Annotated in this window: 101 protein-coding genes, 1 tRNA gene and 2 pseudogenes (1 of these 104 cut by a window edge); 75 read left to right on the plus strand and 29 right to left on the minus strand. The window is 56.7% G+C overall.

The annotated features are described in order from the left end of the window. The 9 genes from ACMXYJ_RS10380 to ACMXYJ_RS10420 form a co-directional block, all read left to right on the plus strand. Positions 1–19, plus strand: partial view of a cobyric acid synthase gene (locus tag ACMXYJ_RS10380; protein WP_415759727.1) — the end only. It extends 1,433 nt beyond the left edge of the window; only the last 19 of its 1,452 coding nucleotides appear in the window; its start codon lies off the left edge, out of view; its stop codon occupies positions 17–19. 122 nt (positions 20–141) lie between these two features. After that, positions 142–663, plus strand: a complete 522-nt coding sequence (cobU, locus tag ACMXYJ_RS10385) for a bifunctional adenosylcobinamide kinase/adenosylcobinamide-phosphate guanylyltransferase (RefSeq protein WP_150655167.1) — start codon at positions 142–144, stop codon at positions 661–663. Then, the gene (cobT, locus tag ACMXYJ_RS10390; protein ID WP_415759728.1) at positions 660–1,715 is read left to right on the plus strand and encodes a nicotinate-nucleotide--dimethylbenzimidazole phosphoribosyltransferase; all 1,056 of its coding nucleotides are present in this window, start codon (positions 660–662) and stop codon (positions 1,713–1,715) included. Before cobU ends, cobT begins: the two co-directional genes overlap by 4 nt. Then, positions 1,712–2,287, plus strand: a complete 576-nt coding sequence (gene cobC, locus ACMXYJ_RS10395) for an alpha-ribazole phosphatase family protein (RefSeq protein ID WP_415759729.1) — start codon at positions 1,712–1,714, stop codon at positions 2,285–2,287. The genes cobT and cobC overlap by 4 nt, the downstream gene beginning before the upstream one ends. 2 nt (positions 2,288–2,289) lie before the next feature. Beyond that, the gene (locus ACMXYJ_RS10400; protein WP_415759730.1) at positions 2,290–3,021 is read left to right on the plus strand and encodes an adenosylcobinamide-GDP ribazoletransferase; all 732 of its coding nucleotides are present in this window, start codon (positions 2,290–2,292) and stop codon (positions 3,019–3,021) included. 157 nt (positions 3,022–3,178) lie between these two features. Beyond that, positions 3,179–3,583 (plus strand): MarR family winged helix-turn-helix transcriptional regulator, encoded by a 405-nt coding sequence (locus ACMXYJ_RS10405; RefSeq protein ID WP_056744044.1) that lies wholly within the window; start codon positions 3,179–3,181, stop codon positions 3,581–3,583. 52 nt (positions 3,584–3,635) lie between these two features. Next, positions 3,636–4,844 carry an MFS transporter gene (locus ACMXYJ_RS10410; RefSeq protein ID WP_415759731.1) on the plus strand — a complete coding sequence of 403 codons (1,209 nt, stop codon included), beginning with the start codon at positions 3,636–3,638 and terminating at the stop codon, positions 4,842–4,844. Then, on the plus strand, positions 4,841–4,963 hold the full coding sequence (locus tag ACMXYJ_RS10415; protein WP_008148682.1) for a hypothetical protein: 123 nt from the start codon (positions 4,841–4,843) through the stop codon (positions 4,961–4,963). Before ACMXYJ_RS10410 ends, ACMXYJ_RS10415 begins: the two co-directional genes overlap by 4 nt. A 55-nt stretch (positions 4,964–5,018) precedes the next feature. Next, positions 5,019–5,570: a glutathione peroxidase gene (locus ACMXYJ_RS10420; RefSeq protein WP_056744048.1), complete on the plus strand. Its 552-nt coding sequence runs from the start codon at positions 5,019–5,021 to the stop codon at positions 5,568–5,570. Between the two features lie 89 nt (positions 5,571–5,659). Here the strand turns inward: ACMXYJ_RS10420 and ACMXYJ_RS10425 are convergent, their stop codons facing one another. The 3 genes from ACMXYJ_RS10425 to ACMXYJ_RS10435 form a co-directional block, all read right to left on the minus strand. Beyond that, complete coding sequence (locus tag ACMXYJ_RS10425; RefSeq protein ID WP_415759732.1) at positions 5,660–6,937, minus strand: OmpP1/FadL family transporter; 1,278 nt, start codon at positions 6,935–6,937, stop codon at positions 5,660–5,662. A 145-nt stretch (positions 6,938–7,082) separates the two neighbouring features. Then, the gene (locus tag ACMXYJ_RS10430; protein WP_046053293.1) at positions 7,083–7,565 is read right to left on the minus strand and encodes a hypothetical protein; all 483 of its coding nucleotides are present in this window, start codon (positions 7,563–7,565) and stop codon (positions 7,083–7,085) included. Between the two features lie 274 nt (positions 7,566–7,839). Further along, positions 7,840–8,064 carry a hypothetical protein gene (locus tag ACMXYJ_RS10435; protein ID WP_007898912.1) on the minus strand — a complete coding sequence of 75 codons (225 nt, stop codon included), beginning with the start codon at positions 8,062–8,064 and terminating at the stop codon, positions 7,840–7,842. A 998-nt stretch (positions 8,065–9,062) separates the two neighbouring features. Between ACMXYJ_RS10435 and ACMXYJ_RS10440 the strand changes: the two genes are divergently transcribed. Beyond that, a complete protein-coding gene (locus tag ACMXYJ_RS10440) occupies positions 9,063–9,386 on the plus strand; it encodes a sel1 repeat family protein (protein ID WP_415759733.1) in 324 nt (107 codons plus the stop codon). A 175-nt stretch (positions 9,387–9,561) separates the two neighbouring features. Next, a complete protein-coding gene (gene rmuC / locus ACMXYJ_RS10445; RefSeq protein ID WP_415760703.1) occupies positions 9,562–10,926 on the plus strand; it encodes a DNA recombination protein RmuC in 1,365 nt (454 codons plus the stop codon). A gap of 161 nt (positions 10,927–11,087) precedes the next feature. Here the strand turns inward: rmuC and ACMXYJ_RS10450 are convergent, their stop codons facing one another. Beyond that, positions 11,088–14,558, minus strand: a complete 3,471-nt coding sequence (locus tag ACMXYJ_RS10450) for a hybrid sensor histidine kinase/response regulator (RefSeq protein WP_415759734.1) — start codon at positions 14,556–14,558, stop codon at positions 11,088–11,090. 250 nt (positions 14,559–14,808) lie between these two features. After that, positions 14,809–15,345 carry a TetR/AcrR family transcriptional regulator gene (locus tag ACMXYJ_RS10455; protein ID WP_415759735.1) on the minus strand — a complete coding sequence of 179 codons (537 nt, stop codon included), beginning with the start codon at positions 15,343–15,345 and terminating at the stop codon, positions 14,809–14,811. A 357-nt stretch (positions 15,346–15,702) separates the two neighbouring features. On the opposite strand from ACMXYJ_RS10455, the gene ACMXYJ_RS10460 reads away from it, so the two are divergent. The 4 genes from ACMXYJ_RS10460 to ACMXYJ_RS10475 all read left to right on the plus strand — a co-directional run bounded on the left by ACMXYJ_RS10460 (position 15,703) and on the right by ACMXYJ_RS10475 (position 20,480). Then, positions 15,703–16,896, plus strand: coding sequence for an MFS transporter (locus ACMXYJ_RS10460; protein WP_415759737.1), 1,194 nt, complete (start codon positions 15,703–15,705; stop codon positions 16,894–16,896). Positions 16,897–16,938: 42 nt separating this feature from the next. Then, a complete protein-coding gene (locus tag ACMXYJ_RS10465; RefSeq protein ID WP_046047998.1) occupies positions 16,939–17,250 on the plus strand; it encodes a cupin domain-containing protein in 312 nt (103 codons plus the stop codon). A 105-nt stretch (positions 17,251–17,355) separates the two neighbouring features. Further along, positions 17,356–18,507, plus strand: coding sequence for a TDT family transporter (locus ACMXYJ_RS10470; RefSeq protein WP_415759738.1), 1,152 nt, complete (start codon positions 17,356–17,358; stop codon positions 18,505–18,507). A gap of 98 nt (positions 18,508–18,605) precedes the next feature. Then, positions 18,606–20,480 (plus strand): MFS transporter, encoded by a 1,875-nt coding sequence (locus ACMXYJ_RS10475; RefSeq protein WP_415759739.1) that lies wholly within the window; start codon positions 18,606–18,608, stop codon positions 20,478–20,480. Positions 20,481–20,526: 46 nt separating this feature from the next. Here ACMXYJ_RS10475 and ACMXYJ_RS10480 read toward each other — a convergent pair whose 3' ends face one another. The 5 genes from ACMXYJ_RS10480 to ACMXYJ_RS10500 form a co-directional block, all read right to left on the minus strand. Next, entirely contained in the window at positions 20,527–21,453 is a 927-nt protein-coding gene (locus ACMXYJ_RS10480) for a GGDEF domain-containing protein (protein ID WP_415759740.1), read from the minus strand. Positions 21,454–21,827: 374 nt separating this feature from the next. Next, the gene (locus ACMXYJ_RS10485; protein ID WP_415759741.1) at positions 21,828–22,568 is read right to left on the minus strand and encodes a YciK family oxidoreductase; all 741 of its coding nucleotides are present in this window, start codon (positions 22,566–22,568) and stop codon (positions 21,828–21,830) included. Positions 22,569–22,699: 131 nt separating this feature from the next. Further along, the gene (gene mupP / locus ACMXYJ_RS10490; RefSeq protein WP_415759742.1) at positions 22,700–23,371 is read right to left on the minus strand and encodes an N-acetylmuramic acid 6-phosphate phosphatase MupP; all 672 of its coding nucleotides are present in this window, start codon (positions 23,369–23,371) and stop codon (positions 22,700–22,702) included. Positions 23,372–23,375: 4 nt separating this feature from the next. Then, positions 23,376–24,074 (minus strand): bifunctional 2-polyprenyl-6-hydroxyphenol methylase/3-demethylubiquinol 3-O-methyltransferase UbiG, encoded by a 699-nt coding sequence (gene ubiG / locus ACMXYJ_RS10495; protein ID WP_415759743.1) that lies wholly within the window; start codon positions 24,072–24,074, stop codon positions 23,376–23,378. A gap of 58 nt (positions 24,075–24,132) precedes the next feature. Next, positions 24,133–25,467, minus strand: coding sequence for a TRZ/ATZ family hydrolase (locus ACMXYJ_RS10500; protein ID WP_415759744.1), 1,335 nt, complete (start codon positions 25,465–25,467; stop codon positions 24,133–24,135). A 108-nt stretch (positions 25,468–25,575) separates the two neighbouring features. Here ACMXYJ_RS10500 and mtnA point away from each other — a divergent pair, with 108 nt between their 5' ends. The 26 genes and pseudogenes from mtnA to ACMXYJ_RS10630 all read left to right on the plus strand — a co-directional run bounded on the left by mtnA (position 25,576) and on the right by ACMXYJ_RS10630 (position 56,863). Beyond that, on the plus strand, positions 25,576–26,652 hold the full coding sequence (gene mtnA, locus ACMXYJ_RS10505) for an S-methyl-5-thioribose-1-phosphate isomerase (RefSeq protein WP_415759745.1): 1,077 nt from the start codon (positions 25,576–25,578) through the stop codon (positions 26,650–26,652). Between the two features lie 434 nt (positions 26,653–27,086). Next, on the plus strand, positions 27,087–29,756 hold the full coding sequence (gene gyrA / locus ACMXYJ_RS10510; protein WP_415759746.1) for a DNA gyrase subunit A: 2,670 nt from the start codon (positions 27,087–27,089) through the stop codon (positions 29,754–29,756). 249 nt (positions 29,757–30,005) lie between these two features. Next, positions 30,006–31,097, plus strand: coding sequence for a 3-phosphoserine/phosphohydroxythreonine transaminase (gene serC / locus ACMXYJ_RS10515; protein ID WP_415759747.1), 1,092 nt, complete (start codon positions 30,006–30,008; stop codon positions 31,095–31,097). Beyond that, complete coding sequence (gene pheA / locus ACMXYJ_RS10520) at positions 31,090–32,184, plus strand: prephenate dehydratase (RefSeq protein ID WP_007899727.1); 1,095 nt, start codon at positions 31,090–31,092, stop codon at positions 32,182–32,184. The genes serC and pheA overlap by 8 nt, the downstream gene beginning before the upstream one ends. Positions 32,185–32,196: 12 nt before the next feature. Further along, positions 32,197–33,309 (plus strand): histidinol-phosphate transaminase, encoded by a 1,113-nt coding sequence (hisC, locus tag ACMXYJ_RS10525; RefSeq protein WP_415759748.1) that lies wholly within the window; start codon positions 32,197–32,199, stop codon positions 33,307–33,309. Between the two features lie 28 nt (positions 33,310–33,337). Continuing rightward, positions 33,338–35,545, plus strand: coding sequence for a bifunctional prephenate dehydrogenase/3-phosphoshikimate 1-carboxyvinyltransferase (locus tag ACMXYJ_RS10530; protein WP_415760704.1), 2,208 nt, complete (start codon positions 33,338–33,340; stop codon positions 35,543–35,545). Then, positions 35,542–36,231 (plus strand): (d)CMP kinase, encoded by a 690-nt coding sequence (gene cmk / locus ACMXYJ_RS10535; protein ID WP_008148720.1) that lies wholly within the window; start codon positions 35,542–35,544, stop codon positions 36,229–36,231. Before ACMXYJ_RS10530 ends, cmk begins: the two co-directional genes overlap by 4 nt. Before the next feature lie 120 nt (positions 36,232–36,351). After that, positions 36,352–38,043, plus strand: coding sequence for a 30S ribosomal protein S1 (gene rpsA / locus ACMXYJ_RS10540; RefSeq protein ID WP_008148721.1), 1,692 nt, complete (start codon positions 36,352–36,354; stop codon positions 38,041–38,043). A 218-nt stretch (positions 38,044–38,261) separates the two neighbouring features. Then, a complete protein-coding gene (locus ACMXYJ_RS10545) occupies positions 38,262–38,540 on the plus strand; it encodes a hypothetical protein (protein ID WP_415759749.1) in 279 nt (92 codons plus the stop codon). Positions 38,541–38,693: 153 nt separating this feature from the next. Further along, the gene (gene ihfB / locus ACMXYJ_RS10550) at positions 38,694–38,990 is read left to right on the plus strand and encodes an integration host factor subunit beta (protein WP_003369729.1); all 297 of its coding nucleotides are present in this window, start codon (positions 38,694–38,696) and stop codon (positions 38,988–38,990) included. 27 nt (positions 38,991–39,017) lie between these two features. Continuing rightward, entirely contained in the window at positions 39,018–39,257 is a 240-nt protein-coding gene (locus tag ACMXYJ_RS10555) for a LapA family protein (protein WP_415759750.1), read from the plus strand. 165 nt (positions 39,258–39,422) lie between these two features. Next, complete coding sequence (gene rfbB / locus ACMXYJ_RS10560) at positions 39,423–40,499, plus strand: dTDP-glucose 4,6-dehydratase (protein WP_415759751.1); 1,077 nt, start codon at positions 39,423–39,425, stop codon at positions 40,497–40,499. Beyond that, a complete protein-coding gene (gene rfbD, locus ACMXYJ_RS10565) occupies positions 40,496–41,389 on the plus strand; it encodes a dTDP-4-dehydrorhamnose reductase (protein WP_415759752.1) in 894 nt (297 codons plus the stop codon). The genes rfbB and rfbD overlap by 4 nt, the downstream gene beginning before the upstream one ends. After that, positions 41,386–42,276: a glucose-1-phosphate thymidylyltransferase RfbA gene (gene rfbA, locus ACMXYJ_RS10570; protein ID WP_415759753.1), complete on the plus strand. Its 891-nt coding sequence runs from the start codon at positions 41,386–41,388 to the stop codon at positions 42,274–42,276. Before rfbD ends, rfbA begins: the two co-directional genes overlap by 4 nt. A gap of 449 nt (positions 42,277–42,725) precedes the next feature. Next, positions 42,726–44,168, plus strand: a complete 1,443-nt coding sequence (locus tag ACMXYJ_RS10575) for a mannose-1-phosphate guanylyltransferase/mannose-6-phosphate isomerase (RefSeq protein WP_415759754.1) — start codon at positions 42,726–42,728, stop codon at positions 44,166–44,168. A 126-nt stretch (positions 44,169–44,294) separates the two neighbouring features. Further along, complete coding sequence (locus tag ACMXYJ_RS10580; protein WP_415759755.1) at positions 44,295–45,662, plus strand: phosphomannomutase; 1,368 nt, start codon at positions 44,295–44,297, stop codon at positions 45,660–45,662. Further along, a complete protein-coding gene (locus tag ACMXYJ_RS10585) occupies positions 45,659–46,456 on the plus strand; it encodes an ABC transporter permease (protein ID WP_415759756.1) in 798 nt (265 codons plus the stop codon). The genes ACMXYJ_RS10580 and ACMXYJ_RS10585 overlap by 4 nt, the downstream gene beginning before the upstream one ends. Continuing rightward, on the plus strand, positions 46,456–47,679 hold the full coding sequence (locus ACMXYJ_RS10590; RefSeq protein WP_415759757.1) for an ABC transporter ATP-binding protein: 1,224 nt from the start codon (positions 46,456–46,458) through the stop codon (positions 47,677–47,679). Before ACMXYJ_RS10585 ends, ACMXYJ_RS10590 begins: the two co-directional genes overlap by 1 nt. Beyond that, positions 47,679–48,827, plus strand: coding sequence for an FkbM family methyltransferase (locus ACMXYJ_RS10595; protein ID WP_415759758.1), 1,149 nt, complete (start codon positions 47,679–47,681; stop codon positions 48,825–48,827). The genes ACMXYJ_RS10590 and ACMXYJ_RS10595 overlap by 1 nt, the downstream gene beginning before the upstream one ends. Continuing rightward, a complete protein-coding gene (locus tag ACMXYJ_RS10600) occupies positions 48,827–51,829 on the plus strand; it encodes a glycosyltransferase (RefSeq protein ID WP_415759759.1) in 3,003 nt (1,000 codons plus the stop codon). The genes ACMXYJ_RS10595 and ACMXYJ_RS10600 overlap by 1 nt, the downstream gene beginning before the upstream one ends. 144 nt (positions 51,830–51,973) lie before the next feature. Continuing rightward, positions 51,974–52,078: pseudogene (locus ACMXYJ_RS10605) on the plus strand (IS66 family transposase); the annotation flags it as partial. A 249-nt stretch (positions 52,079–52,327) separates the two neighbouring features. Continuing rightward, positions 52,328–52,687 (plus strand): IS66 family insertion sequence element accessory protein TnpB, encoded by a 360-nt coding sequence (gene tnpB, locus ACMXYJ_RS10610; RefSeq protein ID WP_415756173.1) that lies wholly within the window; start codon positions 52,328–52,330, stop codon positions 52,685–52,687. Between the two features lie 18 nt (positions 52,688–52,705). After that, positions 52,706–54,250 carry an IS66 family transposase gene (tnpC, locus tag ACMXYJ_RS10615; RefSeq protein ID WP_415756172.1) on the plus strand — a complete coding sequence of 515 codons (1,545 nt, stop codon included), beginning with the start codon at positions 52,706–52,708 and terminating at the stop codon, positions 54,248–54,250. Between the two features lie 484 nt (positions 54,251–54,734). Further along, positions 54,735–55,055 (plus strand): annotated as a pseudogene (locus tag ACMXYJ_RS10620) (IS481 family transposase); the annotation flags it as partial. 372 nt (positions 55,056–55,427) lie between these two features. Continuing rightward, a complete protein-coding gene (locus ACMXYJ_RS10625) occupies positions 55,428–55,619 on the plus strand; it encodes a hypothetical protein (protein WP_415759760.1) in 192 nt (63 codons plus the stop codon). Beyond that, positions 55,616–56,863: an FAD-dependent oxidoreductase gene (locus tag ACMXYJ_RS10630; protein WP_415759761.1), complete on the plus strand. Its 1,248-nt coding sequence runs from the start codon at positions 55,616–55,618 to the stop codon at positions 56,861–56,863. Before ACMXYJ_RS10625 ends, ACMXYJ_RS10630 begins: the two co-directional genes overlap by 4 nt. A gap of 30 nt (positions 56,864–56,893) precedes the next feature. Here the strand turns inward: ACMXYJ_RS10630 and tnpC (ACMXYJ_RS10635) are convergent, their stop codons facing one another. After that, complete coding sequence (gene tnpC / locus ACMXYJ_RS10635; RefSeq protein WP_415755988.1) at positions 56,894–58,447, minus strand: IS66 family transposase; 1,554 nt, start codon at positions 58,445–58,447, stop codon at positions 56,894–56,896. Positions 58,448–58,464: 17 nt separating this feature from the next. Then, positions 58,465–58,824 carry an IS66 family insertion sequence element accessory protein TnpB gene (gene tnpB / locus ACMXYJ_RS10640; RefSeq protein ID WP_412041168.1) on the minus strand — a complete coding sequence of 120 codons (360 nt, stop codon included), beginning with the start codon at positions 58,822–58,824 and terminating at the stop codon, positions 58,465–58,467. A 158-nt stretch (positions 58,825–58,982) separates the two neighbouring features. On the opposite strand from tnpB (ACMXYJ_RS10640), the gene ACMXYJ_RS10645 reads away from it, so the two are divergent. Then, positions 58,983–59,159: a GMC oxidoreductase gene (locus tag ACMXYJ_RS10645; RefSeq protein WP_415760705.1), complete on the plus strand. Its 177-nt coding sequence runs from the start codon at positions 58,983–58,985 to the stop codon at positions 59,157–59,159. Between the two features lie 406 nt (positions 59,160–59,565). On the opposite strand, the gene ACMXYJ_RS10650 is transcribed toward ACMXYJ_RS10645, so the two are convergent. The 7 genes from ACMXYJ_RS10650 to ACMXYJ_RS10680 form a co-directional block, all read right to left on the minus strand. Continuing rightward, positions 59,566–60,930 carry an ABC transporter ATP-binding protein gene (locus ACMXYJ_RS10650; protein WP_415759762.1) on the minus strand — a complete coding sequence of 455 codons (1,365 nt, stop codon included), beginning with the start codon at positions 60,928–60,930 and terminating at the stop codon, positions 59,566–59,568. A 14-nt stretch (positions 60,931–60,944) separates the two neighbouring features. Continuing rightward, entirely contained in the window at positions 60,945–61,751 is an 807-nt protein-coding gene (locus ACMXYJ_RS10655; RefSeq protein WP_415759763.1) for an ABC transporter permease, read from the minus strand. Next, the gene (locus tag ACMXYJ_RS10660; RefSeq protein WP_415759764.1) at positions 61,748–62,791 is read right to left on the minus strand and encodes an acyltransferase family protein; all 1,044 of its coding nucleotides are present in this window, start codon (positions 62,789–62,791) and stop codon (positions 61,748–61,750) included. The genes ACMXYJ_RS10655 and ACMXYJ_RS10660 overlap by 4 nt, the downstream gene beginning before the upstream one ends. 10 nt (positions 62,792–62,801) lie before the next feature. Beyond that, a complete protein-coding gene (locus ACMXYJ_RS10665) occupies positions 62,802–65,012 on the minus strand; it encodes a glycosyltransferase (protein WP_415760706.1) in 2,211 nt (736 codons plus the stop codon). 5 nt (positions 65,013–65,017) lie between these two features. Continuing rightward, positions 65,018–66,238 carry a methyltransferase domain-containing protein gene (locus ACMXYJ_RS10670; protein ID WP_415759765.1) on the minus strand — a complete coding sequence of 407 codons (1,221 nt, stop codon included), beginning with the start codon at positions 66,236–66,238 and terminating at the stop codon, positions 65,018–65,020. Between the two features lie 13 nt (positions 66,239–66,251). After that, the gene (galE, locus tag ACMXYJ_RS10675) at positions 66,252–67,277 is read right to left on the minus strand and encodes a UDP-glucose 4-epimerase GalE (protein WP_415759766.1); all 1,026 of its coding nucleotides are present in this window, start codon (positions 67,275–67,277) and stop codon (positions 66,252–66,254) included. A 106-nt stretch (positions 67,278–67,383) separates the two neighbouring features. Next, positions 67,384–69,039 carry an FkbM family methyltransferase gene (locus tag ACMXYJ_RS10680; RefSeq protein WP_415759767.1) on the minus strand — a complete coding sequence of 552 codons (1,656 nt, stop codon included), beginning with the start codon at positions 69,037–69,039 and terminating at the stop codon, positions 67,384–67,386. Positions 69,040–69,552: 513 nt separating this feature from the next. Here ACMXYJ_RS10680 and gmd point away from each other — a divergent pair. The 10 genes from gmd to fabF all read left to right on the plus strand — a co-directional run bounded on the left by gmd (position 69,553) and on the right by fabF (position 80,642). Continuing rightward, positions 69,553–70,584, plus strand: a complete 1,032-nt coding sequence (gmd, locus tag ACMXYJ_RS10685) for a GDP-mannose 4,6-dehydratase (protein ID WP_415759768.1) — start codon at positions 69,553–69,555, stop codon at positions 70,582–70,584. Further along, positions 70,584–71,480: a GDP-mannose 4,6-dehydratase gene (locus ACMXYJ_RS10690; protein WP_415759769.1), complete on the plus strand. Its 897-nt coding sequence runs from the start codon at positions 70,584–70,586 to the stop codon at positions 71,478–71,480. The genes gmd and ACMXYJ_RS10690 overlap by 1 nt, the downstream gene beginning before the upstream one ends. Continuing rightward, positions 71,481–72,626, plus strand: coding sequence for a glycosyltransferase family 4 protein (locus tag ACMXYJ_RS10695; protein ID WP_415759770.1), 1,146 nt, complete (start codon positions 71,481–71,483; stop codon positions 72,624–72,626). Beyond that, a complete protein-coding gene (locus tag ACMXYJ_RS10700; protein ID WP_415759771.1) occupies positions 72,623–73,732 on the plus strand; it encodes a glycosyltransferase family 4 protein in 1,110 nt (369 codons plus the stop codon). Before ACMXYJ_RS10695 ends, ACMXYJ_RS10700 begins: the two co-directional genes overlap by 4 nt. Before the next feature lie 57 nt (positions 73,733–73,789). Next, complete coding sequence (locus tag ACMXYJ_RS10705) at positions 73,790–74,761, plus strand: UDP-glucose 4-epimerase family protein (RefSeq protein ID WP_415759772.1); 972 nt, start codon at positions 73,790–73,792, stop codon at positions 74,759–74,761. Further along, complete coding sequence (locus tag ACMXYJ_RS10710) at positions 74,758–75,786, plus strand: MraY family glycosyltransferase (RefSeq protein ID WP_415759773.1); 1,029 nt, start codon at positions 74,758–74,760, stop codon at positions 75,784–75,786. The genes ACMXYJ_RS10705 and ACMXYJ_RS10710 overlap by 4 nt, the downstream gene beginning before the upstream one ends. 106 nt (positions 75,787–75,892) lie before the next feature. After that, positions 75,893–77,887, plus strand: coding sequence for a polysaccharide biosynthesis protein (locus tag ACMXYJ_RS10715; protein ID WP_415759774.1), 1,995 nt, complete (start codon positions 75,893–75,895; stop codon positions 77,885–77,887). Between the two features lie 112 nt (positions 77,888–77,999). Next, positions 78,000–78,335, plus strand: a complete 336-nt coding sequence (locus tag ACMXYJ_RS10720) for a ComEA family DNA-binding protein (protein ID WP_282479698.1) — start codon at positions 78,000–78,002, stop codon at positions 78,333–78,335. Between the two features lie 205 nt (positions 78,336–78,540). Further along, entirely contained in the window at positions 78,541–79,335 is a 795-nt protein-coding gene (locus ACMXYJ_RS10725; protein ID WP_415759775.1) for an SDR family NAD(P)-dependent oxidoreductase, read from the plus strand. A gap of 32 nt (positions 79,336–79,367) precedes the next feature. Beyond that, positions 79,368–80,642, plus strand: a complete 1,275-nt coding sequence (gene fabF / locus ACMXYJ_RS10730; RefSeq protein WP_415759776.1) for a beta-ketoacyl-ACP synthase II — start codon at positions 79,368–79,370, stop codon at positions 80,640–80,642. On the opposite strand, the gene ACMXYJ_RS10735 is transcribed toward fabF, so the two are convergent. Then, positions 80,639–81,196, minus strand: a complete 558-nt coding sequence (locus tag ACMXYJ_RS10735; protein ID WP_415759777.1) for a TetR/AcrR family transcriptional regulator — start codon at positions 81,194–81,196, stop codon at positions 80,639–80,641. The two genes, fabF and ACMXYJ_RS10735, sit on opposite strands and share 4 nt — an antisense overlap. A gap of 176 nt (positions 81,197–81,372) precedes the next feature. On the opposite strand from ACMXYJ_RS10735, the gene ACMXYJ_RS10740 reads away from it, so the two are divergent. Both ACMXYJ_RS10740 and ACMXYJ_RS10745 read left to right on the plus strand, forming a co-directional pair. Further along, positions 81,373–82,026: a GntR family transcriptional regulator gene (locus ACMXYJ_RS10740; RefSeq protein WP_415759778.1), complete on the plus strand. Its 654-nt coding sequence runs from the start codon at positions 81,373–81,375 to the stop codon at positions 82,024–82,026. A 15-nt stretch (positions 82,027–82,041) separates the two neighbouring features. Further along, entirely contained in the window at positions 82,042–82,893 is an 852-nt protein-coding gene (locus ACMXYJ_RS10745) for an urea carboxylase-associated family protein (protein ID WP_415759779.1), read from the plus strand. Positions 82,894–82,984: 91 nt separating this feature from the next. Here the strand turns inward: ACMXYJ_RS10745 and ACMXYJ_RS10750 are convergent, their stop codons facing one another. Together ACMXYJ_RS10750 and eat are read right to left on the minus strand one after the other, a co-directional pair. Then, complete coding sequence (locus ACMXYJ_RS10750; protein ID WP_094468421.1) at positions 82,985–83,152, minus strand: DUF2897 family protein; 168 nt, start codon at positions 83,150–83,152, stop codon at positions 82,985–82,987. Positions 83,153–83,276: 124 nt separating this feature from the next. Next, entirely contained in the window at positions 83,277–84,641 is a 1,365-nt protein-coding gene (eat, locus tag ACMXYJ_RS10755; protein ID WP_130210884.1) for an ethanolamine permease, read from the minus strand. A gap of 414 nt (positions 84,642–85,055) precedes the next feature. On the opposite strand from eat, the gene kdpF reads away from it, so the two are divergent. From kdpF to ACMXYJ_RS10785, 6 genes are all read left to right on the plus strand, one after another. After that, a complete protein-coding gene (gene kdpF / locus ACMXYJ_RS10760; protein ID WP_007899818.1) occupies positions 85,056–85,145 on the plus strand; it encodes a K(+)-transporting ATPase subunit F in 90 nt (29 codons plus the stop codon). Between the two features lie 8 nt (positions 85,146–85,153). Further along, positions 85,154–86,848 carry a potassium-transporting ATPase subunit KdpA gene (gene kdpA, locus ACMXYJ_RS10765; RefSeq protein ID WP_415759780.1) on the plus strand — a complete coding sequence of 565 codons (1,695 nt, stop codon included), beginning with the start codon at positions 85,154–85,156 and terminating at the stop codon, positions 86,846–86,848. A 10-nt stretch (positions 86,849–86,858) separates the two neighbouring features. Continuing rightward, positions 86,859–88,916 carry a potassium-transporting ATPase subunit KdpB gene (gene kdpB / locus ACMXYJ_RS10770; RefSeq protein ID WP_415759781.1) on the plus strand — a complete coding sequence of 686 codons (2,058 nt, stop codon included), beginning with the start codon at positions 86,859–86,861 and terminating at the stop codon, positions 88,914–88,916. A gap of 212 nt (positions 88,917–89,128) precedes the next feature. Beyond that, positions 89,129–89,674, plus strand: a complete 546-nt coding sequence (kdpC, locus tag ACMXYJ_RS10775) for a potassium-transporting ATPase subunit KdpC (RefSeq protein ID WP_415759782.1) — start codon at positions 89,129–89,131, stop codon at positions 89,672–89,674. Between the two features lie 132 nt (positions 89,675–89,806). Next, positions 89,807–92,452 carry an ATP-binding protein gene (locus ACMXYJ_RS10780; RefSeq protein ID WP_415759783.1) on the plus strand — a complete coding sequence of 882 codons (2,646 nt, stop codon included), beginning with the start codon at positions 89,807–89,809 and terminating at the stop codon, positions 92,450–92,452. A 68-nt stretch (positions 92,453–92,520) separates the two neighbouring features. Further along, positions 92,521–93,219 (plus strand): response regulator, encoded by a 699-nt coding sequence (locus ACMXYJ_RS10785; RefSeq protein WP_415759784.1) that lies wholly within the window; start codon positions 92,521–92,523, stop codon positions 93,217–93,219. Between the two features lie 114 nt (positions 93,220–93,333). Here the strand turns inward: ACMXYJ_RS10785 and ACMXYJ_RS10790 are convergent, their stop codons facing one another. Next, positions 93,334–94,374 (minus strand): patatin-like phospholipase family protein, encoded by a 1,041-nt coding sequence (locus ACMXYJ_RS10790; protein ID WP_415759785.1) that lies wholly within the window; start codon positions 94,372–94,374, stop codon positions 93,334–93,336. Between the two features lie 221 nt (positions 94,375–94,595). Between ACMXYJ_RS10790 and ACMXYJ_RS10795 the strand changes: the two genes are divergently transcribed. From ACMXYJ_RS10795 to ACMXYJ_RS10805, 3 genes are all read left to right on the plus strand, one after another. Next, positions 94,596–94,874, plus strand: coding sequence for a hypothetical protein (locus tag ACMXYJ_RS10795; protein ID WP_056744143.1), 279 nt, complete (start codon positions 94,596–94,598; stop codon positions 94,872–94,874). Between the two features lie 89 nt (positions 94,875–94,963). Further along, entirely contained in the window at positions 94,964–95,722 is a 759-nt protein-coding gene (locus tag ACMXYJ_RS10800) for a CHAD domain-containing protein (protein WP_415759786.1), read from the plus strand. A gap of 243 nt (positions 95,723–95,965) precedes the next feature. Next, positions 95,966–96,763, plus strand: a complete 798-nt coding sequence (locus tag ACMXYJ_RS10805; protein WP_046047940.1) for an acyl-CoA thioesterase — start codon at positions 95,966–95,968, stop codon at positions 96,761–96,763. Here the strand turns inward: ACMXYJ_RS10805 and ACMXYJ_RS10810 are convergent, their stop codons facing one another. Both ACMXYJ_RS10810 and ACMXYJ_RS10815 read right to left on the minus strand, forming a co-directional pair. Then, complete coding sequence (locus ACMXYJ_RS10810; RefSeq protein ID WP_415759787.1) at positions 96,764–97,129, minus strand: terminase; 366 nt, start codon at positions 97,127–97,129, stop codon at positions 96,764–96,766. A gap of 200 nt (positions 97,130–97,329) precedes the next feature. Then, the gene (locus ACMXYJ_RS10815; RefSeq protein WP_415759788.1) at positions 97,330–98,811 is read right to left on the minus strand and encodes a methyl-accepting chemotaxis protein; all 1,482 of its coding nucleotides are present in this window, start codon (positions 98,809–98,811) and stop codon (positions 97,330–97,332) included. A 178-nt stretch (positions 98,812–98,989) separates the two neighbouring features. Between ACMXYJ_RS10815 and ACMXYJ_RS10820 the strand changes: the two genes are divergently transcribed. The 8 genes from ACMXYJ_RS10820 (at position 98,990) to ACMXYJ_RS10855 (ending at position 105,524) form a co-directional block, all read left to right on the plus strand. Next, positions 98,990–99,520 carry a hypothetical protein gene (locus ACMXYJ_RS10820; RefSeq protein WP_415759789.1) on the plus strand — a complete coding sequence of 177 codons (531 nt, stop codon included), beginning with the start codon at positions 98,990–98,992 and terminating at the stop codon, positions 99,518–99,520. Between the two features lie 64 nt (positions 99,521–99,584). After that, positions 99,585–99,776, plus strand: a complete 192-nt coding sequence (locus tag ACMXYJ_RS10825; protein WP_008148797.1) for a PLDc N-terminal domain-containing protein — start codon at positions 99,585–99,587, stop codon at positions 99,774–99,776. 222 nt (positions 99,777–99,998) lie between these two features. Further along, the gene (gene speE / locus ACMXYJ_RS10830) at positions 99,999–100,874 is read left to right on the plus strand and encodes a polyamine aminopropyltransferase (protein ID WP_415759791.1); all 876 of its coding nucleotides are present in this window, start codon (positions 99,999–100,001) and stop codon (positions 100,872–100,874) included. Between the two features lie 168 nt (positions 100,875–101,042). Then, complete coding sequence (locus tag ACMXYJ_RS10835) at positions 101,043–101,276, plus strand: hypothetical protein (protein ID WP_415759793.1); 234 nt, start codon at positions 101,043–101,045, stop codon at positions 101,274–101,276. 213 nt (positions 101,277–101,489) lie between these two features. Continuing rightward, on the plus strand, positions 101,490–101,831 hold the full coding sequence (locus ACMXYJ_RS10840; protein WP_415759794.1) for a ribonuclease E inhibitor RraB: 342 nt from the start codon (positions 101,490–101,492) through the stop codon (positions 101,829–101,831). Positions 101,832–102,345: 514 nt separating this feature from the next. Further along, positions 102,346–103,755, plus strand: coding sequence for a circularly permuted type 2 ATP-grasp protein (locus ACMXYJ_RS10845; RefSeq protein ID WP_415759796.1), 1,410 nt, complete (start codon positions 102,346–102,348; stop codon positions 103,753–103,755). Positions 103,756–103,767: 12 nt separating this feature from the next. Beyond that, positions 103,768–104,718, plus strand: coding sequence for an alpha-E domain-containing protein (locus ACMXYJ_RS10850; RefSeq protein ID WP_008148807.1), 951 nt, complete (start codon positions 103,768–103,770; stop codon positions 104,716–104,718). Then, on the plus strand, positions 104,715–105,524 hold the full coding sequence (locus tag ACMXYJ_RS10855; RefSeq protein ID WP_415759797.1) for a transglutaminase family protein: 810 nt from the start codon (positions 104,715–104,717) through the stop codon (positions 105,522–105,524). Before ACMXYJ_RS10850 ends, ACMXYJ_RS10855 begins: the two co-directional genes overlap by 4 nt. A gap of 122 nt (positions 105,525–105,646) precedes the next feature. Here ACMXYJ_RS10855 and ACMXYJ_RS10860 read toward each other — a convergent pair whose 3' ends face one another. Next, positions 105,647–106,468 carry a c-type cytochrome gene (locus tag ACMXYJ_RS10860; RefSeq protein ID WP_415760707.1) on the minus strand — a complete coding sequence of 274 codons (822 nt, stop codon included), beginning with the start codon at positions 106,466–106,468 and terminating at the stop codon, positions 105,647–105,649. A gap of 596 nt (positions 106,469–107,064) precedes the next feature. Between ACMXYJ_RS10860 and ACMXYJ_RS10865 the strand changes: the two genes are divergently transcribed. The 3 genes from ACMXYJ_RS10865 to ACMXYJ_RS10875 all read left to right on the plus strand — a co-directional run bounded on the left by ACMXYJ_RS10865 (position 107,065) and on the right by ACMXYJ_RS10875 (position 111,277). Then, positions 107,065–108,270 (plus strand): acetyl-CoA C-acetyltransferase, encoded by a 1,206-nt coding sequence (locus ACMXYJ_RS10865; RefSeq protein ID WP_415759799.1) that lies wholly within the window; start codon positions 107,065–107,067, stop codon positions 108,268–108,270. Positions 108,271–108,302: 32 nt separating this feature from the next. Next, positions 108,303–110,447: a 3-hydroxyacyl-CoA dehydrogenase NAD-binding domain-containing protein gene (locus tag ACMXYJ_RS10870; protein WP_415759801.1), complete on the plus strand. Its 2,145-nt coding sequence runs from the start codon at positions 108,303–108,305 to the stop codon at positions 110,445–110,447. Positions 110,448–110,542: 95 nt separating this feature from the next. Further along, positions 110,543–111,277, plus strand: coding sequence for an amidotransferase (locus ACMXYJ_RS10875; protein ID WP_415759802.1), 735 nt, complete (start codon positions 110,543–110,545; stop codon positions 111,275–111,277). 116 nt (positions 111,278–111,393) lie between these two features. Here ACMXYJ_RS10875 and ACMXYJ_RS10880 read toward each other — a convergent pair whose 3' ends face one another. The 3 genes from ACMXYJ_RS10880 to ACMXYJ_RS10890 form a co-directional block, all read right to left on the minus strand. Further along, the gene (locus tag ACMXYJ_RS10880; RefSeq protein WP_415759803.1) at positions 111,394–112,365 is read right to left on the minus strand and encodes a magnesium and cobalt transport protein CorA; all 972 of its coding nucleotides are present in this window, start codon (positions 112,363–112,365) and stop codon (positions 111,394–111,396) included. Positions 112,366–112,527: 162 nt separating this feature from the next. Next, positions 112,528–113,250, minus strand: a complete 723-nt coding sequence (locus ACMXYJ_RS10885) for a 1-acylglycerol-3-phosphate O-acyltransferase (protein ID WP_415759805.1) — start codon at positions 113,248–113,250, stop codon at positions 112,528–112,530. A gap of 215 nt (positions 113,251–113,465) precedes the next feature. Beyond that, positions 113,466–114,155, minus strand: coding sequence for a crotonase/enoyl-CoA hydratase family protein (locus ACMXYJ_RS10890; RefSeq protein ID WP_415759806.1), 690 nt, complete (start codon positions 114,153–114,155; stop codon positions 113,466–113,468). A 307-nt stretch (positions 114,156–114,462) separates the two neighbouring features. Here ACMXYJ_RS10890 and ACMXYJ_RS10895 point away from each other — a divergent pair. Then, positions 114,463–114,552 (plus strand) — tRNA-Ser (locus ACMXYJ_RS10895). Positions 114,553–114,636: the final 84 nt, after the last annotated feature.

Here is a 114,636-nt window from a genome sequence, read left to right on the forward strand (position 1 = left end):
TGAACTCTGCGGGCTTTAGGGTGACCGTGCTGGCCTCTTCGCGAGCAAGCCCGCTCCCACATTGGAATGCGATCACCTGTGGGAGCGAGCTTGCTCGCGATTAGGCCCGTCGCCACACCGCCAATTTGAAAGGATGTAACCATGCTGCAACTGATCCTCGGCGGCGCCCGCTCCGGCAAAAGTCGCCTGGCTGAAAAACTCGCCTCCGACAGCGGCCTAGCGGTGACTTACATCGCCACCAGCCAACCCCTCGACGGTGAAATGAACGAGCGGGTGGCGCATCACCGCGCCCGTCGTCCGGCTGAATGGGCGTTGATCGAAGAGCCGGTGGAGCTCGCCCGCATCCTGCGCGAAACCGCCAGTGCCGATCGGTGCCTGCTGGTGGATTGCCTGACGTTGTGGATGACCAATCTGCTGATGCTCGACGACACCGAGCGCCTGTCTGCCGAACGTGATGCATTACTGGACTGCCTGGCGTCGTTGCCGGGTGAAATCATTTTTGTCAGCAACGAGACCGGAATGGGTGTCGTGCCGCTGGGCGAATTGACTCGCCGCTATGTCGATGAAGCCGGTTGGCTGCATCAAGCGTTGGCTGAGCGCTGTCAACGCGTCGTCCTGACCGTCGCCGGCCTGCCCCTGACTTTGAAAGGAACTGCGTTATGACTCAAACCTGGTGGCTTAACCCGTGCAAACCGATCGATGCTCAAGCGGTCGAGCAGGCGCAGGCCCGTCAACAGCAGCTGACCAAACCGGCCGGCTCCCTCGGTCGGCTTGAGTCGGTGGCCGTGCAATTGGCCGGGATGCAGGGGCAGGTCAAGCCGAGTCTGGATCAGCTGTGGATCGCGATTTTTGCCGGTGACCATGGCGTGGTCGCTGAAGGGGTGTCGGCATTTCCTCAGGAAGTCACCGGTCAGATGCTGCATAACTTCGTCAGCGGCGGGGCGGCGATCAGCGTGCTGGCGCGGCAACTCGGGGCCTCCCTGGAAGTGGTCGACCTCGGTACGGTCACGCCGTCGTTGAATTTGCCGGGTGTGCGTCACGTGAACATCGGCCCGGGTACAGCGAATTTCGTCGAAGGGGCGGCCATGACGCCGGCTGAAGGTGAACTCGCTTTGCAGGCCGGCCGCGACAGCGTGCAGCGCGCCATCGCGGCGGGTGCGCAGTTGTTTATCGGTGGCGAGATGGGCATCGGCAACACCACCGCAGCCAGCGCGTTGGCCTGTGCCTTGCTCGATTGCCCGGTGGTGCATCTGGCCGGGCCAGGCACGGGTTTGAATGCGGCGGGTGTCAGCCATAAAGCTCAGGTTATCGAGCGCGCTTTGGCGTTGCACAGTGCTCAACGTGGCGATGCGTTGCAAACCCTGTTCAACCTCGGCGGTTTTGAAATCGCGGCATTGGTCGGCGCGTATCTGGCGTGTGCCCAGGAAGGCGTCGCGGTGCTGGTGGACGGTTTCATTTGCAGTGTCGCGGCGTTGGTGGCGGTGCGCTTGAACCCTGATTGCCGTGAGTGGCTGTTGTTCGGTCATCGCGGCGCCGAGCCGGGTCATCGTCATGTACTGGAAACCCTGAACGCCGAACCGCTGCTGGACCTCGGCCTGCGTCTGGGCGAGGGCAGTGGCGCCGCATTGGCTGTGCCGTTGCTGCGCCTGGCGTGCGACCTTCACGGGCAGATGGCGACTTTCGCCGAGGCCGCCGTGGCGGATCGTCCGGCATGACCTTGCGCCTGGACCTGTTGCGCCACGGTGAAACCGAACTCGGCGGCGGTTTGCGCGGAAGCCTCGACGATGCTCTGACCGAAAAGGGCTGGGCGCAGATGCGCGCGGCGGTGGTCGAGCAGGGGCCTTGGGATCGTTTGGTCAGCTCGCCGTTGCAACGTTGTGCGCGGTTCGCCGAAGAACTCGGCACACAGCTGGGTTTGCCGGTGCAGTTGGATAAAGACCTCCAGGAGCTGCACTTCGGCGCCTGGGAGGGGCAGAGCGCAGCAGCGCTGATGGAAACCGATGCCGAGGCGTTGGGATTGTTCTGGGCCGATCCTTATTCGTTTACGCCGCCTCAGGGTGAGTCGGTCGTGGAGTTTTCAACGCGGGTGTTGGCAGCCGTTGAACGCTTGCAAGCCGCCTACGCCGGCGAGCGGGTGTTGCTGATCAGTCACGGCGGGGTCATGCGTTTGTTGCTGGCTCAGGCGCGGGGATTGCCTCGTGAGCAGTTGCTCAACGTCGACGTCGGGCATGGCGCGTTGTTTTCGCTGTCGGTCGAATCCGGCATGTTGTTAAAGGAAGCGCTCTGACCATGTTGCCATTCTGGATCGCCCTGCAATTTTTGAGCAGTCTGCCGATTCGTCTGCCGGGCATGCCGGAACCACAGGAGTTGGGGCGGTCGCTGCTGTTTTATCCGCTGGTTGGCCTGCTGTTCGGCGGGATTTTGTGGGCGTTCAACTGGCTGCTGCTCGGCACCCCGGTGTTGCTTCACGCAGCACTGTTGCTGACGGTTTGGGTATTTCTCAGCGGTGCCTTGCACCTGGACGGCCTGGCCGACAGCGCCGATGCGTGGCTCGGTGGGTTTGGCGATCGCGAGCGCACGTTGACGATCATGAAGGACCCGCGCAGCGGGCCGATTGCGGTCGTGACGCTGGTGCTGGTGTTGCTGCTCAAATTCGCCGCGTTGCTGGCATTGATCGAGCAGCAAAACGCCGTTGTCCTGATCATTGTTCCGTTGATCGGGCGCAGCGCGATGCTGGGCTTGTTCCTGACCACGCCTTATGTGCGTGCCGGTGGCTTGGGGCAAGCGCTGGCCGATCATCTGCCGCGTTTGGCGGGCAAACAGGTGTTGGCGGTGAGTGCGTTGGCGTGTGTTTTGATTGCCGGTCTCAGCGGCGTGTTGGCAGTTGTGCTGGCGGCGCTGGTGTTTGTCTGGCTGCGGCAAGTGATGCTGCGCCGATTGGGCGGCACGACGGGCGATACGGCGGGGGCGTTGCTGGAAATCCTTGAGGTCGCGGTGCTGGTGGGATTGGCGTTAACCTGATTGAGATGCGGTGGCTGTTTTGGCCTCATCGCGAGCAAGCTCGCTCCCACATTGGAATGCGGTCCCTGTGGGAGCGAGCTTGCTCGCGATGGCGATCTACCTTACACAACTAATTTTGAAACTTGATTTAACACAACAGCGGGTATATACACGCACCATGCTCGACTCCCAATGTTTATGCATCAACCTGCGTCGCGCCGCCCGTGGCGTCAGCAGGCATTACGACGGCGCTCTCGACGGCTTCGGGATCAACGTCGCCCAGTATTCTCTGCTGTGTAATCTGCAGCGTCTGGATAAACCGAGTATTTCCACGTTGGCCGAGGCCATGGGGCTGGATCGCAGCACCTTGGGGCGCAATCTGCGGGTGCTGGAAGGCGAAGGCCTGCTGATGCTGGTCGAGGGCGAAGACATGCGCAATCGCATCGTCATGCTCACCGAGGCGGGTACTGAACGCCTGAAAGCGGCCTTGCCGGCCTGGGAAGCGGCGCAACAGCGGTTGATTGATCGTCTTGGGGCCGAGAAACGCGAAACCTTGCTGCGACTGCTGGACGAACTGGCGTGATGCCGGTTTTTCCGATCTTAAGCGGGTATATACCCGCTACCGGAGAATAAGAATGACATCGATGTGGCGTACGTGTGGTTGGGTTTTGTTGGGGAGTGCGCTGATTCTCGCGTTGTCCTTGGGCGTCAGACACGGCTTCGGGCTGTTTCTGGCGCCGATGAGTGCCGAGTTCGGCTGGGGGCGTGAGACGTTTGCCTTTGCTATTGCCTTGCAGAACCTGATCTGGGGTCTGGCGCAGCCCTTCACCGGCGCGCTGGCCGACCGCTTTGGCGCCGCGAAAGTGGTGCTGGTCGGCGGTGTTTTTTATGCCCTGGGCCTGGTGTTCATGGGGCTGTCGGATTCCGCCGTGACCTTGTCCTTGAGCGCTGGCCTGTTGATCGGTATTGGTCTGTCCGGCACCTCCTTCTCGGTGATCCTCGGCGTGGTCGGTCGCGCGGTACCGGCAGAGAAACGCAGCATGGGCATGGGCATTGCCAGCGCTGCCGGCTCTTTCGGCCAGTTCGCCATGTTGCCCGGCACGCTGGGGTTGATCGGCTGGCTGGGCTGGTCAGCGGCATTGCTGGTGTTGGGCCTGTTGGTGGCGCTGATCGTGCCGCTGGTGAGCATGCTCAAGGACAAACCGCTGCCAGTGTTCGGTCATGAACAAACACTGTCCGAGGCACTGCGCGAGGCCTGTTCCCATTCGGGATTCTGGCTGCTGGCGTTCGGCTTTTTTGTCTGCGGCTTCCAGGTGGTATTCATCGGTGTGCACTTGCCGGCTTATCTGGTGGATCAGCATCTTCCGGCGAGCGTCGGTACGACGGTGCTCGCGTTGATCGGGCTGTTCAATATCTTCGGGACCTACACGGCGGGCTGGCTCGGCGGGCGGATGTCCAAGCCGCGTTTGCTCACCGGCCTGTATCTGCTGCGAGCCGTGGTGATCGGGTTGTTCCTGTGGGCGCCGGTCACGACGACCACCGCGTACCTGTTTGGCATGGCGATGGGCTTCCTGTGGCTGTCGACCGTGCCCTTGACCAACGGCACTGTCGCGACCTTGTTCGGCGTGCGAAATCTGTCCATGCTCGGTGGGATTGTTTTCCTGTTTCACCAGCTCGGATCGTTCCTCGGCGGCTGGTTGGGCGGGGTGGTGTACGACCGAACCGGGAGCTATGACTTGATCTGGCAAGTGGCGATTCTCTTGAGCCTGTTGGCCGCCGCCCTGAACTGGCCGGTGCGTGAGCAGCCGGTGGCGCGCCTGCAAACACAGATGAGTGCGATATGAACAGTCTCTGGCCGCGGATCGCTGTCGTCGCTGTCTGCGCCTTGCTGCTAGCCTTGTCGTGGTGGGGCTGGCATCAGGGCGGGCTGGCGTTGATGCAACTGGGCATGGGTGCTTGCTAGCAGGATGTGAGGGCGAGTAACTTCGGTTTTGACGATTTCTCTAGGATGCACCGACATGCTGATGCGATGGCTCGCAGTTCCCGCGTTACTGGTAGCGTTTAGTGGATTGGCTCAAGCCGCCGAATGCCCGGAGCTTTTGCAAGGCTCGTTGCCCAAGCTGCGCGCCAAGGAATCCATCGACCTGTGCCAGCGCTTCGCCGGCAAACCGCTGGTGGTGGTCAATACCGCGAGCTTCTGTGGTTTCGCCCCGCAGTTCAAAAGCCTTGAGGCGCTGAATCAGCGTTACAAGGATCAGGGGCTGGAGGTGATCGGCGTTCCGTCCAACGACTTCAAGCAGGAGTCCAAGGATGGCGAAGAGACTGCCAAGGTCTGCTACGTGAACTACGGCGTGACCTTCACCATGACTGAACCGCAAAAAGTCCGCGGTAATGACGCGACGCACTTGTTCAAGATCATCGCCAAGCAGAGCACCGCGCCGAAGTGGAACTTCTACAAATATGTGGTCGATCGCAAGGGCAAGGTGATCGCCAGTTTTTCCAGCCTGACCAAGCCTGATGATCCCGAGTTCATCGAGGCGGTGGAGAAAGCCCTCGCCTCGCAACCCTGATCGGCGCCCGTTAAAAAGCCCCGCCTCTGTACAAGAGAGCGGGGCTTTTTCAATTCAAGCGGCGAGTGGTTCAGGCTCGCCATGAATCATCAGAAGCGGTAGGTCGCGCCAACACCGAAACCGTTCGCCCAGTTTTCATACTTGGCGCTGTAGTTCTGGTTGCGAGGTGCACCGTTGCTGTTGTTGACCTTGACCGACTCTTCGCGCAGGTACGAATACGCTACGTCGATGGTCAGGTCGTCGGTCGGGCTCCAGCCAGCGCCCAGGCTGAAAATCTTGCGATCGCCAGTCGGGATGCGTGGAGAGCGGTTTTCGTTGTTGGTCGGTGACTGGTCAACCGACAGACCGGTACGCAATACCCACTGCTTGTTCAGCTGGTACGAAGCACCGATGGCGTGAGCCCAGGTGTCGTGCCAGTTCTGTTCTTCAGTGATGGTGCCGAACAGCGGGTTCAGGCCAGCAGGAACACCGCTGTTCTCGACGCTGATTTCCTTCAGGCGGCTCCAGCGAGTCCAGGTGCTGCCTGCGTAGAGGGTCCACTGGTCGTCCAGCTGATGAGTGACCGAGAAGTCGACCGACTCAGGCGTGGTGATATCCAGCGAAGCGTCGTACTTCTGGTTCGGATTCTGACGCAGTGCTGTGAGGAAGCCGTAGTTGACCTTGGTGTCACCCTCGAGCTTGTACTTCACTTTCGAGTGGTAGGTCAGGCCGACGCGAGTGGAGTCGGTGGCTTGAACCAGGATACCGATGTTGTAGCCCAGCGCAGTGTCGTCACCCTTGATTTTGACTTCACCGTCTGGTGCGCGTTGGCTCAGCGACAGGTTCGATTCCAGTGTACCGTCGATGCGGTTGATGGTCGGGCCGAAACCGATCGACACTTTGTCGTTGAAGGCATAGCTGACAGTTGGCTGGAGAGTCACGATTGTGACTTCGCTCTTGCTGCCGAAGTATTTGCCGGCGAAGCCGTTCTCGTAGTCGGTCACCAGGCCGAATGGAGCGTAGACGCCGAAACCGACTGCCCACTGGTCATCGATTGGCTTTACGTAGTAGCCCATGGGCACGCCCATGAAAGGGACCATGTCACCTTTGTTGGTACCACTATTCGGGCTGGAGCTGGCATCACTGATATCAGCGTGCGCGTCGATAAATGCAACACCACCGGTCACTTGTTCGCGCTTGAGGCGAGACATGCCGGCAGGGTTGCCAAAAACGGTGGATGCGTCGTCGGCAGATGAAGATCGCCCGGCAAAACCTGTCCCCATCCCGCTGATGCTTTGTTCGTTGAGGGCAAAGCCACTTGCGAAGATTTGGGTGGATGCCATGGCAACGGCGAGGCTAATGGTGGTTTTGAGCATTACTTTTTTCATTATTAGAACTCCTGGTGATCACCGGGGCGAAAATTACCAACATTTTCGTCCCAGCGCCATAGGCTGTAATGCTTGATTTAGAGCGGTTTTGTAGGACAATCCGACCAAAATCGCAGCGGTTGCGCGATCTTGTGGAAACTGCAGATCAGCAGGCGACCTGATTCAGCGGTGAAACACAGGTTTGCCAGGCGCAGGTGAAGTCTCTCAGGCGTCCTTGAGGCTGGAAGGTCTGGCGCCAGATACGGGCCATTCCCAATAGGTCGTCTGCTTCGGGGAGGGGGGTGTTCTGTTCTTCTACCAACAGCCAGGCGATGGCTGTGGCGTAACGCAGGTTGACGGTCAATTCGAGGTGCGGACCACTCAGGAACGCATGTTGGCTGGCCAGGCCGCGAACCAGGCTTGCGCGTTCCGGGTCAAGTGCCAGGTAGTGGTCCCAAAGTGCTTGATGGCGGGGTTCGGCGATTCGGTACAGGCCGTGTCCACGGCGGTCATGCAGGGCAGTTCCAAGGGCGGACTGGCTGGCGGCGACGCCCAGCAGCAGGGATTCGGCAGTTGCGCTATGGCACCCGAGGTAAATCAATGTCGGGCGGATCACATAACGGCACAGTTCGCTGGCAGCGATACCCATAAAGCCCTCGAAACATGAAATGGTCGGCGATACCTGAAGGGCATTGGCAGCAGTGAATCGAATCAGGCTCGCCGGAAGCGGACCAAGCCGCTTGAGTTGAAGTGTAGTGTCATATTCGCGCCGTAAAGGCCTGTTTTTAAAATATTTCCAGCTGCGAGTTATAACCGTTATATCGCTTAGTGCTTAGGCGGTGGCAGTGAAAAGAGAAATATCGGGCAATAAAAAGCCCCGCTTTTTGAGCGAGGCTTTTGAGGTTTTCAGTCTTTCTGGCGTATCAGGCAACCAGTGCCTGACGGGTACGCTCGATCACGGCCTGCAGCGGCTCGGCGCTGGAGTATTGATCGGGGTACAGGCGTTCGCTGTGACGAGCGATGCCGTGTTCGTTGACCAGAGTGAAGCTGAAGCAGCCTTTGCGAGCGGCCATGATCAGGCAGTTCATTGGTGCAAAAGCGTTGGTTAGGGTGCGGATGGCATCCTGGGTGTGGATTTGAGTAGACATAGTCATTGGGTGTTCCTACAAGCGACACGGATAAGAACCGTGCAAAATTAAAACGTTCCAGTGACGACGACCACCATTGGTCGAACGAAGAACCCGACTGGAACAAAGCAGCCAGTTTGAAGCGCTGATAAATTGGCGCGCTTGGGCTGGCAGGTAGGTACTTAGGAGGGCAGGCAACACATCAAGGGCAAAGGTTCTGGGCCCAGGGTGAAGATCCTGATCAATTTGCAGGTTGGTTCGGTCAGAGTAAGTGAGCTTCGCAACACCCTTCGCTTTGTTCGAAGGCAGTGTTGACGCAAGGTTTACCTGGAAACCATCGAGGTGGCCGATCCCGCTTTGTCGGTGGAGGCTTCCTTGAGGAAGGCTGACCGGGGGGATTTGTTCGACCAGAATTGACTTTCAGCTTGGTACTAACGCCGCGGATACTAACGGATTGAATTGCTGAAGGGAAGTGTGTAATCAAAAAAAGTTCTCTGGATGCTCCTCATTCAACGTCCGGATTGGCGCCCGGACAAAGCCATGACCCACAGACTTGCCCTGTAATAGCACAAATTCCGACCATTGGTAGTCACGGCTCATCGGGCCAGGACCCGTCTGGATCATGGGTTTGCCAAAGTTTATCCCCAGGTGCAGGCAAAAAATGCGCCGAAAAAGCGCATCGATATAACTGCCTCGAAGGTACTTGTGCACATAAGTCACGAAGGGTGTCACGCCGCTGTCATCTTCCCTTCAAACGCAGTGGGTGCCTGTAACCAAAATTTAAGTCAATGAAAAACATCGCTTTTTTTTACTGGTGAAAAAATCGTCAGTTTGACTGCGAGCCCCATTCCATACGGCTTTGCGAGAGTTCAAGGGCGGTTGTCCACTGAGTTATCCACAGCTTCTGTGGATTGTCCCGAGCGCTTGCTCTAGGACGGGCGTGCCGGGTTTTTTTAGGCTTTACCTGTAAGAAAAAAAGAGTAGAGTGGCGCGCCTTCCGATCTGCCCCACAGTGCTTTATGAAGTTTCGCTCAGTATCAGTTTCTGTAACCTCCACACCTCCCAGCGTTACCCCGCCCAAGCGCTTTTCGATGCGTGTGGCCGAGTGGTTGCTGGACAGCCCGCGTCTGGGCGAAAACCACAACGTCAAACACTTCGCCGGACGTTTGCTCAAGCAGCCAGCCCGTGAAGGGGTCGTGGCCGCGCAAAGCCGTCTCGGTCAGCTGATGTGCCGTGAATGCGGGAATGCCCGGGATCGCCGTATCGGCCAGGAGCTTTTGCGTTCGGCCGCGCGGGCAGGGGATCGGCGCGCCCAGCAGGAACTCGGCCTGATCGAAGACTGAGCTGTCCAAGACCTGACGCCTTGGTTAACCTTCAAGCTTTATTTCATTGGCAGGAGTGGCTATGGCTATGGACTTGACCAGCGCATTGCTTGGTCTGGCGGGCGCTGCACTGCCGTTACTGGTACTGGCCTGGCAACTTCAGCGCCGAGCGAGCGCCACGCAGTCAGAGGTTGCGCTGCTGGAAGAGCGTCTGGCCACGGCCCAACTGGCTCAGGATGGATTGAACGCGCAACTCGAAGCCTGTCGTGATGAAATCGGTGATCTGGGCCAGGCCAACGCCGCCAAACAGGCAGACCTGGCCGCCGTGCGCCGTGAAGTCGAACTGCTGCAGATCGAACGTGACGACGCCCGCGATGCCGCCCACGCCTGGAATCTGGAACGCGCCGGCAAAGAGGCTGAGTTGCGCCGTCTGGACGCCCAGGCCGCTTCGCTCAATGCCGAGCTGCGTGAGCAGCAGGAAAGCCATCAGCAGCGCCTCAACGACCTGCAGGGCTCGCGAGATGAGCTGCGAGCCCAGTTCGCCGAGCTGGCCGGCAAGATCTTCGACGAGCGCGAGCAGCGCTTTGCCGAAACCAGTCAACAACGCCTCGGTCAGTTGCTCGATCCGTTGAAAGAACGCATCCAGTCCTTTGAGAAACGCGTCGAGGAAAGCTATCAGGCTGAAGCCCGCGAACGTTTTTCCCTGGCCAAGGAACTGGAGCGGCTGCAACAGCTGAACCTGCGCCTGAGCGACGAAGCCACCAACCTGACCCGCGCCTTGAAAGGCCAGAAAACCCAAGGCAACTGGGGTGAGCTGATTCTTGAGCGGGTGCTTGAACACGCGGGCCTGGAAAAGGGGCGCGAGTACCAGACCCAAGTCAACCTCAAGGGCCCGGACGGTGAGCGTTTCCAGCCGGACGTGATCATTTATCTGCCGGGCGACAAACAGGTGGTGGTCGACTCCAAGGTCAGCCTCACGGCCTATCAGCAATACGTCGCGGCCGAAGACGATGCCATCGGCCAGATCGCTATCAAGCAGCACGTGCTGTCCCTGCGCACTCACGTCAAAGGGTTGGCCGGCAAGGATTACAAGCGTCTCGACGGTTTGCACAGCCTGGATTTCGTCCTGCTCTTCGTGCCGATCGAAGCGGCGTTCTCCGCTGCATTGCAGGCTGAGCCGACACTGTTCCAAGAGGCCTTCGACCGCAACGTCGTGATCGTCAGCCCGACCACGTTGCTGGCGACCTTGCGCGTCATCGACAGCCTGTGGAAGCAGGAGCGCCAGAGCCAGAACGCCCGGGAAATCGCCGAGCGGGCGGGGTGGCTGTACGACAAGTTCGTGTTGTTCATCCAGGATCTGGATGAAGTCGGCAATCGCTTACAACAATTGGACAAAGCCTACAGCTCTGCGCGCAACAAGCTGACAGAAGGCCGCGGCAATCTGGTCAGCCGTGCCGAGCAGCTCAAGTTGCTTGGCGCGCGAGCGAGCAAAAGCCTGCCGGCAGACTTGCTGGAGCGGGCGATGACCGATGTGGATGGGTTGGCCGAGTTACCGGAGTAGGCCGAAAAGCTTCGTCGGAGCGCCGCCCGGAGCAAGCCCGCTCCTACATTTGACCGAGTTCTTCCAGATAGAATGCAGTTCAATGTGGGAGCGACGGTGCGGCGATCCGACTTGCTCGCGATGGCGGCAGTTGCACCACGGCAAGGTTCAGCCCTGCCGCGCTACAACGGCAAATGCCGACTCAACAACGCCCGCAACGCCGCCGGTTTCACCGGTTTAGCCAGGTAATCCAGCCCCGCCGCATGCACTTGGGCCACCGTCTCCGGCCGCCCATCGGCGCTGATCACTACCCCTGGCACGGGCTCACCCAATCGGGTGCGCAGCCAAGCCATCAGTTCGGTCCCGGTCTCGCCATCGTCCAGGTGGTAATCCACCAGCGCCAATTGCGGCCGCATCCCATCGCTGAGCAGCGCCGCGCACTCATCGCGGTTGCGCGCGGTCCAGACCTGACAACCCCAGCGCGTGAGCAAGCTGTTCATACCGATCAGAATGCTGTCTTCATTGTCGATGCACAGTACCTGCGCGCCGCTCAGCACTTTGCCATTGAGTTCGGAGACCTTGGTCGGGATCGCGGATTGCGCCCGAGCAAGCGGCACACTGACGCTGAACACGCTGCCGCGCCCCGGCCAGGAGCGTACGCGCAACGTATGACCCAGCACGCGACACAACCCGTCGGCGATCGCCAGGCCCAGCCCCAGGCCTTTTTCAGCGCGCGTCTGGTGGCTGTCGAGGCGTTTGAACTCTTCGAAAATGACCTGCTGTTTATCCAGCGGAATGCCCGGGCCACGGTCCCAGACTTCCAGGCACAACTCGCCCTTGCGTCGGCGAACCCCTAGCAGCACCGGGCCTTTGGCGTAGCGGAAGGCATTGGTCAGGAAGTTCTGCAGGATTCGTCGCAACAGTTTGATGTCACTGTCGATGCGCAACGTACTGCCCCTGACGCGGAATTTCAGCCCCTGGTCGCGGGCCAGCGCCTTGAACTCGGCACCGAGGACATCGAACATATCATTGAGCACGAACGGTTTGGGATCAGGGTTGATCTTGCCGTTCTCCAGGCGGGAAATGTCCAGCAGGTCGCTGATCAAGTCCTCGGCAGAGCGCAGTGACGTGTCCAGATGATGGACCAGTTTCTGCGCCTCACCGGAGAGGCCGTCGTCTTGGTGGGAAAGGGCGGCCGAGAACAATCGCGCAGCGTTCAACGGTTGCATCAAGTCGTGGCTGACCGCCGCGAGGAAACGGGTTTTCGACTGGTTGGCCGACTCCGCGGTGCCCTTGGCTTCGGTCAGGGCGACGTTGAGTTGCGACAGTTCATGGGTCCGCTCGGTGACCCGTCGCTCCAGGCCCTCGTTGGCTTCGGTCAGCGCTTGCTCAGCCTCGCGGAACGCGGTGATGTCGGTGAAACTCATGACGAAACCGCCGCCCGGCATCGGGTTGCCGATCAGCTCGATCACACGGCCATTAGGGAAAAGTCTTTCAGAGGTATGGGCGCGACCCTGTCGCATCCAGTGCAAGCGGCGAGCGACGTGCACTTCGGCTTCGCCGGGGCCGCACAGGCCACGTTCGGCGTTGTAGCGAATGATGTCGGCAATCGGGCGGCCAAGCCTGATCAGTCCATCCGGGTAGTTGAACAGCTCCAGATAGCGCCGGTTCCAGGCCACCAGTTTCAGCGACTGGTCGACCACACTGATGCCCTGGGTGATGTTCTCGATCGCGCCTTGCAGCAGCGCGCGGTTGAACTGCAGCACTTCCGAAGCTTCGTCGGCGATTCGGACGACGTCCTCGAGTTGCATTTCCCGACCTTCGATGGCGGCTTTTACCACCGCACGGGTCGAAGAAGCGCCGAGTACACCGGCCAGCAAACGTTCAGTGTGGGCGATCCATTCCCCGTCGGCGGTCTGGTTCGGGTTAAAGCCTTTGCCCTGACGGTAGGCGAAGCGGATAAAACTCTGACGGGCGCGTTCTTCGCCGACGAAGCGTGCGGCCAGCTGCAACAAGTCGTCGATCTGCACCGACAGCATCGAACGGGCGCTGGGGCGGGCGCTGATTTCCTGACCGATGAAACGCCCCGCCTGCCAGTGCTCCGACACCCTTGTGCGTGACAGCACCGACACCCAGGCGAACAGCGTGAAGTTGGCCGCCAGCGACAACACCACGCCTTGGGTCAGCGGGGTGAGCGGCAGGTTCAGCGGGTTGCTGTGCAACCAGGCCAGCCCCGGGAAGCTGCTCAAGGACAAACCGAGGCTGTGGGCCGCGATCGGCAGGATCAGGGTGTAGAACCAGAGGAATGTCCCGGCGGCGAGACCGGCGAACACGCCTCGGCGATTGGCCTGTTTCCAGTACAGCGCGCCGAGCATGGCCGGGGCCAGTTGGGTCACGGCGGCGAAGGCGATCTGGCCGATGGTTGCCAGGCTCGCCGTCGAGCCGAGCAGGCGATAACTGACGTAGGCCAGCAGCAGGATCACCACAATGCTGACTCGGCGCACCGAGAGCATCCACTGGCGGAACACTTCGAACGGCCGCTCGGCGTTGTTGCGCCGCAGCAACCATGGCAACAGCATGTCGTTGGAGACCATGGTCGACAGCGCCACGCTGGCGACAATTACCATGCCGGTCGCCGCCGAGGCGCCACCGATAAACGCCAGCATCGCCAGGGCGGGATGGGCTTGGGCCAGCGGCAGGCTGATGACAAACGAGTCCGGCAGCACCGAACTCGGCAGCAGCATTTGACCGGCGAGGGCGATAGGAACGACGAACAGCGCCGCCAGCGCCAGATAGGCAGGAAACACCCATTTGGCCAGGCGCAGATCCTGAGGGTCGATGTTTTCTACCACGGTCACGTGGAACTGTCGGGGCAGGCAGATGATTGCCATCATCGCCACGCCGGTCTGCACCACCATCGACGGCCAGTTGATGGTTTCCTTCCAATACTCTTCGAGGCGCGGGGCGAGCATGGCCTGGTCGAACAGGTCGTCGAAACCGTCGTACAGGCCGTAGGTCACGAACGCGCCGACCGCGAGAAACGCGAACAGCTTGACCAGCGATTCGAACGCAATCGCCAGCACCATGCCGCGGTGGTGTTCGGTGGCGTCGAGGTTGCGGGTACCGAAGACGATGGTGAACAGCGCCAGCACCAGCGACACGATCAGCGCCGTGTCCTGGGCGCGAGTGCCCATGGCGTCGGCACCGGCGCCGATCAGCAAGTTCACCCCGAGCACGATGCCCTTGAGTTGCAATGCGATGTAGGGCAACACGCCGACCAGGCAGATCAGCGCCACCACCACCGCCAGCGACTGGGATTTGCCATAACGCGCGGCGATGAAGTCGGCGATGGAGGTGATGTTCTCCTGCTTGCTGATCATCACCATTTTTTGCAGGACCCACGGCGCGCACACCAGCAGCAGGATCGGCCCGAGGTAGATCGGCAGGAAAGACCAGAGCTGTTCGGCGGCCTGGCCCACGGCGCCAAAGAAGGTCCAGCTGGTGCAATAGACGGCCAGCGACAGGCTGTACACCCAGGCGCGCACTCGCGGAGGCAACGGTGTGCTGCGACGGTCGCCGTAGAAGGCGATGGCGAACATGATGGCCATATAGGCCAGGGCGACGGCGGCGATCAGCCCGCTGGACAGCGACATGGGAACTCCAGACAAAAGACACCCGGGACTCCCGCCCGGACAGACAGTCTCGCACGATGGCAGGGGTTAGTCAGTGTCGACCAAGGTCGCGGCGTGGCGGGGTGTCGCAGGCGGTGTGCCAGTGAGATCTTGGGTGTTTGTGCAGGCCTCATCGCGAGCAGGCTCGCTCCCACAGGGGATCTACTGTGAACACATCATTTGTGAGCACTGGTGATCAAATGTGGGAGCGAGCCTGCTCGCGAAGGCGGCCTCACTGACTCAACGCAATCTCGATCAACCGATGCAATTCCTCAACCTCCAGCGGCGCCGCTGAAAACAGGATGCGAAACACCGTCGGCGCCGCCACCAAGTTGATCAGTCGATCAACGTTTGGCTTCGGCTGATCGGGGTAACGATCCAGAATCGTCTGCAACTGCCCGCCAATGATCGTCGCGCAAAGAGCCGGTGTGGTGCTGCATTGCACGTCACGCAACATGTTGCGGCCGGGCTCGGAACTCATTTCGTCCAGATACTGCTCCGCCCAGGCACGCACGTCACCGTGCAGGCTGCCGGTATTGGCCGGCTCGCTTTCGGGGCGCATGCGGGCGAGGGCGACATCCGCCAACAACACCGACAGATCGCCCCAGCGCCGGTAGATGGTCGACGGCGTGACGCCGGCGCGCGCGGCGATTTGCGGGACGGTTACGGTGGTGCGGTCCTGCTCTTCGAGGAGATCGCGGACTGCCGAATGAACCGACTCTTGCACCCGGGCACTTCTACCACCAGGGCGTAAACTGGGACCTGTCATCACTTATTTCCTGCGTCGCGCCGGGTCTGCTGTTGCGCAGGCCAAGGTGCGAGGAGTGTGGTTTGGTTTTTCCAAATGAACGACGAGCAACGCAGGCCTGCGCAACAGCAGGCCCGGCCCTACGGGTTGCCGCCTGAAAGCGGGCCATGCTGCGTTGCAGTCCTTGGCAAGGAAACGACATTCCCTACGGCCTGCGCCTTGCCTGGTCCGCTTTCAGGCGGCAACGCGGCGCAGGAAATAAGTGATGACAGGTCCTAAATAGCCATGCATCGGACCTTAACACAAAGAATTTGCTTTAAGCCCTAGTCAGTAGCACACTCCGCAAAAGCAAAAAGTTAGCTTTTGCGGAGAATGCCCATGTCCAGTTCAACGTCTAATCGTTCAAGCCTGTGGTTCCTGGCGATCACCTTACTCAGTTTTCTCGCGGCGTCCACGGCGCCGACGCCGTTGTATCACTTGTACCAGGAGCACCTGCAATTCTCGGCAGCGACTCTGACCCTGATTTTCGGCGTGTATGCCATCAGCTTGCTGGCGGCATTGCTCACGGTCGGTTCGCTCTCGGATTACCTGGGGCGCAAACCGGTGATTTTTGCCGCTGTGATGTTGAACATGCTGGCGATGCTGCTGTTTATCAATGCAGACAGTGTCGCCTGGTTGATCAGCGCACGAGTGCTTCAAGGTTTTGCTACGGGGATGGCCACTGCCGTATTGAGTGCGGCACTGCTGGACACCGATCGCCAGCAAGGGCCGCTGATCAACAGTGTCGCGCCGTTGCTGGGCATGGCGTCGGGTGCCATGGGCTGCGGCTTGTTGGCCGAGTTTGCGCCGTTGCCGTTGCAGTTGACCTATTGGGTGCTGTTCGCGCTGTTTGTGATGCAAGCGCTGTACGTCTGGCGTTTGCCGGAAAGCGTCAGTCGGCAACCGGGAGCCTGGGCTTCCCTGCGGCCGACCCTGCATGTGCCGATCCAGGCGCGACGTGCGTTGTGGCTGGTGCTGCCGATCAACATCGCGGTGTGGGCGCTCGGTGGTTTTTACGCTTCTTTGGCGCCGTCTCTGGTGCGCACGGCCACCGGATCGACCTCAAATCTGATTGGCGGTGCGACGGTGGCCGTGTTGACGGTGACCGGCGCGTTGATGATCTACACCCTGCGTGATCGGCCGGCAGACAAGGTCTTGCGCTTGGGCGGCAGTCTGCTGCCCGTCGGTGTCGCGCTGATTCTGATCGCGGTGCACAGCGCCAGCCTGCCGCTGTTTTTTGTTGGCACGCTGGTCGCAGGCTGCGGTTTCGGCGCCGGTTTCCTCGGTGCATTGCGCAGCGTCGTGCCGCTGGCCTTGCCACATGAGCGGGCAGGGTTGATGTCGGCTTACTACGTGCTCAGTTATCTGGCGTTCTGCTTGCCGTCGTTGCTGGCCGGGAACTTGACCAGGACCTTCGGGCTGGTGGCCACCACCGATGGTTACGGCGCGGTGCTGATTGTTCTCTCGGTCGGCGCTCTGATCGCGTTGATGCGTCAGCAGTCCATGAAAGTCTGTGGCGTCGATGTTCGATGACCGCTAGCCTTGGCGTCGCCATTCATTTCGACGGACCGACGCATGAAAATCATCCGCAGCAAATCCTTCACCGCTGACCGTGCCTGGGGCGCGTTGGATATCGCCAACATGAACGGCATCACCACGCGTTTGCACTGGACCGATCAGCCCTATAAATGGCACATCAATGATGGGCAAGAGGTGTTCGTGGTGTTGGATGGCGTCGTGCAGATGCGTTATCGCGAAGCAGGTCAGGAGAAGGAAGTGATGTTGGGCGTAGGCGATATCTTTTATGCCGATGTCGGTACCGAACACGTTGCCCATCCGCAGGGTGCGGCGAGAATCCTGGTGATCGAAACGGAAGGCAGTGTTTGACGCTATATCTACAAAACAGATAACAGTTAGAGATATTACCCGTTATATCGATATTCGATTCGGATCTACCATGAGCTCCACCTCAACAGAGGACAGGAGTTCGCCATGACATGCCTCAACACCGCCCCGGCCGGTTTCAAACCTTTCAGTCATTTGCAGCATCCGCGTGAAGTCATCCGCCAGTTCACGCCGAACTGGTTCGCCGCCACCATGGGCACCGGTGTGCTGGCGTTAGCGCTCGCGCAGTTGCCTGGCGCTAATGCCGGTTTGCATGCGATTGCCGAAGCCCTTTGGCTGTTCAATATCGTTTTGTTCGTTTTGTTCACTGCGCTATACGCGGCGCGTTGGGCGCTGTTTTTCGATGAGGCGCGGCGAATTTTCGGCCACTCCACGGTTTCAATGTTTTTTGGCACCATCCCCATGGGCCTGGCGACCATCATTAATGGTTTCCTGGTGTTCGGTCTGCCGCGTTGGGGCGAGGGCGTGATTCATGTCGCCGAGGTGCTGTGGTGGTTGGACGTGGCGATGTCTGTGGCGTGCGGCGTGCTGATTCCCTACCTGATGTTCACTCGCCAGGAACACAGCATCGACCAGATGACCGCCGTCTGGCTGTTGCCGGTGGTGGCGGCGGAAGTGGCGGCCGCCAGCGGTGGTCTGCTGGCGCCGCACCTGGCCGATGCCCATTCGCAACTGGTGATGCTGGTGACCAGCTACGTGCTCTGGGCCTTTTCCTTACCGGTGGCGTTCAGCATTCTGACCATTCTGTTGCTGCGCATGGCGCTGCATAAACTGCCTCACGAAAACATGGCCGCCTCCAGCTGGCTGGCGCTCGGCCCGATCGGCACCGGGGCGCTGGGCATGTTGCTGTTGGGCGCGGATGCTCCGGCGATCTTCGCTGCCAACGGTCTGCCGGGCATCGGTGAAATCGCCGCAGGGCTGGGGTTGGTGGCCGGGATCACCCTGTGGGGCTTTGGACTGTGGTGGATGCTGATCGCGGTGCTCATCACCCTGCGTTACCTGCGCGCCGGCATTCCTTTCAATCTCGGCTGGTGGGGTTTCACCTTCCCGTTGGGCGTCTATTCACTGGCGACGTTGAAACTGGCCAGCACCTTGAACCTGACGTTTTTCAGCGCCTTCGGTTGTGTGCTGGTGGTGTTGCTGGCGGTGATGTGGCTGATCGTCGCCAAACGGACAGTGCAGGGCGCCTGGCGGGGTGAGTTGTTTGTCTCGCCGTGTATTGCAGGATTAAAGAAATAACCTGCAAAGTTTAGGTAATGTGTGGCCTGGATCGCCGTTGGATATTCCAATAACTGCATCCACGCCACTCTCTACCCAACATCAGGGACACATGGAAGATGAGTCACCCCTCACAGTTCACCTTGCTTCGCACCCGGCGCTTCCTGCCGTTCTTCGTCACGCAATCGCTCGGGGCGTTCAACGACAACATCTTCAAGCAGTCGTTGATTCTCGCCATTCTCTACAAGTTGACTATCGACGGTGATCGCTCGATTTGGGTCAACCTGTGTGCGCTGCTGTTCATCCTGCCGTTCTTCCTGTTCTCGGCGCTGGCCGGGCAGTTCGGTGAAAAGTACGCCAAGGACGCGCTGATTCGTCTGATCAAGCTCGGGGAAATCGCGATCATGGCGGTAGGCGCGGTCGGATTCATGTTCGATCACCTGTCGTTGATGCTGGTGGCGCTGTTTGCCATGGGCACTCACTCGGCGCTGTTCGGGCCGGTGAAATACTCGATCCTGCCCCAGGCCTTGCGTGACGAAGAGCTGGTGGGTGGCAACGGCCTGGTGGAAATGGGCACCTTCCTGGCGATCCTCGCCGGGACCATCGGTGCCGGGATCATGATGTCCTCCAGTCATTACGCACCGATCGTCTCCACGGCGATCATCGGTGTTGCGGTGCTCGGCTATCTGGCCAGCCGCAGCATTCCACGGGCCGCAGCCGCCTCCCCGGAAATGCGCCTGAACTGGAACATTTTCAGCCAGTCCTGGGCCACGTTGAAGCTGGGCTTGGGGCAGACGCCAGCGGTGTCACGCTCGATTGTCGGCAACTCATGGTTCTGGTTTGTCGGGGCGATTTATCTGACGCAGATCCCGGCCTATGCCAAGGAGTGGATGCACGGCGACGAAACCGTGGTGACGCTGATTCTTACGGTGTTCTCGGTCGGTATCGCACTCGGTTCGATGCTCTGCGAGAAACTCTCCGGACGCAAAGTCGAGATCGGTCTGGTGCCGTTCGGCTCGTTCGGTCTGACGGTCTTTGGTTTGTTGCTGTGGTGGCATTCCGGTGGGATTCCAGACAGCGTTACAGGCCATGGCTGGATCGAAGTCCTGGGGTTTGGCCACGCCTGGCTGGTGTTGATCGACATTCTGGGGCTTGGGGTTTTCGGCGGTTTCTACATCGTGCCGCTGTACGCGCTGATTCAGTCGCGAACCGCCGAGAACGAGCGGGCGCGGGTGATTGCCGCCAACAATATTCTCAACGCGTTGTTCATGGTGGTCTCGGCGATTGTCTCGATCGTCTTGCTGAGCATGGTCAAGCTGTCGATCCCGCAGCTGTTCCTGGTGGTGTCGCTGCTGAACATTGGCGTCAACGCCTACATCTTCAGCATCGTCCCCGAGTTCAGCATGCGTTTCATGATCTGGCTGCTCAGCCATTCCATGTACCGCGTGGAGCATCGCAATCTGCAGTTGATTCCCGATGAAGGCGCGGCGTTGCTGGTGTGCAATCACGTGTCCTTCGTCGATGCCTTGCTGATTGGCGGCGCGGTGCGTCGGCCGATTCGCTTTGTGATGTATTACAAGATCTACAACTTGCCAGTGCTGAACTTCATCTTCCGCACGGCCGGGACCATTCCGATCGCGGGGCGTCAGGAAGACATTCAGATCTACGAAAAGGCCTTCACGCGCATTGCTCAGTATCTGAAGGACGGCGAGTTGGTGTGCATCTTCCCTGAGGGCAAATTGACTGCCGATGGCGAGATCAACGAGTTCAAGGGTGGGTTGACGCGGATTCTCGAAGAGACGCCGGTGCCGGTGATTCCGTTGGCTTTGCAGGGTTTGTGGGGGAGTTTCTTCAGCCGCGATCCGCAAAAGGGCGTGTTTCGCCGGTTGTGGTCACGGGTGACGCTGGTGGCAGGGCCTGCGGTGTCGGTTGAGGCGGCAGAGCCAGCCAGGTTGCAAGGGATGGTGGGGGAATTGCGCGGCGCTGTGCGCTAGTTCCTTTCGTTGCGGGCCGCTGATCAGGCGTGCCCGCCGTGGGCATTCAGCCCGCCATCGCCAACCGGTTACGTCCCTCGCGCTTGGCCACATACAACGCACTGTCGGCCCGTCGTAACAGGCTGTCGGCAGACTCACCGGGCAATAGCGTCGAGCAGCCAAGGCTGACCGTCAGCTCGATCGCATGGCCGTCGGCCGAATATTCCTCTGCCTGCACTGCAAATCGTAGCCGTTCGCCAACCATGGCTGCCGCCTCACGACTTGTGTTGGACAGCAGGATCAGGAACTCCTCGCCACCAAAACGGAAGACCATGTCCACGTTGCGCAACTGGTTTTTGATCGAGGCTGCAACGGCCTTGAGCACGTGATCGCCGGCGCTGTGTCCGTGGTTGTCGTTGACGCGTTTGAAGTGATCGATGTCCAGCATCAGCAGCGACAAGGGTTGCAGATGCCGACGTGACATCTCGATTTCCCGTTGCAGGGTCTGATCCATGGCAATGCGGTTGCCGGTATCCGTGAGCGGATCGCGCAAGGCACTTTGGGTGGCAGCGCGGTAGAGCAAGGCATTGCGCATCGGATACAGCAATGCGGACAGCAGCGACTCGACGTTGCCTTGTTCCTGCTCACTGAAACGCTGATTGCGGCGGAATACCAGTTCGCCCAGGTGCTCGCCTTCATGGCTGAGGCTGTAGCTGATCGAGTGATGGCCGCGCAGGCCGAACTCCAGGCGCAAGTCGCTGGCCTTGTGCTCGTACGTCAAGGCGTCAAGCGGTACAAGTCGCTGAATCTCACGGAAGAAGAGCCCGAGAATGCGTTGCGGCTCAAGACTGGTTTGCAACAGCAGGCTCAACTTCTGGCGCAGTTGCGCAAGGTTGGCAGGCCTCTCCTGAAGAGGAGGCTGCTGACCAAAGCCCAGGCGTTGCAATTTGGCAGCATCGAAGTCAATTGCGTTGGTCTGGGAAGGTGATTTCATTATGTCGTGCGCCCCTAAGCAGTAAGGCTGTCTTACAGGCTGGGTGAGAGCGGCTTTGGGCTGCGCGTCATACTGGTCCATCAGTCCCGTAGGACATTTGGCGCAAGTTTAGTCCGCTTTGCCGACGATAAGTAACCTGTCGGCTCAGGCGTCCGCCCGTTTGCTTTCACACTGCGTGTCTGAGCAAATTTAGAGCGAAAGTCGTGCCATTCAGTTCAGTCGGATAAAAATCGTTATAAATCAAACTATTGAAGCTGTCGTTAAAGAACGTCGTTGCGTTTGGTGACAGTTGTTTGACTTGTGGCGGGGGGGTTACGACGCACTCTGAGTGCCGCGACGGGAAGCCGTCGCGGCACAAAAGCGACGTGCGGACGTTACTGAGCGTTGAACGCCTGTCCGTTGATGCCGGTGCTGTCCGGACCCATCAGGTAGAGGTAGACCGGCATGATCTCCTCGGGCGTCGGGTTGTTCAGTGGGTTTTCACCCGGGTAAGCCTGGGCGCGCATGCTGGTGCGGGTGGCGCCCGGGTTGATGCTGTTGGAGCGTACCGGTGCCACGGTGTCGACTTCGTCGGCCAGGGTTTGCATCAAGCCTTCGGTGGCGAACTTGGACACGCCATAAGCGCCCCAATACGCACGACCCTTGCGGCCGACGCTGCTGGAGGTAAATACGACCGAAGCATCCTGCGACAGCTTGAGCAGCGGCAGCAGGGTGCTGGTCAGCATGAACATGGCGTTGACGTTGACGTGCATGACCCGCATGAAGTTTTCGCCGGACAGCTGCTCGATCGGCGTACGCGGGCCAATGATCGACGCGTTGTGCAACAAACCGTCGAGATGGCCGAATTCGGTTTCAATCATCGCTGCCAGCTCATCATATTGATGGGGCAGGGAGGTTTCCAGGTTGAACGGGATCACGGCCGGTTGTGGATGGCCGGCGGCTTCGATTTCGTCGTAGACCTGAGTCAGGTTGGCTTCGGTCTTGCCCAGCAGCAGCACGGTGGCACCGTGTGCAGCGAAGGTTTTTGCGGCGGCAGCACCGATGCCACGGCCAGCGCCGGTGACCAGGATGACCCGGTCCTTGAGCAATTCTGGGCGGGCGGAATAATCAAACATAAGAAACCTCAACAAAATCCGTTAACAGGGTCGAAAAAGATCGTCCGAACGCGGCCCGAGCCTTCGGCAACTCCTACGCCGATCGCGGTCCCCTGTAGGAGCTGCCGCAGGCTGCGATCTTTTGATCTGAATCAGCAACTACACAAAGCGCTATCGAGCACCTTGCGCAACTCCAGCGGATGATCGACCACCACGTCCGCGCCCCAGTGCCGCGGGTTATCGTCCGGATGAATGTAGCCATAGGTCACGGCGGCGGTCTTGGTGCCGGCATCGCGACCGGATTCGATATCGCGCAGGTCATCACCCACAAACAGCACGCTGGCCGGGTTCAGGTCGAGCATCTTGCACGCCAGGATCAGCGGCTCGGGGTCCGGTTTGCTGTTCTTCACATGGTCCGGGCAGATCAACAACGCCGAGCGCTCGGCCAGGCCAAGTTGCTGCATGATCGGCTCGGCGAACCGCAGCGGCTTGTTGGTGACCACGCCCCAGATCAGGTTGGCCTTCTCGATGTCGGCCAGCAGTTCGCCCATGCCGTCGAAGAGTTTGCTGTGAACCGCGCAACCGGCGAGGTAACGCTCCAGGAACTCCAGGCGCAATTCCTCGAAACCCGGTGATTCCGGGTCCATGGAAAAGGTCACGGCGACCATCGCCTTGGCGCCGCCGGAGATCTCGTCGCGAATGTGTTTGTCGTTCATCGGCGGCAAGCCGCGGTCGGCACGCATCGCCTGACAGATCGCAATGAAGTCCGGCGCGGTGTCGAGCAGGGTGCCGTCCATGTCGAAAAGTACTGCTCTGATTCGCATCGGCTTACTCCTCGCGCAGGGTCTGGATCATGTAGTTGACGTCCACGTCGGAGGCCAGTTTGTAGTGCTTGGTCAGCGGGTTGTAGGTCAGGCCGATGATGTCGTTGACGGTCAGGCCAGCCATGCGGCTCCAGGCGCCCAGCTCGGACGGGCGGATGAATTTCTTGAAGTCGTGGGTGCCGCGCGGCAGCAGCTTCATGATGTATTCCGCGCCGACGATGGCGAACAGGTACGCCTTCGGGTTGCGGTTGATGGTGGAGAAGAACACCTGGCCGCCGGGCTTGACCATACGGAAGCAGGCGCGGATCACCGAGGACGGGTCCGGCACGTGCTCGAGCATTTCCAGGCACGTGACCACGTCGAACTGCTCGGGCATTTCTTCTGCCAGCGCTTCGGCGGTGATCTGCCGGTATTCGACAGTCACGCCGGACTCCAGTTGATGCAGTTGCGCGACCGCCAGCGGCGCTTCGCCCATGTCGATGCCCATGACGGTAGCGCCGCGCTGGGCCATGGCTTCGCTGAGAATGCCGCCGCCGCAACCGACGTCGAGGACTTTCTTGCCGGCCAGGTTTACTCGTTCGTCAATCCAGTTGACCCGCAGCGGGTTGATGTCGTGCAGCGGTTTGAACTCGCTTTCGCGGTCCCACCAGCGATGGGCCAGGGCTTCGAATTTGGCGATTTCGGCGTAGTCGACGTTGCTCATGGTTAAGTCCTCTAAAACTTGAAAAATTCTGTTGCCCCGGTGGTTGTCCGGGGGGGGCTTACGATTCGGTATGGCCGCTGATGCGGAGGCCCCAGGCCTTGGCGGTGGCGCAGAGCTGTTCTTCATCCAGGCGAGTCAAGCGACGGTCGTCGAGCAGTTGCTTGCCGGCGACCCAAAGGTGTTTCACGCAATCACGGCCGGTGGCATATATAAGCTGCGAAACCGGGTCGTAGACCGGTTGCTGCGCCAGGCCGGAGAGGTCGAACGCGACGATGTCCGCGGCTTTGCCGACTTCCAGCGACCCCACTTCGGATTCAATACCCAGCGCACGGGCGCCATTGAGCGTGGCCATGCGCAGGGCGCGATGGGCATCCAGCGCGGTGGCCGAGCCTGCGACGGCTTTGGCCAACAAGGCGGCGGTGCGGGTTTCGCCGAGCAAGTCCAAGTCATTGTTGCTGGCCGCACCATCGGTGCCGATCGCCACATTGACGCCGGCCTGCCACAAGCGCTCCACCGGGCAGAACCCGCTGGCCAGCTTCAGGTTGGATTCCGGGCAATGAATCACGTTGGTGTTGCTTTCTACCAGCAACACCAGGTCTTCGTCGCTGATCTGAGTCATGTGGACGGCCTGGAAGCGCGGCCCCAACAAACCCAGGCGACCGAGGCGCGCCAACGGGCGTTCACCGCGCTGCTCGACGGACTGCTGCACTTCATAAGCAGTTTCATGCACGTGCATGTGGATCGAGGCGTCCAGTTCTTCGGTGATCACCCGGATTTTCTCCAGGCTCTCGTCGCCCACGGTGTAGGGTGCGTGGGGGCCGAAGGTGACTTTGATGCGCTCGTGGTGCTTGAGATCGCTAAATAATTCGACGCCCTGACGAATGGCGTCGTCCGCCGTGCTGGCGCCCGGGATCGGGAAATCGAGGATCGGAATCACGATTTGCGCACGAATGCCGCTGTTATGGACGCGCTCGCTGGCAACCTTCGGGAAGAAATACATGTCAGAGAAGCAGGTGATGCCACCTTTGATCTGCTCGGCGATCGCCAAGTCAGTGCCGTCACGGACGAACGCTTCATCGACCCACTTGGCTTCGGCCGGCCAGATGTGGTCTTCCAGCCAGGTCATCAGGGGCAGATCATCGGCCAGGCCACGGAACAGCGTCATCGCCGCATGCCCGTGCGCATTGATCAAGCCGGGGCAGAGCAACATGTCCGGCAGTTCGCGGACTTCGGTTGCGTTAAGCTTCAGCGCAGCCGAGCGCGGGCCGATGAATACGATGCGTCCGTCGCGGATGCCCAGGGCGTGCTCTTTGAGGACAACGCCAGCGGGTTCGACGGGTACCAGCCAGGTCGGCAGCAATAGCAAGTCGAGCGCAGCGGCAGTGTTCGGCATCGAAAGTCGGTTCCAGAGCTTTTGTAAAGGATGGCGAAGTATACCCGAGCGTCTTCGCAGGGGGATCGCTATAATCGACGGCTTTTGTTCATGAGTACGGGGTGACGGATGCGCGATCGACTGTTGGCTGCGGAGAAGGTGAAGGCCATCGATTGGCGTGATGGCGCCCTTTACCTGCTGGATCAGCGTATTTTGCCGTTCGAGGAAACCTGGATCGCCTACACCAGCGCTGCTGGCGTGGCCGAGGCCATTCGTTCGATGGTGGTGCGCGGCGCGCCGGCGATTGGCATCAGTGCCGCCTATGCTGTTGTGCTGGCGGCCCGCGCGCGGTTTGCCGAGGGCGGTGACTGGCAGGCGGCGCTGGAAGAGGATTTCGCGCTGCTGGCCGATTCTCGTCCGACCGCAGTCAACCTGTTCTGGGCCCTGGGCCGCATGCGCGACCGGCTTGAGCGTCTGAAGCATCACGCCGATCCGTTGGCGGTGCTGGAGGCGGAGGCTATCGCCATTCACGAGAGTGATCGCGAAGCCAACCTGACCATGGCGCAACTGGGTGTGGACCTGATCCGCAAGCACCAGGGCAACGCCCAGGCGATTCTGACCCACTGCAACACCGGCGCACTGGCCACCGGCGGCTTTGGCACGGCGCTCGGCGTCATTCGTGGCGCTTTCATTGAAGGCATGGTCGAGCGCGTCTATGCCGACGAAACCCGTCCATGGCTGCAAGGTTCACGCTTGACCGCATGGGAATTGGCCAACGAGGGCATTCCCGTGACCGTCAATGCCGACGCCGCCGCTGCCCACATCATGAAAACCAAAGGCATTACCTGGGTAATCGTCGGCGCTGACCGGATCACCGCCAATGGCGACGTGGCCAACAAGATCGGCACCTATCAGCTGGCGGTGAACGCCATGCACCACGGCGTGCGCTTCATGGTAGTGGCGCCGAGTTCGACCATCGACATGAACCTGGCCAGCGGCGATGACATCCCGATTGAAGAGCGTGATGGTCGCGAGTTGCTGGAAGTCGGCGGCAAGCGGGTCGGGGCGGATGTCGATGCGTTCAACCCGGTGTTCGATGTGACCCCGGCTGACTTGATCGATGCGATCGTCACCGAAAAAGGCATCGTCGAGCGCCCGGACACCGCGAAAATGGCGCAGTTGATGTGCCGCAAGCGGCTTCATTAAAGATATCTGGCGCCTGATAAATCGTCTTCGCGAGCAAGCCCGCTCCCACATTTGACCGAGATCTCCATTTAGACACGGTCGAGTGTGGGAGCGGGCTTGCTCCCGAAGAGGCCCTCGCAGCCACTAAACAACCCTATTCACTTCGAAATTCTTCAATCAAAAAGCCTCTAAGCCTCTCTCGTCCCCTTCAAGCCTGTCACCGGTCAACTAACTATGCTCCATGCGCATCAGGGGGATAGGTGCGTGGCGGCTCTTGTGATAACATCCGGCGGTTTCCAAGGTAGCTCGATGTGGCTGCCTTTACTGCGCAGATCCATGGCATAACTCGTTGATTTGTCGTAAGTCGGTGCATGGCACTCAGCCTGCAGCGGCGAGCTTCGTTCGTCCCATATGGATGTGACGAAGTTTCACCAGAAAAAGGAATCAGGCTTCTCATGGGCGAACTGGCCAAAGAAATCCTCCCGGTCAATATCGAAGACGAGCTGAAGCAGTCCTACCTCGACTACGCGATGAGCGTAATTGTCGGGCGGGCACTGCCGGATGCGCGCGATGGCTTGAAGCCCGTGCACCGGCGTGTGCTGTTCGCGATGAGCGAGCTGGGCAACGACTTCAACAAGCCGTACAAGAAATCTGCCCGTGTTGTCGGTGACGTGATCGGTAAGTATCACCCTCACGGTGATACCGCGGTGTACGACACCATCGTTCGGATGGCGCAGCCATTCTCGCTGCGCTACCTGCTGGTAGACGGTCAGGGCAACTTCGGTTCCGTGGACGGCGACAACGCCGCCGCCATGCGATACACCGAAGTGCGCATGACCAAGCTGGCGCACGAGCTGCTGGCTGACCTGCACAAAGAAACCGTGGACTGGGTGCCGAACTACGACGGCACCGAAATGATCCCGGCGGTCATGCCGACCCGTATTCCCAACCTGTTGGTCAACGGCTCCAGCGGTATCGCCGTGGGCATGGCGACCAACATCCCGCCGCACAACCTCGGTGAAGTCATCGACGGTTGCCTGGCACTCATCGACAACCCTGAGTTGACCATCGATGAGCTGATGCAATACATCCCCGGTCCGGACTTCCCGACCGCTGCGATCATCAACGGTCGCGCCGGCATCATCGAAGCCTACCGCACCGGTCGCGGCCGCATTTACATGCGCGCCCGCTCGATGATCGAAGACATCGACAAGGTCGGTGGTCGTCAGCAGATCGTCATCACCGAACTCCCTTACCAGCTGAACAAGGCCCGTCTGATCGAGAAGATCGCCGAGCTGGTAAAAGAGAAGAAGCTCGAAGGCATCACCGAACTGCGCGACGAGTCCGACAAGGACGGTATGCGCGTCGTGATCGAACTGCGTCGCGGCGAAGTGCCTGAGGTGATCCTCAACAACCTCTACGCCCAGACCCAGCTGCAAGCGGTGTTCGGTATCAACATCGTCGCGCTGATCGACGGCCGTCCGCGGATCCTGAACCTCAAGGACCTGCTGGAAGCCTTCGTTCGTCACCGTCGCGAAGTCGTTACCCGCCGTACCGTGTTCGAGCTGCGTAAAGCCCGCGAACGTGGCCACATCCTGGAAGGTCAAGCGGTTGCCCTGTCGAACATCGACCCGGTCATCGCCCTGATCAAGGCTTCGCCGACTCCGTCGGAAGCCAAGGAAGCGCTGATCAAGACTGCGTGGGAATCTTCCGCCGTGGTCGCGATGGTTGAGCGTGCCGGTGCCGACTCGTGCCGTCCAGAGACCCTGGACCCGCAATACGGTCTGCGCGAAGGCAAATACTTCCTGTCGCCAGAACAGGCGCAAGCCATTCTGGAACTGCGTCTGCACCGTCTGACCGGTCTGGAACACGAAAAGCTGCTGGCCGAGTATCAAGAGATCCTCAACCAGATCGGCGAACTGATCCGCATCCTCAGCAGCGCCACGCGCCTGATGGAAGTGATCCGCGAAGAGCTGGAAGTGATCCGCGCCGAATACGGCGACGTGCGCCGCACCGAGATTCTCGATGCCCGTCTCGACCTGACCCTGGGTGACATGATCCCGGAAGAAGAGCGCGTCGTGACCATTTCCCACGGTGGCTACGCCAAGACCCAGCCATTGGCTGCGTACCAGGCTCAGCGTCGTGGCGGTAAAGGCAAATCGGCTACCGGCGTGAAGGATGAGGACTACATCGCTCACCTGCTGGTCGCCAACAGCCACACCACGCTGTTGCTGTTCTCCAGCAAAGGCAAAGTGTACTGGCTGAAAACCTACGAAATCCCGGAAGCCTCCCGCGCTGCCCGTGGTCGTCCGCTGGTTAACCTGCTGCCGCTGGACAGTGATGAATACATCACCACCATGTTGCCGGTCGACGAGTACACCGAAGGTCACTTCATCTTCATGGCCACTGCCAAAGGCACCGTGAAGAAGACCCCGCTGGAATCCTTCAGCCGTCAACGCAGCGTCGGCCTGATCGCGCTGGAGCTGGACGAAGGTGACGTGCTGATTTCTGCTTCCATTACTGATGGCAGCCGCGAAGTCATGCTGTTCTCCGACGGCGGCAAGGTGACTCGCTTCAAGGAAACCGACGTTCGCGCCATGGGCCGTACTGCTCGCGGTGTTCGCGGCATGCGTCTGCCGGAAGGCCAGAAGCTGATTTCCATGCTGATCCCGGAAGAAGGCAGTCAGATCCTGACCGCTTCGGCCCGTGGTTACGGCAAGCGCACGGCGATCACCGAGTTCCCAGAGTACAAACGTGGCGGTCAGGGCGTTATCGCCATGGTCAGCAACGACCGTAACGGCCGTCTGGTCGGTGCAGTCCAGGTGCTCGACGGCGAGGAAATCATGCTGATTTCCGACCAGGGCACACTGGTTCGTACTCGTGTCGACGAAGTCTCCAGTCTGGGTCGTAACACCCAGGGCGTGACCCTCATCAAACTGGCCAGCGATGAAACGCTGGTAGGTCTGGAGCGGGTTCAGGAGCCGTCGGAAGTCGAAGGCGAAGAGCTGGAAGGCGAAGGGCTCGACGGTGAAGAAGGTGCAGTGTTCGACGGCGAAGTCGTAATCGACGACGTTGTCGAAGATCAGCAACTCGACGCCGCCGCTGACGAAGAACCGCAGGAATAAGCGGACAGACAGGGGGCGGATGAGAATTCGCCCCCTTGTTGTTTGTCCGTAATGAAATATCGACACCACTGGAGATCCCTTGTGGGAGCGAGCCTGCTCGCGATGCAGGCGCCGCGTTGCGTCTGATGTATCGCGGTGATGCAATCGCGAGCAGGCTCGCTCCCACAGATCCCTGTTTCAACAGGAATCCGGTGTCGGCTGATAATGCGATTTATTGCGTGATACCACCAAATCAGAGCGAGATTGGATGTGAGCAAGAGAGCCTATAACTTCTGTGCCGGTCCTGCGGCACTTCCCGAAGCTGTCCTGCAGCGCGCCCAGGGTGAACTCCTTGATTGGCACGGCAAGGGCCTGTCGGTCATGGAAATGAGCCATCGCAGTGATGAGTTCGTGTCCATCGCCACCAAGGCCGAGCAGGATCTGCGTGATCTGCTGAATATCCCCTCGAACTATAAAGTGCTGTTTCTGCAAGGTGGCGCTAGCCAGCAATTTGCTCAGATTCCTCTGAACCTGTTGCCGGAAAGCGGCACCGCCGACTATATCGACACCGGTATCTGGTCGCAGAAAGCCATCGAAGAAGCTTCGCGCTACGGAAACGTCAACGTTGCCGCTACCGCCAAGCCTTACGACTATTTCGCTATTCCCGGTCAGAACGAATGGAACCTGTCTAAAGACGCGGCCTACGTTCATTACGCGCCGAACGAAACCATCGGCGGCCTGGAATTCAACTGGGTTCCGGAAACCGGTGACGTCCCGCTGGTCGCCGACATGTCTTCCGACATTCTCTCGCGTCCGATCGATGTTTCGCGCTTCGGCATGATCTACGCCGGTGCCCAGAAAAACATCGGCCCGAGCGGCATCGTCGTCAACATCGTGCGCGAAGACCTGCTCGGTCACGCCCGTTCCCTGTGCCCGACCATGCTCAACTACAAGGTCGCGGCCGACAACGGCTCGATGTACAACACCCCGCCAACCCTGGCCTGGTACCTCTCGGGTCTGGTGTTCGAGTGGCTGAAAGAGCAGGGTGGTGTTGAAGCCATCGGCAAGCTCAACGAAGTGAAACAGCGCACGCTGTACGACTTCATCGACGCCAGTGGCTTGTACAGCAACCCGATCAACAAGTCGGATCGCTCGTGGATGAACGTGCCGTTCCGTCTGGCTGACGACCGTCTCGACAAGCCATTCCTGGTCGGTGCCGAAGAGCGTGGCCTGTTGAACCTCAAGGGTCACCGTTCCGTGGGTGGCATGCGTGCCTCCATCTATAACGCCGTCGACATCGTTGCGGTCAACGCACTGATTTCGTACATGGCAGAGTTCGAGAAGGACACGGCTAATGTCTGAGCAAGAACTCAAGGCACTGCGCCTGCGCATTGATGCCCTGGACGAGAAAGTCCTGGAGCTGATCAGTGAGCGCGCACGCTGCGCCCAGGAAGTTGCGCGAGTAAAGATGGCCTCGCTGGCCGAAGGCGAAGTGCCGGTGTTCTATCGTCCTGAGCGTGAAGCTCAGGTGCTCAAGCGCGTGATGGAGCGTAACCAGGGGCCGCTGGGCAACGAAGAGATGGCGCGTTTGTTCCGCGAAATCATGTCCTCGTGCCTGGCCCTCGAGCAGCCGCTGAAAGTGGCGTACCTCGGCCCTGAAGGCACCTTCACCCAAGCGGCGGCCATGAAGCACTTCGGCCACGCCGTGATCAGCAAACCGATGGCAGCGATCGACGAAGTGTTCCGTGAAGTGGCGGCCGGGGCGGTGAACTTTGGCGTGGTCCCGGTGGAAAACTCCACCGAGGGCGCGGTCAACCACACCCTCGACAGCTTCCTCGAACACGACATGGTGATCTGTGGCGAAGTCGAGTTGCGGATTCACCACCACCTGTTGGTCGGTGAAAACACCAAGACCGACAGCATCAGCCGCATCTATTCCCACGCTCAGTCCCTGGCACAGTGCCGCAAGTGGCTGGACGCCCATTACCCGAATGTCGAGCGCGTGGCGGTGTCCAGCAATGCCGAAGCGGCCAAGCGGGTCAAGGGTGAGTGGAACTCGGCGGCGATTGCCGGCGACATGGCCGCAGGCTTGTACGGGCTGACCCGTCTGGCCGAGAAAATCGAGGATCGCCCGGACAACTCCACGCGATTCCTGATGATCGGCAGCCAGGAAGTGCCGCCGACCGGCGACGACAAGACGTCGATCATCGTCTCCATGAGCAACAAGCCCGGCGCTCTTCACGAGTTGCTGGTGCCGTTCCACGACAACGGCATCGACCTGACGCGAATCGAGACGCGTCCGTCGCGCAGCGGTAAATGGACCTACGTGTTCTTCATCGACTTCGTCGGCCACCACCGCGACCCACTGGTCAAAGGTGTGCTGGAAAAGATCAGTCAGGAAGCAGTGGCACTCAAAGTGCTGGGTTCCTACCCGAAAGCAGTTCTCTAAGGGCGGTAGCAAATGAGTGGTGACTTCCTCGCTCTGGCACAGCCGGGCGTGCAACAACTTTCGCCTTATGTTCCGGGCAAACCCGTGGACGAACTGGCGCGCGAGCTGGACATCGATCCGGCGAGCATCGTCAAACTGGCGAGCAACGAAAACCCGTTGGGCGCCAGTCCCAAGGCTCTGGCAGCCATTCACGAATCGCTGGCCGAACTGACCCGCTATCCGGACGGCAACGGTTTTGTGCTCAAGACCCTGCTGGCCGATCAGTGCCGCGTCGAGCTGAATCAGGTGACGTTGGGCAACGGTTCCAACGACATTCTGGAACTGGTCGCCCGTGCCTATCTGGCGCCGGGTCTGAACGCGGTGTTCAGCGAGCACGCGTTTGCGGTCTATCCGATCGTCACCCAAGCCGTCGGCGCTACGGCCAAAGTGATCCCGGCCAAAGATTGGGGTCATGATCTGTCGGCCATGCTGGCCGCGATCGATGCCGATACCCGTGTTGTCTTCATCGCCAACCCGAACAACCCGACCGGAACCTGGTTCGGCGCCGAAGCGTTGGACGAATTCCTGCAGGACGTACCGGAACACGTGCTGGTGGTGCTGGACGAGGCCTACATCGAATACGCCGAAGGCAGCGACTTGCCGGATGGCCTGGACTTCCTGGCGGCTTACCCGAACCTGCTGGTTTCGCGCACGTTCTCCAAGGCCTATGGCCTGGCGGCGTTGCGGGTCGGTTATGGCCTGTCCACGGCGGTGGTGGCGGATGTGCTGAACCGAGTGCGTCAACCGTTCAACGTCAACAGCCTGGCCCTGGCCGCTGCATGCGCTGCGCTGCAAGACGCCGAGTACCTGGCTGAAAGCCGTCGCCTGAACGAATCCGGCATGCAGCAGCTGGAAGCGGGTTTCCGCGAGCTGGGGTTGAGCTGGATTCCGTCGAAGGGTAACTTCATCTGCGTCGATCTGGGTCGTGTTGCGGCGCCGGTCTTCCAGGGTTTGTTGCGCGAAGGCGTGATCGTGCGTCCGGTGGCCAATTACGGCATGCCTAACCACCTGCGCATCACCATCGGTCTGCCGGCGGAAAACAGCCGCTTCCTCGAAGCGCTGACCAAGGTTCTGGCTCGTGGTTGATGTCACTGCACTGCAATCTGCTGAACCTATGATCGGTCGCCTGGTGGTGGTCGGTCTGGGGTTGATCGGCGGTTCGTTTGCCAAGGGTTTGCGTGAAAGCGGCCTGTGTCGCGAAGTGGTCGGGGTCGACCTCGACCCGCAGTCGCGCAAACTGGCGGTTGAATTGGGTGTGGTGGATCGCTGCGAAGAAGACCTGGTCGCTGCATGCCAGGGCGCAGACGTGATTCAACTGGCCGTACCGATCCTCGCCATGGAAAAAATGCTCGGCCAATTGGCCAGCATGAACCTGGGGCAAGCGATTCTGACCGACGTCGGTAGCGCTAAAGGCAATGTGGTGCGGGCGGCAACCGAGGCGTTTGGCGGCATGCCGGCGCGTTTCGTGCCGGGTCACCCGATCGCCGGTTCCGAGCAGAGCGGGGTGGAAGCCTCTAACTCAGAGCTGTTCCGTCGCCATAAAGTGATTCTGACACCGCTGGATCAGACTGATCCGGCAGCCCTGGCAGTGGTCGATCGGTTGTGGCGCGAATTGGGCGCCGATGTCGAGCATATGCAGGTCGAGCGTCATGACGAAGTGTTGGCGGCGACCAGCCACTTGCCGCACTTGTTGGCGTTCGGTTTGGTCGATTCGTTGGCCAAGCGCAATGAAAACCTTGAGATCTTCCGTTACGCTGCCGGCGGTTTCCGCGATTTCACAAGAATTGCGGGTAGCGACCCGGTCATGTGGCACGACATCTTCCTCGCCAACCGCGAAGCTGTCCTGCGCACACTCGATACATTTCGCAGCGACCTCGACGCCTTGCGCGACGCGGTCGATGCAGGGGATGGGCACCAATTGTTGGGCGTGTTCACTCGCGCCCGGGTTGCCCGCGAACATTTCAGTAAAATCCTGGCCCGCCGGGCATATGTGGACGCTATGAATTCCAACGACCTGATTTTCCTGGCACAACCTGGTGGCCGCCTGACTGGGCGGATTCGTGTACCGGGCGACAAATCGATTTCCCACCGTTCGATCATGCTCGGCTCCCTGGCTGAAGGCGTTACCGAAGTGGAAGGTTTCCTCGAGGGCGAAGACGCCCTGGCAACCTTGCAAGCCTTCCGCGACATGGGCGTCGTGATCGAAGGTCCGCACCACGGTCGCGTGACCATCCACGGCGTCGGCCTGCATGGCTTGAAGCCTGCGCCGGGCCCGATCTATCTGGGCAACTCCGGCACTTCGATGCGTCTGCTGTCTGGCCTGTTGGCTGCGCAGAACTTCGACAGCACCCTGACCGGCGATGCTTCGCTGTCCAAGCGTCCGATGAATCGCGTGGCCAATCCGCTGCGTGAAATGGGCGCTGTGATCGAGACCGCTGCTGAAGGTCGTCCGCCGATGATCATTCGCGGCGGCAACAAGCTCAAAGGCCTGACATACACCATGCCAATGGCCAGTGCTCAGGTTAAATCCTGCCTGCTGCTGGCGGGTTTGTACGCCGAAGGCAAGACCACCGTCACCGAGCCGGCGCCAACCCGCGACCACACCGAGCGCATGCTGCGTGGCTTCGGCTACCCGGTTTCCGTCAACGGTGCGACCGCTTCGGTCGAGTCCGGCCACAAGCTGACCGCGACCCACATTGAAGTGCCGGGCGACATTTCGTCTTCCGCGTTCTTCCTGGTGGCCGCGTCGATCGCCGAAGGTTCGGAGCTGGTGCTTGAGCACGTCGGCATCAACCCGACCCGTACCGGTGTGATCGATATTCTGCGTCTGATGGGCGCTGATATCACCCTGGAAAACCAGCGTGAAGTTGGCGGTGAGCCGGTTGCGGACCTGCGCGTACGTGCAGCTAAACTCAAAGGTATCGAGATTCCCGAAGCGCTGGTTCCGCTGGCCATCGACGAATTCCCGGTGCTGTTCGTGGCTGCCGCCTGTGCCGAAGGGCGCACCATCCTGCGTGGCGCCGAAGAGCTGCGGGTTAAAGAGTCGGACCGGATTCAGGTCATGGCGGATGGCTTGCTGGCGCTGGGCGTCAAATGCGAACCGACTCCGGACGGCATCATCATCGACGGCGGCCAGATCGGCGGCGGCGAAGTGCACGGTCACGGCGATCACCGGATTGCCATGGCCTTCAGCGTGGCTTCGCTGCGCGCCACTGCGCCGATCCGCATCCATGATTGCGCCAACGTCGCGACGTCGTTCCCGAACTTCCTTGCGCTGTGCGCGCAGGTCGGCATCCGTGTTGCACAAGAGGCTCAGTCGTGATTATCAAGCCACCGGTCATCACCATCGACGGGCCTAGCGGTTCGGGCAAAGGCACTATTGCCGGGATTCTGGCCAAGCGCCTGGGCTGGTGCCTGCTGGATTCCGGTGCGCTGTACCGTCTGCTGGCATTCGCCGCGCGTAACCATGGCGTCGATCTGACCAATGAAGAGTCGCTGAAGCTGCTGGCCGCTCATCTGGACGTGCAATTCGTCGGCGCGACCGAAGGTCATCCGCAGCGGATCATTCTTGAAGGTGACGATGTCACTGATGATCTGCGCAACGAACAAGTTGGCGCCTGGGCATCGCAAGTGGCTGCTTTGCCGGCGGTGCGCGACGCGCTGCTCCAGCGCCAGCGGGCGTTTCAGGAGGCTCCGGGTCTGGTGGCCGATGGTCGCGACATGGGCACGGTGGTTTTTCCCGATGCACCGCTGAAGATATTCCTCACTGCCAGTGCCGAGGAGCGTGCGCGCCGTCGATACTTGCAGTTGAAGGGCAAAGTCGATGGTGTTAGTCTGTCGAGTCTGCTAGATGAGATACGTGTCCGCGATGAGCGTGACACCCAGCGAGCGGTAGCCCCGCTCAAGCCGGCGGCTGACGCCATACAGCTGGATTCCACGGAATTATCCATCGATCAGGTGCTGGAACGCATCATGAGCGAGATCGCCATTCGCGATATCGCCGGGTGACCAAGAAACTCCGTAGGGGACCAGTCATAGTCTTGCGGTGTTTCTTCTAATGAACATAACCCACGTCGTCTGGGACGTGGAGATGGGCGTATCCTTCGCCCTTATTCAACAGGAATTAAAATGAGCGAAAGCTTTGCGGAACTCTTTGAAGAAAGCCTAAAAACCCTGAACCTTCAGGCAGGCTCCATCATCACCGGTGTTATCGTTGATATCGATTACCAAGCTCGCTGGGTAACCGTTCACGCTGGCCTGAAGTCTGAAGCACTCATCCCGCTTGAGCAGTTCTACAACGATGCTGGCGAACTGACTATCAACGTCGGTGACGAAGTTCACGTTGCTCTGGACTCGGTTGAAGACGGCTTTGGTGAAACCAAGCTGTCCCGTGAAAAAGCCAAGCGCGCTGAATGCTGGATTGTTCTGGAAGCAGCCTTCGCAGCCGAAGAAGTGGTCAAGGGCGTTATCAACGGTAAGGTTAAAGGCGGCTTCACTGTCGACGTTAACGGCATCCGTGCGTTCCTGCCAGGTTCTCTGGTTGACGTCCGTCCTGTGCGCGACACCACGCACCTGGAAGGCAAAGAGCTGGAATTCAAGGTCATCAAGCTTGACCAGAAACGCAACAACGTTGTCGTTTCCCGTCGTAGCGTCCTCGAAGCCGAGAACTCCGCTGAGCGTGAAGCTCTGCTGGAATCCCTGCAGGAAGGCCAACAAGTCAAAGGTATCGTCAAAAACCTCACCGATTACGGCGCATTCGTCGATCTGGGTGGCGTCGATGGCCTGCTGCACATTACCGACATGGCTTGGAAGCGTATCAAGCATCCTTCCGAAATCGTCAACGTTGGCGACGAGATCGATGTCAAGGTTCTGAAGTACGATCGCGAACGCAATCGTGTTTCCCTGGGCCTCAAGCAACTGGGCGAAGATCCATGGGTTGCTATCAAAGCCCGTTACCCAGAAAGCACTCGCGTTACCGCTCGTGTAACCAACCTGACCGACTACGGCTGCTTCGCTGAGCTGGAAGAAGGCGTTGAAGGCCTGGTACACGTTTCCGAAATGGACTGGACCAACAAGAACATCCACCCTTCGAAAGTCGTACAAGTCGGCGACGAAGTGGAAGTTATGGTTCTGGACATCGACGAAGAGCGTCGTCGTATCTCCCTCGGCATCAAACAGTGCAAATCTAACCCATGGGAAGATTTCTCTGGCCAGTTCAACAAGGGCGATAAAATCTCCGGCACCATCAAGTCGATCACCGATTTCGGTATCTTCATTGGTCTGGACGGCGGCATCGACGGTCTGGTTCACCTGTCCGACATCTCCTGGAACGAAGTGGGCGAAGAAGCCGTTCGCCGCTTCAAGAAGGGCGACGAGCTGGACACCGTTATCCTGTCGGTTGACCCAGAGCGCGAGCGCATCTCCCTGGGTATCAAGCAACTGGAAAGCGATCCGTTCTCCGAGTACGTTCAAGAGAACGACAAAGGCGCAATCGTTAAAGGCATCGTGAAAGAAGTTGACGCTAAAGGCGCCATCATCACTCTGGCCGACGATATCGAAGCGACTCTGAAAGCCTCCGAAATCAGCCGTGACCGCGTTGAAGACGCGCGCAACGTTCTGAAAGAAGGCCAGGAAGTAGAAGCCAAGATCATCAGCGTTGACCGCAAGAGCCGTGTAATCCAGCTCTCCATCAAGTCGAAAGACGATGCTGAAGAGAAAGAAGCAATCCAAAGCTTGAAAGACAAGCCTTCGGATAGCATCGCTGCTGGTCCTACCACTCTGGGCGACCTGTTGCGTGCACAAATGGAAAAACAGAACTAAGTTCTGTCAGACCATAGAAAAAGGGCGACTTCGGTCGCCCTTTTTTGTGCCTGAAATTTGGTGATTCTGATAGTTTCGCGGCGCTGCGATTGTTTGCCGTGAAACCAATTGTCCCGGCAAGTTGTCTCTTTCTTTAATCGGATCAATCGTTTATTTACAGCTAGTCTTTAGCTTGAAGCGAACGACCGTCGGGCGACGTGTCCGACATAAGGAAGCGAATGAACAAGCTCATTGTCGTGATAGCAGTACTGGCGCTGACGGGCTGTGGCACAAATGCCAAGACTCACGCGGTGCGGGGAGTCAGTGGCATCGAGATCGATTGTTCCGGGCTGGGCTCGGGGTGGGAGAAGTGTCGCAAGCGAGCGAACAAGGAGTGCAAGGCGGCGGGCTACAAAGTTGTAGCCAGGTCCGATGATGCCAAAGACGAGGATGAGTACCCCTTTGGCTTTAATCCCGCGGGCTATCTGACGCGCACCATGCTGGTTATCTGCAGATGAATCTGGAAGTGCATGATCAGCGTTCCAGTGATCGTAAATCGGACATCCCTTTGTGGGTAAAGATATGTCAAAACTCGGGCTGTTCAAATTCCTCCGGGCATGCTAAAACCTTTGAAGCGCTTTTCCTAGCTGCTTGAAAAAGAAGGGAAAAATATGACGAAGTCGGAGTTGATCGAACGAATTGTCACCCATCAAGGGCTGCTCTCATCCAAGGATGTGGAGCTGGCCATCAAGACCATGCTCGAACAAATGTCCCAATGTCTGGCCACCGGTGATCGCATCGAAATCCGTGGGTTTGGCAGCTTCTCCTTGCACTACCGCGCACCGCGCGTAGGTCGCAATCCAAAAACCGGTCAGTCCGTCAGTCTCGACGGCAAGTTCGTGCCGCATTTCAAGCCTGGCAAAGAATTGCGCGACCGTGTGAACGAGGACGAGGAGGAAGGGCTTTGACGGCCTCTGTTATTCAAGGAATCGCTCATGCGTAACCTCAAGCGCGTACTGCTCGCCGTAATCGTCCTGTTGCTGGCTTTGGCGATCCTGGCGTTCGTTCTCGAGAATCAGCAATCGGTTTCCCTGCTTTTCCTGGGTTGGGCGGGGCCGCAACTACCGGTATCGCTGGTCACGGTTGTTGCGCTGCTGATTGGGATGGTGATCGGGCCGATTCTTGGCTGGTTTCTGGGACGTACGTCCAGAGCTTCGCGTAAGCGCCTTGTCTGATTGTGACAAAGGCGTGGCGCACGTCGAATTTGCACCTATGCTCGACCCTATCCATTAGTGGAATCTTTATGAAGCTGTAATATGCTGCGCTTGTTGAAGTGGTGGCGTATTGCCGATTCGGTTCACACTGACTCCCTGTCAGTAACTCCAAAGGTATGGTTTCGCGTGAAAATTCTAGTAACCGGCGGCGCGGGATTTATCGGTTCGGCAGTCATTCGACATATCATCTCCAGCACTACCGACTCTGTCGTTAACGTTGATAAGCTTACTTACGCCGGTAACCTTGAGTCATTGGCCGAGGTTAGCCAGAACTCGCGTTACGTGTTCGAGCGCATCGACATCTGCGATCGTGATCAAGTTGACCGTGTTCTGCGTGAACACCAACCGGATGCGATCATGCACCTGGCCGCAGAGTCCCACGTTGACCGCTCGATCTCTGGCCCGTCTGAATTCATCCAGACCAACATCATCGGCACTTACACCCTGTTGGAAGCTGCACGCCACTATTGGGCTGCGCTGGATGGTGCGCGTAAAGCCAACTTTCGATTTCACCATATTTCGACTGACGAAGTTTACGGAGACCTTGAAGGTCCGGAAGACCTCTTCACCGAAACCACGCCGTATCAGCCGAGCTCGCCTTACTCCGCTAGCAAAGCCAGTTCCGATCACCTGGTTCGTGCCTGGAGCCGAACTTACGGCTTGCCGACCCTGGTCACCAATTGCTCCAACAACTACGGACCATGCCATTTCCCTGAGAAGTTGATCCCGCTGATCATTCTCAATGCACTGGAAGGCAAGCCGCTGCCGGTCTACGGCAAAGGCAACCAGATCCGCGACTGGCTCTATGTCGAAGACCACGCCCGCGCACTGTACAAAGTCGTAACCGAAGGCGTTATCGGCGAGACGTACAACATCGGTGGTCATAACGAGAAGCAAAACATCGAAGTGGTGCATACCCTGTGCGCACTGCTCGACGAGCTGCGTCCGGATTCTGCTCATCGTCCCCATGCCAGCCTGATCACCTACGTTCAGGATCGTCCCGGCCATGATCTGCGCTACGCGATCGACGCCAGCAAAATTCAGCGTGAACTGGGTTGGAAGCCGGAAGAAACCTTTGAAACCGGCATCCGCAAAACGGTCGAGTGGTACCTCAACAACACTGAATGGGTCGCTCACGTAAAGAGCGGTAGCTACCAGCAGTGGATCGACCAGAACTACGCAGATCGTTCGAGCAACGCATGAAAATCCTCCTGCTCGGAAAAAACGGCCAGGTAGGCTGGGAGCTGCAGCGCTCCCTCGCGCCGCTGGGTGAGTTAATCGCCCTGGACCGTCATGCTGTTGATGGCTTGTGCGGAGATCTGTCCGATCTCGATGCCTTGCGCGCAACGATCCGTCAGGTCAAGCCCGACGTCATCGTCAACGCTGCGGCCTACACTGCCGTCGATAAAGCCGAGTCCGAGACCGAGTTGGCCGACCGTGTGAACGGTCAGGCAAGCCAGGTCATGGCCGAAGAGGCCGCGACTCTGGGGGCCTGGCTGATTCACTACTCGACTGACTACGTCTTCAGCGGCCAGGGTTCTGCGCCGTGGCAAGAGTCAGATGCAGTCGCGCCGGTGAATCACTACGGCGCCAGTAAACTGGCCGGTGAACAAGCAATTACCGCATCGGGATGCAAACACCTGATCTTCCGCACTAGCTGGGTCTGTGGCGCTCGCGGCAACAACTTCGCCAAGACCATGTTGCGTCTGGCCAAGGATCGCGAAACCTTGAGCGTCATCGCCGACCAGATCGGAGCCCCGACCGGGGCAGACCTGATTGCCGACGTGACTGCGTTGGCCATTCAGCAAGTTCTGCGCCGTCCCGAGTTGTCGGGCTTGTATCACTTGGCGGCCAGTGGCGAAGTGTCGTGGCACGGCTATGCTAGCCATGTGATCGGTTTCGCCCAAGACAACGGCGAGCAGCTCGCCGTAACGGCGATCAATCCGATTGAAACAACGGCTTATCCAACACCTGCGCGCCGCCCTCTGAATTCGCGTTTGAATACTCAGAAGCTGCGTGACAATTTTTCTCTGCACTTGCCGGATTGGCAAAGTGGTGTAACCCGAATGCTTAGGGAGATTCTGAATAAATGACCACGGCAAATCGTAAAGGCATCATCCTCGCTGGTGGTTCGGGTACACGCCTGCATCCGTTGACCCTCGGTGTGTCCAAACAGATGCTGCCGATCTACGACAAGCCGATGATCTTTTATCCGCTGTCGGTGCTGATGCTCGCGGGCATGCGAGAAATCCTGATCATCTCCACCCCGGACGATTTGCCTAGTTTTCGGAAATTGCTGGGTGATGGAAGCCTGTATGGCATCAAGCTTACCTACGCCGAACAACCTAGCCCGGATGGTTTGGCGCAAGCCTTCATCATTGGTGAAGAGTTTATCGGCAAAGACCCTTGCTGTCTGATCTTGGGTGACAACATCTTCTACGGACAGAGCTTCTCGGAAAACCTGCGTTCCGCGAGCAATCAAGAGGAAGGCGCGACTGTATTCGGCTATCACGTATCTGATCCTGAGCGTTTCGGTGTGGTGGAATTCGACGCTACCGGTCGGGCGCTGAGCATCGAAGAGAAACCGCAGAAGCCAAAATCCAACTATGTGGTGACGGGCCTGTATTTCTACGACAACAAGGTCATAGAGATCGCCAAAAGCATCAAGCCGTCCGCACGCGGCGAGCTGGAAATCACCGATGTCAACCGTGCCTATCTTGAAGGGAATGAGCTAAACGTCGAAATCCTTGGTCGCGGTTTCGCATGGTTGGACACGGGTACTCACGAGTCGCTGCTTGAGGCTAGCCACTTTGTACACACCATCGAGAAGCGCCAGGGGTTTAAAGTTGCTTGCCTGGAAGAGATTGCTTACAACAGCGGGTGGATATCTGCAGCCGAGCTGTCAGCTCAGGCGGAGCGACTTGGAAAGACGGGTTATGGGCAATACTTGAAAAAACTTCTGGATGCGCCTATCCGCTGAGATTTGATCGATGCTGGTGGTTGATGTTATTTTGATGGCCACCAGTTGAAACACTTGTTTGTTTTCAAACGTTTTTTTGCCTCCAGCCTTCCGCATCAGTTATTAATTCCCGACACTAGCTGTAGAATGGCCGGCAGAATTATCTGATCCTGCTCCGCATTGCATTTCAACCTCCAATGATCCGCTTTTTCTTTCCAAAGGAGACAGCATTGTCTAGATTGCCTCCAATACACAGTGTTGCAGGTAGAGGCATCCGATCAATGCTGGAGCAAGGTAATTAGAGCGATACCAGGCATGAAGCTCGCGGGTTTGGATCGAAGCTGAGCTGTCATCCTGGGGGCAGGTTCAACAAGAATTTGCATCGATTACGATGCAGGAATGACCGGAAATATAACTGAGCCCCACTTTCTGGACGTATCTGCCAGAAGGGGGGATTAAGGATTTAGAGCATGGAACTGATTCCCGTAATTTTGTCTGGTGGAGTGGGCAGCCGGTTGTGGCCTGTTTCTCGTGAAGCCCATCCAAAGCCGTTCATGGAGCTGCCAGATGGCCAGAATCTGATCCAGAAAACCTTCCTCCGTGCCTCGCGTCTGGAAGGTGTTGTGGAAGTTCTGACGGTAACCAATCGCGAACTCCTGTTCAAGACCGAAGACGAGTACGGCGCAGTCAATACAGCCAAGCATGCTCAAGGTTTCATCCTGGAACCTTTTGGTCGTAACACCGCTGCTGCCGTCGCCGCTGCTGCACTTCAGCTGGAAACGACCCATGGTCCTGATGCCCAGATGCTGGTGCTGGCGGCTGACCATCTGATACAAGACGAAAAAGCCTTTGCTGCGGCCGTGGCCAGCGCCATGGCGCTGGCAGCCGAAGGTTGGTTGGTTACCTTCGGGATCCAGCCGACGTACCCTGAAACAGGGTTTGGCTACATCGAAGCGCAAAAAGATGCACCGCTGCAGGGCGGCCTGAAAGTGGCGCGCTTTGTCGAGAAGCCTAATCTTGAAACCGCTCAAAATTATGTCGCCGCAGGCAACTACTACTGGAACTCCGGGATGTTCTGCTTCCGGGTGGGCACTGTCCTCGAAGAGCTTCGTCAACATGCTCCGGACGTAGTGGAAGCGGTCAGCAGAACGATTGAAGCATCGCGCCTTACTTCATCCGCCAAGTACCGTTGCCTGGCGCTTGATGCTGATGCGTTCGCCGAGGTTCCGGATATCTCCATCGACTACGCGTTGATGGAGCGTTCCTCTAAAGTTGCGACCGTTCCCTGCGACATCGGCTGGAGTGACATCGGTTCCTGGAACGCTGTCAGTGAGCTGACCGCGCCTGACGAGAACGGTAACCGCTTTGAAGGCGAAGTGCTCTCTCATAACTCGCGCAATAACTACGTCAACAGCGAAGGTCGGCTTACCGCACTGGTCGGTGTCGAAGACTTGCTGGTGATCGACACCCCGGATGCGGTGATGATTGCCCACAAGGACCACGCTCAAGACGTAAAACATATCGTCAATCAGCTCAAGGCCTGCAGTCATACAGTTCATTTACTCCACCGTACCGTGCACCGCCCTTGGGGCACCTATACCACGCTGGAAAATGGCGAGCGCTTCAAGATCAAGCGCATTGTGGTCAAGCCGAAGGCTTCGTTGTCCTTGCAGATGCATCACCACAGAAGCGAGCACTGGATCGTTGTCAGCGGGATGGCAATGGTGGTTAACGACCAGCAAGAGCTGATGTTGAACACCAACGAGTCCACCTTTATTCGTGCTGGTCATCAGCACCGTTTGATGAACCCGGGTGTAATCGATCTGGTAATGATTGAAGTGCAAAGTGGCGACTATCTTGGCGAGGACGATATCGTTCGTTTCGACGATATTTACGGTCGCGTCGACAAGTAACAACACTGAACCCGAAGCGAGCCCCGCACCTTGCGGGGTCAGCGCGCCAGCGGCATCAGGCCCTGGCGGTCCATTCTTGCCGTTGCCGCCTCAGGGCGGCATCGGACATTTCAGTTAGTGAGTAGAATGTTTCCTCCTATCGTGACGCAATGCTTCAAAGCCTATGACATTCGTGGTCAGGTTCCCGCTCAACTCAACGAAGACATCGCCTACCGCATAGGTCGCGCGCTCGTCGCCGAGTTACAGGGGAAAACCTTCGTGGTCGGCCAGGACATGAGGCTCGAAAGCCCACCTCTGGCGGCAGCGCTGATGCGCGGCATTACCGAGGCGGGTGCCGATGTGATCGACATCGGGCTGTGCGGCACCGAGGAAGTCTACTTCGCCACCAGTCACTACAAGGTTGATGGCGGCGTGATGATCACTGCCAGCCACAACCCAAAAGGCTATAACGGCATGAAGCTGGTCAAGGCAGAGTCTCGCCCTATCAGCGGCGACACTGGTCTCGACGCCATCCGCCAGCGGGTCGATCAGGGTGACCTGGGTACCGTCGCAGCAGAAAAAGGCACGGTTCGCCAAGCGTTCGACAAAACTGCCTACATCGACCATTTGCTCACTTACGTCGATGTCAGTGCCTTGAAACCCCTCAAGATTCTCGCAGACCCGGGCAATGGCGCTGCTGGCCCTGTGCTGCAGGCACTGGCTGCACGACTGCCTTTGCAATGGGTGTTCATCAATGAGGTGCCTGATGGCCACTTCCCGAACGGTGTACCCAATCCACTGCTGCCAGAGAACCGCGAGCTGACTCGTCAGGCGCTGCTGGCCAACCAGTGCGACATGGGCCTGGCCTGGGACGGTGATTTCGATCGCTGCTTCTTCTTCGATGCCGATGGTCGGTTCATCGAGGGCTATTACCTCGTTGGCCTGCTGGCCGAGATGCTGCTTAAGCAACACCCTGGCAGCAAGATCATCCACGACCCGCGCCTGACCTGGAACACGATCGAGCAGGTGGAGCAGGCGGGCGGTATCGCCGTTCAGAGCAAGACCGGGCACGCGTTCATCAAGGAGCGTATGCGCGAGGAAGATGCGGTGTATGGCGGAGAGATGAGCGCTCACCACTACTTCCGGGACTTTGCGTATTGCGACAGTGGGATGATTCCGTGGTTGTTGGTGGCGGCGTTGGTTTCGAGCACTGGAAAACCGCTGTCCGAGCAAGTTGATGAGCGTATTGCTGCGTTCCCCTGCACCGGTGAGATCAACTACAAAGTGGCTGATGTCGCCAAAACGATTGAACATGTCTTGGCTCATTTTCGACCTCAGTCACCCGCACTGGACATGACCGACGGTATCAGCGTTGCATTCGACGAATGGCGGTTCAACTTGCGCGGTTCCAATACCGAACCTTTGTTGCGACTGAACGTTGAAGCTAAAGGCGATAGTGAATTGATGTTTGCGCGCCTGAAAGAGATTGAAACACTGATAGGTGCTGTTCAATGATCAGTCCGGCATTGAAGGCCCTGTGGAACTATCGAGGCTTTATCCTGGGTAGTGTGAAGCGGGAGTTTCAATCTAAATACACCAACTCGATGTTGGGGGTTGGCTGGGCGGTCATTCAACCGCTGACAATGATTTTTGTGTATACGGTGATTTTTTCTCAGCTCATGCGTGCAAGACTACCTGGGGTGGAAGGTACCTTTGGCTACAGCATCTATTTGTGTGTAGGTGTCATTGCCTGGGGGTACTTTGCCGAGATCGTTGGTAGAGCCCAAAGCATCTTTATTGATAATGCTAACCTGATCAAGAAGCTAAGCTTTCCACGTCTGTGTCTACCGGTAACGCTGATGCTGAATGCTTCGGTCAATTTCGGGATAATTTTCTCGTTATTCATAATTTTTTTGTTGGTCACCGGGAATTTTCCGGGTTGGGTATTCTTTACGATTATCCCAATTCTATTGGTCCAGGTATTGTTTGCCATAGGCTTGGGCGTCACGCTCGGTGTGTTGAACGTATTCTTCCGAGACGTAGGCCAACTTGTTGGTGTCGCGCTGCAGTTTTGGTTCTGGTTTACGCCAATTGTGTATCCGCTCAATATTCTCCCTGCCTGGTTACAGGCGCTAATGAAGCTCAATCCGATGGCAACAGTGATTGGCTCATATCAAGGCGTTATGGTGAACGGGCATATGCCTGATTGGGTTGCACTTCTTCCTGTTGCGTTGCTCAGTTTGTTTATGTGTTTCCTGGGGCTTCGTTTGTTTAAAAAGCATTCAGGCGAATTGGTGGATGAACTCTGATGGGGACGATTAACGTAACGGGCCTGGGCAAGGCTTATAAGCAGTATCCGAGTCGTGCGTCCCGGCTGGCCGAGTGGGTGATTCCGTGGAGCAAACCACGCCACAAGTTGAAGTGGGTCCTCGAAGACCTGAACTTCCAGGTGCGTCCAGGTGAAGCGGTAGGGATTATTGGCGTCAACGGCGCAGGCAAAAGTACCTTGTTGAAAATGATCACCGGTACTACTCAGCCCACCGTCGGGAGCGTAGAGATAAGTGGTCAGGTAGCCGCGCTACTTGAACTGGGTATCGGATTTCATCCCGAATTCACCGGTCGTCAGAACGCCGTAATGGCCGGGCAGTTGTTGGGTTTGAGTGTGGGTGAAGTCCTTGAGTTGATGCCAGAGATCGAGGCGTTTGCCGAGATCGGCGACTACATCGACCAGCCGGTTCGACTCTACTCCAGCGGGATGCAGATGCGACTGGCATTCAGTGTTGCAACTGCTCGTCGCCCCGACGTCCTGATCGTCGACGAGGCGTTGTCGGTGGGTGATGCCTATTTCCAGCACAAGAGTTTTGAAAGGATTCGTGAGTACCGCAAGGCTGGTACTACGTTACTTATCGTTTCTCATGACAAAGCAGCGATTCAGTCGGTTTGTGATCGTGCAATTTTGTTGGTAAGCGGGAAGCTGGCAATGGAAGGAAGGCCAGAAGAGGTAATGGATTATTACAATGCGATGCTCGCAGAGAAAGAAAACGCTGCTACAGTTCGTCAAGAAACCTCGGCAGACGGTCGTATAAAGACAGTTTCTGGTACCGGGGAAGCTACTGTTGTTGAAATAAATATTCTGAATGCCAGTGGTGACCCTGTTGAGGTTATTGATGTGGGGGCACCTGTAACCTTGAGTGTCAGGGTTCGTGTTTCTGCTGCCATCCCTCGCTTGGTTTTTGGGTATATGATCAAGGATAGATTGGGGCAAACAGTGTTTGGTACCAATACTCATCATTTGCAGCGAGCGGAGTTGGATTTGGTTGAAGGTGATGAGTTGGTTTATAACTTCGGTTGCGAGATGAATATCGGGCCGGGCAGTTACTCTATTGCTACAGCACTCGTCAGCGACGATACTCACCTCAGTAATAATTATGAGTGGCAAGATTTGGCTTTGGTTTTTAGTGTTGTTAATCGAAGTAAAAGCTATTTTGCTGGTGCATGTTGGATGCCGCTTGATTTGGAAATCTTACGCTGATGTCATTTGTATCTTACGCCCAGAACTTTGAAGATGTAATGCTTTGGCGAGCTCTAAAGCATTTGAATAAAGGGTTTTATATAGATATCGGAGCCCAGGACCCGGTCAACGACTCGGTCAGTCTCGCATTCTATGAACATCAATGGCGCGGTGTGCACGTCGAGCCAACCGAGCAGTACTCCTCAAAGTTAAGGCTTGCCCGGCCTGATGAAGTGATCGAACAGGTTGCTATCGGTGCAGGTGCAGAAACGCTTGAGTTTTACGAGTTCTCGGATACCGGTCTCTCGACCTCCGACGACGTTATTGCAAAAAAGCACCTGGATTCTGGCTATAAGGCCGTGCGTCGTGTAGTACCGGTGATGTCGCTGGACACTTTGTTGGAAAAGTATCGTGACCGTGACGTGAACTGGATGAAGATTGATGTTGAAGGGCTCGAAAAAAATGTAATAGAAAGCTGGGTAAAATCGTCCATTCGCCCTTGGATTTTAGTTATCGAAAGCACTTTGCCGCTCAGTCAAGAGCAAAGCCATGGCGACTGGGAGGGTATGATCCTGGCGAAAGGCTATCGCTTTGTCTACTTTGATGGGCTTAATCGATTTTATGTTCATGAAGCGCATGCCGAGTTAATCGGATCGTTCAACTGTCCCCCCAATGTTTTTGACCGATTCTTGCTTGGAGGCCTAGCTTCTCACTCATTTTACCAGCTTGTTCAAAGCCGTGTAGTTCAGGCTGAAGTTAAGGCTGAAGCGATACGCCAATCCTTAGAGGCCGAGCTAGGTGCAGTCTATGCGAGCCCCTCTTGGCGGCTGACACAGCCACTGCGCTGGCTGATATTTCAAATTCACTTGGCTCGTCAGCTTGGTTTCACAGTTCGCTTGAAAACATTCGTGAAAAAAGCATTGGGTGTGTCACTTCGCAAGGCCTCCCTGTTTCTTTCAGCACGACCAGTTTTACGTGCAAAATTCGTGGGGATACTCAAAACCATCGGCCTCTATGAGGGCGCACGTAAAGTTTTCAATCACTTTTCCAAAAGTACGATCGCCAAACGAGCTAAAGCCCCACTCAGCGAACAGCATCTCACTGGCCGGGGGCGTGACTTGTATCGTCGACTGAAGAACTCTTCCAAGCAACGAAGTGAGGATCAATAATGCGTATTGTTATCGATCTTCAAGGCGCTCAATCGACGGGATCACGCAATCGAGGTATCGGTCGATATGCATTATCTTTGGCTCAGGGGATCGCACGTAACCGCGGTGACCATGAAATCCTGTTGGCCTTGAGTGGTGCTTTTCCCGAAGCTGTAGACAGTGTTCGAGAGGTTTTTCAGGATCTGATCCCTCAGGAAAATATCGCCGTTTGGCATATACCTGAAGCGGTGAGCCATATTGATGCGGGGAATACTTGGCGCCGTCACGCGGCAGAACGGGTTCGTGAGTCTTTTCTTGCATCCCTGAACCCCGATGTAGTTCTGGTCAGCAGCCTTTTCGAGGGTTTCGAAGATGACTCCGTTACCAGTGTTGGCTGCTTTGCCGAAAAGTTGCCAACCGCTGTCGTGTTGTATGACCTGATTCCATACATCAATCGGGATACCTATCTCAAGAACCCGCTGATCGAGAAGTGGTACGACAGTAAAATAAGCTATCTCCAGTCGGCGGGTCTTTTGCTGTCGATTTCTGAATCCTCCCGTCAGGAGGCTATTCAATACCTGGGTGTAGATGCTCGGAATGCGGTCAATATCTCGACGGCAGCTGATGCGCACTTCAAGGTCAGATCCTACAGTGATTCGCAAAAAGCCGACTTGTTGGCTCGTTTCGGGCTGAATCGTGCCTTCGTGATGTACACCGGCGGTATTGACCATCGGAAAAACATCGAAGGACTGATACGTTCCTATGCCCGGTTGCCGGCCAATACCCTGGAACAGCATCAACTGGCAGTCGTCTGTTCGGTAAGGCCTGAAGATCGTGCGCGTTTGGAGGCCCTGGCTAGAGAGCATGGCCTAAACCATGACCAATTCGTCATGACCGGATTTGTCTCGGAAGACGACCTCGTCGCCCTGTACAACCTGTGCCGAGCGTTTATCTTCCCTTCCTGGCACGAGGGCTTCGGGCTTCCCGCGTTGGAGGCAATGTCATGTGGTCGTGCGGTGGTGGCAGCGAATACTTCGAGCCTGCCTGAAGTAGTCAACAACGCTCAAGCGATGTTTGACCCGCTAGACGATGCGTCAATTACAGAAAAACTGCGCGAAGTCTTGATGGACGATTCGTTTCGGACTCAGTTGGAACAGCATGGGCTGAAACAGGCCAAACAGTTCTCTTGGGATAAAACTGCGCAGCGAGCGATTGCAGCTCTGGAGACTTTCCATGAGCAACGTTTGAAAGAAGCTCAAGTGATTGAGTCTCGAAAGGGGCTGCCACGTTTGGCCTATGTCTCACCGTTGCCGCCTGAGCGAAGCGGGATCAGCGATTACAGCGCCGAACTGTTGCCTGAGTTGTTGCAGTATTTCGATATCGATGTGGTCGTTACACAAAGCGATGTCGAACCCGCCTGGATAAAGGAAAAGTGCCCGATTCGTACGGTGGAGTGGTTTGTAGAAAACGCTGCCTCTTATGATCACGTGCTTTACCATTTCGGCAACTCGACTTTCCACGAACATATGTTTGAGTTGGTTGCGTCCATCCCCGGCGTCGTGGTGCTGCACGACTTTTTCCTTTCCGGCATTCTCGCGCACATGGAATTGAATACCAGTGCGCAAGGGATCTGGACCGATGCCCTGTATGAGAGTCACGGTTATGCTGCCGTGATTGATCGTTTCCACTCGAAAGAGTTGGTGGATGCCATATGGAAATATCCAGCTAACCTGCCGGTCCTGAAGTCCGCACAGGGTGTGATTATCCACTCAGAAAACTCACGCAAACTCGCGAAGCAATGGTATGGCGCGGAAGTGGGAAGTGAATGGATCAATATCCCGCTTCTTAGAGTACCTGCAGAATCGTCTATTGAGGCGCGTGGAGAGATTCGCAAGAAATTTGGGCTCAATGCCGAAGATTTTGTGGTGTGCAGTTTTGGCTTGCTGGGACCTAGCAAGTTGAATCACAGGCTCCTGGATGCCTGGTTGAACTCTCCTATGGCTAACGATGCGGCCAGTGTCCTGATTTTTGTTGGGCAAAACGACCCAGGTACTTATGGCGATGAGCTTCAACAGCGTATTGACCAGGCCGGCGTAGCCTCACGAATCCTGATTACTGGCTGGGCTTCATCCGAGACATTCCGGGATTATCTTGGTGTTGCGGATGTCGGGGTACAGCTGCGGGCACATTCCAGAGGCGAAACCTCTGCAGCCGTGCTCGATTGCATGAACTACGGCCTCGCAACAATCGTCAATGCCAATGGAAGCATGGCAGACCTGAAAGATGATGGTGTCGTGAAACTACCGGATGAATTTGCCGATGGTGAACTCATCGCTGCCTTGAGCAATCTTTGGACTGATGTTCAAGGCCGTCAGGCGTTAGGCGCGAGAGCGCAGCGTATCGTTCATTCACGCCACGCTCCGGGACCATGCGCAGCTCAATATAAAGCTGCGATCGAGCATTTCTGCCTGAGTAGCAAAGCTGGTGTTGCTGACTTGATCCAATCTATTGCGTTACTCGAAGCATCCCCCGAGCGGCCAGTCACAGATCAAGACTTCATGGCCGTCGCTGAAGCGATCGATAGATCTCTTCCGGCGGCGCTTGAGAGGCCGCAGTTGATGTTCGATATCACGCCATTCCTTGATGGTCAGATTACTCGTGAGAGTGCGAAATCTTTGATAACCGCTTGGTTGGCTCGCGTTCCAGTTGGCGTACGATTTGAACCGGTCTACGCAAGTCGCGAGGAGCAGGTTTACCGCTACGCACGTGAGTTCACCTTATCGATTCTTGGATGCCCGGCTCATGCATTAATTGATGAGAGGATCTCGTATCGTATGGGCGATCGGCTTGTCATGTTGGAAGCAGGATCGGCACTACGTCAGTCAATGCGGGAAGGATTGCAGGCGCTGACACGCCAAGGTCTCAAGTATCTCTCTGTACAGGGTAATGAAGACGATTCCGATCTGGATAGGATTTTTGCCGGGTTGCTTGGAGAGGGGAATTCAAACGTAAGCGCTCCATGAGCCCCACGTTCAAAGACGCCACCTGATCCCCGATGCTGTGCTCTCGATTCCTTTCCGGAGCCAGCACCTCAACAAGCCTCGTAACTGCGTGAAAACTTTGTACTGGGAACGCAACGGCTTCTGCCTTGGCTAAAGCGCCTGGAGTCCGATAATTACGCTGGTTACGACGCACTGGGTGTCCAGCCTGGAGTCGAGCGTATGGGCTGTTGGGCACAAGCTCGACGCAAATTTGTCGAACCGCAAAAAGTGTAACCCAAAGGCAAGACGGGTATGACTCATCCACATAGGTGACAAATCAGTTCAAGCACATAGGTAACAGTTTTTAACTGGCAAGGGTCGATTCTTAGGATCTGACCATGCCGTGGCGAGAGCTGAAACCTATGGACTTGAAAGTGATGCACATTGCCGACTATTGTAAGCGCTCCATGAACCCCACATTCAAAGCGCTTAGCTGATGCCGGATGCTGTGCTCCCGATTCTCTCAGGAGCCAGCTCGTCATGATGCGACCCGACGCCAAAGTTGAAAAAGTTTATCTCTACCCCACGCCCGTGGACTTCAGAAAGTCCATTGATGGCCTCGCTGCGCTGGTCGAGCTGGACATAAAAGTGGCGGTGTTCGATCCCGTGCTCTTCGTTTTTCTCAACAAGCCCCGTAACCGCGTGAAGATTTTGTACTGGGAGCGCAACGGCTTCTGCCTTTGGCTTAAGCGCTTGGAGTCCGAGCGATTCAAAACATCGCCTGATCTCAGCGATGAAGTGATCGTTCTGACCGTCCAGGAACTGAACTGGCTGCTCGACGGTTTTGACCTGTGGCGCAACCGTCCTCACCAGGTTTTGACTCCACGCTACGTAGCCTGACCCGGTATAATCCGGGCCATGATTTCTCTGCCCGACGATCTTCCTGATGACCCCGTTTTGCTCAAGCAGATGCTGCTTGAGGCACTCAATCGCCAGGAAGAAGTTGCCCAGGCTTATCAGGCTCACATCGTCGACCTGAAAGGACAGATCAAGCTGTTGCGCGACCGCTTGTTCGGGCGTAAGTCCGAGCAGACAGCGCAGCCCAATACGCCGCAACTTGCACTGTTCAATGAGCCTGAAAGCGAGCCGATGCCATTGATCGGCGATGCCGAAGAGGAAGTCGTTTCCCCGGGGCCGCGCCGAGGAAAACGTAAGGCATTGTCGGCTGAGCTGCCGCGTGTCGAGGTCATCCACGAACTGCCCGAGCACGAACTGACCTGTGCCTGCGGTTGCCGCAAGCACGTGATCAGCGAAGAAATCAGCGAACAGCTGGATATCGTGCCGATGCAGATCCGTGTCATCAAACATATCCGCAAGGTTTACGGTTGCCGTGGCTGCGAAACGGCACCGGTCACCGCCGACAAACCGGCTCAACTGATCGAAAAGAGCATGGCCAGCCCAAGCGTTCTGGCCATGTTGCTGACCACCAAGTACGTCGATGGCTTGCCGCTGCATCGTTTCGAGACGGTGTTAAGTCGACACGGTATCGATATACCAAGGCAAACACTGGCGCGCTGGGTGATGCAGTGCAGCGCACACTTTCAGCCACTGCTGAACTTAATGCGCGACCGATTACTGGAAAGCCCGGTGATCCACTGCGATGAAACCCGTGTTCAAGTATTGAAAGAGCCAGGTCGAGACCCTACCAGCCAATCCTGGATGTGGGTACAAGCCAGCGGCCCGCCAGATCGCAAAGTCGTGTTGTTCGAGTACACGTCCAGCCGTGCGCAGGAGGTTCCGTTGCGTCTGCTGGAAAGTTATTGCGGCTATGTTATGACCGATGATTACGCGGGCTATAACGCCTTGGCGTTGCAACCGGGGGTTGAACGGCTGGCCTGCATGGCCCATGCGCGCCGCAAGTTTGTCGAGGCTCAGAAAGTGCAGCCGAAGGGCAAGACGGGACGTGCCGATATCGCCCTAAAAATGATCAACGAGCTGTATGGCATCGAGCGCGAGCTCAAGGACGGCGATGATGAACAGCGTTTAATCGGCCGTCAGCAAAAGAGCGTACCGATCCTGGCTCAGTTGAAAAGCTGGATTGAGAAAACGCAGCCCCAAGTCACGCCACAAAGTGTGCTGGGTAAGGCCATTAATTATCTGGCCAGCAACTGGAGCCGGCTGGAGCGTTATGTAGAAGCCGGTTTTTTACCTATCGACAACAATGCGGCCGAAAGGGCGATAAAACCGTTCGTTATCGGTCGTAAGGCGTGGCTGTTCAGCGACACGCCCAAAGGCGCTACCGCCAGTGCTCAGATCTACAGTCTGGTGGAGACCGCCAAGGTCAACGGCCAAGAGCCTTATACGTGGCTACGCCACGTACTGGAGCAGTTACCACATGCGCAGTCGGTGGCGGACTATGAAGCACTGCTGCCGTGGAACTGTTCGCCAGAGATACGACGTTAAGCCTGACCCTATCGTGGGTGGTTGGATCGTACGCTATCGAGACCTTTCGATATCCTTTGCTGTACCGACAAATCCACCCAACACGTAATAGACTCGGTACGTTTTTTGGGCCTCCAAAGCCCTGTAAAAACGGAAAATCCTACCCCCGGTACAAAAATAGTCCTACCCCCGGTACAGGTCCAAAATGGCTCACATGAGCACAGATAGGGCGTACTTCTCCATTTTCGTGGCATTTATGTGGCATTTGAATGGCATTTAAATACCACAAAAATAGGGCCCATCTTTTGTACCACCTGAAATACCTGGCCTTGGCATATTTGTGCCACTGAAATAACCAAACTTTGGCATTTTTGTGCCACTAAAATAGCCAAACATTGGCATTCTTATGCCAGCAAAATAGTAAGTGAGCTATTTATGTGCCACAGGTAGAGAAATATGGGGCACCGCGTCTGGGACAGGTGGTGACTTTGAATGTGGGGTTCATGGAGCGCTTACGAAGCATTTCGATCTCTTCATGCAGCACTACAACCACGAGCGTTTTCATGAGGCCCTAGGGCAGAGAACGCCGGGGTACTGCTACACTAGTTCGTCACGCCGTTATCCAGAAAAACTACTGAAGTTGAGATACCCAAGTCATATCGAAGCCTACGTGGTGGACTCTTGCGGCGTGGTGAACAGAGGGCGGCTTCGAATTTATGCGGGCTATGTTCTCAAACGTGAAATAGTGGGTTTGGACAACATAAGCGAGGGCGTTTGGGACGTCATTTTGGGACCGGTCGTGTTAGGCCGCTTCGATGAAAAGGACGACACCCAAAGTGAATTCGACCTACAGTTCGTTGCGTTACGCTCGCCGAATTCCCCGCATCAGCAATTTTCGTCCCTGCGCCCACCCTCGACTAGAGGCGACAGCCCGGCCTAAACTAGACGCTTAGAATAAAGCCTGAACGAGAGGCTACTCACGCCAAACCTGCCTCAATCTGATAACGTTGGCGACGAATCGACTGCGGGTAGGCCGGATGTAGTCATTTACGTTTGAAAATGCTGGTACAGGGAGCGTAACTGAAAATGGTGGCTGGACACTCGCAGAAAACTCCAGAAATTAGATTGGTGTTATGGAATTGTATTAATAAAAGAAAGTGCTGGAAATGATTCAGATAAAATTAAAAGCAGGTAAAAAATGATTAATTACCGAAGAAGACTTATATTAAAAAGCGTTGGTGCCATAGTTGTCCTCGGCTCTACATTTGCTGGAGCCAAGTTTCTTATCTCCGACAACAAGACAAAAGAAGTTCGTGATTTTGATAATGATGGATGGTTTGCGACGCCTACAGAATCAAAAAAACTAAAAGAAATAGAGAGTAGAAAATGATATTTAATGCAAGCGAACTAAACGAGTTGCCTAAAGCAGACATTTGCATTGTTGGCACGGGGCCGTCTGGGTTATCAATTGCGTTAAAGTTAGAAAAAACCGGATTGACTGTGCTTTTGATCGAAGCAGGAAACCTGGACCCATCCCCAGAAAGCCAGAGTTTATATTCAGGCGATTCCGTTGGCATACAATATCCTCTTTCTGCAAGCCGGATGAGAGCGCTGGGTGGGTCGTCTAACTGCTGGGGCGGATGGTGCAGGCAGCTAGAAAATATAGAATTTTCAAAAAGAGATTGGCTAGCTAATTCTAGCTGGCCAATATCGCAGGAAGAGCTTGCATCGTATTACAAAGAAGCCGGAGCCTTCCTTAACATTGAAGGCACGAATTTCAATGCTCTGGATTTTGCAAAAAAAACCGGAAAACCCTCTCTGTCCATATGCGAAAAATCTTCCATCATGGAACCAATAGTTTGGCAGATAAGCTCAAACACTAGATTGGGAAAGGATTATTACACGCACCTAAACGAAAGCAAAAAAATAACGCTAGTGTACAACTGCTGTGCAAACAAACTAAATTACGAAAAAGATAAAATAGTATCAGTCAACTGCTTGGCAACTAGCGGGAAAAACTTTAACGCCATTTCCGAATCTTATGTGATAGCCCTGGGTGCATTGGAAAATGCACGACTACTGCTTGACTCGGAACTCGGAGAAAACATCGGAGGTCCGTGGGTAGGAAAGGGCTTCATGGAACACCCTGCTAGAATCAACGGATTTAGAGTCTACGTTCCGAATGAGTATCCGGCTTTCATGGAGGAAGGTGGTGGTAAAATGGCAGACGTCCCAAACGAAAAATTCAAAATAGCATTCGGGTTCAAGCTTTCTGACAAAGCCCAAGTCGAAAACAATATAATGGGGTTGTGGGGTGTGTTTTCTGACCCAATAACAAACCTGCCTGAAGCAGAACTAGCTCAAGCCAAATACTTACTCGATAGTTCAAATAGCGGAACGGTCTCATCGGGAGTAAAGGCATACGATGTTACATGGGCAATCGAACAGGCCCCCACAAAACAATCATGCCTAACTCTTGATAAAATTTCAGATGCATCTGGAATGAGAAAAATAAAACTAGACTGGAAAATTACTGACCTAGATGTAAAGACCGCTAACAAAGCACAACAGCTAATTGCTGGCGACTTTATAGAGCGAGGCATTGGTAGATTTCGCATGGTATCCGATCCATGAAGCACACCTATCGCCAGGTGGGCCCCTCGTTTACCGTGGCATTTCCGGTGAGCAGTTCCACGGCAGCAAGGCTTCGTAGTCTTCCACCGACGAGGCATGCGGCAAGCGCTCAAGTACGTGGCGCAGCCACGTATAGGGCTCTTGGCCGTTGACTTTGGCGGTCTCGACCAAGCTATAGATCTGCGCACTGGCGGTGGCGCCTTTGGGTGTATCGCTGAACAGCCAGGCCTTGCGCCCAATCACAAACGGCTTTATTGCACGCTCCGCCGCGTTGTTGTCGATAGGTAAAAAACCAGCTTCAACGTAACGCTCCAGCCGAAGCCAGTTGCTCGCCAGATAATTAACCGCTTTACCCAGCACGCTTTGCGGTGTCACTTGGGACTGCGTTTTATCCAGCCAGCTTTTCAACTGGGCGAGGATCGGCAAGCTCTTTTCCTGCCGACCGATAAATCGCTGCTCGTCGCTGACGTCTTTCAGCTCACGCTCGATGCCATACAGCTTGTTGATCATCGTCAGCCCGATATCGGCACGCCCGGTCTTGCCCTTGGGCTGCACTTTCTGTGCTTCCACGAACTTGCGACGTACATGAGCCATGCACGCCAGACGTTCCACGCCCGGTTGCAACGCCAGCGCGTTATAGCCTGCGTAATCGTCGGTCATGACATAGCCGCGATAACTTTCCAGCAGACGCAATGGTACGTCCTGCGCTCGGCTGGAGGTGTAGTCGAACAGCACGACTTTGCGATCCGGCGGGCCGCTTGCTTGCACCCACATCCAGGATTGGCTGGTCGGGTCTCGATCCGGCTCTTTGAGTACCTGGACGCGGGTTTCATCGCAGTGGATGACCGGACTTTCCAGCAACCGCTCGCGCATCAGATTCAATAACGGTTGCAGATGTTCGCCGCACTGGATAACCCAGCGGGCCAGAGTTTGGCGGGGGATTTCTATGCCATGTCGGCTTAGCACCGTTTCAAAACGATGCAGCGGCAAGCCATCGACATACTTGGTGGTCAGCAGCATCGCCAACACGCTTGGACTGGCCATGCTCTTTTCGATTAATTGAGCGGGCTTGTCGGCGGTGACCGGCGCTGTTTCACAGCCACGGCAGCCGTAAACCTTGCGGATATGTTTGATCACGCGGATCTGCATCGGCACGATGTCCAGCTGTTCGCTGGTTTCTTCACTGATCACATGCTTGTGGCAACCACAGGCACAGGTCAGTTCGTGTTCGGGCAGTTCGTGGATGACTTCGATACGCGGCAGATCAGCCGACAAGGGTTTGCGCTTACCACGGCGTAGAGTCGGAGCAACGACTTCTTCGTCAGCGTCGCCGACTGAAGGCATCGGCTCGCTTTCGGGCTCGTTGAACAGTGCCAGTTGCGGCGTGTTGGGCTCGACCGTCTGCTCGGATTTGCGCCCGAAGATACGGTCACGCAACAGCTTGATCTGTTCTTTCAGATCAACAATGTGGGTGGCGTAAGCGTCTTTGACTTCCTGCTCGCGCGAGCGTGCTTCGTAACTCTCAAGCAGCATCTGTTTGAGCAGTACGGGATCGTCAGGAAGGTTTTCGGGCAATGGTCGCATGCCCTGGATTATACCCGTCAGGCAACAAACCTTGGAGTCAAAACCTTGTGCGGGCGGTTGCGCCAGAGGTCAAACCCATCCAGTAACCAGTTCAGTTCTTGCACCGTCAGCACGATGGCCTCATCCAGTTCATCGGGTGAAGTTTTGAACCGCTCGGATTCCAGACGCTTGAGCCAAAGGCAGAAGCCGTTGCGCTCCCAATACAACACCTTGACGCGGTTGCGGTGGCGATTCAGAAAAACGAAAAGCACGGGGTCAAACACCGCGACTTTGATATCCAGTTCGACCAGCGCAGCCAGGCCGTCGATGGACTTTCGAAAGTCCACCGGTTTGGGGTAGAGGTACACTTTTTCAACACTGGCATTGGGACGCATCATGGTGATGGGCTCCTGATGGAAATCGGGAGCACAGCATCCGTTGTCAGCTATTCGCTTGGAATGTGGGGTTCGTGGAGCGGATACTTCGCATGACCAAACCGATGACGATTGATAGTCGCGATTTGGATTATGGAAATCACCATATTGGGACTGTAAGAATGGGTGAAAGTATAAACACTGGCGTGGTAGATAAAAACTGCAGGGTCTTCGGCTTGAGCAATTTGTATGCGTCGGGCTCTGGGGTTTTTCCGACATCCGGCGTAACAAACCCAACTCTTTCACTCACAGCCTTATCTTTGAGACTCGCCGATCATCTGATTCAGAAAAGCCGATAGTAATCTTTGTATAGCTCGCAACGATTTCAGTCGCTAGAAATCTTTAGGGGATTAACCGGCAGTCCTGCTTGATAGCGATCAACCTTAGAACTCTGATTGGTCGCTATCATTTATTTGTAACCGCTCCACGAACCCCATATTCAAAGCCGCGATTTGATACTTGATGCCCGATCTTTTTTAGAAGCCAGCGGCCAACGCTTACGTTCAAACTAATCCTAAGAGTTTACAAAAATCTGCTAAGTATGAAATCTGATAAGTTTGGAGAGTTAGGTGAGCGCTTTGGCGAGTATGATTTAATAGTTAGTGTCTGATTGTTTTATTTGTAAGTTTAGATTCTCGAAAGACACATCATAATCAATGTGCTCCCCCTGGTTAGGTGTAGAGCACATTTTTCTTTTGGTAGAAACTAGTCAATTGACCTTAGCGATACTTTATAGTCGACATGAACTATTCCCCATAGATCGCGCCCTATAGATTTGTCCGGGAAGCGAACGTTGAATCGCGTAGCCCCGGGGCAAAAATCGATAACGCTTTCGACAAGGGACTGACCATGATTCGTCGGGTTGTTGTCTAATGTGCCAATTCCTGCTTGTACACCATACTCCCCAGGGCAAAGTGGACTTTTGAATGTAAATTCCATTACTTGAGGAACATGCGGAGGTGCATCCGATGCATATATGTCGGAGTACATTGGGTTGAAATGCAAGATTTGTCGACCTGAACTGTCGGTAATACCCACGTTAAGTACGCTTTTAGGCGGTGGTGGGCTTTTGATCCGATAGAAAACACGAATGGTAACGTGCTCATCAATACCAATTGAGTCGGTGTCGACCCCCTCTGCATTTATGACGCAGATATCATCAATTCTTATTTCGCCGCTACCCGTCCTCATCGCCTCAACACGTTGGGCGAATGCGGAAACTCGAGCGCTATCGAGTATTGTGTCAGCTTTTGAAATGTCGCTTACTGGCTCGCTAGGGGATACTTCAGTATTGCTGTCTTCGCCTAATCCCGCACGAACTAGGCGGCTGAATATTTCACTTTGATAGGCCGTACCAACATCGGACGCCGAACCGTATAGTTGAACTTTCCCCTTGTTTAACCAAAGTCCTTCATTGCAAAGTGAGCGTATAGAGTCCGCGGCATGAGTCACATAGATAAATGATGTGCCGTTGTCTAACATTGTTCGAATTTTGTGCAGGCATTTGTTCTGGAAATATGCATCGCCGACGCTTAATGCCTCATCAACAATTAAAATGTCCGGTTCAACGTAGACTGCACAGGCAAAGCCTAGTCGTACAGCCATACCACTGCTGTAGGTTTTGACTGGATGATCAATTGCTTCTTTTAGTTCGCTAAATTTTACTATGTCGGGTAGTGCTCTTTCTATTTCATCTTTATGCATGCCGTGAAGCATGCAAAACTGACGGATATTTTCACGACCCGGTAGTTCAGGGTTAAATCCCGCTCCAAGCTCAAGCAGTGCGGATACTCGACCATTTACTTGTACGCTACCGCTTGTGGGTGTCAACACACCTGCTAATACCTTGAGAAGCGTGCTTTTGCCACTTCCATTTTCGCCAACAATACCTAGCCGGCCACCTCTTTCAAGCGAGAATGATATGTCATCCAAAGCTCGAGTTTCATGAGCATAGCTTTTTTTGCCTCTTGATAGTATTTCAAGAAGCCTATGGTGAGGTGTAGCGTAAGTGTAATAACGTTTGGAAACGTTTTTAAGTTCGATAATAGGGCTATTTGCTGTATTGTTCATGCTGTTCTCGTTAATCAAATGACATCAGCAAAGCCGGGCTGAAGTTTTCTAAAAATCAACGCCCCTACTATTAACACTACTATAGAAATTACACCCATAGTTCCGAGTGTTACCCATGACACCAAAGAGCTTCCAAAAATAGCATGTCGAGATAGTTCGACAAGATAATAAAATGGGTTGTAGTTCATTATGATGTTTCTAATCCAAAATGCGCCGTGACTTTCTATCAGTGTCGCAGGGTAGAGTATTGGCGTTAGCCAAAACAGGATTGTTACACAGACCGGAATAGCCTGCGACAAGTCGGGGACATAAACGGCCAAGGCTGATACCGCATAAGCGACCCCGATGGTGAACATCAACGCTATAAGCCAGATAAATACATACATGTATGCGGAGCCGGCCAGTGATATGCCAAAATACAGCATTAGACATGCTGTGAGCGCTAGTATAATTGCTTGACTCAGCAATGCAGAAGCTAAAGGTATTAAGGGAAGGATCCAGGACGGGAAGGCTATTTTATTTATTAAATAACTGTACTCACGCAAAATACCCGTACTTCGTACTACTGTTTCTGAAAACAAGATCCATAATGAAAACGGCACAAAATAAAATAATGAGAACGGTATATCACCGTAACGCTCACCCATGCGTCCGGTCATTAGAACGGAAAATACGACTACGTTAATAATGGAGTAGAGAAGTGGTACGCCAATATTCCAAGCCATACCGGCATAGGAGCCTGCATATCGATTTTTTAGATCTCTTTTAGCGAGAGACCACCCCAGCAATAAAGAGGTTTTTATGGTGAAGTTAGAGCTCATGCCGGTAGCCTGCGTAGAATGTTTCTGCTTGTATTAATCGAGGGGAGTTCAATTAATCTATATAGAGGTATGGCTACGAGTATCGCAATAGTTAACCATGCTGTAAATCTTAAAAGAGGAGGTAAACCAGCGAGTGGAATATTGTGAGGTATGAAGATATGTGTCAGATAAATTGAATAAGATACAACCCCGGTGGTTGTGAGTACTTTGGAGTGTATAATTACTCGCTCAAAAGCTATAGCATAAAATATGAATAGTGCAGGGATAAATGCAAAGGTCATATAATTAATGCCCCAGTAAGAATACCACAGGCTGTTTCTTGCGAGGATGGTGATGATCACGCAGTACGTTAATGCTAAGAATAGGGGTTTAGATATGTTCCTGTTCTTGTATAGAAATGCTAGAAGACCTAAGAGGAAGAATGAATACATTAGAAAAAATTTCTGAATGTCATTCTTGTCATTGATGAGGTCCGGCGCAAGTACCAATCCGCAAATGCACAGTACCAACGTTATCAGGGAAGTGTTGTTTGAAAGTCTATTTTGGAATGCTATGTATATACTGCATGCTAAGTAAAATAGCATCTCGTAGGCCAATGTCCACTCCAAGCCCTGAAATATAGTTGGTGTATCTTGCCAATAAGTTGTCATGGTCATATAGGAGATCGAGTAACTAATGGGGGCATTAGCAAACTCTTTTGTCACCACTTCTGCTACGTGGCGATCCCCCAAGAATGCGAGCCCAACTATTCCTGCTGCCAGATATATCGGATAAAGGCGCAAAACACGCCTTACCCAAAATGAACGAACAGTGGTAGGTTGAGATTTATCTTTTGATTGCATTGACCAAGGAATAACATACCCACTAACGCAGAAAAATATAAACACCCCTATAGTTCCTATGTTTATAGAGTTGTTTTGTATGGCGATTAAGTTTCCATTTATAGCAATGCCGAAGTGAGAAAGAAGCACACACAGAACCGCTATTGCTCTTAGCTGGTCTAAAGCTTGTAGTCTATTAGAGGTGGGGATGATCGACATTTGGATTATCTCACTCCGATACAAGCGACTGATACAGCTCTACCGAAGATGCCGCCATTTTTTTCGCAGAAAAATGACTCTCGTACCGTTGTCTTCCATTGCTTCCCAGCACAATGCGCTGTTCCGGTTGTTCTAATAGCTTCACGAGAGCGCTGGTCAGGGAGGGTTCGTCTCCTGGAAGCGCCAATAGGCCAGTTTCGTTGTCGCTTACCACCTCAGGAATGCCGCCAGCGCTGCATCCAATGACAGGTTTTCCGAACATCATTGCTTCTACGTATATTAGCCCGAAAGACTCAAAGCGAGAGGGAGCAACAAAGATATCACACTCCGAATAGTGATTGCGTAGGGTCGTTTCATCAACTTTTCCATGGAAAAAGACATTTTTTCCGCAAAGTGATTTGTGAGCTTCTTCGAACTCCTTTCGGTAAGTAGATCCAGTGCTGTTGGGAATACAATCATCTCCGACAATGTTAAATGTCGCGGCCGGAAATTTTTTCACGATTGAAGGAATTGCGTTTAGCAGAACATCAATGCCTTTACGTTTTTCGAGCCGTCCTACAAACAAGATCGAAACGGCGCTGTTATTTTCACTAACGCTACTTGGTAGCCCTCCTCTCCAATCAGGCATTCCAAGGTGTGAGATGAAAAGGCGTTCTTTTCTAATTTTAATATTATAAGCAAGTTCGATCTCTTCCGAAATCCCCTTGCTTATTGATAGGATTTTCGGGCTGTTTTCTATGAGATACTTTTCTAGGTTGACAATAGGCTCTACAAAATTTTTCATTGTCGCCGCGTTTTCGGTTAAATCAGGGCGAGACGGCAGTGAAAGTTTAAGAGTAGTTTGTAAACTGGTGATCAAGGAGTAGCGACCAGAAATCAAAGTCGCAATGCCTGCGATATTCCAAATTGGAGCTTCAACAATCGATACTTTTTGGTGTGTGGATATCCGATCAATTTCATCCAAGAAGCAAGCAGATTGATCCCAATGCGACTGCGGCACCTCTAAGGCGATTGCCGCAGGCGATAGTGCTCGATGGCTGACAGCAATTCGGTGTACCCAGACGCCTTCCTCAAAATCGACTGTACTATGCGCGTTACTTCGCGCAATTACATGCACTTTATGGCCCATTTTGGCTAGTTCAGACGCCTTATCTTGGGTGAAACGTGCAATACCACCCAGGAGATTCGGAGGGTAGTCTTCGCATAGGAGTACGATAGTTTGCTGAATGCCCTCAGGCTTTAGCGGAACAAATTTCTTAAATGGTGTTGCATGAGTTTCAAGCAGGTTTTTAGTGATCAACTTTGGTGGTAAAAACGAAGCTTCCTTACCAACTTTCATCGCTTGAGCAGCATGTTCTTCGTATTTAATCAGGTCGCTAGTGGTTAGAAGACCATTTTCAATACAGTGCAAAACATCATTTCGATGATTTTGCATAAACCGTTCATTATCTTCGTCAATCTCTATTTGAGAGTGAAACGGTTTACCATGGAGGTTCGAAAAATAAACTTTCGATTTTAATACGGGGTAGCGGTACACAGCCGCCGATTGGGTGCGGATGTGGGAAGGCGCATACTTGTGATGAACGTAAGCATTGGAGAGTTGATTGACAACGTAACCACGGTCAACAAGTCTCAGGCAAACTTCAGTCTCATCCAGGTAGTAAATAAATTCTTCATCGAATCCCCCCACTTCCAGTAAAGCAGTCCTGCGGAAGGATGTGTTTGTACCCTGCAAATAAGGAAACTCATATGCCCAAGGGTAGTTATAGTGTGGCGACGGGCTGGTCATCTGCCACTTGCCATGGCCTAGCCTGTCCGCATTGGCATATTGGTACTGATAGTCATACCCTGTGTGATTGAAAACTTTCCCACCAACTGCGGCGACTTCTGCGCTGTAATATCCTTCTAATATTTGATCTAGCCATTCAGGCTCTGGAAGTGCGTCATCGTCAATGAAGGCCACAACATCACCCGAGGCCATCGCAATGCCAATGTTACGAGACATCGAAAGGTTTGCCTCTGGGCAGCGACCTATTTTTATTTTGCCTTCCCACTTTTTAAGTAGCTCTTCAGTGTCATCGGTGGAAGGGCCATTAACTACGATAACTTCAAAGTTTTGATTATCCAAGTATTCGAAACTTGATAATGTATTTTTTAGCAAGTTGGCGCGATTTAATGTGTTAATTACAATAGATACGCTGCTAGGGGAACTATTATTCATCTTTTTCACTTCTTGACTGCCTTGATTTCCATTTCGAAACACTCGCCGTTTTTTCGGCCTTGTACAACTAACTCAAAATTTATTAACCCTGCCTCTTCAAGGAGTTCTGAAAGCTGCTCCGGTACAAACATGTTGAAGTGGAAGTCTCCATCATAGTCTTGAGCCCCAAAGGTTACTTCTCTGAGCGACGAGTAGGGGTAGGTTCCGCCTGCGTATGCATGTATCATTGAGTTTGCATCAGGAACTACAGCCCTGAAAATACCCCCCGGTTTAATTAGGCTTGCCCAATAAGGTAGTAACTCTCTTCTGAGTTGTTCTTGGGGGAAGTGCTCCAATAGATGGGCGGAAAAGATTTCATCTACTTCATTTTGTTTGAATGGTAGCTCCTCAACCTCGGCGACAATGTCAACACCGGGAAGGGCGCGGCGGTCGACGTTTAAATAGCTATCAATAACGACGTGGCCACATCCGAGGTTTAGCTTTACTACATTATTTCGTGCTTTTTCGAATTTATCTGTAGAGATGATTTCTGTTTTTGCTTTTAGGTGTTCTTTGTTGCCTATTGGGGATGTGGCCCCATAACGCATTTCAAAAATCAATTCGCGTCGCACAAACTCAACGCGCCCCATCAGGTAATTTATGGAGTCCCACAGGCTCTTGATATCGTTGGCTTTATATGCGTCTTCAATCTGGTTTTGTCTGATTTGCAGTTCATCAATCTGACTTATTTTGATTTGCAGGTCATCAATCTGACTTGTTTTAATTTGCAGGTCATCAATCTGACTTACTTTGATTTGCAGTTCATCAATTTGACTTAGTTTGATTTGCAGTTCATTAAGCTCTTGTTTGAGCATTCTAAGCACCACGGGTGCCGATTTGATAAGGTTATCCTGCTCGTTATCCCTTGCTTGGATGGTCTGAGGACTTAGTTTGATTTGCAGTTCATTAAGCTCTTGTTTGAGCATTCTAAGTGCAACGGGTACCGATTTGACAAGGTTTTCCCGGTCGTTATCCCTTGCTTGGACGGCCTGCAAAGCCTCCAGGATCGAAGGTTGGGCTTGGCTTAACTGATTAATGGACTCGATCGAAGGCTGGGCCTGGCTTAACTGATTGAGGGCCTCGCGGGTCTCGGGCGATCTAATAACAGCAATTGCGATCCTCACGGCACGACCGATAATTGGCCATGTAGTCATCCGACGCGCTAAGTTTCTTAGTTGTGTTTTCATAAGATACTGTCACTCATTGTTGATCAGAAAGACCCGTTGGGTTTTTTGATTGCCAGTTCCATGTGTCTTTACACATGTCTTCAATGGATCTACGTGCAACCCACCCTAGTCTCTGTTTGGCGAGAGTGGGGTCGGCCCAGCATTCTGCTACATCGCCTGATCGGCGCGAAGTGATGCTGTAGTTTATTTTGACTCCAGAGGCTTCTTCGAATTTTTCAATTACTTGCAAAACACTCACACCGGATCCCGTGCCTAGGTTTACTGTTATTAACCCGCTGTTTGAGTTGTAGTAATTAAGCGCTGCAACATGACCTTCGGCAAGATCGACGACATGAATGTAGTCCCGGCGGCACGTTCCATCAGGGGTGTTGTAGTCTCCGCCAAATACACTTAATGAACTTCTTCTTCCCACTGCGACCTGAGCGATATACGGCATTAAATTGTTGGGGGTGCCTTTCGGATCCTCTCCAATAAGCCCGCTCGGATGGGCACCGACAGGGTTAAAATATCGAAGGCATGCGATGTTCCAAGTTGGGTCGGAAAATGAAAGATCCTCCAAGATGTTTTCAACGATTAATTTGCTTCTTCCGTATGGACTGGTGGCGCTGCGAGGGTGATTTTCTTTTAGTGGGGATGACTCTGCATTACCGTATACAGTTGCGGATGAAGAAAAAATCAGTGTTTTGACCTTGGCTTTTTGCATGGCGCTTAACAGGCACAACGTGCCTGAAATATTATTGTTGTAGTAGTCAAGAGGCTTCTCTACTGACTCCCCCACAGCTTTTAACCCTGCAAAATGGATAACGGCAGAAAAATTATGCTTCGAAAAAGTTTCTTCCAGGAGGGCGGCGTCGTTTATATTGCCGATAATGAGTTCTGGTTTTGTGTTAGTTATTGATTCTAGACGGTCGAGGATGCAAGGGTTGCTATTCGATAGATTGTCGAGAATAACCGCGGTATATCCGGCGCTCACGAGATTGATATAAGTGTGAGATCCGATGAAGCCCGCGCCTCCTGTTATCAGTACTTTCTTTTTCATGTGATACATTTTTAATGTTTTTTTTCATAAGTGAATTTTAAGTTTCTACCAAGCTTGAACTGGCTTTCGAGGGTGGATCCCCTCGAAGCCATGCGGCAGTGATTTTTTATAATATTAGGTCGGAAATCAGGCTGAGTCGTTCTGAGTTGGCAGGGATGCAGCAAAGGTTAATGAAGCCTTGAGCTGCTGGCGAGATGTCACCATTCAAGCGCTCACTCAATAATTCTTTTGTAAGCAGTTTGAGTACTGGGGTGGCCTCGGATAGTTCATAGATGGAATATCCGAGGTCCACTAATTTCACCCACAGGTCAAGTGGGTTATCTCCGGATTGGCTTAGTCCAAACGGCCAGAACTCAAGAATCATGATTGGGCGCCAACCGTTAATGAATAACGTCGAAGCTCCTCTGAGGATCTTTGCTTCAGAGCCTTGAGTATCTGATTTGACAATGTCAGGAAGCTTGATGTTGTTTCCCTTAAAAATAGTGTCAAGGGTCGTGACAGGTACTGAGTTTACTTCTCGAGAAGAACCGTCTGAAAATAAACGATGGTCCCCGAGGTTGAAGTCTGACTTGTAAAACAAAGCATTCGTTTCTTTGTCAGCCACAGCTGCTCGTACAACCTCAGTAATACTAAATTTGTCTGAAATCGCCAAGTTCATCTCAAGTACCCGCGCGTTTGTCTCGTCGGGTTCGAATGCAAGAATGCTGCCGTTATCGCCTAGAATTTTTGCGGCAATTGTCGAATACCAACCAATGTTTGCTCCGAGATCTAGAACACTATCGCCCGGTTTGCAGAGTCGACTGAATACTTGAGTTTCAAAAGGTTCCCACACGCCATCCCGCGCGAGGTCTCCGGATATAAATTGGTCTGTTCCAGTGTGAATTCCGAAGGGAAATGAGCTGTTTAATGCGTGTGTAGTTACAAAGCGCACGGCAGCGGAGGGGGCATTATTTATGACCTCAGCTGACCATTTTAGCGATGGAGCATGCCCCTTCGCGGCATTTACTAAGTGATAGCGTGCTGGTTGATACAGTTCGCTTACTTCATAAGTAGTAAAGCCAGATAGCAATTCGTTTTTGACAAAAAAAGCGTTGGCGCCGCTCAGATTGCAACACACCAATGAGTAGCCGTGAGCACGTAACGCGTCAACCCAGGATTGGAGCGAAGCCCCGAAGAAGTCATCGTTTTTCCACGTGTGGTTGGCGGAATACTGCATCACAACTCGAGTGGGGGGCGGGAATTTTGCGTTGTATTCAACGCAAACCAGCTTGGGATTTAGACGCTCTATGAAAGAGGCGAGTACGTGCCAGTCATTTCCGTCGATATCAAGCGAGAAAAAATCAATTGACTCTTCCCCTAGGAACGATCGGGCTCGCCCTGCAATGGAGGAGGACGTTTCGAGCGATACCATCGCTTCTAGTGCCCAGAGGTGTTCAAAGGTAGTGCCCCCCAAAGCTTTGTGGATGTCGGATATTTTATCGCCAGAGCCGTCTACCCATACACCCCGATAGCCGTCGAGGAGTAGCAAGTGAGAATTGTTTTCAAGTCCGTCTGCGCAACCTATTTCTACGAAGGTATTTGACAGAGGGCAGTTGGCGCTTATCCTCTTCAAGCACTCTCGGATGATCCCGTCTTCATCGCACTGCGCGTAGGCAGACCAGCCAGCTAGCGCAGGATTGTTCGGCATCGATGTTGCGATGCCAGCTTTTAAAGTGCGCAGTTCACCGGCGATTGCGATTGCGATTGCATCCGAATTCGACATTTTTCCCTCAGTATCAACAAGCGATTCAATAGATGTTCATTAGGCTGAACACTCCATTTAACCAGACTAATCCGCAGGTGGGTAAGAGTCACCGTATCCGCCCGATTCTACCCTTGATCAGAGAAAAAGTACGCCCTAAGTCGCCTGAAAGCGTGCCATGGGACTCAAAAGTCATGAGGTGGTCTGTGTTTTTGGTGCCTGTCAGGATGAGTTGACCGAGTGAGGGCGCCTTTCTGAATTGTGGTCGTTTTTGAGCAGTTTTGAGCACCATTGCGCTGGTTTTTAGCTTGATGGGCGCTCGTCGCGGTAAAAGGGCGGTCGGATTACATTGCCAAGAGATTGTTGGGTAGCCAAGGTTTCATTGAATTTAGCGCAATCAGTCGTCTGAAATCGCCGCGTTCTGTATGATCCACCTCAAGCAGTGTTTCGTGACCGATGCGCCAAGGCGCAGTCATGGACTGATCTAAAAAAATATCTGCCCATCAGCATACAAATGGAGTTTAGAGGATTCGCATGAAAGCAATCGTTACTGGCATCACTGGTCAAGACGGCGCCTACCTGGCGGAACTGCTGCTGGAGAAGGGGTACACCGTATACGGTACCTACCGTCGTACCAGTTCTGTCAATTTCTGGCGTATCGAAGAGTTGGGCATTCAGTCCAACCCTAATCTGCATTTGGTCGAATACGATCTGACCGACCTGTCGGCCAGCATCCGCCTGCTGCAAACCACCGAAGCCACCGAGGTCTACAACCTTGCGGCGCAGAGCTTCGTGGGTGTTTCGTTCGAGCAGCCGATCACTACCGCGGAGATCACCGGTCTCGGTGCGGTGAACCTGCTCGAAGCGATTCGGATCGTTAATCCGAAGGTTCGTTTCTACCAGGCATCCACTTCCGAGATGTTCGGCAAGGTGCAGGCTATCCCGCAGATCGAAAGCACGCCTTTCTATCCGCGCAGCCCATACGGTGTCGCCAAGCTCTACGCTCACTGGATGACCATCAACTATCGTGAGTCGTATGGCATTTTTGCCACCAGCGGTATCTTGTTCAACCACGAATCCCCACTGCGTGGCCGTGAGTTTGTGACCCGTAAAATCACTGACTCCGTTGCCAAGATCAAGCTGGGTCTGTTGGACAAGATGGAACTGGGCAACCTCGACGCCAAGCGCGACTGGGGTTTTGCCAAGGAATACGTCGAAGGGATGTGGCGCATGCTGCAGGCCGATGAGCCGGATACTTTCGTTTTGGCGACTAACCGCACCGAGACCGTCCGTGACTTCGTCTCCATGGCGTTCAAGGCTGTTGATATCACTATTTCGTGGTCGGGTACTGCCGAGGCCGAGCAAGGTACTGATGCTGCCACCGGTAAAGTGCTGATCACCATCAACCCGAAATTCTACCGCCCAACCGAGGTTGAGTTGTTGATCGGCAACCCGGCCAAAGCCAAGGAAGTTTTGGGTTGGGAACCGAAGACTTCGCTGGAAGAGCTGTGCCGCATGATGGTCGAAGCGGATCTGCGTCGAAATAAACAAGGATTTTCGTTCTGATGGCTATTGCTGGCAAACGTGCACTGATCACTGGGATTCAGGGCTTCACCGGTCGTTACATGGCGGACGAACTTCGGGCTCATGGCTACGAGGTCATCGGAATGGGCAGTCAGCCTTCCGATCAACGCAATTATCACCAGGTGGACCTGGCGGATGGCCCAGGTTTGCGTACGTTGCTGGCAAAGATTCAGCCAGATGTTGTTGTGCATCTCGCGGCACTGGCGTTTGTCGGGCACGGCGCAGCGGACGCGTTCTATCAGGTCAACTTGATAGGCACGCGTAATCTGCTGGAGGCTGTTGAAGCCAGTGGAAAATCGCTGGACTGCGTGCTGATCGCCAGCAGCGCCAATGTCTATGGCAACGCTTCGGGAGGCCTGCTGTCGGAGACCACAACGCCGGCACCGGCCAACGATTATGCCGTTAGCAAGTTGGCCATGGAGTACATGGCCAACCTTTGGCATGAGCGGCTGCCTATCGTCATCACTCGTCCTTTCAACTACACAGGTGTCGGTCAGGCAGAGAACTTCCTGTTGCCGAAAATTGTTTCTCATTTTCGTCGCAAGGCTCCAAAAATCGAATTGGGTAATCTCGATGTTTGGCGTGATTTCAGCGATGTTCGCGCTTTGATAAAGGCTTATCGAGGGCTTATCGAGGCGAAGCCACTGGGGCAGACTATCAATGTCAGCTCTGGCAATACCCATTCGCTTCGCGAAGTCATCGAAATGTGCAAAGGCTTCACCGGGCATGATATCGAGGTCGAAGTGAATCCGGCCTTCGTGCGAGCCAATGAGGTGAAAACCTTGTGCGGGGACAACTCGAGATTGCGGGCGCTGGTACCTGGCTGGACAACACCGTCCCTGGGCGAAACCCTTAGCTGGATGCTGACGGCTGAATAAATGAAGTTAATTCTTTCTGTTGAACCGGTCCGCTTCCCGCTGACCGGTATTGGTCGCTACACCTACGAATTGGCGCTGCGACTGCAGCAGAATCCGGAAATCACCGACCTGCAATTTTTTGCCGGTCGGCGGTTTTTGCCGGCCTTGCCCACGGCTGCCGAGGAGTCGGGTAATGGATACGGCCTGAAACGAGCCGTACAGAAAAACTTCCTGGCGGTTGAAGCGTATCGACTGCTTATGCCATTGCTCAGGAAGCGCGCATTAAAAGGCCATGGTGATTTTCTTTACCACAGCCCGAATTATTATCTGCCGCCCTTTGCTGGCCGCAGTGTTGCTACCTTCCACGATCTGTCTCCGTTCACCTGGTCTCACTGCCATGCGCCGCAACTTGTGCGCTATTTGCAGAAAGAACTTAAAGCCACTCTGGTAAGAGCGGATGCGCTGATTACGGACTCGGAGTACACGCGCAAAGAGTTGGCGGAGTACTTCTCCTGGCCTATTGAGCGTATCCATACGGTGCCGTTGGCCAGTTCTGCCGAGTTTCATCCTCGTAGCGCGGATGAACTCAGAAGCACGCTTTCACGCCACGGTCTTACGGTTGATGGTTACAGCCTGTTTGTCGGGACTATCGAGCCTCGCAAGAATATCGAGACGTTGCTTGACGCCTATTCCCGACTGCCTATCGAAGTCCGCAAGCGCTGGCCTTTGGTGTTGACTGGCTATCACGGCTGGCGCAACGAAAGCATTCACCAACGGCTCGAAAGTGCCCGGCGTGAGGGCTGGGCCTTTTATCTCGGCTTTGTACCCAGTGAAGACCTACCCCTGCTGTTTGCCGGGGCTCGTCTTTTTACCTTCCCTTCATTATATGAAGGGTTTGGATTGCCAGTTCTGGAGGCCATGAGTTCTGGTGTCCCGGTTGTTTGTTCAAACAGCTCATCACTCCCAGAGGTTGCCGGTGACGCGGCCCTGATGTGCGAGGCCAAAGACACCGAGACATTGACTGGACTCATCCAGCGAGGTCTGGAGGATGAGGCGTGGCGCTCCAGCGCCGTTGAGCAAGGCTTGCTACATGCCGCGAGATTTTCGTGGGAGCGCTGCGCAATGGAAACGCTTCAGGTTTATCAGAAGGTGGTCAAAGGACGATGATCAAGGTTCTGCACTTCTTCAAGACGTACTACCCGGAAACCATGGGTGGTATTGAGCAGGTCATCTTTCAGATTGCTGAAGGTGGAACTAAGCACGGCTTTGAGTCCGAAGTGCTTTATCTCAGCAAGCGAGGCGCGGCGCGTAATGAGCAGGTTGGACACCACCTGACTCATCGCTCCAAACTCGACCTGCACATAGCGTCCACCGGTTTCTCGCTATCGGCGTTCAAGGATTTTGCCGAACTGGCGAAGAAAGCGGACATTGTTCACTATCACTTTCCGTGGCCTTACATGGACCTTGTGCATTTCGCCAGTCGAATTCGCAAGCCCGCCGTGGTCAGTTATCACTCTGATATCGTCAAGCAAAAGACACTCCTCAAGCTTTATCAGCCATTGATGAATCGCTTCCTGTCTAGCGTCGACTGTATCGTTGCTTCATCACCCAACTACGCTGAAAGCAGTCCGGTATTGACGCGCTTCAAAGACAAAGTCCGTGTTGTTCCCTATGGGCTTGACCGTCAAACCTACCCGACGCCTTCTGCTGAAAAACTGGATTTTTGGCGAGCTCGTCTGGGGGAGCGTTTTTTCCTGTTTGTGGGGGCTCTGCGCTACTACAAAGGACTGGACTATCTGCTTGAAGCTGCAAAAACCACTCAACTGCCCGTCGTCATTCTGGGGGGCGGACACCTTGAGATGGAACTCAAAGCCCAGGCGAATCAATTGGGGCTGACGAATGTACATTTTCTCGGTGGCTTGCCTGATGAAGACAAAGCGGCCCTGTTAACGCTGTGCTATGCGTTCGTTTTCCCGTCGCATCTGAGGTCCGAGTCTTTCGGTATTTCGCTGCTCGAGGGGGCGATGTACGGAAAGCCGATGATTTCTTGTGAGATTGGCTCCGGCACCACTTACATCAACATCGCAGGTGAGACAGGGCTTGTCGTTCCTCCCCGCGATTCTGTTGCGCTGGCAGGCGCTATGAACCAGCTCTGGAATCAGCCAGCAGTTGCTGCTTCGATGGGAGAGGCTGCTGCTCGGCGTTTCGAAGAGGTGTTTTCAGCTGATTCGATGGCGAAATCCTATGCTGAGATTTATCGATCTCTGCTTTGAAGTGTTGCGACACAGTGCCCGAGCATTGATGTTCTTATGTATTCTTAAGGGCCACCCATGAGTTCGAAAACATTCCTGGTTACCGGTGGCAGTGGTTTTCTAGGGCGCGCTCTGATTAAACGATTGGTGCAGTTGCCTGACTGTTCTGTTGTGGCGCCGGTCCGAGCCACGTCTGTTGTGCTCCCGGCGGGTGTGCGCCTGCTACCTCTGACGAGTCTCAACGGTACAAACGATTGGAGTGAAGCCCTCACCGACGTCGACGTTGTTGTCCATGCGGCTGCTCGTGTTCACGTGATGAAAGAAGTCTCTTCCGATCCGCTGGCGGCGTTCCGTGAAGTCAATGTCGAGGCTACATTGAACCTCGCTCGCCAAGCCGCAGCGAGCGGAACGAAACGCTTTATTTTCATCAGCTCGATCAAGGTGAACGGAGAGGGTGCTGAGCCCGGCACCGTCTACAGCGCCGATGATGTGCCTGCTCCGATTGACCCCTACGGGATCTCCAAGCTTGAGGCAGAGCAAGGCTTGAAGGAGCTTGCCGCAGTTACTGGTATGGAGGTGGTGATCATCCGCCCGGTGCTGGTCTACGGTCCCGGGGTCAAAGCTAACTTTCTTAGCATGATGCGCTGGCTGTATCGCGGTGTTCCCTTGCCTTTCGGCGCTGTTCACAACCAGCGAAGTCTCGTTGCCATAGACAATCTGGTGGATTTTATCGTGACCTGTTCCGACCACCCAGCGGCTGCTAATCAAGTGTTCCTGATCAGTGACGGCGAGGACGTGTCGACCACACAATTACTGCGCAAGCTGGCGGGCGCCTTGGGCAAACCCGCCCTATTGTTGCCAATACCTGCCTGGCTCATGAGCGGTGCGGCAACGTTACTGGGCCAGCGAGCGCTGTCGGATCGTATTCTCGGGTCCTTGCAGGTTGATATCAGTAAAAACCGACAACTATTAGGCTGGACTCCTCCGGTCACCCTCGATAAAGCGTTGAGCCTGACGGCGCAACATTTTCTGGATTCCCGTAAATCATGAGTTATGGCTGGTTTATCCCTGTCATCGTTGCTGTGTCTTTTTTCCTGACCTGGGCGCTGCGTCGTTACGCTTTGTCTCGAAGCCTGATGGATATTCCCAATGCCCGAAGTTCTCATTCGGTCCCCACTCCTCGTGGTGGTGGGGTTGCAATTGTCCTGGCGTTTACATTGGCGCTCGGAATGCTCTTGTTTGCCGGGTTGATGCCTTCCTCGGCATTTTTTGCAATTGCCGGCGGGGGAGCGCTGATCGCCATTATCGGCTTTATGGATGACCACGGACACATCGCCGCCCGTTGGCGCTTGTTGGGGCATTTCGCTGCGTCGGCGTGGTTACTGTTCTGGATCGGTGGGTTACCCGTTGTTGAAATCGGCGGGGGGACTTTCGACCTCGGTTGGTTTGGCCATCTGTTGGCAGCGTTTTATCTGGTGTGGCTGCTCAACCTTTACAACTTCATGGACGGCATTGACGGCATTGCCAGCGTCGAGGCTATTTGTGTTTGCCTTGGGGCTTGTCTGTTGTATTGGGCCGGTAATAACACTCAATTGATCTGGGCTCCATTGTTGTTGGCGGTGTCTGTGGCAGGTTTCCTCTTTTGGAACTTCCCCCCCGCCAGGATTTTCATGGGGGATGCCGGGAGCGGATTCCTGGGTATTGTCCTTGGCGGGCTTTCACTTCAAGCGGCCTGGGTCTCTGCTGACTTGCTGTGGGGTTGGCTGATTCTGCTCGGCGTATTTATTGTCGATGCAACGTTTACCCTGTTTCGCCGGCTGCTCAGGGGGGACAAGGTCTATGAAGCGCACCGCAGCCATGCCTATCAGTTCGCCTCCCGTCAGTTCGGCAACCATTTGCCGGTTACAGCGGCGGTCGGCGCGATCAATTTGCTTTGGTTGTTGCCTATCGCACTAGGCGTTACGCAATTTGGCCTGAACTCAAGCCTGGGTTTGATTCTGGCCTATGCTCCACTGGTTCTGCTGGCGATCAAGTTTCGTGCTGGAGAGCTTGAAGGGCCATCGGTGAAGAACTGAGTAACAGTTCGGTCATTTAGGATTAAAGTGGATGAGATGCGCCTATATAGTTTCACCACGGTGATGCGGCAGTTGAAGGGAGAAGGCTGAGGTGTTTGAAGAGTTCATGGATAGGATCAGATCGCGCCTTGTAGGGCTTCCCAGGCGCCGGAAGAGGCTGATACAGGTCGGCACAGACATTTTGCTTGTCTGGGCAGCTCTGTGGTTGGCGTTCATCGTGCGTTTGGGTATCGATGATATGTACAACCCTTTCAGGGTTCATTTCTGGCTGTTTGTTTGCGCCCCTGTCGTCGCCATTCCTCTGTTTATCCGCTTCGGCATGTACCGGGCGGTTATGCGATATTTCGGCAACGATGCGTTGATTGCGATTATCAAGGCGGTCACGTTGTCTTCGCTGATTCTGGCGGTCGTGGTCTATTGGTACAGCAACCACGAAGCGGTAGTGCCACGCTCCATTGTCTTCAACTACTGGTGGCTTAGCCTGGTCATCATCGGCGGTCTGCGCCTGTGCATGCGTCAATATTTCATGGGCGACTGGTTCACCGCCGCCCAGCATGTACCGTTCACCAACCGCGATGACGGGCTCACCAAAGTCGCCATCTACGGTGCAGGCGTCGCCGGCAATCAACTTGTCGCAGCCCTTCGCATGGGCCGAGCCATGCGCCCCGTGGCATTTATTGATGATGATTCGAGCATCGCGGATCGTTCGATTGCCGGGTTGCAAGTCTACAAACCCAAACACATCCAACAGATGATTGACGTAACCGGCGCGCAGGAAATCCTCCTGGCTCTGCCGTCATCTACACGCGCACGACGTCGGGAAATTCTCACTATTCTGGAACGTTTCCCGCTCCACATCCGAAGCGTACCCAACTTCACTGATCTGGCCAGTGGCCGTGTAAAGGTCGAAGACATCCAGGAAGTGGATATCGCGGACCTTCTGGGTCGCGACTCGGTCCCAGCGCAACCAGACTTGCTTGAGCGTTGTATCAAAGGCAAGACAGTCATGGTCACGGGCGCTGGCGGATCGATCGGTGCGGAACTGTGCCGGCAAATCTTCTCGCTTGGCCCGACTACGCTTTTATTGTTCGAGCACAGTGAATTCAACCTCTACAGCATTCTGTCGGAATTGGAGCAGCGTGCCGGCAGGAAGTCAGTTCCTGTCCGTCTGCTTCCGATCCTCGGCTCGATCCGCCACCAGGACAAACTTCTGGATGTAATGAAAACCTGGGGTGTGGACACTGTCTACCACGCTGCCGCCTATAAGCACGTCCCGATGGTCGAGCACAACATTGCCGAAGGCGTGCTTAACAACGTCATTGGCACACTCAACACCGCTCAGGCTGCATTGCAATCGGGTGTGTCCAACTTTGTATTGATCTCCACCGACAAGGCTGTTCGCCCCACGAATGTGATGGGGAGTACCAAACGTCTCGCCGAAATGACGCTTCAAGCGTTGAGTCGTGAAATTGCCCCGGTGATGTTCGGCGACAAGGCCAACGTATCCCAGGTCAACAAGACCCGGTTCACCATGGTGCGCTTTGGCAATGTATTGGGGTCTTCCGGCTCAGTGATCCCGCTGTTTCACAGCCAGATCAAGTCCGGTGGCCCATTGACGGTCACGCACCCGAAAATCACTCGCTATTTCATGACCATCCCCGAAGCCGCGCAACTGGTGATCCAGGCGGGTTCCATGGGGCAGGGCGGTGATGTGTTTGTTCTGGACATGGGCGAGCCGGTGAAGATTGTCGAGCTGGCGGAGAAGATGATTCACCTGTCGGGCTTGAGCGTTCGTTCGGACAAGAATTTGCAAGGCGACATCTCCATCGAGTTCACCGGTCTGCGTCCCGGTGAGAAGCTTTACGAGGAGTTGCTGATCGGCGATAACGTGGCAGCCACGCAACACCCGATGATCATGAGCGCCAACGAAGATCATCTGCCCTGGGATGTACTCAAGGGCCGCTTGAGGGAGTTGCTGATTGCTGTTGATCATGACGATTACAGTCGTGTTCGTCAGCTCCTGCGCGAAACCGTCAGCGGCTACACCCCCGACGGCGATATCGTTGACTGGATCTACCAGCAACGTCGCCTCGAACCCTGATTGTTTCACATCCTGTAACGGACACACTTTTGACAGTCTCCAGACATCGCCTAAGTTTGGGAGGCAGCTTCGGAAAAGCTGCTTTCTCAATCGATGTCATGGAGCTTCATTTATGCGTACTGGCTATTTCTACTCTCTGGTTTTTGCCCTGCTCACCAGCGCCTCTATTGCGGCCATTGCTGCGCCGACGGCCAAGCCGGAGGCTGGCAATGCACCCTTGGTGCTGGAAGTTTCTCCCAAGGCACAGTCCGGCAAGGTCGATCTGAATCAGGCCGATGCGCCAACCCTTCAGCGCGAGTTGGCCGGCGTGGGCGAGGCCAAGGCCAAGGCTATTGTTGCTTATCGTGAGAGTAATGGGCCGTTTGCGTCCGTGGACGAATTGCTCGAAGTGAAGGGGATCGGTAAAGCGATTCTGGATAAGAATCGCGAGAAGCTTGAGGTGAACTAAGCTTATACGTCAGCGCCAGGGGCCGGTCATTGATCGGCCTTTTTGCTTTCTGGCGAACGCTGTGAGGGTGGGCCTTTCGTCGACACGAGAAAAATTACGCCTATCATATACAGCTGAGATTATGCCTATAATAAATTGGTTTCCGCCAAGCGTTCTGAGCCACAGGCGCTTGTCTTTCCCTTAGGCATCTCCCAGGAGCACAGTCATGAATTCTGTCCAGTCCCAAGGTACGGCCCTCGTCACCGGTGCTTCTTCCGGTATCGGTGCGATTTACGCCGAGCGGTTGGCGGCGCGTGGTTTTGATTTGTTGTTGGTCGCCCGTGATCAAGAGCGGCTGGAAGCGTCGGCTACCGAGTTGCGCGCCGAGCATGGCGTTCAGGTCGAGGTGCTGAAGGCGGATCTGACGCAAAAGGATGAGGTGCTGAAGCTTGAGCAGCGTCTTCGCAGCGATTCGAGTATCAGCCTCTTGCTGAACAACGCCGGTGTTGCAGCGGATGGTTTGTTGGCCAATGCCGACTTGGATCAGCTGGAACGCTTGATTCAACTGAACGTGACAACGGTCACGCGACTGGCCTCGGCAGCCGCCGCCAGCTTTGCCAAGGCGGGTCGGGGGACGATCATCAATATCGGGTCAGTGGTGGCCCTGTTTCCCGAGCGCTTCAACGCGACTTACAGCGCCAGCAAGGCTTATGTGTTAAGTCTGACTCAGTCGTTGAACGCTGAACTGGAGGGGACTGGGGTCAAGGTGCAGGCCGTGTTGCCAGGCGTAACACGCACCGAAATCTGGGAGCGCTCCGGTATCGACGCTACCCAGATTCCGGCGGATATGGTCATGGAAGCCGTGGACATGGTTGATGCGGCGTTGTCGGGTCTGGACCAGGGTGAGTTGATCACCATTCCTTCGTTGCCGGATGCGGCCGACTGGGATGCCTTCGTTGCGGCGCGTCATGTAATGGCGCCGAATCTTTCCAAAAGTAAGGCTGCCGCGCGTTACACGTGAGGCGTCATGAATCGGCTTGAGGTATTTGCGGTATGAGTGATCGTCGAGTAGTTGTAACGGGCATGGGCCTGGTGTCTCCGTTGGGTTCTGGCGTCGAAGCTGTCTGGGCGCGTCTGTTGGCCGGCCGTTCCGGGTTGCGTAATTTGCCGGACGAGGTGGTTGCCGATTTGCCGGCCAAGGTCGGTGGCGCAGTGCCGACGCTGGCTGACGATCCCGAGGCGGGTTTCGATCCGGACCGGGCGACAGCGCCCAAAGAGCAGAAGAAGATGGACCGCTTCATTATGTTCGCCATGGAGGCTGCGCGCCAGGCGCTGGAGCAGGCCGGTTGGCAAGCGGCGGACGCCAATGCCCAGGAGCGTACGGCAACCATTATCGGTTCCGGCGTGGGTGGCTTCGGTGCGATAGCGGATGCGGTGCGCACCACGGACAGCCGTGGGCCGCGACGTTTGTCGCCGTTCACCATTCCTTCATTTCTGGTCAACCTCGCCGCGGGTCATGTGTCGATCCAGCACGGTTTCAAGGGGCCGTTGGGTGCTCCGGTGACGGCTTGCGCAGCCGGGGTACAGGCGATTGGTGATGCGGCGCGGTTGATTCGTTGTGGCGAGGCAGACATTGCGGTGTGTGGCGGCGCGGAAGCGGCGATCGATCGCGTCAGTCTTGCCGGGTTTGCCGCTGCTCGCGCCTTGTCCAGCGGTTTCAACGACACTCCGGAACGTGCCTCGCGGCCGTTCGACAGTGACCGCGATGGCTTCGTCATGGGGGAGGGCGCTGGACTTCTGGTGATCGAATCCCTGGAACATGCCTTGGCTCGTGGTGCTCAACCGTTGGCGGAGCTGGTCGGTTACGGCACCAGTGCCGATGCCTATCACCTGACGGCAGGTCCCGAGGATGGCAGCGGTGCGCGACGGGCGATGTCGCTGGCATTGGCCCAGGCAGGCATTTCGCCGGCGCAGGTGCAGCATCTCAATGCTCATGCAACCTCGACACCGGTCGGGGACTTGGGAGAGTTGGCGGCCATCAAGGCGTTGTTCGGCACGGATAACAAAATCGCCGTGACATCGACCAAATCGGCCACCGGGCATTTGCTCGGTGCCGCGGGCGGTATCGAGGCGATCTTCACGCTGTTGGCGATTCGCGATCAGGTCGCGCCGGCCACCCTCAACTTCGACAACCCGGACCCCGCCGCCCAAGGCGTGGACATCGTCCACGGTCAGGCGCGGCCGATGGCCATCGAATACGCGCTGTCCAACGGCTTCGGGTTTGGTGGGGTGAATGCCAGTGTGCTGTTCAAGCGTTGGGAGGGTTAGTCCCGGGACTGTTTGAGATAAGCGCGAGTCACGTCGAGAATCCGCTGCGCCAGCTCGGGGTTCTCGACACTGCGTGACAGCAGTAAAGCCCCGACCAGTGTCGACATGATGACGATGCTTTGGTCGGCGGCGTTCTCGTCTTCAAGAGTGCCTTGCACTTGTTCGAGCCGTGCGTTGAGCACCACGTCAGTGGTCGGGCTTTGCTGCCCGCGCAGGCCGAGTTCCGATGACATGGTCGGCAGCGGGCAACCCTCATCGGGTGAAGTCTGGTGCCATTCGGACAAATAGGCGTCGATGAACGCTTCCAGCGGACGATCCTGGGCGAAGAGCTCGGCGCAAATCACATCGACCTGCTCGGCCGCGGCTTGCAAAGCCTTTTCCACCAGTTCGTCCTTGGACTTGAAATGCGAGTAGAAACCACCGTGCGTCAGACCCAGTGCTTTCATCAGCGGTTGCAGACCTGTCGCGCCAATGCCATCGCGGCGAAAGCGTGCTGACGCTTCCTTGATGATGCGTTGGTGGGTCTGGGCTTTATGGTCCTGCGAGTAACGCATCGGGTATCTCCGCAACAATGCGCCATATTAACCAATGAAAATGGGATGGTGATTGTACTTCTACTTCTAAAAAGCATGCAGATGCGTCGATCTTGGTAGAGCGTTGTATTAACAGGTGGCATGAATAGTGATTACTCATTAACTGACGATTGTTGAACAATCACGAGGCAATGAGTATGAACAGCGGACTGTCCCTGGCCGATCACATCACACTTGAGTTGCGCGCCGACATCATTGGCGGCCGTTTGCTGCCCGGCATGGCGTTGGTAGAAAACGATCTGGTGTCTGCCTACAACGCATCCCGCAATACCATTCGCGAAGCGCTGCATCGCCTGGGGCAGGAAGGCCTGACCCGTTATGTGCGCAACAAGGGTGTGATGGTGCGCAGGCTGGGCGTCGAGGACGTGCGGGATCTGTTCAAGGTCAGGCGCACCCTGGAACTGCAGGCCATCAGCGCGAGTCAGCCGCTGCGCGACTATCAATCCGACCGGATGCTCGAAGCCCTGGAAGCCACCGAGCTTGCCCGGGAGCGCGAAGACTGGCGCGCCGTCGGTACCCACAGCCTGGCTTTTCATCAACACATCGTCGGATTGCTGCGCAGTCCGTTGTTCGATGAGTTCTTCACCAACGTCGTCGCGCAATTGCGCCTGGTGTTCTGCACCGCCCCCGATGAATCACGTTTTCAGGCGCCCTGGTTGGCGCGCGACCGGCAGATCCATGAGTTGTTGGCCGAGGGCGACAAACGTGCGGCCGAGGATGCCATGAGTCTGTATCTCGACGATTCCGAACACCTCCTGTTGCAAATGCTTGCTCCATCTTCCCATCACTGATCGAGGATTCGTGCCATGTACAAAGACTATCCGGCGGCCTATCAAGTCAGCAAAGGCTCAGCCTTGCAGGTGGACAAAGCCTTCTACGAACGGATTCGCGACAAGAAGGACGGGCGCACGCTGATCGAGGCATTCGAGGTGCCGATCCGCACCGGTCGCGCCTGGAAGGTGCCGGCCGGGCATGTGTTTCGCGTGACCACGCCGGTCGGGCCGCAAGTCGGGGATTTCAACTTCTGGAATGCCAACGATCCACGGGAGCGTTTGTGGGCGGCACGCACCCGGCAGTTACAGGGCGCACACGTCAGCACTCATGACCGGCTCTGGTCGAACCTGCCTTTTTTGCGGCCGCTGGTGACTATCACCGATGACAGCCTGGCCGGTTACGGGATCGATGAACATGGCGGTCGTCTGCATGATTTGCTCGGCACCCGCTGCGACCCTTATGTGAACAAAATGCTCACTGGCGAAGACTTCCATCATCACTGCCACTCGAACCTGACCCGTGCGGTGCTGCCTCATGGGCTGACCGAGTTTGATGTGCATGACGTGCTGAACATTTTCCAGTGCACGGGACTGAACCACGACGACATGTACTTCATGAAAGCCTGTCCGGCGCAGAAGGGCGATTACCTGGAGTTTTTTGCCGAAATCGATCTGCTGTGTGCGCTCTCGACCTGCCCGGGCGGTGACCTGTCGCTGGCCATGTGGGGGCCGGATGCGCAGGATCCGCTAAGCGTGTGTCGCCCGCTCGGGGTGGAGATTTATCGGTTGGAGGATTCGTTGCTTGAGGGCTGGAGCCAGCCGGAACGCGCGGCATACAAAGGGCTGCATGGCCTGCACATCGCCAAGGCCGATTGGGAGAAATAAAGCGAAAAGATCGCAGCCTTCGGCAGCTCCTACATTGGTCGTGCTTGGCGCGAAACCCTGTAGGAGCTGCCGAAGGCTGCGATCTTTTGATCTAGCGGTCCTGCGCATCCTTGGCGTCCGCTTCCGCGTTGCGTTCAGCGACGCGTTTGCGTTGCTCCTCGGTCAGATCGACCTTGTTGGCGGTGTCACGCAACATCATCAAACCACCAACGATCGAGCCGATTGCAACGACCAGAATCAACCAGGCATACCAGGGCATAGGGCTCTCCTTGAGGGCAGGCCGATTGGCGGGTTTTGCCAACCGATCGTGCATACCACTTTGAGCGATTAATTTTCGCAGTGGTTCCATTCTATGCCTGTTCTGACAGCCGCACTTCGCCTGTTTAGAGCCCGGTCAGCATCGCGTCCGCCGGCGCATCGGCACGCAGTTGCGCCGTGAGCATGAAATACACGAACCCCACCGCCATGAAGCCCAGGAAAATCACCCCGATCAGCGTGTTGAACCAGGCCATCGCCACCAGGCAGACCACCGCCAGCACCAGCGCAATGAACGGCACCAACGGATAACACGGCGCGCGAAAGGTGCGCTCCAGGTTCGGTTCGGTTTTGCGCAGTTTGAACAGGCTGAGCATGCTCATGATGTACATCACGATCGCCCCGAAGACCGCCATTGTGATCATCGCCGCTGTCAGCGTCATGCCGCCCAGGTTGATCAAACCATCACTGTAGATCGCGGCAATGCCGATCACGCCGCCGGCGATGATTGCACGGTGCGGGGTCTGAAAACGTGACAACTTGGCCAGGGACGCCGGCAGGTAACCGGCCCGGGCGAGGGCGAAGAACTGCCGCGAGTAGCCGAGGATGATCCCGTGGAAACTCGCCACCAGGCCGAACAGGCCGATCCACACCAGCATGTGCAACCAGCCCGAACTTTCACCCACCACGGTTTTCATCGCTTGCGGCAGCGGGTCGTTGATGTTCGACAAAGTGCGCCAGTCACCGACGCCGCCGGCAAAGAACATCACGCCCATCGCCAGTAAAACCAGCGTCAGAATGCCGCTGATATAGGCCTTCGGAATCGTGCGTTTCGGATCCTTGGCTTCTTCGGCGGCCATGGCCGCGCCTTCGATGGCCAGGAAGAACCAGATCGCGAAGGGAATCGCCGCGAACATCCCGGCAATCGCCGGGGCGCCAAATACATCGGAACCGGCCCAGCCGTTCAGCGCGAAGTTACTGAAGCTGAACGCCGGGGCGACCACGCCCATGAACACCAGCAGTTCGGCCACTGCGAGAACGCAGACCACCAGTTCGAAGGTCGCCGCCAGTTTCACCCCGAGAATGTTCAGGCCCATGAACACGATGTAGGCGCCGACCGCTGCGTGCTTCGGATCAAGCGCTGGAAACTGTACGTTCAGATACGCACCGATCGCCAGAGCGATGGCTGGCGGTGCGAAGACAAATTCAATCAGTGTCGCCAGCCCCGCGATTAATCCGCCTTTCTCGCCAAAGGCGCGGCGGCTGTAGGCAAAGGGACCACCAGCGTGAGGAATCGCGGTGGTCAGCTCGGTGAAACTGAAGATGAAGCATGTGTACATCGTGGCGACCATGAAGGAAGTCACCAGAAAACCGAGTGTGCCCGCCACGCCCCAGCCGTAACTCCAGCCGAAGTATTCACCGGAAATCACCAGCCCGACCGCAATGCCCCACAGGTGCAGCGTGCCCAGCGTGGGTTTGAGTTGTGTGTTCATGCGTTGCCCCCTGAACGGTTTGGAAAGCTCGGGAGAGGGCGTTTGCAGTGGGCGTGCCAGTGTTGTGATGGCGGTCGTAAAGTGCAGAAAGGCGTCGTATCGGGGATGTTTGCCCCCGAATGACTGTTTTTTGTGCGCCAGTTGGGAGCAGTGTCGCTTGTTATGCCGCCTTCGCGAGCAGGCTCGCTCCCACATTTGGAATGCAGTTGCCCGGACACCCCGAACCCCTGTGGGAGCGAGCCTGCTCGCGATGAGGCCAATCCAGACGCCACAAAACCAAGCTGTAACGAAGCCATAAACCCACTCTTTACGCTTTCTTTATGCCCCGCCACACCCCTCGATCTCGCTCCTTTACAGCCTCCCTCCCGACAATGACTCCACACGCGGCAATACGCCGTAACACGGAGAACTTCCATGAGCGTTCTGGACGGGGTGTCACTGCTATTGGCAGTGGGGCTGTTCATTTATCTGTTGGTTGCGCTGTTGCGCGCGGACCGGAACTAGGAGCGGCTATGCACAGTTATGACTATTGGCTGATCCTCGCCTTCTTCGCCCTGGTGCTGATTCCGGCACCGTTTCTGGGGCGCTTCTACTACAAGGTGATGGAAGGTCAGCGCACCTGGCTTTCGCCGATCCTTGGGCCGGTGGAACGCGGGTGTTATCGGGTGGCCGGCGTCGATCCGCAGGCCGAACAGAGCTGGCAGAAATACACCCTGGCCTTGCTCGCCTTCAACCTCGCGGGCTTTTTGCTGTTGTTCGCGATCCTGCTGTTTCAGGATCACCTGCCGCTGAACCCGCAAAACCTGCCGGGTCAGGAGTGGACGCAAGCGTTCAATACTGCCGTCAGTTTCATGACCAATACCAACTGGCAGTCCTACAGCGGCGAAGCGACCCTGAGCTACCTGAGTCAGATGGTCGGCCTCACCGTGCAGAACTTCGTCAGCGCCGCCACCGGCCTCGCCGTGTTGGTAGCCCTGTGTCGCGGTATCGGTCGCAAGTCGAGCAAAACCCTCGGCAACTTCTGGGTCGACATGACCCGCGCCACCCTCTACGGCTTGCTGCCGCTGTGCCTGCTGCTGGCGCTGTACCTGGTCTGGCAGGGCGTGCCGCAAACATTCGCGCAGTACATGAATGCCGTGACCATGCAAGGCGTCGATCAGGTGATCCCGCTCGGGCCGGCCGCCAGCCAGATTGCGATCAAGCAACTGGGCACCAACGGCGGTGGCTTCTTCGGCGTCAACTCGGCGCACCCGTTCGAGAACCCGACGGCGTGGAGCAACCTGTTTGAAGTCGGCTCGATCATTCTGATCCCGGTCGCGCTGGTGTTCACCTTCGGCCACTACGTGAAAGACCTGCGTCAGAGCCGCGCGATCATCGCCTGCATGTTGGCGCTGTTCCTGATCGGTGGCGCGACGTCGCTGTGGGCTGAATACCAGCCGAACCCGACCCTGAACAATGTCGCCGTCGAACAGACCGCGCCGCTGGAAGGCAAGGAAGCACGCTTCGGCACGACCGCTACGGTGCTTTGGTCGGTGACCACCACCGCAGCGTCCAACGGTTCGGTCAACGGCATGCACGACAGCCTCAACCCGCTGAGCGGCATGGTCGCACTGGTCAACATGATGGTCGGCGAAGTGATCTTCGGCGGCGTCGGTGCCGGGCTCTACGGCATGTTGCTGAACGTGTTGATCGCGGTGTTCCTCGCCGGCCTGATGATCGGCCGCACCCCGGAATACCTCGGCAAGAAACTCCAGGCGAAGGAGGTTCAGTTGTTGGTCGTGACCTTGCTGGTGATGCCGGTCGGCGTGCTGGTACTCGGCGCGATTGCCGCGAGTCTGCCCGGCCCGGTCGCGGCGGTGAGCAACCCCGGTGCCCACGGTTTCAGCCAGTTGCTGTACGCCTACACCTCGGCCAGTGCCAACAACGGTTCGGCGTTCGGCGGCTTCGGTGCCAACACCGCGTTCCATAACCTGATGCTGGGCCTTGGCATGTTGATCGGTCGCTTCGGTTACATCCTCCCGGTACTGGCCCTGGCCGGCAGCCTGGCGATGAAGAAAACCGCACCGATCGGCCAGAACAGCTTCCCGACCCATGGCCCGCTGTTCGTGACCTTGCTGACCGTGACCATTTTGCTGGTGGGTGGTTTGACCTTCCTGCCGACATTGGCGCTGGGTCCTATTGCTGAACATCTGAGCTTGGGCTTCTAAGGAGTCAATGATGAATATGCCCGCAACTAAAGCCGCTGCCGTCAAGGCGCCGGAACAACCGAAAACCGCGATCTCGGCCCTCTGGCGTCCGGCGCTGGTGCAAGCCTTCGTCAAGCTCGACCCTCGGCAATTGCAGCGTGCGCCGGTGATGTTGGTGGTCGAACTGACCGCGATCCTGACCACCGTGCTGTGCTTCATTCCCGACAGCAGCGTGCCGACCTTTGTCGCCGCGCAAATCGCCTTGTGGTTGTGGTTCACCGTGCTGTTTGCCAACTTCGCCGAAGCATTGGCCGAAGGTCGCGGCAAGGCCCGCGCCGACAGCCTCAAGGCGGGTAGCGAAGGCCTGAGTGCCCGGCGCAAAACCGGCAACGGCGCCTTTCAAGTGGTGCCTGCCACCAGCCTGCGCAAGGGCGATGTGGTTCGCGTTGAAGCAGGGGAAATGATCCCCGGTGACGGCGAGGTGATTGAAGGTATCGCCGCGGTCAACGAAGCGGCGATTACCGGTGAATCCGCGCCGGTGATTCGCGAGTCCGGCGGCGACCGTTCGGCCGTCACCGGCAACACCCGACTGGTGTCCGACTGGCTGTTGGTGCGCATCACCGCCAACCCGGGCGAGTCGACACTGGACCGCATGATCGCCCTGGTCGAAGGTGCCAAACGCCAGAAAACCCCGAACGAAGTGGCGCTCGACATCCTGCTGATCGGCCTGACCCTGATCTTCCTGCTGGTGGTCGTCACCCTGCAACCGTTCGCCCACTTCGCCAATGGCAGCCTGCCGCTGGTGTTCCTGGTGGCGTTGTTGGTCACGCTGATTCCGACCACCATTGGCGGTCTGTTGTCGGCCATCGGTATCGCCGGGATGGACCGTCTGGTGCGCCTGAATGTGATCGCCAAATCCGGTCGTGCGGTGGAAGCGGCGGGGGACGTACACGTCCTGCTGCTGGACAAGACCGGCACCATCACTTTCGGCAACCGTCGTTGCACTGCGGTTTATGCCGCGCCGGGTGTGAGCAGCAAAGAGCTGGCCGAAGGTGCATTGTTCGCCTCGCTGGCCGATGACACGGCTGAAGGTAAATCCATTGTCGAGTACCTGCGCGGCACTCAGCCACAACCAGAGCCGGCCACCGAGTTGCTGACCGCCGTACCCTTCAGCGCCGAGACGCGTCTGTCCGGTGTCGATTATCAAGGCCGCGTGTATCGCAAAGGCGCGGTGGATTCGTTGCTGGCCTTCGTCGGCCTGAAACGTGGCGATCTGGCCGCGCCGCTGTCCCGGGAAATCGACAAGATCGCCCAGAGCGGCGGCACCCCGTTGCTGGTCTGCGCTGATGGGAAATTGCTCGGCGCGATTCACCTCAAGGACGTGGTCAAACCCGGCATCCGTGAGCGATTTGCCGAGCTGCGCAAACTGGGCATCCGCACCGTCATGGTGACCGGCGACAACCCTCTGACCGCTGCGGCGATTGCGGCCGAGGCGGGCGTCGATGACGTGCTGGCCGAAGCGACACCGGAGAAAAAACTGGCGCGCATTCGCCACGAACAGAACGACGGTCGCCTGGTCGCCATGTGCGGTGACGGCGCCAACGACGCCCCGGCCCTGGCCCAGGCGGACGTGGGCATGGCGATGAACGACGGGACGCAAGCAGCGCGCGAGGCGGCGAACATGGTCGACCTCGATAGCGATCCGACCAAGCTGCTGGACGTGGTGCAGATCGGTAAGGAATTGCTGGTGACCCGCGGTGCGTTGACGACGTTTTCCATCGCCAACGACGTGGCCAAATACTTCGCGATTTTGCCGGCGCTATTCGCCTCGATCTACCCGCAACTGGGCGTGCTGAACATCATGCACCTGAGCAGTCCGCAGAGCGCGATTCTCTCGGCAATCGTGTTCAACGCCTTGATCATCGTGGTGCTGATTCCATTGGCATTGCGCGGCGTGCGTGTGCAGGCGGCGAGTGCGTCGGCGTTGTTGCGACGCAATCTGCTGATCTATGGATTGGGCGGGCTTGTGGTGCCGTTTGTGGGGATCAAGGCAATCGACATGCTGTTGACGGCGTTGCATTTGGTTTGACCCTCTATCGGGTGGCGCGGGCTCTGTGGCGAGGGGATTTATCCCCGTTCGAGTGCGAAGCAGTCGCCAACCCGATACATGCGGTACGCCAGAAGAAATGAAGTTGCAGGTTTTGGGGCTGCTGCGCAGCCCAACGGGGATAAATCCCCTCGCCACAGAGGTTGGTGGCGATTTCCAGACCTGAGTTATTTACTGAAGTCGAGGATTCTGAAATGTCCACAATGATACGCCCGGCTCTGAGCCTGCTCGTCCTGATGACCCTGATCACCGGCGTCGCCTATCCACTGGTGGTCACCGGTGTCGCCCAGGTCGCGTTCCCCGATCAAGCCAATGGCAGTCTGGTCCACGACGCCGACGGCAAGGTCCGTGGCTCGTCGCTGATTGCGCAAGATTTTGTCGGCGACGCCTGGTTCCATCCACGGCCATCGGCCGGTGCCTTTGCCACCGTGTCGAGCAGTGCCAGCAACCTTTCGCCGAGCAACCCGGCCCTGGCCACTCGGGTGATCGACGATGCCAACAAGCAGCAGGTGCCGGGACAGGGGCCAGTGCCATTGGCAATGTTGACCACTTCCGGCAGCGGCCTCGATCCACACTTGCCACCGGCCGCGATTGCCTATCAACTGGCGCGTGTTGCGGCGGCGCGCAATTTGCCGGTGGCGACCCTTCAACAATTGATGGATGCGCATATCGAGCAGCCACTCGTTGGCCCGCCGGTGGTAAATGTATTGGCGCTGAACATCGCGCTGGAAAACCTGTAGATCGGTGGTGCTGCCATCGCGAGCAGGCTCACTCCCACAGGGGAATGCATTCCAAAATGTGGGAGCGAGCCTGCTCGCGATTGCGGCAGAACAGTCACCCTATCAACATCTGAATGAAAGAGATCCCCGAACATGAGTGACTCCGGCCGCGCCGACGCGCTGTTAGCAGACCTGCCTCGCGACGGCCGTGGCCGGCTCAAGGTTTTTCTCGGCGCCGCACCCGGTGTCGGCAAGACCTACGCCATGCTGCAAGCGGCCCACACCCAATTGCGCCAGGGCGTGAAAGTCATTGCCGGCGTGGTCGAAACCCACGGTCGCGCCGAAACCGAAGCGTTGCTCGGCGGCTTGCCGCAGCAGCCGTTGGTGCGCTCGGAATACCGTGGCGTGATGCTCGAAGAAATGGACCTCGACGGCCTGCTCGCCGCCAAACCGAAACTGGTGCTGGTGGACGAACTGGCCCACAGCAACGCGCCCGGCAGTCGCCACACCAAACGTTGGCAAGACATTCAGGAACTGCTCGCGGCAGGCATCGACGTGTTCACCACGGTCAACGTCCAGCACCTGGAAAGTCTTAACGATAAAGTGCGTGGCATCACGGGTGTGCAGGTCCGCGAAACCCTGCCGGACTGGGTGCTGCAAGAAGCCTACGAACTGCTGCTGATCGACCTGCCGCCGCGCGAACTGCTCGAGCGTCTGCGCGATGGCAAGGTCTACGTACCGGAGCAGGCGAGGGCAGCCATCGACGCTTTCTTCACCCAGACCAACCTCACGGCCCTGCGGGAACTGGCGATGCAAACCGCCGCCGCTCAAGTCGATGATGATTTAGCCCAGGGCTATCGCCAACTCGGTCAAGCAGCGCCAGCGGTACGCGGTCGTCTGTTGGTCGGTGTCGATGGCGATGCACAGGCCGAGCGTCTGGTGCGTCACGCCAGTCGCGTCGCTCAGCGTCGGCATTTGCCGTGGAGCCTGGTGCATGTAGACAACGGCAGCGTGCGCGACGAGCAGTCACGGCTGCGTCTGCAAAGTGCCCAGCAATTGGCCGAACGCCTCGGCGGCGAAGTGGTGTTGTTGCGCGCCGGTGAGGTGGCAAAAACCCTGATCCAGCACGCCGCCGAACGCCGTGCGAGTCTGGTGTTGGTCGGTCAGTCCCGGCAGCGTTTGCGTCGACGGTTGTTCGGCGGCGGTCTGGCGTCGCGTTTGCTGCGCGATGCGCGCGGGCTGGAAATCAACGTCCTCGACAGCGATCAGGAACAGGATCAGCCGCGTCAACGTTCGGCGCAGGCACTGGTGTGGTTCGACTACGCGCTGGCGCTGGTGGCGACGGTGCTCGCCAGTGCCTTGGCCTGGGCGGTGGCGAGTGTTTTGCCGCTGCCCAATATCTCGCTGGTGTTCCTCGCCGCGGTGTTGCTGGTGGCGGTGCGCAGCAGCCTCGGCCCGGCGTTGGCCTGTGCGGCGTTGTCGTTTCTGACCTATGACTTTTTGTTCATTCCGCCGAATTTTTCCTTCAGCATCCAGCGCGAAGAAGACGTGCTGACCTTGCTGTTCTTCCTGCTGATGGCAGCGCTGACCGGTAACCTCGCGGCCCGGCAACGGCGGCAATTGCAGGCGCTGCGCGACACCCAGGAAGAGACCACCGAACTGCTCGACCTGTCGCGCAAACTCACCGCCGCCACCGACCGCCAGGCGGTGGTCAGCGCCGCGGCCCAGCACCTCAATGGCTGGAGTGATCTGCAACTCTGCCTGCTCAATCAAGACGGGCAGGGCGGCTGGAAAGTCGAAACCGGTGGCCCGCTGGAATTTTCCGAATCCGAGCGCGCTGCCGCCGATTGGGCTTGGCAACACGATCAACCGGCCGGCGCGGGCACCGGCACGCTGCCGTTCGGGCGTTGGTGGTGGTGGCCGTTGTCGGTGGAAGACGGGCCGCTGGCATTGCTCGGTGTGTGTGCCAAAGAGGGCCAGACCTTGAGTGGTCAGCGTCGGCGTTTGTTGACCGCGCTGAGCCAACCGCTGGCTCAGGCGCTGGCCCGTGCGCAATTGGCCGAAGACCTGGAAGCCGCCCGGCTGCACGGCGAAACCGAGCAGCTGCGCAGTGCCTTGCTGGCCTCGGTGTCCCATGATTTGCGCACACCGCTGACCTCCATGCGCGGCAGTATCGACAGCCTGCTGGCCCTCGGCGAAGCCATCCCGCTGGAGGATCGCCGCGAACTGCTTGAAGGCACTCGCGATGAAGCCGAGCGCCTTGATCGCTACATCCAGAACCTACTGGACATGACGCGTCTCGGGCACGGCGCCCTGAAGCTGGCGCGGGACTGGGTATCGCCGGCCGACATCGTCGGCAGTTCGCTCAATCGTCTGCGCGCCGTGCTGGCGCCGTTGCAAGTGAGCACCGAAGTGCCGCCACAGTTGCCGCTGCTTTACGTCCACGCCGCGCTGATCGAACAGGCGCTGGTCAACGTGCTGGAAAACGCCGCACGGTTTTCACCGTCTCACGGTCGCCTGCAACTGCGCGCCGGGGCGGATGACAGCGAGCTGTTTTTTTCGGTGAGCGATGAAGGGCCGGGGATTCCTCCGGAGGAGCGGGAGAAGATTTTCGACATGTTCTACACCGCCGCGCGCGGTGATCGTGGCGGGCAAGGCACCGGGCTGGGGCTGGCGATCTGTCAGGGCATGGTCGGTGCCCATGGCGGGCGGATCAGCGTTGCCGATGGCATCGAGGGGCGCGGCACCTGCATCACCTTGCACCTGCCGTTGCAGGCTCAGCCGGCCTTTGAAAATTAAGAGCCGAAAGTGAAGCCTGATCGTGCTTGCGTTACTCTCTTGCCACTTCTTTGTGTTGATGTGAATTCATGAGCCAGACCGCGACCATCTTGGTCATTGACGACGAACCGCAGATCCGTAAATTTCTGCGCATCAGCCTTGTTTCCCAGGGCTACAAAGTGCTGGAGGCCGGCACCGGCAACCAAGGCCTGGCCCAGGCGGCACTGAATAAACCGGACCTGCTGGTACTCGACCTCGGCCTGCCAGACATGGACGGCCAGCAAGTGCTGCGCGAGTTTCGCGAGTGGTCGACGGTGCCGGTGCTGGTGCTCTCGGTGCGCGCCAGTGAAGGACAGAAAGTCGAAGCGCTCGACAATGGCGCCAACGACTACGTGACCAAGCCGTTTGGTATTCAGGAGTTTCTTGCGCGGGTACGTGCCTTGTTGCGTCAGGCTCCGGCGGGAGAAGCTCAACAAGCGGCGCTGACGTTCGGCCCGTTGACCGTCGATCTGGCGTATCGCCGGGTGTTGCTCGACGGCACGGAAGTCGCGCTGACCCGCAAGGAATACGCGGTACTGGCGCAACTGGCGCGGCATCCGGGACGGGTCATCACCCAGCAGCAATTGCTCAAGGATATTTGGGGGCCGACCCATACCGAGGACAGTCACTACCTGCGGATTGTGGTCGGGCACCTGCGGCAGAAACTGGCGGATGATCCGACTCAGCCCCGGTTTATCGTCACCGAGGCGGGGGTCGGGTATCGGTTGTTGAGTGAGGACAGTCTTTAGTTTTGTATTGAATTTTCCGGCCCCATCGCGAGCAGGCTCACTCCCACATTTGATCGCATTTCAATGTGGGAGCGAGCCTGCTCGCGATGGGGCCAGTTGCTTCACTCGAGAACCTCAGGCATCCCGCTCATTCTCATACCGGTCCAGCGTATCCCGCGCAATTTCCCGCCCTAGCGCGATCAGTTCCGGTGCCTTGTAGAACTCGAAAAACCGGCACACCCGTTTCGGCACGTTGATCAAAATATCCGGCGGATAACCGGCGATCTTGTACTGCGCCAATGACGTCTGCATCACCTCGAAACTCTGGTTAATCAGGTCCAGCAAAGACGCCGGGCCGACGTTGTCGATGATGAATGAACCAGTGGCGGACTTCGGCGCGCCCTCGCGTTCAGGGGCGGCGGCCGGTTGCTGGGCTTCGGGTTCGGCGGATTCGATCCACGGGTTGATCTCGGCCGCTTCGGCCATCAACGCTTCCTTTTCCAGCAGCAGCAATTGTTCCGCCTGTTTGCGGCGGAAGGGCAATTTTGAACCGAGCGAGTTGATCAGGCTGTCGAAACGGGTCTTGAACGCCGCCGGGCGCTGGATCACCGGCAATTGATAGTGGCGCTGGTTGGTGGAGTTGAGATTGACCGCGATGATCAGGTCGCAATGACTCGACACCACCGGCACGATCGGTAAAGGGTTGAGGATGCCGCCGTCCACCAGCATGCGGTTGCCCTGCATCACCGGGGTGAACAGGCTGGGAATCGCCGCCGAGGCGCGCATGGCCTGGTGCAGGCAACCTTCCTGAAACCAGATTTCCTGCTGGTTGGTCAGGTCGGTGGCCACCGCCGTGTAGGGGATGCGCAAGTCTTCGATATTGATCTCGCCGACGATTTTGCGGATCTGCCCGAAAACCTTCTCCCCGCGAATCGCACCCAGGCGAAAACTGACGTCCACCAGGCGCAAGACGTCGAGGTAATCCAGGCTTTCAATCCAGTTGCGATAATCGTCAAGTTTGCCGGCGGCATAGATCCCGCCGACCACCGCCCCCATGGAACATCCGGCGATACAGGCGATGTCGTAGCCACGCCGTTCGATTTCTTCAATGACCCCGATATGGGCGTAGCCCCGGGCCCCACCTGAGCCCAGCACTAGCGCGACACGCTTTTTCATGAATCGCCCTCGTCTGACAAGGTTCAACAATGCACCCATCGAGGGGCGCGCTTCAATCGCTAAGGTCGTTGCGCGAGGCGAGGGCGTCGTTTTTTCGACACTCTTTGGCGGCAGATGGGTATTCTCGCGAGCACTAGAGTTTCCGCGACGGGCCAAGGCACTTTTCACGCGCCAGACCGTCTTAACTGCACGACTGTTGACCTATCTTTGAGGTGTGAATAATGAAAGCCTGGATCTGTGTGCCTTTGATTGCCCTGGCACTTGCCGGTTGTGCCGGCAAAACCGCTTACCGTGATAGCTGCGGTAGCGGGATCGATGCGGCGTGGCATGAACTGGATCTGGCCAAGGCTGAAGGTTTTGCCGGAACTGTCAGCTATTCCAAGGCCCTGTCATTGCTGACCGGCGCCAAGACCCAGCAGCAATTCGAAGCGTTCGAAGGTTGCGCCAAGAAAGCCGAGAAGGCGCGTTTTTATATTCGTGAGTCGCGCGCGGGGCGCTGAAAGCCGCTCTAAGCTCTAAGCTGCAAGCGATAAGTCGGTCGCCCCGGATTTCGGCTGGCGGCTTGCAGCTGATTACGGAGTAACCCCCCATGATTAACCGGTTGGTGGCCCATGTACTGGGCCTGGAAGTCCGTTTGCTGGCCTGTCAGGCACGCTTGAGTGCCCGCACCGACCCTGAAGCGCTGCACGATCTGCGCACCACGGTTCGCCGTTTGCGCAGTCTGCTGCGGCCATTACGCGGCTTGCCCGGGGTGGAACAGCTGGAAGCGGCGGCGTCCCGGGTCGGCGACCTGACCACGCCGTTGCGCGATCGCGAAGTGCTGGCGGCGTACCTGCTCGAGCATGATCAATCCGAGGCGGCCCATCGGCGCATGGCGCAGATGGCCGAGGCTTACCCGGCGGTGGCGACGAGTCCTGAAGTGGCGCAATTGCTGATGATCCTCGATGCCTTTCCGCGTTTTCTGCGGGCCTCCCAGCGTCAGGGCTTGCTCAAGGGCTTGCGTCAACGCATCGAAAAACGTTTGGCCAAACAGTGGAAAAAACTCGATCAGGCTCTGCACGATCCGGCGCATGATCGCCACCGTTTGCGCCTGCTGATCAAGCGCGTGCGTTACGGCATCGAAGCCTATCCCGAACTGGATCGACTGCCGAAAGCGGCGATGCCGCGCTTGAAGTCCGCGCAAGTTGCCTTGGGCGATTGGCACGATTGCTGGCAATGGCTGGCCATAGCTGAGCAAGAAACCGATTTGCAGCCCTGCGTCGCAGCCTGGAAAACTGCCATGGCCAAGGCCGAAGGCCGCGCCGACCGCGTCCTCGACAAACTCAGCGCCGATTGCTTCAAATCCTGAAACCACCACATATCCCTGTGGGAGCGAGCTTGCTCGCGATAGCGGTATGACAGCCAATATCAATGTTGAATGTCACAACCCCATCGCGAGCAAGCTCGCTCCCACAATTGTTTGTGTTGATCTTGGTATGAGTGTTCGTATCGAGTGCGGCTCATCTGTCAGTGCTTTTGGCCGGAATAAGCGCTGTGCCATCCCCGCAGGCTGGTTAAGATTCCTTCATCCTTTTCCCGCTCTGAGGTTTCCATGCGCTTTTCCGATCTGCTCGACGCTGTCCGTAGCCAGCCGCTGGAGCTGTCTATCCCGGCCGAATGGGCTCAGGGGCGTGCCAGTTTCGGTGGCCTGGTGGCCGCCTTGCAGTACGAAGCCATGCGCGCGAAAGTCCCGGCGGATCGTCCGGTGCGCTCGCTGGCGATCACCTTTGTCGGTCCGGTCGAGCCTGAAGTACCGGTCAGTTTTGAAGTCGATGTGTTGCGCGAAGGCAAAGCGGTCAGCCAGGTGTTGGGCCGGGCGATGCAGAAGGGCCAGGTGGTGACATTGGTCCAGGGCAGCTTCGGCGCCTCGCGGCCGTCGGAAGTGGCGGTGATCGCCGAACCGGCGCCCGAGATGAAGCACTGGGACGACTGCCAGGAACTGCCTTACATCAAAGGTGTGACTCCGGAGTTCATGCGCCATCTGGCGATGCGCTGGAGCGTCGGCGGGCTGCCGTTCACCGGCAACAAATCCCGCGAGATGGGCGGCTGGGTGCGCTTGCGTGGGGACGTGAAGGAAGAGGCCGTCAGCGAGTCGCATATCCTGGCGCTGGTCGACGCCTGGCCACCGGCGCTGTTGCCTCACCTGAAAAAACCGGCGATGGGCAGCACGCTGACCTGGACCATCGAATTCGTTCAGCCGTTGCTTGAACTGAGCACGCTGGACTGGTGCAAATACCTCGTCGAAATCGAGCATGCCGCTGACGGCTACGGGCATGCCGCCGCGAAATTGTGGAACGCGGACGGTCAGTTGATCGCCATGAGCCGGCAAACGGTGACGATTTTCGCTTGATCAGTGACGGCGGTGGCGCTCACGCCAGGCGCGCCACCAGCCGCCGCTCAGGAAAAACCGTGGGAAAGTCAGAAACTGCTCGACCAGCAAGCGCGACACGGCATCTTTGCGATCACTGAACGGCTCGGAGGCTTGCGCCTCCAGGCTGTGACCGTGGCGTTGCAGGCCGAGGGCGGCGAGCAGGCCGATGACGCCAATCGCGACATTCGCGAAACTCAGACTGAACACTCCCGAGGCAATCAACAGAAACGCCACGATGAACAGCGGCACGGCAATCAGGTGCAGCACCAGATTGGTCGGGTGCTGGTGATTGTTCGGGTACGCTCGCCATTGCCAGGCGGGGAGGTTGGGATGACGTTTGCCCATGATGGTAATCCTTGGTTCGTTGAGGCTCTTGAACAAAGAATAGGCCGGGGCAAACCAGTCGGCGAATCAAGGCTGGCTATCGGAGTGATAGGTGTCATGTTCAATATTGATGTTGGCCGGGTTGACGCCTTCGCGAGCAAGCCCGCTCCCACATTGAAATGCGATCAAATGTGGGCGCGGGCTTGCTCGCGAAGGGGGCCTTACAGTTTGAGCTGACCGATCGCCTTGCTCAATTCCCCGGCCAACGCTGCCAGTTCATGGCTGGTGGTCGCCGAGTCCACCGTCTGCTGCACCGTGGTCTCGGTGACGTCGCGAATGCTCACCACCGACCGATTCATCTCCTCCGCCACGTGGCTCTGTTGCTCGGCCGCCACGGCGATCTGCGTATTGCTTTCACGCATCTGTGCCACGGCGCTGGTGATTTCCGCCAAGGCTGCGCCGGCCTCCTGAGCCTGCTGCACGCAATCGTCGGCCTTGAACGAGCTTTCCTGCATGAAGTCCACCGCATCCCGGGTCCCGGCCTGCAACGCCGAAACCATGATCGTGATTTCGTCAGTGGAGGTCTGGACACGCTTGGCCAGGTTGCGCACTTCATCGGCGACTACCGCAAAACCGCGACCCATTTCACCGGCACGGGCCGCTTCAATCGCTGCGTTTAGCGCCAGCAGATTGGTCTGCTCGGCGATGCTGTGAATCACACCGACCACGCCGTTGATCTTCTGACTGTCCTCGGCCAGACGCTGAATCATCTCGGCAGTCTGCTGCACCCCGTTGGACAGGCCGGCAATCGACTTCTGCACCCGGCTGACCACTTCCTGCCCGCTGCCGGCCAGGGTGTCGGCGGTTTGCGAGAGGTCGCGGGTGGCGCCGGCGTGCTGGGCAATGTGATAGACCGTGGCGGTCATTTCGTTGATCGCCGTGGCGGCCTGATCGGTTTCGCTTTGCTGGCCTAGCATGCCGTGACGCACCTCGTTCATGCTCGACGCCAGACGTGCCGCGCCGATATCCAGTTGCCGGGCGGTGCTGGCGACGGTGTTGACCACCCGCTGGTAACCGGCTTGCATGGCATTGAAGGCATTGGCCATCTGCCCGACTTCGTCAGAGCAGGCCAGCGGTACACGGGCCGACAGGTCACCGGTTTTCTCGACGTGAAGCATCACATCCTTCAGCGTGTTGAGTTGGCTGAGCAGGAAGCGGATCAACAACTGCGAAGCGCCGAGCATCGCCAGCATCAGAATCGCCACCGCCACGGCATAGTTGGGAAAGCGCTCGCCAAATACCTGGGTCAGGCTCGGGCCATGGGCAATCACCGCGACCTGGTTGCCATCCGTGCGCGTAAACACTTCGGCACCCATCAACGGGTTGTCGCCGAACAGTGGCATGGCATTGATTGCGACCCAGCCGTTGGTATCGGCCAGTTCCAGTACCGGCTGCCCGTTCAGCAACGGTGCCTGACCGCGACTGAACGTCAGCACGTTATCGGCTTTGGGGAGCGGTTGCCCGGCGGGCCAGGCGTTCAGCAGTCGCGCCTGGGCTTGTGCCGATGCCTGATAAGCATGGCTGCGGGCCTGTTGTTCGAGCTGTACGGCGTACAACACCAGCAGCAAGGTCGTGACGAAGGCGACGGCGTTGACCGCCCAGAATTTGTATTTCAGCGAGATATTGCTAAGCCAGGCACCCATGGAGGTCTTCTCTGATAGCGGAAACAGTTTCGGCAAGGTGCCAGTATTGTGCCGCTACTCAGGGAGCTGGATCTTGATGTGGGTCAACAATCCCGGCCATGCTCGCGCACAGGAATTGCGGGGCGTAATGCGCTATCCTTCGCGCCTTCAAAATTCCCTCGCTACAGGATTCCGCCCCATGAAAGCCGCACTCGTCGAACTCATCAGCAAAATCAGCTCCGGGTGCATGAGCGATGACGAAATCCTGAAAGTTGCTGACGAAGCGGCCCAGGCCTACGCCGATCCCGAGGCTTTTCTGACGGCGAATCCGGATATCAACTACGACGAAACGTTCCCGATTCCGCTTGGCGAGTGGGTCGTCGTTGGCAGTTTGCCGGAGACCGTACTGTTCCAGGCCGACACCTATGTGGACCTGTTCGCCCAGATCGTTTCCTCGTTCGGGCCTGGCGTTGATTTCAATATCAAACCCAAGCAACTGGCCAAGACTGAAGCCCTGACCGCGCTCAATCGCATTCAGGTGCAGATGGGCAGCATGAACAAGGAAAACGGCGGTTACACGCTGATGAACTTCAGTCAGTTGCTCGACGACGAACTGCAAGTGGTGCTGGTTTTCGGCAACGACGTGCCGCGCGTACTCGAGTTGTGTGCCAAAGTCGGCATCGCTGCCGCACCCTCGCTGGAAGCCCTCAAAATCGCCGTCCACGTTTAAAAAGCGGAACCCTCGCAAGGCCCGGCTATCCTAAGAGTGCAAACCACTCTTAGGGAGCAACACCATGGGTTCCACGTTCAACGGTCTGATTGGCCTGATTATTCTTGCCCTGGATATCTGGGCAATCATCAACGTGCTCAAAAGTGGTGCCGACACAGGGATGAAAATCATCTGGGTGCTGCTTATCCTGCTGCTGCCGGTGCTGGGCCTGATCATCTGGGCCATCGCCGGACCACGAGGCAACGTCCGGATCTGATACGCACTCAAGACCGACACATTTCCCCTTGTGGGAGCGACGGTGCGGCGATCCGACTTGCTCGCTCCCACAAGGGGATTGGGGCGAGTCATCAAGTGACGTTCGATCTGTCATGTTCCGCAACGTAGAATTCTCGCCTTTCCCGGGGCAATCGAGCTGATCGATTGGCCATCATGGGCGGGTAACCGTCCGTTGCCAACCGCATCCATCGGAGCACTTCCCATGAGCAACACCCCGACCAGCGAGTACCTGGAAACCCTCTACGAAGGCTACGGCCAGCGTTTTCGCATGGAAAAACTGTTGTACGAAGTGCGCACCGAACACCAACACCTGGTGATTTTCGAAAACCCGCGCATGGGCCGCGTCATGGCGCTGGACGGCGTGATCCAGACCACCGAAGCCGACGAATTCATCTACCACGAGATGTTGACCCACGTGCCGATCCTGGCGCATGGCGCTGCCAGGCGCGTGCTGATCATCGGTGGCGGCGACGGCGGCATGCTGCGCGAAGTGGCCAAACACCGCAGCATCGAGCACATCACCATGGTCGAGATCGACGGCACCGTGGTCGACATGTGCAAGGAATTCCTGCCGAACCACTCCAAGGGTGCGTTCGCTGATCCACGCCTGAACCTGGTGATCGACGACGGCATGCGTTTCGTCGCCACCACCACCGAAAAATTCGACGTGATCATTTCCGATTCCACCGACCCGATCGGCCCGGGCGAAGTGCTGTTCTCGGAAAACTTCTACCAGGCCTGCCGTCGCTGCCTGAACGAAGGCGGCATCCTGGTGACCCAGAACGGCACGCCGTTCATGCAAATCGAAGAAGTCAAAACCACCGCCGGACGTCTGCGCAGCCTGTTCCCGGACTGGCACTTCTACCAGGCGGCCGTGCCGACCTACATCGGCGGCGCCATGACCTTCGCCTGGGGCGCGACCAATACCGCCTATCGCAAGTTGTCCCGCGAAACCCTGCAGCAGCGCTTCGCCGGCAGCGGCATCATCACCCGCTACTACAACCCGGAAATCCACATCGGCGCGTTCGCCTTGCCGCAATACGTCCTGCAGGCTGTGAACAAGCCTAGCAACGACTGATATCGAGCAAGCCAGAAAGGGCCCTCTCAGGTTGTGTGAAAACACACAGGAGACGGCCCTTTTTTCATGCTTCACTTATAGGTGTAGAAGGTCCGGTTGAACGATTGGCCGGGGAAGAATGTCGAGATACATGTAAGCCCATCCATGGGTTTTATCGAGGAGGCACTGATGCAAAAGTGGAAAATCACTTTCGTGGATGATCACGGTGAAACAGTCGATGAGGTCTTTGAGTGCGAGGAGTGCCCGGATAATGAGCACGCCGCCAAACTCATCAAGGCACGCCTCCTTCCTGTCGCTGCCGAGCTGGATCTGAATGATCTGGAAGGGCGAACCGCTGATGCGAGCGTCAAAAGTCTGAAAGCGCAGAACGCCATTCAAATCCTCGGCATCACGCCAATCTGAACATCTCCTGTCACATTCCTAACCAGGCCTTGGCAGCGGCTCTCTCTTGAGGCTACTCTGCAATCGAGATCAGCGAACGGATCGCTAAGGTCTGGTCTTGTCAGCTACATGCTTGCTTCCCACCGGCAACGTTGTTGCCGCATCGCTCGCCCCATTCGGTTGCGAGTGCCGGGAATACGGAAAGTCTATCCATCAGTCTGAGGGGGACGTTTCATGAGCACAGCCTATCAAGAAGACATCAGCACCAGCGTCTTGCGCCGCATGAAAGAAGGCGGTTTCGACTTTTCACGATTCCATCCCATCGAGTTCTACGCCATTTTCCCGGACGAGGAGCGGGCACGCAGGGCGGCAGGGCATTACTGTGGTGAATCCATGAATGCACAAATCAGCGTGCGCGATGACGGCGCGTGGTACCTGGAACTGAGCAAAGTGATGTACGCCACTTATGACGGCATCGGCGATTTTGAGCAGGATTTCGAGGCGGTGGTCGAGCCTTTGGGCGGCATCATCGAAGGATGGGGCGTCAAGCAGGAGGTACGAGGGCGACTCGCATAACTTATGAACAGTGACAACACTCAGCAACGGCTGACCTCAGGGTTGGCCGTTTTCGTTTCGGGGGTGATCAAGTCAAAAGCAAGATCAAAAGATCGCAGCCTTCGGCAGCTCCTACGTTGGGATGGCGTTTATCAATTGGGATGGCGTGCACCCTGTAGGAGCTGTCGAGTGAAACGAGGCTGCGATCTCTTGATCGTGCTTTTGATTCATAACGTTTCAAAAACGCAAAAAAAAACCGCCTAAACAGGCGGCTAAAGGGAAGTTCATCAAGTTTTCCAGCGAATGGGCGGATTATCCGCATCGACTCCCGGGCAGTGAAATCAACTCTGGCTATGCTGGTGATAGGCGACAACATTGCTTCGCAATGAAGCGGGGGCGATCAGGTGGGGGCATTTACCGCACAGGATTGGTGCGGTGCGTGCAGTGCAATTATCCAACTGATTGATATCAAAGCGTTTATGCCGATGGCACGGGCTTTGCGAAGCCCAGATGTCCGGGTGACAAGGAGTACGGCATGATCCGCACCTATTTTGATGAGATGTACGATGCCGGCGGCCAGGTCCGCCCGCATTATCGGGAGTTTGCCCGTTGGCTGTCCGAAACGCCTGACGAGCTTTTGGCACAACGGCGACGCGAGGCCGATCTGCTATTTCATCGCGCCGGGATAACATTCACGCTCTATGGTGATGAGCAAGGGACAGAGCGCCTGATTCCCTTCGACACCATCCCCCGCAGCATCCCCGCCAGTGAATGGCGAGTTGTCGAGCGCGGCTGCATTCAGCGGGTCAAGGCGTTGAACATGTTCCTCGCCGACCTTTATCACGAGCAGCGCATTATCAAGGCCGGCATAATCCCGGCCGAGCAAGTGCTGGCCAACGAGCAATACCAGTTGGCGATGCAAGGGCTGAATCTGCACCGCGATATCTATTCCCACATCTCCGGTGTCGATCTGGTGCGCGATGGCGACGGCACTTACTACGTGCTGGAAGACAACCTTCGTACACCGAGCGGCGTCAGCTACATGCTGGAAGACCGCAAGATGATGATGCGGTTGTTCCCCGAATTGTTCGCGGCCCAGCGCATTGCCCCTATCGACCACTATCCGAACCTGTTGCTCGACACCCTGAAAAGCTCCAGCCCGATTGATAACCCGAGCGTGGTGGTACTGACGCCGGGTCGTTTCAACAGCGCGTTCTTTGAACATGCATTTCTGGCGCGGGAAATGGGCGTTGAACTGGTGGAAGGCGCGGACTTGTTCGTGCGGGATGACAAGGTGTTCATGCGCACCACGGACGGGCCGAAAGCCGTCGACGTGATCTACCGTCGCCTCGACGATGCGTTCCTTGATCCGCTGGCGTTCAACCCGGACTCGATGCTTGGCGTTCCAGGGCTGCTGTCGTCCTATCGCTCCGGCAACGTGGTGCTGGCCAATGCCATCGGTACCGGGGTCGCGGACGACAAGTCGGTGTATCCCTTCGTCACGGACATGATCCGTTTCTACCTGGATGAAGAGCCGATTCTGAAGAATGTGCCGACGTGGCAGTGTCGTAATCCCTCCGAACTGTCCCACGTACTGGCCAATCTTCCAGAGTTGGTGGTCAAGGAAACCCAGGGCTCCGGCGGTTATGGAATGCTGGTTGGGCCGGCGGCAACGGCGGCGGAAATCGAGTCTTTCCGCGCGCGGATCAAAGCCAAACCCCATGCGTACATCGCACAACCGACGTTGTCCCTGTCGACCTGTCCGACCTTTGTCGAAAACGGCATTGCTCCACGCCACATCGACCTGCGTCCGTTTGTATTGTCTGGCCGCGAAACCCGGGTTGTGCCCGGCGGTTTGACCCGTGTTGCCCTGCGCGAAGGCTCCCTGGTGGTGAATTCATCCCAGGGCGGTGGAACCAAGGACACCTGGGTGGTCGAGGATTGAAGGAAGCCTGCCATGTTAAGTAGAACTGCCTCGGATTTGTATTGGATGTCGCGTTACCTGGAGCGGGCGGAAAACCTCGCACGGATGCTCGACATCAGTTATTCGCTGTCGCTGATGCCGCAGGATGGCCGTGGTGACGGCCTGCATGAACTCGCCATGCCGTTGCTGATCACCGGCACCCTGGACGATTACCTGGAGCGCCACGGCGAATTGCACGCTGAACGGCTGCTGCATTTCTTCGCCCTGGACGCGGCCAACCCGGCGAGCATCTACAGCTGCCTCGGCGCCGCGCGGGCCAGCGCCCATGCGGTACGTGGGCGAATCACCGCCGACATGTGGGAAAACATCAATGCCACCTGGCTGGAGATCCGCGGGATTGCCGATCAGGGCTTGAGTCGCTACGGCATGAGCCGTTTCTGCGAGTGGATCAAGGAACGTTCCCACCTGTTCCGCGGCGCGTCCTACGGCACGATCATGCGTAACGATGCGTTCCGCTTCATTCGTCTGGGGACGTTTATCGAAAGGGCCGACAACACGCTGCGCCTGCTCGACGCCCGCTACGAAATGGCTGGCGATCAGGCCGAGGCGGTCAGCGATGGCACCGCGCACGCGTATTACCAGTGGAGTGCTTTGCTGCGGGCGTTGTCCTCGTTCGAGGCCTACACCGAGATCTACCGCGATGCACCCGGCGCCCGGCATGTGGCCGAGTTGCTGTTGCTGCGCGCTGACGTGCCGCGTTCATTGCGCGCCTGCACCGAAGAAATCGACCAGATCCTTGCCCAGCTGCCGGGGGCCAACGGCCGTCCCGCGCAACGCCTGGCAGCGGAAATGGACGCACGCCTGCGCTACACCGGCATCACCGAAATTCTCGACGAAGGCCTGCACGCCTGGCTGACCGAATTCATCCCGCTGGTGCGCCAGTTGGGTAACGCCATACACAGTTCTTACCTGGAGGCTGCATGAGACTTTCCATTAGCCACGAGACCACCTATCACTACGAAGATCAGGTGCGGGCGAGCATCCAGTACCTGCGACTGACACCCCACGACAGCGAGCGCCAGCATGTGCTCAGCTGGCAGCTCGATTTGCCGCGTCCGGTGCGCGCGCAACTCGATCCGTTCGGCAACATCCTGCACGTGCTGACCATGGATGAGCCTCACGAGGCGATCATCATTGGCGCTCGTGGGCAGGTGGACATCGACGAATTGCGCGAGGCGGAGCATGAAAGCCAGTCGGCGCTGCCGTTCCTGCGTTTCACGCGCCTGACCGAAGCCGACGAAGCCCTGCGTGCGTTCGCCGAGAAGGAATGCAAGCAACGCCGGGATCGCACGGCGCTGATCGACTTGATGCATGGCCTGAACCAGCACATGACCTACACGCCGGGCTCCACCGAAGTGGACACCAGCGCCGCCCAGGCTTTCGCCGGGCGTTCGGGCGTCTGTCAGGACCACACCCACGCCTTTCTCGCCTGCGCCCGTAGCCTGGGCATTCCGTCGCGTTATGTGTCGGGCTATTTGTACAGCGAGAACAGTGAACACCTGGCCAGTCACGCCTGGGCGGAAGCCTGGCTCGATGACGCCTGGTACAGCTTCGACGTGACCAATGAATTGGCACGGCCCGAGCGTCATCTGAAACTGGCGGTGGGCCTGGATTACCTGGACGCCTGCCCGGTGCGTGGCATGCGGCGTGGCGGGGGTTGCGAGCAGATGCATGCGAAGGTGTTTGTTTCGCCAACGCCGATCCCGATTATCTCAGTCCAACAGCAATAATCCGGGATTTCATAAATCCCCTGTGGGAGCGAGCCTGCTCGCGATAGCGGTGTGTCAGCCACAGATTTACTGACTGAACGTCCGCTATCGCGAGCAGGCTCGCTCCCACAAGGGGATTGGTGTCAGGGCTTAACCTTCCGTCCTGCCATGTGCTTCAAATACCCCACCAACCTCTCCAGATCCCCGTCCGGCAAGACCGTCGCCGAGAACCCGGGCATCTTCGCCTGTGGCCACTGGCGCAAGCTCTGCGGATCACGAATGTAGCGCTTGAGGAAATCCGCGCCGAAATACTCGGTCGGGTTAAACGGAATATTCAGGTCCGGCCCAAACTGCGCATCCCCGGCGCCGTTCAATCGATGGCACGCCAGGCAATTCTTCTGAAACAGCGCAAAGCCCTTGTTCACCGGATCGTCAGCCTTCAACGCTGGATCGGGCAGCAGGGCAGGGAAGCGCTCGGCCACCGGTGCCATGCGCTTGATGCTCGCCACTTGAAAGGGCCATTGCTCGGGGCTGATGTCGCCCGCCTGCGGGTCTGTCCAGACCAGATAGAACGGCCCGGCGCCGGGTTTGCCTTCCGACAGCGATGGCCACGGCTTGGCGGGCTCTTCAATCGCCAGCCACGCGCGCGCGCCCTTGGTATTAAGCAATGGCGCAGCCGACAGTTCTGCGGCAAAACCATCCAGGGCCACTGCCTGTAAATGGTCTTCAGGTTTGATGCCGGTCAACAACGCAGCCACCGGAACAGCGCGATAGCTCATGTCCCGTTTGTAGGAAACGTCGTTACTGATGGTGATGGTCTGAACCTGAGGATGTTTGAGCAATTCCTCGGTTTGCCAGGTGCGACTGCTCGCGCCGAGCTCAAGGTTCAGCTGTGCGGCAGACAGAGGCGTGCTGAGCAGCAAGGCCCCGAACAAAATGAGCGTTTTCAAGTGATCGCCGTCCATGTCGTGGAAGTGCCACAAAGGTTGGCACACCCACGCTGGCCCGGGTAGCGAACCCGTCACATTTTTAGAGAGCGATATAAAACCTGGCGCCGTATTTTTTATTGACCGACTAGCCGATCACCTTGGTCAGGTTCGGCAAAATCAACAACAGCGTAGTGGCGAAAAGAATGAGCCCGGCTTGACGTACTTTCGATTGTTTGAACATGGCTTGACCGCCTTTATTGTTATTTCCTGATGCCTGCCTGCATTTCTCCATGACGGCAGAGCGGTGCACTTCCTGTTTGACGAGCGCCTCGGCAAAACCCGACGACAACTTCGTACAAGTTCACCTTAGAGCCCGCGTCACGCTTGGTTTAGATCCATTTCGTATGGACTTCACCTGAATTGCTCTTAAAAAGACATGAGGCCTAATGCCAGCTTCTTGGGCGCCCGTTTGCTAGACAGCTCGGTGTCCTGAATCGGTTAATCCGGTGGTTGCCTACCGTCCGTCTGAGCGTGACCGTCAACATCAGTGAGCACTGCGGTCATTGAATCCGGGGCCGCTCGGCCTAAGGTGGGGACTCTGCATTTACTCCCCGCTCAGGTTCGAGGACGTCATGACCCAAGCTTTGATTTTCGACGCGTTACGCACGCCCCGTGGCAAAGGCAAGGCCAATGGCGCCTTGCACAGCGTCAAACCGGTGAACCTGGTGGCCGGGCTGCTCACGGCGCTGCAACAGCGCACGTCTCTGGACACCAGTCAGGTCGACGATGTGGTACTGGGCTGCGTAACGCCCATCGGCGACCAGGGTTCCGACATCGCCAAAACCGCGACCCAGGTGGCGGATTGGGACGTCAGCGTGGCGGGTTTGCAGATCAACCGCTTCTGCGCCTCGGGGCTGGAGGCGGTGAACCTCGGCGCGATGAAGGTGCGTTCCGGCTTCGAAGACCTGGTGGTGGTCGGCGGCGTCGAGTCCATGTCCCGCGTGCCGATGGGCAGCGATGGCGGCGCCTGGGCACACGACCCGGAAACCAGTTTTCACAGCCATTTCGCCCCTCAAGGCGTGGGCGCGGACTTGATCGCCACGATCGAAGGCTTCAGCCGTCAAGACGTCGATGCCTATGCGCTGCACTCCCAGCAAAAGGCTGCGCGGGCAAGGGCCGACGGTTCGTTCAACAAATCGCTGGTGCCGGTGCAGGACCAGAACGGCATCATCCTGCTCGATCACGATGAATTCATTCGCGCCGGATCGACCATGGAAGGCTTGGGCCAGCTCAAGCCGAGCTTCGAGATGATCGGGCAAATGGGCTTCGATGCCACCGCACTTCGGGTCTTCAGCCATGTTGAGCGGATCAACCACGTGCACACGGCGGGTAACAGTTCCGGGATCGTCGATGGCGCGGCGCTGATGCTGATCGGCTCCGAAGCCAAGGGGCGGGCGCTGGGTTTGCAACCGCGGGCGCGGATCGTCGCCACCGCCGTCACCAGTACCGACCCGACCATCATGCTCACCGGCCCTGCGCCGGCCACCCGCAAGGCACTGGCCAAGGCCGGGTTGCGGGTTGAAGACATCGACTTGTTCGAGGTCAACGAAGCCTTTGCCTCGGTGGTGCTGAAATTCATCAGGGACATGGCAATAGACCCGGACAAGATCAATGTCAACGGCGGCTCCATCGCCATGGGCCACCCGCTGGGCGCCACCGGCTGCGCAATCCTCGGCACGTTGCTCGATGAACTGGAAACCCGACGCCTGCGCTATGGCCTCGCGACGCTGTGTGTCGGCGGCGGCATGGGCATCGCCACCATCATTGAACGCCTCTGAGCCCCGACCGACTTCAAGGAAGCACTTTCATCATGACTGAAGCCATTCGTTACGAAAAAGGTCAGGACCAGATCGTCGTCCTGACCATCGACATGCCGGGCCAGAGCGCCAACACCATGAACGCGGTCTACCGCGAAGCCATGGCCGCGTGTGTTGCCAGACTCGTTGCCGACAAAGACACCCTCGCCGGCGTGATCATCACCTCGGCCAAGAAAACCTTCTTTGCCGGCGGCGACCTCAATGAACTGATCAAGGTCGGCAAGCCTGAAGCCAAAGCCTTCTATGACATGGTGCTGACGCTCAAAGGGCAGCTGCGAACCCTGGAAACCCTCGGCAAACCGGTGGTCGCCGCGATCAACGGCGCCGCGTTGGGCGGCGGTTGGGAAATCTGCCTGGCGTGCCATCACCGGGTGGCGCTGGACGATTCTTCGGTGCAACTCGGCTTGCCGGAAGTGACCCTCGGCCTGCTGCCGGGAGGCGGCGGGGTGGTGCGCATGGTGCGGATGCTCGGTATTGAAAAAGCCTTGCCCTATCTGCTCGAGGGCAAGAAAGTCCGGCCGCAGCAGGCGTTGCGGGCGGGTCTGATTGATGAGTTGGCGGCGGATTGTGATGAACTGCTGGCCAAGGCACGCGCCTGGATTATCGCCCATCCTTCAGCTGTGCAGCGCTGGGACGTGAAGGGTTACCAGATTCCCGGTGGCACGCCGTCGAACCCGAAAGTCGCGCAAATGCTGGCCATCACGCCGTCGATTCTGCGCAGCAAAACCCAGGGCTGCCTGCCCGCGCCAGAGAAAATCCTCTGCGCCGTGGTAGAAGGTGCTCAGGTGGATTTCGACACCGCGCACCTGATCGAAACCCGTTACTTCACCGAGTTGACCACCGGCCAGGTGTCGAAAAACCTGATCGGCACATTCTGGTTCCAACTCAACGAAATCAATGCCGGCAGCTCGCGGCCTCAGGGTTTTGCGCCCTACGTGACGCGTCGGGTGGGTGTGCTGGGCGCAGGCATGATGGGCGCCGGAATCGCCTTTGTCAGCGCGTCGGCCGGCATCGACGTGGTGCTCAAGGACATCAATCTTGCGGCCGCGCAGAAGGGCAAGGCTCATTCGGCGGCGCTGCTGGACAAGAAGGTTGCGCGTGGCCAATTGAGTGCCGATCAGCGCGATGCAACGTTGGCGCGAATTCACCCCACTGAAAGCGATGCCGATCTGGCCGGTTGTGATCTGATCATCGAAGCGGTGTTTGAAGATCGCAATCTGAAAGCCAACGTCTCTTCGGCGGCGCAAAAAGTCGTTGGCCCGGACGCGGTGATTGCTTCCAACACGTCGACCTTGCCAATCAGCGGCCTCGCTGCTGCCGTGCCGGATCAGAGCAAATTCATCGGCCTGCATTTCTTCAGCCCCGTGGAGAAAATGCCCTTGGTAGAAATCATCAAAGGCGCCCACACCAGCGACGAAACCCTGGCTCGCGGCTTCGATTTCGTCCTGCAAATCAAGAAAACGCCGATTGTGGTCAACGACAGTCGCGGCTTCTTCACCTCGCGGGTGTTCGGCACATTCACCAACGAAGGCATCGCCATGCTGGGCGAAGGTGTGAGCGCGCCGATGATCGAGACCGAAGCGCGCAAGGCCGGCATGCCGATCGGACCTCTGGCGATCTCCGACGAAGTTTCCCTCAGCCTGATGAGCCATATCCGTCAGCAAACCGCCAAAGACCTGCAAGCAGAAGGGAAACCGCTGATTGAGCACCCGGCGTTCGCCGTGATTGACTTGCTGCTTTACGAATACAAACGTCCGGGCAAGGCTGCGGGTGGCGGTTTCTACGATTATCCGGCCCGTGGGCAGAAGCATCTGTGGCCAGAGCTGAAAAGCCGTTTCGAGAAGGCTGACGGGCAGATTTCGCCGAAGGACGTGCGTGATCGACTGCTGTTCGTGCAGGCCATCGAAACCGTGCGCTGTGTGGAGGAGGGGGTGTTGACCTCGACGGCGGACGCCAACGTCGGCTCGATCTTCGGCATTGGCTTCGCGGCCTGGACCGGTGGAGCGCTGCAGTTCATCAACCAGTACGGCGTTAAAGATTTCGTCGCCCGCGCCCAGTATCTGGCGGAGCAGTATGGCGAGCGATTCGCGCCCCCTGCGCTATTGCTGGAGAAAGCAGCCAAAGGGGAGGCGTTCTAGGGGACGGGTGACGCATTCCGGGGCTTGCCTTGCCACTGTGTTTCAAGGCAGGCTCTGGGATGTGCATTATTCCCATCACGTGTCAGGTATTTTTTATGTCGTTACGCATCTGCATTCTGGAAACCGACATCCTGCGTCCGGAACTGGTCGATCAATATCAGGGTTACGGGCAGATGTTCCAGCGTCTGTTTTCGCAGCAACCCATCGCTGCCGAGTTCACTGTGTACAACGTGATGCAGGGCGAGTATCCCGGCGATGAGCTGACGTTCGATGCCTACCTGGTCACTGGCAGCAAGGCCGATTCCTTCGGCACCGACCCGTGGATTGAAACCCTCAGGGCTTACCTGCTGACCCGCTACGAGCGCGGCGACAAACTGCTGGGCGTGTGCTTCGGCCATCAACTGTTGGCGCTGCTGCTGGGTGGCAAGAGCGAACGTGCAACCCAAGGCTGGGGCGTCGGCACCCACAACTACAAACTCGCCGCCAAGGCGCCATGGATGAGCCCGGTGAGGGAAGAACTGACTTTATTGATCAGCCATCAAGACCAGGTCACCGCGCTCCCGGAAAACGCCACGGTCATCGCTTCCAGCGATTTCTGCCCGTTTGCCGCGTACCACATCAACGATCAGGTGCTGTGCTTCCAGGGACATCCGGAGTTCATTCACGATTACTCGCGCGCGCTGTTGGATATTCGTCAGGAAGCGCTGGGAGAGCAGATTTATTCGAAAGGTATGGCGAGCCTTGAGCACGACCATCACGGCGCTACCGTTGCGGAGTGGATGATGCGGTTTGTGGCGCACAAGCCTGAGGATGAAGCGGTTAAAAGCTAAAAGCTTCGCGAGCAAGCCCGCTCCCACATTGGATCTGTGTCACGACGAAGATCCAATGTGGGAGCGGGCTTGCTCGCGAATGGGGGTAACCGGTTCTCACTGAAAAACGTGTGGCTCTACAACCACCCTGACCGCTTGAAGCTCGCCCACAAACCCACACAACCCACTGCAATAAACCCCAACACCCCGAAATACCCGTAATGCCAACTCAACTCCGGCATGTTCTGGAAGTTCATCCCGTAAATCCCCGCCACCGCCGTCGGGAACGCCAGAATTGCCGCCCACGCCGCAAACTTGCGCTGCACCACGCTTTGGCGTGACGCCTCCAGCAACACCCCAACTTCAATGGTCTGGCTGGCAATGTCCGCGAGCGTCGTCAGGTCTTCCATTTGCCGCGTCACATGAATCTGCACATCGCGAAAGTACGGACGCATGTTCTTGTCGATGAATGGAAAGCTGAGTTTCTGCAGCTCCTCACCAATCTCCACCATCGGCGCCGCATACCGACGCAAACGCAAGACGTCACGGCGCAGACTGTGAAGTTTTTGAATATCGCGCTCGTTCAGGGAGCTACACATGACGTTGCGTTCCAGCTCATCGATCTCGGCATGGATCGCTTCACCCATGGGCTGGTAGTTTTCAATCACGAAATCGAGGATGGCATAGAGTACGAAATCTTCCCCGTGCTCCAGCAATATCGGACGCGCCTCACAACGCTGTCGGACATAGGCGTAGGACGCTGAATGACCGTTGCGAGCGGTAATGATGTAACCGTTGCCGGCAAAGATATGAGTTTCAATGAACTCCAATTTGCCTTCATGCCGGATCGGCGAATACGTGACGATGAACAGTGCATCGCCGAAGGTTTCCAGCTTCGGTCGACTGTGTTTTTCCAGGGCGTCTTCGATGGCCAGTTCGTGCAAGTTGAACTGGCGTTGCAGATTGAACAGCTCCTGGGCATTCGGCTCTTCGAGGCCGATCCAGACAAAGTGGCCGGGCTTTGCCGCCCAGGCAGCGCCTTCGTCGAGCGTGAGATTGGTGACTTTCTTACCGGCGCTATAAACCGCAGCAGCAACAACTCTACCCATGATAGTGATTCACTTCTTATTGGCAGCTTTCTATTAGCAAAGATGGCAGTGACAGGCAGTCTCCAGCTTAGCCCTGTCTGCTGCTTGAGAGTCAGTGAAATCTGTTGAGTTCGTAGGCAAAAGCTCGCGGGCAAAAGAAAACCCGCACAAGGCGGGTTTCTTTTACGCGGCTTGCAGTTGCCGGTCCATCGAAGCGATGCACTCGCGCATCTGCTCGCGGCACTGGGCAATCAGCAGCGGCATGTCATCCAGGCTCAATCCAGCCGTAGGAATCGCCGGTAACGAACGGATCAGAATCTTCCCACTGCGCCAACGGTTCAATCGCATGTGTTTAACGTAACTGCTGACACACACCGGAACAATCGGCACCCCGGCGGCAATGGCCATTTGAAAGGCGCCTTTCTTGAACGGCAGCAACTCTTCGCCCAGGTTGCGCGTGCCTTCCGGGAAGACCCAAATTGACGTGTCTTCATTCTGTAACGTGTGGGTAGTGGTCAGCATCGACTTGCGCGCTTTCTGCGCATTGCCGCGATCGATCAGCACATTGCCCGCCAGCCAGAACAACTGACCAAACAGCGGTACCCACTTCAGACTCTTCTTGCCGATACACACGGTGCGGCGGGGCACCACATTGCCGAACACAAACAGATCGTAGTTGGACTGGTGGTTGGCGATGATCACGCAGCTGTCGGGTTTATCCATCAGCGGTCCAACATCGGCCTTAACCCGCAGACGCAAAATGCACATCGCCGGCCATGCATAAAGACGCGCGCACAAACGGCTGTTGTCCGGATTGAACGGTCGGCACAGGCCGAGAATCACCCCAAGCACACCGGCCAGAATAAAGTGCAGGCCCATCAGTAACATACGAAACACAAACAGCATTTACAGGCCCCACCGGGACAAAAGGTGGCGCAGTGTACGGATGTGCACTGTTTTCGGCAATTGCCACTATAGAGGTGGGAGATAGGCGATGTTTAAGCGCATGTTTCCGACTTATGGGTCAGATGCGATCTAGAGCGGTTGTAGGCTTTTCAACGGAGCGCGTAAGAAAAAGCCCGACACGACGGTCGGGCTTTTTCGGTGTGGCACGTTTGGGTTTAAACCAAAAAATCCTGATCCTGGATGATTGCGTTGTCCAGCCTCTCCAGCAGCGCTTTGCGCACTTTGAGCTTGGTGTTCTTGTGAGCGGTCATGTTGATCTTCTTCAACTGACGAGCCGCCGTCAGCGCCGCGCCGTGCAGCTCTTCGGCCGACACCACCAGGTCGAAGAACCCGGCATCCACGGCGCTTTGCGGATTAAACATTTCAGCGTTGATGACGGCGCGATGGAATGCCGACTTGCGCAGACGATCACGGGCCAACTCGATACCGGCGTGGTGCATGGTCATGCCGATCTGCACTTCGTTCAGGCCAATGCTGAACGGGCCGTCGACACCAATGCGGTAATCCACCGACAACAGCAGGAACGCGCCCTTGGCCACCGCATGCCCAGGGCATGCCACGATCACCGGGAACGGGTGCGCCAACAGACGACGGGCCAGCGTCGAACCGGCAGTCACCAGCGCCACGGCCTCTTTAGGACCGGAGGTCATCACCTTCAAGTCATAACCGCCCGACAGCATCCCGGGCGTACCGGTAATGATCACCACCGCACGATCAGTCACCGCCTGATCCAGCGCGGCGTTAAACGCAACAATCACGTCTGGAGAGATGGCATTGACCTTGCCATTGCTCAAGGTCAGGGTCGCGATACCGTCTTCGAGATGGTAGGAAATCAACTCACTCATGACGCTATTCCTTTCAATAAAGTAGGGCAGACGTTACTCACCGCCGCAGGCCAGGTAAAGCGCCGTGACTGACCGCCCAGTCACCCTTTCCCCGCCCGGCAAGCGTCGCCCGCCACGCAGGCCACGCATTCCCCACTATATAGAGGAGGGCGCGAAGCCGGAGATTGGCGGGTTTGCCATGGACTGGAACCTGCTCGGACGACTAAAACGCTAAGCGCATGAAAATTCTGCAAAAAAAGTTTGCCATCGGAAAAGCTTTCGACTACATTAGCGCGCCTCGACAGACAGAACTTGTTTGAAGAGATACGGTGAAGTGTCCGAGTGGCTTAAGGAGCACGCCTGGAAAGTGTGTATACAAGAAATTGTATCGAGAGTTCGAATCTCTCCTTCACCGCCAAATTCGATGTAACCAAAACCCCTGATTTCGAAAGAAGTCAGGGGTTTTGTGGTTTCTGGCGTCTGGATTTTGCGGATGGCAATG

The organism is Pseudomonas arabinosi (assembly GCF_047758675.1).
Lineage (GTDB): Bacteria > Pseudomonadota > Gammaproteobacteria > Pseudomonadales > Pseudomonadaceae > Aquipseudomonas > Aquipseudomonas arabinosi.

Excerpts from the sequence above, each read along its gene's own strand:
- ACMXYJ_RS10455 (WP_415759735.1), bottom strand. The coding sequence starts at position 15,345 with ATGACAGGTCCCAGTTTACGCCCTGGTGGTAGAAGTGCCCGGGTGCAA.
- ACMXYJ_RS10735 (WP_415759777.1), bottom strand. The coding sequence starts at position 81,196 with ATGCGTTACTCGCAGGACCATAAAGCCCAGACCCACCAACGCATCATC.
- galE (WP_415759766.1), bottom strand. The coding sequence starts at position 67,277 with ATGAAAAAGAAAGTACTGATAACAGGAGGCGCGGGCTTCATCGGATCT.
- pheA (WP_007899727.1), top strand. The coding sequence starts at position 31,090 with ATGTCTGAGCAAGAACTCAAGGCACTGCGCCTGCGCATTGATGCCCTG.
- ACMXYJ_RS10430 (WP_046053293.1), bottom strand. The coding sequence starts at position 7,565 with ATGGGTATCGCTGCCAGCGAACTGTGCCGTTATGTGATCCGCCCGACA.
- ACMXYJ_RS10400 (WP_415759730.1), top strand. The coding sequence starts at position 2,290 with ATGTTGCCATTCTGGATCGCCCTGCAATTTTTGAGCAGTCTGCCGATT.
- speE (WP_415759791.1), top strand. The coding sequence starts at position 99,999 with ATGAGCAACACCCCGACCAGCGAGTACCTGGAAACCCTCTACGAAGGC.
- gmd (WP_415759768.1), top strand. The coding sequence starts at position 69,553 with ATGAAAGCAATCGTTACTGGCATCACTGGTCAAGACGGCGCCTACCTG.
- ACMXYJ_RS10425 (WP_415759732.1), bottom strand. The coding sequence starts at position 6,937 with ATGAAAAAAGTAATGCTCAAAACCACCATTAGCCTCGCCGTTGCCATG.
- ACMXYJ_RS10850 (WP_008148807.1), top strand. The coding sequence starts at position 103,768 with ATGTTAAGTAGAACTGCCTCGGATTTGTATTGGATGTCGCGTTACCTG.
- cobT (WP_415759728.1), top strand. The coding sequence starts at position 660 with ATGACTCAAACCTGGTGGCTTAACCCGTGCAAACCGATCGATGCTCAA.
- ACMXYJ_RS10790 (WP_415759785.1), bottom strand. The coding sequence starts at position 94,374 with ATGAAAAAGCGTGTCGCGCTAGTGCTGGGCTCAGGTGGGGCCCGGGGC.
- ACMXYJ_RS10870 (WP_415759801.1), top strand. The coding sequence starts at position 108,303 with ATGACTGAAGCCATTCGTTACGAAAAAGGTCAGGACCAGATCGTCGTC.
- kdpB (WP_415759781.1), top strand. The coding sequence starts at position 86,859 with ATGAATATGCCCGCAACTAAAGCCGCTGCCGTCAAGGCGCCGGAACAA.
- ubiG (WP_415759743.1), bottom strand. The coding sequence starts at position 24,074 with ATGAGCAACGTCGACTACGCCGAAATCGCCAAATTCGAAGCCCTGGCC.
- ACMXYJ_RS10460 (WP_415759737.1), top strand. The coding sequence starts at position 15,703 with ATGTCCAGTTCAACGTCTAATCGTTCAAGCCTGTGGTTCCTGGCGATC.
- ACMXYJ_RS10590 (WP_415759757.1), top strand. The coding sequence starts at position 46,456 with ATGGGGACGATTAACGTAACGGGCCTGGGCAAGGCTTATAAGCAGTAT.
- hisC (WP_415759748.1), top strand. The coding sequence starts at position 32,197 with ATGAGTGGTGACTTCCTCGCTCTGGCACAGCCGGGCGTGCAACAACTT.
- ACMXYJ_RS10800 (WP_415759786.1), top strand. The coding sequence starts at position 94,964 with ATGATTAACCGGTTGGTGGCCCATGTACTGGGCCTGGAAGTCCGTTTG.
- mupP (WP_415759742.1), bottom strand. The coding sequence starts at position 23,371 with ATGCGAATCAGAGCAGTACTTTTCGACATGGACGGCACCCTGCTCGAC.
- ACMXYJ_RS10820 (WP_415759789.1), top strand. The coding sequence starts at position 98,990 with ATGAAAGCCGCACTCGTCGAACTCATCAGCAAAATCAGCTCCGGGTGC.
- ACMXYJ_RS10465 (WP_046047998.1), top strand. The coding sequence starts at position 16,939 with ATGAAAATCATCCGCAGCAAATCCTTCACCGCTGACCGTGCCTGGGGC.
- tnpC (WP_415756172.1), top strand. The coding sequence starts at position 52,706 with ATGATTTCTCTGCCCGACGATCTTCCTGATGACCCCGTTTTGCTCAAG.
- ACMXYJ_RS10665 (WP_415760706.1), bottom strand. The coding sequence starts at position 65,012 with ATGAATAATAGTTCCCCTAGCAGCGTATCTATTGTAATTAACACATTA.
- ACMXYJ_RS10715 (WP_415759774.1), top strand. The coding sequence starts at position 75,893 with ATGGATAGGATCAGATCGCGCCTTGTAGGGCTTCCCAGGCGCCGGAAG.
- rfbD (WP_415759752.1), top strand. The coding sequence starts at position 40,496 with ATGAAAATCCTCCTGCTCGGAAAAAACGGCCAGGTAGGCTGGGAGCTG.
- ACMXYJ_RS10825 (WP_008148797.1), top strand. The coding sequence starts at position 99,585 with ATGGGTTCCACGTTCAACGGTCTGATTGGCCTGATTATTCTTGCCCTG.
- ACMXYJ_RS10805 (WP_046047940.1), top strand. The coding sequence starts at position 95,966 with ATGCGCTTTTCCGATCTGCTCGACGCTGTCCGTAGCCAGCCGCTGGAG.
- ACMXYJ_RS10580 (WP_415759755.1), top strand. The coding sequence starts at position 44,295 with ATGTTTCCTCCTATCGTGACGCAATGCTTCAAAGCCTATGACATTCGT.
- ACMXYJ_RS10700 (WP_415759771.1), top strand. The coding sequence starts at position 72,623 with ATGATCAAGGTTCTGCACTTCTTCAAGACGTACTACCCGGAAACCATG.
- ACMXYJ_RS10470 (WP_415759738.1), top strand. The coding sequence starts at position 17,356 with ATGACATGCCTCAACACCGCCCCGGCCGGTTTCAAACCTTTCAGTCAT.
- ACMXYJ_RS10885 (WP_415759805.1), bottom strand. The coding sequence starts at position 113,250 with ATGCTGTTTGTGTTTCGTATGTTACTGATGGGCCTGCACTTTATTCTG.
- ACMXYJ_RS10840 (WP_415759794.1), top strand. The coding sequence starts at position 101,490 with ATGAGCACAGCCTATCAAGAAGACATCAGCACCAGCGTCTTGCGCCGC.
- ACMXYJ_RS10845 (WP_415759796.1), top strand. The coding sequence starts at position 102,346 with ATGATCCGCACCTATTTTGATGAGATGTACGATGCCGGCGGCCAGGTC.
- ACMXYJ_RS10650 (WP_415759762.1), bottom strand. The coding sequence starts at position 60,930 with ATGAACAATACAGCAAATAGCCCTATTATCGAACTTAAAAACGTTTCC.
- ACMXYJ_RS10695 (WP_415759770.1), top strand. The coding sequence starts at position 71,481 with ATGAAGTTAATTCTTTCTGTTGAACCGGTCCGCTTCCCGCTGACCGGT.
- ACMXYJ_RS10600 (WP_415759759.1), top strand. The coding sequence starts at position 48,827 with ATGCGTATTGTTATCGATCTTCAAGGCGCTCAATCGACGGGATCACGC.
- ACMXYJ_RS10415 (WP_008148682.1), top strand. The coding sequence starts at position 4,841 with ATGAACAGTCTCTGGCCGCGGATCGCTGTCGTCGCTGTCTGCGCCTTG.
- ACMXYJ_RS10740 (WP_415759778.1), top strand. The coding sequence starts at position 81,373 with ATGAACAGCGGACTGTCCCTGGCCGATCACATCACACTTGAGTTGCGC.
- ACMXYJ_RS10500 (WP_415759744.1), bottom strand. The coding sequence starts at position 25,467 with ATGCCGAACACTGCCGCTGCGCTCGACTTGCTATTGCTGCCGACCTGG.
- kdpF (WP_007899818.1), top strand. The coding sequence starts at position 85,056 with ATGAGCGTTCTGGACGGGGTGTCACTGCTATTGGCAGTGGGGCTGTTC.
- ACMXYJ_RS10835 (WP_415759793.1), top strand. The coding sequence starts at position 101,043 with ATGCAAAAGTGGAAAATCACTTTCGTGGATGATCACGGTGAAACAGTC.
- cobC (WP_415759729.1), top strand. The coding sequence starts at position 1,712 with ATGACCTTGCGCCTGGACCTGTTGCGCCACGGTGAAACCGAACTCGGC.
- ACMXYJ_RS10475 (WP_415759739.1), top strand. The coding sequence starts at position 18,606 with ATGAGTCACCCCTCACAGTTCACCTTGCTTCGCACCCGGCGCTTCCTG.
- ACMXYJ_RS10880 (WP_415759803.1), bottom strand. The coding sequence starts at position 112,365 with ATGGGTAGAGTTGTTGCTGCTGCGGTTTATAGCGCCGGTAAGAAAGTC.
- ACMXYJ_RS10795 (WP_056744143.1), top strand. The coding sequence starts at position 94,596 with ATGAAAGCCTGGATCTGTGTGCCTTTGATTGCCCTGGCACTTGCCGGT.
- ACMXYJ_RS10435 (WP_007898912.1), bottom strand. The coding sequence starts at position 8,064 with ATGTCTACTCAAATCCACACCCAGGATGCCATCCGCACCCTAACCAAC.
- cobU (WP_150655167.1), top strand. The coding sequence starts at position 142 with ATGCTGCAACTGATCCTCGGCGGCGCCCGCTCCGGCAAAAGTCGCCTG.
- ACMXYJ_RS10725 (WP_415759775.1), top strand. The coding sequence starts at position 78,541 with ATGAATTCTGTCCAGTCCCAAGGTACGGCCCTCGTCACCGGTGCTTCT.
- ACMXYJ_RS10405 (WP_056744044.1), top strand. The coding sequence starts at position 3,179 with ATGCTCGACTCCCAATGTTTATGCATCAACCTGCGTCGCGCCGCCCGT.
- fabF (WP_415759776.1), top strand. The coding sequence starts at position 79,368 with ATGAGTGATCGTCGAGTAGTTGTAACGGGCATGGGCCTGGTGTCTCCG.
- ACMXYJ_RS10645 (WP_415760705.1), top strand. The coding sequence starts at position 58,983 with ATGGGTGAAAGTATAAACACTGGCGTGGTAGATAAAAACTGCAGGGTC.
- ACMXYJ_RS10450 (WP_415759734.1), bottom strand. The coding sequence starts at position 14,558 with ATGTCGCTGTCCAGCGGGCTGATCGCCGCCGTCGCCCTGGCCTATATG.
- ACMXYJ_RS10480 (WP_415759740.1), bottom strand. The coding sequence starts at position 21,453 with ATGAAATCACCTTCCCAGACCAACGCAATTGACTTCGATGCTGCCAAA.
- ACMXYJ_RS10555 (WP_415759750.1), top strand. The coding sequence starts at position 39,018 with ATGCGTAACCTCAAGCGCGTACTGCTCGCCGTAATCGTCCTGTTGCTG.
- ACMXYJ_RS10655 (WP_415759763.1), bottom strand. The coding sequence starts at position 61,751 with ATGAGCTCTAACTTCACCATAAAAACCTCTTTATTGCTGGGGTGGTCT.
- ACMXYJ_RS10875 (WP_415759802.1), top strand. The coding sequence starts at position 110,543 with ATGTCGTTACGCATCTGCATTCTGGAAACCGACATCCTGCGTCCGGAA.
- ACMXYJ_RS10815 (WP_415759788.1), bottom strand. The coding sequence starts at position 98,811 with ATGGGTGCCTGGCTTAGCAATATCTCGCTGAAATACAAATTCTGGGCG.
- ACMXYJ_RS10865 (WP_415759799.1), top strand. The coding sequence starts at position 107,065 with ATGACCCAAGCTTTGATTTTCGACGCGTTACGCACGCCCCGTGGCAAA.
- ACMXYJ_RS10855 (WP_415759797.1), top strand. The coding sequence starts at position 104,715 with ATGAGACTTTCCATTAGCCACGAGACCACCTATCACTACGAAGATCAG.
- gyrA (WP_415759746.1), top strand. The coding sequence starts at position 27,087 with ATGGGCGAACTGGCCAAAGAAATCCTCCCGGTCAATATCGAAGACGAG.
- ACMXYJ_RS10485 (WP_415759741.1), bottom strand. The coding sequence starts at position 22,568 with ATGTTTGATTATTCCGCCCGCCCAGAATTGCTCAAGGACCGGGTCATC.
- ACMXYJ_RS10745 (WP_415759779.1), top strand. The coding sequence starts at position 82,042 with ATGTACAAAGACTATCCGGCGGCCTATCAAGTCAGCAAAGGCTCAGCC.
- kdpC (WP_415759782.1), top strand. The coding sequence starts at position 89,129 with ATGTCCACAATGATACGCCCGGCTCTGAGCCTGCTCGTCCTGATGACC.
- ACMXYJ_RS10785 (WP_415759784.1), top strand. The coding sequence starts at position 92,521 with ATGAGCCAGACCGCGACCATCTTGGTCATTGACGACGAACCGCAGATC.
- ACMXYJ_RS10690 (WP_415759769.1), top strand. The coding sequence starts at position 70,584 with ATGGCTATTGCTGGCAAACGTGCACTGATCACTGGGATTCAGGGCTTC.
- ACMXYJ_RS10705 (WP_415759772.1), top strand. The coding sequence starts at position 73,790 with ATGAGTTCGAAAACATTCCTGGTTACCGGTGGCAGTGGTTTTCTAGGG.
- ACMXYJ_RS10530 (WP_415760704.1), top strand. The coding sequence starts at position 33,338 with ATGATCGGTCGCCTGGTGGTGGTCGGTCTGGGGTTGATCGGCGGTTCG.
- rfbA (WP_415759753.1), top strand. The coding sequence starts at position 41,386 with ATGACCACGGCAAATCGTAAAGGCATCATCCTCGCTGGTGGTTCGGGT.
- ACMXYJ_RS10585 (WP_415759756.1), top strand. The coding sequence starts at position 45,659 with ATGATCAGTCCGGCATTGAAGGCCCTGTGGAACTATCGAGGCTTTATC.
- ACMXYJ_RS10750 (WP_094468421.1), bottom strand. The coding sequence starts at position 83,152 with ATGCCCTGGTATGCCTGGTTGATTCTGGTCGTTGCAATCGGCTCGATC.
- ACMXYJ_RS10860 (WP_415760707.1), bottom strand. The coding sequence starts at position 106,468 with ATGGACGGCGATCACTTGAAAACGCTCATTTTGTTCGGGGCCTTGCTG.
- ACMXYJ_RS10890 (WP_415759806.1), bottom strand. The coding sequence starts at position 114,155 with ATGAGTGAGTTGATTTCCTACCATCTCGAAGACGGTATCGCGACCCTG.
- ACMXYJ_RS10410 (WP_415759731.1), top strand. The coding sequence starts at position 3,636 with ATGACATCGATGTGGCGTACGTGTGGTTGGGTTTTGTTGGGGAGTGCG.
- ACMXYJ_RS10680 (WP_415759767.1), bottom strand. The coding sequence starts at position 69,039 with ATGTCGAATTCGGATGCAATCGCAATCGCAATCGCCGGTGAACTGCGC.
- mtnA (WP_415759745.1), top strand. The coding sequence starts at position 25,576 with ATGCGCGATCGACTGTTGGCTGCGGAGAAGGTGAAGGCCATCGATTGG.
- ACMXYJ_RS10710 (WP_415759773.1), top strand. The coding sequence starts at position 74,758 with ATGAGTTATGGCTGGTTTATCCCTGTCATCGTTGCTGTGTCTTTTTTC.
- eat (WP_130210884.1), bottom strand. The coding sequence starts at position 84,641 with ATGAACACACAACTCAAACCCACGCTGGGCACGCTGCACCTGTGGGGC.
- tnpC (WP_415755988.1), bottom strand. The coding sequence starts at position 58,447 with ATGCGACCATTGCCCGAAAACCTTCCTGACGATCCCGTACTGCTCAAA.
- tnpB (WP_415756173.1), top strand. The coding sequence starts at position 52,328 with ATGATGCGACCCGACGCCAAAGTTGAAAAAGTTTATCTCTACCCCACG.
- ACMXYJ_RS10720 (WP_282479698.1), top strand. The coding sequence starts at position 78,000 with ATGCGTACTGGCTATTTCTACTCTCTGGTTTTTGCCCTGCTCACCAGC.
- ihfB (WP_003369729.1), top strand. The coding sequence starts at position 38,694 with ATGACGAAGTCGGAGTTGATCGAACGAATTGTCACCCATCAAGGGCTG.
- ACMXYJ_RS10625 (WP_415759760.1), top strand. The coding sequence starts at position 55,428 with ATGATTAATTACCGAAGAAGACTTATATTAAAAAGCGTTGGTGCCATA.
- kdpA (WP_415759780.1), top strand. The coding sequence starts at position 85,154 with ATGCACAGTTATGACTATTGGCTGATCCTCGCCTTCTTCGCCCTGGTG.
- rpsA (WP_008148721.1), top strand. The coding sequence starts at position 36,352 with ATGAGCGAAAGCTTTGCGGAACTCTTTGAAGAAAGCCTAAAAACCCTG.
- ACMXYJ_RS10780 (WP_415759783.1), top strand. The coding sequence starts at position 89,807 with ATGAGTGACTCCGGCCGCGCCGACGCGCTGTTAGCAGACCTGCCTCGC.
- ACMXYJ_RS10595 (WP_415759758.1), top strand. The coding sequence starts at position 47,679 with ATGTCATTTGTATCTTACGCCCAGAACTTTGAAGATGTAATGCTTTGG.
- ACMXYJ_RS10630 (WP_415759761.1), top strand. The coding sequence starts at position 55,616 with ATGATATTTAATGCAAGCGAACTAAACGAGTTGCCTAAAGCAGACATT.
- ACMXYJ_RS10420 (WP_056744048.1), top strand. The coding sequence starts at position 5,019 with ATGCTGATGCGATGGCTCGCAGTTCCCGCGTTACTGGTAGCGTTTAGT.
- tnpB (WP_412041168.1), bottom strand. The coding sequence starts at position 58,824 with ATGATGCGTCCCAATGCCAGTGTTGAAAAAGTGTACCTCTACCCCAAA.
- ACMXYJ_RS10545 (WP_415759749.1), top strand. The coding sequence starts at position 38,262 with ATGAACAAGCTCATTGTCGTGATAGCAGTACTGGCGCTGACGGGCTGT.
- ACMXYJ_RS10810 (WP_415759787.1), bottom strand. The coding sequence starts at position 97,129 with ATGGGCAAACGTCATCCCAACCTCCCCGCCTGGCAATGGCGAGCGTAC.
- ACMXYJ_RS10660 (WP_415759764.1), bottom strand. The coding sequence starts at position 62,791 with ATGTCGATCATCCCCACCTCTAATAGACTACAAGCTTTAGACCAGCTA.
- ACMXYJ_RS10440 (WP_415759733.1), top strand. The coding sequence starts at position 9,063 with ATGAAGTTTCGCTCAGTATCAGTTTCTGTAACCTCCACACCTCCCAGC.
- ACMXYJ_RS10670 (WP_415759765.1), bottom strand. The coding sequence starts at position 66,238 with ATGAAAACACAACTAAGAAACTTAGCGCGTCGGATGACTACATGGCCA.
- ACMXYJ_RS10575 (WP_415759754.1), top strand. The coding sequence starts at position 42,726 with ATGGAACTGATTCCCGTAATTTTGTCTGGTGGAGTGGGCAGCCGGTTG.